111 protein-coding genes and 1 pseudogene (1 of these 112 only partly in view) are annotated in these 113,109 nt (G+C 70.4%); 43 read left to right on the plus strand and 69 right to left on the minus strand.

What is annotated here, in order from left to right:
* Window positions 1–93: 93 nt before the first annotated feature.
* A pseudogene (locus ABZ477_RS16450) lies at window positions 94–324 on the plus strand (IS110 family transposase); the annotation flags it as partial.
* Here ABZ477_RS16450 and ABZ477_RS16455 read toward each other — a convergent pair.
* Both ABZ477_RS16455 and ABZ477_RS16460 read right to left on the minus strand, forming a co-directional pair.
* On the minus strand, window positions 285–1,130 hold the full coding sequence (locus ABZ477_RS16455; RefSeq protein WP_360135390.1) for an IS30 family transposase: 846 nt from the start codon (window positions 1,128–1,130) through the stop codon (window positions 285–287). The pseudogene ABZ477_RS16450 and the gene ABZ477_RS16455 sit on opposite strands and share 40 nt — an antisense overlap.
* Before the next feature lie 169 nt (window positions 1,131–1,299).
* Window positions 1,300–2,898 (minus strand): ABC-F family ATP-binding cassette domain-containing protein, encoded by a 1,599-nt coding sequence (locus ABZ477_RS16460; RefSeq protein ID WP_360135392.1) that lies wholly within the window; start codon window positions 2,896–2,898, stop codon window positions 1,300–1,302.
* A 125-nt stretch (window positions 2,899–3,023) separates the two neighbouring features.
* Between ABZ477_RS16460 and ABZ477_RS16465 the strand changes: the two genes are divergently transcribed.
* Complete coding sequence (locus ABZ477_RS16465) at window positions 3,024–3,662, plus strand: biotin transporter BioY (protein WP_360135394.1); 639 nt, start codon at window positions 3,024–3,026, stop codon at window positions 3,660–3,662.
* Between the two features lie 104 nt (window positions 3,663–3,766).
* Here ABZ477_RS16465 and ABZ477_RS16470 read toward each other — a convergent pair whose 3' ends face one another.
* Window positions 3,767–4,783: a hypothetical protein gene (locus ABZ477_RS16470; protein ID WP_360135396.1), complete on the minus strand. Its 1,017-nt coding sequence runs from the start codon at window positions 4,781–4,783 to the stop codon at window positions 3,767–3,769.
* A gap of 252 nt (window positions 4,784–5,035) precedes the next feature.
* Here ABZ477_RS16470 and ABZ477_RS16475 point away from each other — a divergent pair, with 252 nt between their 5' ends.
* From ABZ477_RS16475 to ABZ477_RS16495, 5 genes are read left to right on the plus strand one after another with little or no spacing between them, the layout of a single operon-like run.
* Complete coding sequence (locus tag ABZ477_RS16475) at window positions 5,036–6,073, plus strand: iron-siderophore ABC transporter substrate-binding protein (RefSeq protein ID WP_360135398.1); 1,038 nt, start codon at window positions 5,036–5,038, stop codon at window positions 6,071–6,073.
* Window positions 6,070–7,116 carry an iron ABC transporter permease gene (locus ABZ477_RS16480; protein WP_360135400.1) on the plus strand — a complete coding sequence of 349 codons (1,047 nt, stop codon included), beginning with the start codon at window positions 6,070–6,072 and terminating at the stop codon, window positions 7,114–7,116. Before ABZ477_RS16475 ends, ABZ477_RS16480 begins: the two co-directional genes overlap by 4 nt.
* Before the next feature lie 2 nt (window positions 7,117–7,118).
* Window positions 7,119–8,138, plus strand: coding sequence for an iron chelate uptake ABC transporter family permease subunit (locus tag ABZ477_RS16485; RefSeq protein ID WP_360135697.1), 1,020 nt, complete (start codon window positions 7,119–7,121; stop codon window positions 8,136–8,138).
* Window positions 8,135–8,968 carry an ABC transporter ATP-binding protein gene (locus ABZ477_RS16490; RefSeq protein ID WP_360135402.1) on the plus strand — a complete coding sequence of 278 codons (834 nt, stop codon included), beginning with the start codon at window positions 8,135–8,137 and terminating at the stop codon, window positions 8,966–8,968. Before ABZ477_RS16485 ends, ABZ477_RS16490 begins: the two co-directional genes overlap by 4 nt.
* Window positions 8,965–9,879, plus strand: coding sequence for a siderophore-interacting protein (locus ABZ477_RS16495; protein WP_360135404.1), 915 nt, complete (start codon window positions 8,965–8,967; stop codon window positions 9,877–9,879). The genes ABZ477_RS16490 and ABZ477_RS16495 overlap by 4 nt, the downstream gene beginning before the upstream one ends.
* 17 nt (window positions 9,880–9,896) lie before the next feature.
* On the opposite strand, the gene ABZ477_RS16500 is transcribed toward ABZ477_RS16495, so the two are convergent.
* The 8 genes from ABZ477_RS16500 to sufB form a co-directional block, all read right to left on the minus strand.
* Window positions 9,897–11,261 (minus strand): MFS transporter, encoded by a 1,365-nt coding sequence (locus tag ABZ477_RS16500; RefSeq protein WP_360135406.1) that lies wholly within the window; start codon window positions 11,259–11,261, stop codon window positions 9,897–9,899.
* Window positions 11,258–12,418 carry an aminotransferase class I/II-fold pyridoxal phosphate-dependent enzyme gene (locus ABZ477_RS16505; protein WP_360135408.1) on the minus strand — a complete coding sequence of 387 codons (1,161 nt, stop codon included), beginning with the start codon at window positions 12,416–12,418 and terminating at the stop codon, window positions 11,258–11,260. Before ABZ477_RS16505 ends, ABZ477_RS16500 begins: the two co-directional genes overlap by 4 nt.
* 106 nt (window positions 12,419–12,524) lie before the next feature.
* A complete protein-coding gene (locus ABZ477_RS16510) occupies window positions 12,525–14,117 on the minus strand; it encodes a serine hydrolase (RefSeq protein WP_360135410.1) in 1,593 nt (530 codons plus the stop codon).
* A 39-nt stretch (window positions 14,118–14,156) separates the two neighbouring features.
* Window positions 14,157–14,486: a metal-sulfur cluster assembly factor gene (locus tag ABZ477_RS16515; RefSeq protein ID WP_243075132.1), complete on the minus strand. Its 330-nt coding sequence runs from the start codon at window positions 14,484–14,486 to the stop codon at window positions 14,157–14,159.
* Window positions 14,487–14,496: 10 nt separating this feature from the next.
* Entirely contained in the window at window positions 14,497–15,279 is a 783-nt protein-coding gene (sufC, locus tag ABZ477_RS16520; protein WP_360135413.1) for a Fe-S cluster assembly ATPase SufC, read from the minus strand.
* 19 nt (window positions 15,280–15,298) lie between these two features.
* Window positions 15,299–15,619, minus strand: coding sequence for a non-heme iron oxygenase ferredoxin subunit (locus tag ABZ477_RS16525; RefSeq protein ID WP_360135415.1), 321 nt, complete (start codon window positions 15,617–15,619; stop codon window positions 15,299–15,301).
* On the minus strand, window positions 15,616–16,806 hold the full coding sequence (sufD, locus tag ABZ477_RS16530; RefSeq protein ID WP_360135418.1) for a Fe-S cluster assembly protein SufD: 1,191 nt from the start codon (window positions 16,804–16,806) through the stop codon (window positions 15,616–15,618). The genes ABZ477_RS16525 and sufD overlap by 4 nt, the downstream gene beginning before the upstream one ends.
* A complete protein-coding gene (gene sufB, locus ABZ477_RS16535) occupies window positions 16,807–18,225 on the minus strand; it encodes a Fe-S cluster assembly protein SufB (protein WP_360135420.1) in 1,419 nt (472 codons plus the stop codon). It abuts the gene before it with no gap.
* A gap of 253 nt (window positions 18,226–18,478) precedes the next feature.
* Here sufB and ABZ477_RS16540 point away from each other — a divergent pair, with 253 nt between their 5' ends.
* Entirely contained in the window at window positions 18,479–19,477 is a 999-nt protein-coding gene (locus tag ABZ477_RS16540; protein WP_360135422.1) for a COX15/CtaA family protein, read from the plus strand.
* Here ABZ477_RS16540 and ABZ477_RS16545 read toward each other — a convergent pair.
* Both ABZ477_RS16545 and ABZ477_RS16550 read right to left on the minus strand, forming a co-directional pair.
* The gene (locus ABZ477_RS16545) at window positions 19,449–20,876 is read right to left on the minus strand and encodes a glycoside hydrolase family 18 protein (RefSeq protein ID WP_360135424.1); all 1,428 of its coding nucleotides are present in this window, start codon (window positions 20,874–20,876) and stop codon (window positions 19,449–19,451) included. The genes ABZ477_RS16540 and ABZ477_RS16545 overlap by 29 nt on opposite strands.
* Before the next feature lie 116 nt (window positions 20,877–20,992).
* Window positions 20,993–23,869, minus strand: coding sequence for an AAA family ATPase (locus ABZ477_RS16550; protein WP_360135426.1), 2,877 nt, complete (start codon window positions 23,867–23,869; stop codon window positions 20,993–20,995).
* 147 nt (window positions 23,870–24,016) lie between these two features.
* Here ABZ477_RS16550 and ABZ477_RS16555 point away from each other — a divergent pair, with 147 nt between their 5' ends.
* Both ABZ477_RS16555 and ABZ477_RS16560 read left to right on the plus strand, forming a co-directional pair.
* On the plus strand, window positions 24,017–24,259 hold the full coding sequence (locus ABZ477_RS16555; RefSeq protein ID WP_360135428.1) for a hypothetical protein: 243 nt from the start codon (window positions 24,017–24,019) through the stop codon (window positions 24,257–24,259).
* A 292-nt stretch (window positions 24,260–24,551) separates the two neighbouring features.
* A complete protein-coding gene (locus tag ABZ477_RS16560) occupies window positions 24,552–24,968 on the plus strand; it encodes a hypothetical protein (RefSeq protein WP_360135430.1) in 417 nt (138 codons plus the stop codon).
* Between the two features lie 319 nt (window positions 24,969–25,287).
* Here ABZ477_RS16560 and ABZ477_RS16565 read toward each other — a convergent pair whose 3' ends face one another.
* Both ABZ477_RS16565 and ABZ477_RS16570 read right to left on the minus strand, forming a co-directional pair.
* Window positions 25,288–26,151 carry a DUF559 domain-containing protein gene (locus ABZ477_RS16565; RefSeq protein ID WP_360135432.1) on the minus strand — a complete coding sequence of 288 codons (864 nt, stop codon included), beginning with the start codon at window positions 26,149–26,151 and terminating at the stop codon, window positions 25,288–25,290.
* A 361-nt stretch (window positions 26,152–26,512) separates the two neighbouring features.
* A complete protein-coding gene (locus tag ABZ477_RS16570) occupies window positions 26,513–27,439 on the minus strand; it encodes a heme o synthase (RefSeq protein ID WP_360135434.1) in 927 nt (308 codons plus the stop codon).
* 392 nt (window positions 27,440–27,831) lie between these two features.
* Here ABZ477_RS16570 and tkt point away from each other — a divergent pair, with 392 nt between their 5' ends.
* Genes tkt through pgl form a run of 6 tightly spaced genes read left to right on the plus strand, consistent with a single transcriptional unit; the run spans window position 27,832 to window position 36,036 of the window.
* Entirely contained in the window at window positions 27,832–29,949 is a 2,118-nt protein-coding gene (gene tkt, locus ABZ477_RS16575) for a transketolase (RefSeq protein WP_360135436.1), read from the plus strand.
* 13 nt (window positions 29,950–29,962) lie between these two features.
* Complete coding sequence (gene tal / locus ABZ477_RS16580; RefSeq protein WP_360135438.1) at window positions 29,963–31,084, plus strand: transaldolase; 1,122 nt, start codon at window positions 29,963–29,965, stop codon at window positions 31,082–31,084.
* Window positions 31,081–32,703 carry a glucose-6-phosphate isomerase gene (locus tag ABZ477_RS16585; RefSeq protein WP_360135440.1) on the plus strand — a complete coding sequence of 541 codons (1,623 nt, stop codon included), beginning with the start codon at window positions 31,081–31,083 and terminating at the stop codon, window positions 32,701–32,703. Before tal ends, ABZ477_RS16585 begins: the two co-directional genes overlap by 4 nt.
* A 15-nt stretch (window positions 32,704–32,718) precedes the next feature.
* Complete coding sequence (zwf, locus tag ABZ477_RS16590; RefSeq protein ID WP_360135442.1) at window positions 32,719–34,314, plus strand: glucose-6-phosphate dehydrogenase; 1,596 nt, start codon at window positions 32,719–32,721, stop codon at window positions 34,312–34,314.
* The gene (locus ABZ477_RS16595) at window positions 34,311–35,261 is read left to right on the plus strand and encodes a glucose-6-phosphate dehydrogenase assembly protein OpcA (RefSeq protein WP_360135444.1); all 951 of its coding nucleotides are present in this window, start codon (window positions 34,311–34,313) and stop codon (window positions 35,259–35,261) included. Before zwf ends, ABZ477_RS16595 begins: the two co-directional genes overlap by 4 nt.
* Window positions 35,254–36,036 carry a 6-phosphogluconolactonase gene (gene pgl, locus ABZ477_RS16600; protein WP_360135446.1) on the plus strand — a complete coding sequence of 261 codons (783 nt, stop codon included), beginning with the start codon at window positions 35,254–35,256 and terminating at the stop codon, window positions 36,034–36,036. The genes ABZ477_RS16595 and pgl overlap by 8 nt, the downstream gene beginning before the upstream one ends.
* A 63-nt stretch (window positions 36,037–36,099) precedes the next feature.
* On the opposite strand, the gene ABZ477_RS16605 is transcribed toward pgl, so the two are convergent.
* From ABZ477_RS16605 to ABZ477_RS16660, 12 genes are all read right to left on the minus strand, one after another.
* The gene (locus ABZ477_RS16605) at window positions 36,100–36,456 is read right to left on the minus strand and encodes an RNA polymerase-binding protein RbpA (RefSeq protein ID WP_360135448.1); all 357 of its coding nucleotides are present in this window, start codon (window positions 36,454–36,456) and stop codon (window positions 36,100–36,102) included.
* Window positions 36,456–36,704 carry a preprotein translocase subunit SecG gene (gene secG / locus ABZ477_RS16610; protein ID WP_360135450.1) on the minus strand — a complete coding sequence of 83 codons (249 nt, stop codon included), beginning with the start codon at window positions 36,702–36,704 and terminating at the stop codon, window positions 36,456–36,458. Before secG ends, ABZ477_RS16605 begins: the two co-directional genes overlap by 1 nt.
* Before the next feature lie 92 nt (window positions 36,705–36,796).
* Window positions 36,797–37,585 carry a triose-phosphate isomerase gene (gene tpiA / locus ABZ477_RS16615; RefSeq protein ID WP_360135452.1) on the minus strand — a complete coding sequence of 263 codons (789 nt, stop codon included), beginning with the start codon at window positions 37,583–37,585 and terminating at the stop codon, window positions 36,797–36,799.
* Window positions 37,576–38,790, minus strand: a complete 1,215-nt coding sequence (locus tag ABZ477_RS16620; RefSeq protein WP_360135454.1) for a phosphoglycerate kinase — start codon at window positions 38,788–38,790, stop codon at window positions 37,576–37,578. The genes tpiA and ABZ477_RS16620 overlap by 10 nt, the downstream gene beginning before the upstream one ends.
* A 7-nt stretch (window positions 38,791–38,797) precedes the next feature.
* A complete protein-coding gene (gap, locus tag ABZ477_RS16625; protein ID WP_360135456.1) occupies window positions 38,798–39,802 on the minus strand; it encodes a type I glyceraldehyde-3-phosphate dehydrogenase in 1,005 nt (334 codons plus the stop codon).
* A 102-nt stretch (window positions 39,803–39,904) separates the two neighbouring features.
* Window positions 39,905–40,531, minus strand: coding sequence for a superoxide dismutase (locus ABZ477_RS16630; RefSeq protein WP_360135458.1), 627 nt, complete (start codon window positions 40,529–40,531; stop codon window positions 39,905–39,907).
* Window positions 40,532–40,747: 216 nt separating this feature from the next.
* Window positions 40,748–41,725, minus strand: coding sequence for a DNA-binding protein WhiA (gene whiA / locus ABZ477_RS16635; RefSeq protein WP_360135460.1), 978 nt, complete (start codon window positions 41,723–41,725; stop codon window positions 40,748–40,750).
* A 39-nt stretch (window positions 41,726–41,764) separates the two neighbouring features.
* Window positions 41,765–42,649 (minus strand): RNase adapter RapZ, encoded by an 885-nt coding sequence (gene rapZ / locus ABZ477_RS16640; RefSeq protein ID WP_360135462.1) that lies wholly within the window; start codon window positions 42,647–42,649, stop codon window positions 41,765–41,767.
* A 96-nt stretch (window positions 42,650–42,745) separates the two neighbouring features.
* On the minus strand, window positions 42,746–44,683 hold the full coding sequence (uvrC, locus tag ABZ477_RS16645; protein ID WP_360135464.1) for an excinuclease ABC subunit UvrC: 1,938 nt from the start codon (window positions 44,681–44,683) through the stop codon (window positions 42,746–42,748).
* 5 nt (window positions 44,684–44,688) lie between these two features.
* Complete coding sequence (gene uvrA, locus ABZ477_RS16650; protein WP_360135699.1) at window positions 44,689–47,580, minus strand: excinuclease ABC subunit UvrA; 2,892 nt, start codon at window positions 47,578–47,580, stop codon at window positions 44,689–44,691.
* Window positions 47,581–47,773: 193 nt separating this feature from the next.
* On the minus strand, window positions 47,774–50,125 hold the full coding sequence (locus tag ABZ477_RS16655) for a 5'-nucleotidase C-terminal domain-containing protein (RefSeq protein WP_360135466.1): 2,352 nt from the start codon (window positions 50,123–50,125) through the stop codon (window positions 47,774–47,776).
* Window positions 50,126–50,338: 213 nt separating this feature from the next.
* Window positions 50,339–50,800, minus strand: coding sequence for a MarR family transcriptional regulator (locus tag ABZ477_RS16660; protein WP_360135468.1), 462 nt, complete (start codon window positions 50,798–50,800; stop codon window positions 50,339–50,341).
* 52 nt (window positions 50,801–50,852) lie between these two features.
* Between ABZ477_RS16660 and ABZ477_RS16665 the strand changes: the two genes are divergently transcribed.
* Window positions 50,853–51,098 (plus strand): hypothetical protein, encoded by a 246-nt coding sequence (locus ABZ477_RS16665; protein WP_360135701.1) that lies wholly within the window; start codon window positions 50,853–50,855, stop codon window positions 51,096–51,098.
* A gap of 32 nt (window positions 51,099–51,130) precedes the next feature.
* Here ABZ477_RS16665 and uvrB read toward each other — a convergent pair whose 3' ends face one another.
* From uvrB to ABZ477_RS16685, 4 genes are all read right to left on the minus strand, one after another.
* Entirely contained in the window at window positions 51,131–53,212 is a 2,082-nt protein-coding gene (gene uvrB, locus ABZ477_RS16670) for an excinuclease ABC subunit UvrB (RefSeq protein ID WP_360135470.1), read from the minus strand.
* Between the two features lie 65 nt (window positions 53,213–53,277).
* Entirely contained in the window at window positions 53,278–53,799 is a 522-nt protein-coding gene (locus tag ABZ477_RS16675; protein ID WP_360135472.1) for a hypothetical protein, read from the minus strand.
* 58 nt (window positions 53,800–53,857) lie between these two features.
* On the minus strand, window positions 53,858–54,436 hold the full coding sequence (locus ABZ477_RS16680) for a hypothetical protein (protein ID WP_360135474.1): 579 nt from the start codon (window positions 54,434–54,436) through the stop codon (window positions 53,858–53,860).
* 39 nt (window positions 54,437–54,475) lie between these two features.
* Complete coding sequence (locus ABZ477_RS16685) at window positions 54,476–55,102, minus strand: hypothetical protein (RefSeq protein WP_360135476.1); 627 nt, start codon at window positions 55,100–55,102, stop codon at window positions 54,476–54,478.
* A gap of 332 nt (window positions 55,103–55,434) precedes the next feature.
* Between ABZ477_RS16685 and ABZ477_RS16690 the strand changes: the two genes are divergently transcribed.
* From ABZ477_RS16690 to ABZ477_RS16705, 4 genes are all read left to right on the plus strand, one after another.
* Window positions 55,435–55,992, plus strand: coding sequence for a hypothetical protein (locus tag ABZ477_RS16690; protein ID WP_360135478.1), 558 nt, complete (start codon window positions 55,435–55,437; stop codon window positions 55,990–55,992).
* 49 nt (window positions 55,993–56,041) lie between these two features.
* Entirely contained in the window at window positions 56,042–56,581 is a 540-nt protein-coding gene (locus tag ABZ477_RS16695; protein ID WP_360135480.1) for a signal peptidase I, read from the plus strand.
* Between the two features lie 104 nt (window positions 56,582–56,685).
* Window positions 56,686–57,180 carry a SipW-dependent-type signal peptide-containing protein gene (locus tag ABZ477_RS16700; RefSeq protein ID WP_360135482.1) on the plus strand — a complete coding sequence of 165 codons (495 nt, stop codon included), beginning with the start codon at window positions 56,686–56,688 and terminating at the stop codon, window positions 57,178–57,180.
* A 127-nt stretch (window positions 57,181–57,307) separates the two neighbouring features.
* Window positions 57,308–58,072 (plus strand): response regulator transcription factor, encoded by a 765-nt coding sequence (locus tag ABZ477_RS16705; RefSeq protein ID WP_360135484.1) that lies wholly within the window; start codon window positions 57,308–57,310, stop codon window positions 58,070–58,072.
* Window position 58,073: 1 nt separating this feature from the next.
* On the opposite strand, the gene ABZ477_RS16710 is transcribed toward ABZ477_RS16705, so the two are convergent.
* The 5 genes from ABZ477_RS16710 to ABZ477_RS16730 all read right to left on the minus strand — a co-directional run bounded on the left by ABZ477_RS16710 (window position 58,074) and on the right by ABZ477_RS16730 (window position 63,120).
* Complete coding sequence (locus ABZ477_RS16710; protein ID WP_360135486.1) at window positions 58,074–59,243, minus strand: hypothetical protein; 1,170 nt, start codon at window positions 59,241–59,243, stop codon at window positions 58,074–58,076.
* Window positions 59,240–60,874, minus strand: a complete 1,635-nt coding sequence (locus tag ABZ477_RS16715; RefSeq protein WP_360135488.1) for a HAMP domain-containing sensor histidine kinase — start codon at window positions 60,872–60,874, stop codon at window positions 59,240–59,242. Before ABZ477_RS16715 ends, ABZ477_RS16710 begins: the two co-directional genes overlap by 4 nt.
* 163 nt (window positions 60,875–61,037) lie before the next feature.
* The gene (locus ABZ477_RS16720) at window positions 61,038–61,676 is read right to left on the minus strand and encodes a hypothetical protein (protein ID WP_360135490.1); all 639 of its coding nucleotides are present in this window, start codon (window positions 61,674–61,676) and stop codon (window positions 61,038–61,040) included.
* 77 nt (window positions 61,677–61,753) lie between these two features.
* The gene (coaE, locus tag ABZ477_RS16725; RefSeq protein ID WP_360135492.1) at window positions 61,754–62,374 is read right to left on the minus strand and encodes a dephospho-CoA kinase; all 621 of its coding nucleotides are present in this window, start codon (window positions 62,372–62,374) and stop codon (window positions 61,754–61,756) included.
* A gap of 38 nt (window positions 62,375–62,412) precedes the next feature.
* Entirely contained in the window at window positions 62,413–63,120 is a 708-nt protein-coding gene (locus tag ABZ477_RS16730) for a hypothetical protein (RefSeq protein ID WP_360135494.1), read from the minus strand.
* A 210-nt stretch (window positions 63,121–63,330) separates the two neighbouring features.
* Between ABZ477_RS16730 and ABZ477_RS16735 the strand changes: the two genes are divergently transcribed.
* Together ABZ477_RS16735 and ABZ477_RS16740 are read left to right on the plus strand one after the other, a co-directional pair.
* Window positions 63,331–64,299, plus strand: a complete 969-nt coding sequence (locus ABZ477_RS16735) for a hypothetical protein (RefSeq protein WP_360135496.1) — start codon at window positions 63,331–63,333, stop codon at window positions 64,297–64,299.
* Window positions 64,296–65,744 (plus strand): hypothetical protein, encoded by a 1,449-nt coding sequence (locus ABZ477_RS16740; RefSeq protein ID WP_360135498.1) that lies wholly within the window; start codon window positions 64,296–64,298, stop codon window positions 65,742–65,744. The genes ABZ477_RS16735 and ABZ477_RS16740 overlap by 4 nt, the downstream gene beginning before the upstream one ends.
* 4 nt (window positions 65,745–65,748) lie before the next feature.
* On the opposite strand, the gene ABZ477_RS16745 is transcribed toward ABZ477_RS16740, so the two are convergent.
* Window positions 65,749–66,255 (minus strand): GIY-YIG nuclease family protein, encoded by a 507-nt coding sequence (locus ABZ477_RS16745; protein WP_360135500.1) that lies wholly within the window; start codon window positions 66,253–66,255, stop codon window positions 65,749–65,751.
* 171 nt (window positions 66,256–66,426) lie between these two features.
* Window positions 66,427–67,875: a 30S ribosomal protein S1 gene (gene rpsA, locus ABZ477_RS16750; RefSeq protein WP_360135502.1), complete on the minus strand. Its 1,449-nt coding sequence runs from the start codon at window positions 67,873–67,875 to the stop codon at window positions 66,427–66,429.
* 228 nt (window positions 67,876–68,103) lie between these two features.
* Between rpsA and ABZ477_RS16755 the strand changes: the two genes are divergently transcribed.
* Entirely contained in the window at window positions 68,104–68,586 is a 483-nt protein-coding gene (locus ABZ477_RS16755) for a hypothetical protein (RefSeq protein WP_360135504.1), read from the plus strand.
* Window position 68,587: 1 nt separating this feature from the next.
* Here ABZ477_RS16755 and ABZ477_RS16760 read toward each other — a convergent pair whose 3' ends face one another.
* The gene (locus ABZ477_RS16760; protein WP_360135506.1) at window positions 68,588–69,367 is read right to left on the minus strand and encodes a PH domain-containing protein; all 780 of its coding nucleotides are present in this window, start codon (window positions 69,365–69,367) and stop codon (window positions 68,588–68,590) included.
* Between the two features lie 2 nt (window positions 69,368–69,369).
* Complete coding sequence (locus ABZ477_RS16765; RefSeq protein ID WP_360135508.1) at window positions 69,370–69,537, minus strand: hypothetical protein; 168 nt, start codon at window positions 69,535–69,537, stop codon at window positions 69,370–69,372.
* Between the two features lie 212 nt (window positions 69,538–69,749).
* On the opposite strand from ABZ477_RS16765, the gene ABZ477_RS16770 reads away from it, so the two are divergent.
* The 4 genes from ABZ477_RS16770 to ABZ477_RS16785 are packed head-to-tail and all read left to right on the plus strand — an operon-like array spanning window position 69,750 to window position 72,990.
* Complete coding sequence (locus ABZ477_RS16770) at window positions 69,750–71,321, plus strand: radical SAM protein (RefSeq protein WP_360135703.1); 1,572 nt, start codon at window positions 69,750–69,752, stop codon at window positions 71,319–71,321.
* Entirely contained in the window at window positions 71,318–71,635 is a 318-nt protein-coding gene (locus ABZ477_RS16775) for a hypothetical protein (protein WP_360135510.1), read from the plus strand. Before ABZ477_RS16770 ends, ABZ477_RS16775 begins: the two co-directional genes overlap by 4 nt.
* Before the next feature lies 1 nt (window position 71,636).
* Window positions 71,637–72,446 (plus strand): prolipoprotein diacylglyceryl transferase family protein, encoded by an 810-nt coding sequence (locus ABZ477_RS16780; RefSeq protein ID WP_360135512.1) that lies wholly within the window; start codon window positions 71,637–71,639, stop codon window positions 72,444–72,446.
* Window positions 72,421–72,990, plus strand: coding sequence for a hypothetical protein (locus tag ABZ477_RS16785; RefSeq protein ID WP_360135514.1), 570 nt, complete (start codon window positions 72,421–72,423; stop codon window positions 72,988–72,990). Before ABZ477_RS16780 ends, ABZ477_RS16785 begins: the two co-directional genes overlap by 26 nt.
* A gap of 25 nt (window positions 72,991–73,015) precedes the next feature.
* On the opposite strand, the gene ABZ477_RS16790 is transcribed toward ABZ477_RS16785, so the two are convergent.
* The 3 genes from ABZ477_RS16790 to ABZ477_RS16800 all read right to left on the minus strand — a co-directional run bounded on the left by ABZ477_RS16790 (window position 73,016) and on the right by ABZ477_RS16800 (window position 75,429).
* Window positions 73,016–74,065, minus strand: a complete 1,050-nt coding sequence (locus ABZ477_RS16790; RefSeq protein ID WP_360135516.1) for a zinc-dependent alcohol dehydrogenase family protein — start codon at window positions 74,063–74,065, stop codon at window positions 73,016–73,018.
* Between the two features lie 47 nt (window positions 74,066–74,112).
* Window positions 74,113–74,769, minus strand: coding sequence for an SDR family oxidoreductase (locus ABZ477_RS16795; RefSeq protein ID WP_360135518.1), 657 nt, complete (start codon window positions 74,767–74,769; stop codon window positions 74,113–74,115).
* A 174-nt stretch (window positions 74,770–74,943) separates the two neighbouring features.
* Complete coding sequence (locus ABZ477_RS16800; protein ID WP_360135520.1) at window positions 74,944–75,429, minus strand: hypothetical protein; 486 nt, start codon at window positions 75,427–75,429, stop codon at window positions 74,944–74,946.
* A gap of 27 nt (window positions 75,430–75,456) precedes the next feature.
* Between ABZ477_RS16800 and ABZ477_RS16805 the strand changes: the two genes are divergently transcribed.
* Window positions 75,457–75,750 (plus strand): DUF503 domain-containing protein, encoded by a 294-nt coding sequence (locus ABZ477_RS16805; RefSeq protein ID WP_360135522.1) that lies wholly within the window; start codon window positions 75,457–75,459, stop codon window positions 75,748–75,750.
* 65 nt (window positions 75,751–75,815) lie between these two features.
* The gene (locus tag ABZ477_RS16810) at window positions 75,816–76,532 is read left to right on the plus strand and encodes an ion channel (protein WP_360135524.1); all 717 of its coding nucleotides are present in this window, start codon (window positions 75,816–75,818) and stop codon (window positions 76,530–76,532) included.
* 6 nt (window positions 76,533–76,538) lie between these two features.
* Here ABZ477_RS16810 and ABZ477_RS16815 read toward each other — a convergent pair whose 3' ends face one another.
* On the minus strand, window positions 76,539–77,066 hold the full coding sequence (locus ABZ477_RS16815; protein ID WP_360135526.1) for a WHG domain-containing protein: 528 nt from the start codon (window positions 77,064–77,066) through the stop codon (window positions 76,539–76,541).
* A gap of 77 nt (window positions 77,067–77,143) precedes the next feature.
* On the opposite strand from ABZ477_RS16815, the gene ABZ477_RS16820 reads away from it, so the two are divergent.
* Entirely contained in the window at window positions 77,144–77,854 is a 711-nt protein-coding gene (locus ABZ477_RS16820; protein WP_360135528.1) for an MBL fold metallo-hydrolase, read from the plus strand.
* Between the two features lie 62 nt (window positions 77,855–77,916).
* Here the strand turns inward: ABZ477_RS16820 and ABZ477_RS16825 are convergent, their stop codons facing one another.
* From ABZ477_RS16825 to ABZ477_RS16865, 9 genes are all read right to left on the minus strand, one after another.
* A complete protein-coding gene (locus ABZ477_RS16825) occupies window positions 77,917–79,041 on the minus strand; it encodes an NAD(P)-binding domain-containing protein (protein WP_360135530.1) in 1,125 nt (374 codons plus the stop codon).
* A 61-nt stretch (window positions 79,042–79,102) separates the two neighbouring features.
* Window positions 79,103–80,533 carry an amino acid permease gene (locus tag ABZ477_RS16830; RefSeq protein ID WP_360135532.1) on the minus strand — a complete coding sequence of 477 codons (1,431 nt, stop codon included), beginning with the start codon at window positions 80,531–80,533 and terminating at the stop codon, window positions 79,103–79,105.
* Between the two features lie 65 nt (window positions 80,534–80,598).
* Window positions 80,599–81,498 carry a homocysteine S-methyltransferase gene (mmuM, locus tag ABZ477_RS16835; protein ID WP_360135534.1) on the minus strand — a complete coding sequence of 300 codons (900 nt, stop codon included), beginning with the start codon at window positions 81,496–81,498 and terminating at the stop codon, window positions 80,599–80,601.
* A complete protein-coding gene (locus tag ABZ477_RS16840; RefSeq protein WP_360135536.1) occupies window positions 81,495–81,914 on the minus strand; it encodes a YchJ family metal-binding protein in 420 nt (139 codons plus the stop codon). Before ABZ477_RS16840 ends, mmuM begins: the two co-directional genes overlap by 4 nt.
* Window positions 81,914–82,261 (minus strand): TraR/DksA family transcriptional regulator, encoded by a 348-nt coding sequence (locus ABZ477_RS16845; RefSeq protein ID WP_360135538.1) that lies wholly within the window; start codon window positions 82,259–82,261, stop codon window positions 81,914–81,916. Before ABZ477_RS16845 ends, ABZ477_RS16840 begins: the two co-directional genes overlap by 1 nt.
* 63 nt (window positions 82,262–82,324) lie before the next feature.
* Complete coding sequence (locus ABZ477_RS16850) at window positions 82,325–83,632, minus strand: DUF6716 putative glycosyltransferase (protein WP_360135540.1); 1,308 nt, start codon at window positions 83,630–83,632, stop codon at window positions 82,325–82,327.
* Window positions 83,629–84,501, minus strand: a complete 873-nt coding sequence (locus ABZ477_RS16855; RefSeq protein ID WP_360135542.1) for an N-acetylneuraminate synthase family protein — start codon at window positions 84,499–84,501, stop codon at window positions 83,629–83,631. Before ABZ477_RS16855 ends, ABZ477_RS16850 begins: the two co-directional genes overlap by 4 nt.
* Window positions 84,498–85,691 (minus strand): acylneuraminate cytidylyltransferase, encoded by a 1,194-nt coding sequence (locus ABZ477_RS16860; protein ID WP_360135544.1) that lies wholly within the window; start codon window positions 85,689–85,691, stop codon window positions 84,498–84,500. Before ABZ477_RS16860 ends, ABZ477_RS16855 begins: the two co-directional genes overlap by 4 nt.
* Window positions 85,688–86,596: a hypothetical protein gene (locus ABZ477_RS16865; protein ID WP_360135546.1), complete on the minus strand. Its 909-nt coding sequence runs from the start codon at window positions 86,594–86,596 to the stop codon at window positions 85,688–85,690. Before ABZ477_RS16865 ends, ABZ477_RS16860 begins: the two co-directional genes overlap by 4 nt.
* Window positions 86,597–86,761: 165 nt before the next feature.
* On the opposite strand from ABZ477_RS16865, the gene ABZ477_RS16870 reads away from it, so the two are divergent.
* The 6 genes from ABZ477_RS16870 (at window position 86,762) to ABZ477_RS16895 (ending at window position 91,509) form a co-directional block, all read left to right on the plus strand.
* A complete protein-coding gene (locus ABZ477_RS16870; RefSeq protein ID WP_360135548.1) occupies window positions 86,762–87,289 on the plus strand; it encodes a hypothetical protein in 528 nt (175 codons plus the stop codon).
* Between the two features lie 50 nt (window positions 87,290–87,339).
* Window positions 87,340–88,074, plus strand: a complete 735-nt coding sequence (locus ABZ477_RS16875) for a hypothetical protein (RefSeq protein ID WP_360135550.1) — start codon at window positions 87,340–87,342, stop codon at window positions 88,072–88,074.
* Between the two features lie 35 nt (window positions 88,075–88,109).
* Window positions 88,110–89,042, plus strand: a complete 933-nt coding sequence (locus tag ABZ477_RS16880; RefSeq protein ID WP_360135552.1) for a 5'-3' exonuclease — start codon at window positions 88,110–88,112, stop codon at window positions 89,040–89,042.
* A gap of 78 nt (window positions 89,043–89,120) precedes the next feature.
* Entirely contained in the window at window positions 89,121–90,290 is a 1,170-nt protein-coding gene (locus ABZ477_RS16885; RefSeq protein ID WP_360135554.1) for a sensor histidine kinase, read from the plus strand.
* Complete coding sequence (locus ABZ477_RS16890) at window positions 90,287–90,952, plus strand: response regulator transcription factor (RefSeq protein WP_360135556.1); 666 nt, start codon at window positions 90,287–90,289, stop codon at window positions 90,950–90,952. The genes ABZ477_RS16885 and ABZ477_RS16890 overlap by 4 nt, the downstream gene beginning before the upstream one ends.
* Before the next feature lie 254 nt (window positions 90,953–91,206).
* On the plus strand, window positions 91,207–91,509 hold the full coding sequence (locus tag ABZ477_RS16895; RefSeq protein WP_360135558.1) for a hypothetical protein: 303 nt from the start codon (window positions 91,207–91,209) through the stop codon (window positions 91,507–91,509).
* 54 nt (window positions 91,510–91,563) lie between these two features.
* Here ABZ477_RS16895 and ABZ477_RS16900 read toward each other — a convergent pair whose 3' ends face one another.
* The 5 genes from ABZ477_RS16900 to trpD all read right to left on the minus strand — a co-directional run bounded on the left by ABZ477_RS16900 (window position 91,564) and on the right by trpD (window position 96,193).
* Complete coding sequence (locus ABZ477_RS16900; RefSeq protein WP_360135560.1) at window positions 91,564–92,844, minus strand: MFS transporter; 1,281 nt, start codon at window positions 92,842–92,844, stop codon at window positions 91,564–91,566.
* Between the two features lie 9 nt (window positions 92,845–92,853).
* Complete coding sequence (locus tag ABZ477_RS16905) at window positions 92,854–93,366, minus strand: ClbS/DfsB family four-helix bundle protein (RefSeq protein WP_360135562.1); 513 nt, start codon at window positions 93,364–93,366, stop codon at window positions 92,854–92,856.
* Window positions 93,367–93,470: 104 nt separating this feature from the next.
* Window positions 93,471–94,466: a PHP domain-containing protein gene (locus tag ABZ477_RS16910; RefSeq protein ID WP_360135705.1), complete on the minus strand. Its 996-nt coding sequence runs from the start codon at window positions 94,464–94,466 to the stop codon at window positions 93,471–93,473.
* A 76-nt stretch (window positions 94,467–94,542) separates the two neighbouring features.
* Window positions 94,543–95,031, minus strand: a complete 489-nt coding sequence (locus ABZ477_RS16915) for an aromatic ring-opening dioxygenase LigA (RefSeq protein WP_360135564.1) — start codon at window positions 95,029–95,031, stop codon at window positions 94,543–94,545.
* 100 nt (window positions 95,032–95,131) lie between these two features.
* On the minus strand, window positions 95,132–96,193 hold the full coding sequence (gene trpD, locus ABZ477_RS16920) for an anthranilate phosphoribosyltransferase (RefSeq protein ID WP_360135566.1): 1,062 nt from the start codon (window positions 96,191–96,193) through the stop codon (window positions 95,132–95,134).
* 168 nt (window positions 96,194–96,361) lie between these two features.
* On the opposite strand from trpD, the gene ABZ477_RS16925 reads away from it, so the two are divergent.
* The 5 genes from ABZ477_RS16925 (at window position 96,362) to ABZ477_RS16945 (ending at window position 101,347) form a co-directional block, all read left to right on the plus strand.
* Window positions 96,362–97,006, plus strand: a complete 645-nt coding sequence (locus ABZ477_RS16925) for a heme-copper oxidase subunit III (RefSeq protein WP_360135568.1) — start codon at window positions 96,362–96,364, stop codon at window positions 97,004–97,006.
* Between the two features lie 19 nt (window positions 97,007–97,025).
* The gene (locus ABZ477_RS16930) at window positions 97,026–97,826 is read left to right on the plus strand and encodes a cytochrome c (RefSeq protein ID WP_360135569.1); all 801 of its coding nucleotides are present in this window, start codon (window positions 97,026–97,028) and stop codon (window positions 97,824–97,826) included.
* A gap of 33 nt (window positions 97,827–97,859) precedes the next feature.
* On the plus strand, window positions 97,860–98,918 hold the full coding sequence (locus tag ABZ477_RS16935) for a Rieske 2Fe-2S domain-containing protein (RefSeq protein WP_360135570.1): 1,059 nt from the start codon (window positions 97,860–97,862) through the stop codon (window positions 98,916–98,918).
* Between the two features lie 113 nt (window positions 98,919–99,031).
* Window positions 99,032–100,768, plus strand: coding sequence for a ubiquinol-cytochrome c reductase cytochrome b subunit (locus ABZ477_RS16940; RefSeq protein ID WP_360135707.1), 1,737 nt, complete (start codon window positions 99,032–99,034; stop codon window positions 100,766–100,768).
* A 159-nt stretch (window positions 100,769–100,927) separates the two neighbouring features.
* A complete protein-coding gene (locus ABZ477_RS16945) occupies window positions 100,928–101,347 on the plus strand; it encodes a rhodanese-like domain-containing protein (RefSeq protein ID WP_360135572.1) in 420 nt (139 codons plus the stop codon).
* A 32-nt stretch (window positions 101,348–101,379) separates the two neighbouring features.
* On the opposite strand, the gene ABZ477_RS16950 is transcribed toward ABZ477_RS16945, so the two are convergent.
* The 6 genes from ABZ477_RS16950 to ABZ477_RS16975 all read right to left on the minus strand — a co-directional run bounded on the left by ABZ477_RS16950 (window position 101,380) and on the right by ABZ477_RS16975 (window position 107,334).
* Complete coding sequence (locus ABZ477_RS16950; protein WP_360135574.1) at window positions 101,380–102,141, minus strand: protein phosphatase 2C domain-containing protein; 762 nt, start codon at window positions 102,139–102,141, stop codon at window positions 101,380–101,382.
* A 49-nt stretch (window positions 102,142–102,190) separates the two neighbouring features.
* Window positions 102,191–102,625 (minus strand): cytochrome c oxidase subunit 4, encoded by a 435-nt coding sequence (locus ABZ477_RS16955; RefSeq protein ID WP_360135578.1) that lies wholly within the window; start codon window positions 102,623–102,625, stop codon window positions 102,191–102,193.
* A gap of 1 nt (window position 102,626) precedes the next feature.
* Window positions 102,627–104,387: a cytochrome c oxidase subunit I gene (gene ctaD / locus ABZ477_RS16960; protein WP_360135580.1), complete on the minus strand. Its 1,761-nt coding sequence runs from the start codon at window positions 104,385–104,387 to the stop codon at window positions 102,627–102,629.
* Window positions 104,388–104,389: 2 nt separating this feature from the next.
* Window positions 104,390–105,292, minus strand: a complete 903-nt coding sequence (coxB, locus tag ABZ477_RS16965; protein WP_360135582.1) for a cytochrome c oxidase subunit II — start codon at window positions 105,290–105,292, stop codon at window positions 104,390–104,392.
* A 188-nt stretch (window positions 105,293–105,480) separates the two neighbouring features.
* Window positions 105,481–105,846, minus strand: coding sequence for an iron-sulfur cluster insertion protein ErpA (gene erpA, locus ABZ477_RS16970; RefSeq protein ID WP_360135584.1), 366 nt, complete (start codon window positions 105,844–105,846; stop codon window positions 105,481–105,483).
* Window positions 105,847–105,939: 93 nt separating this feature from the next.
* Window positions 105,940–107,334: a dipeptidase gene (locus ABZ477_RS16975; protein WP_360135586.1), complete on the minus strand. Its 1,395-nt coding sequence runs from the start codon at window positions 107,332–107,334 to the stop codon at window positions 105,940–105,942.
* A gap of 59 nt (window positions 107,335–107,393) precedes the next feature.
* Between ABZ477_RS16975 and ABZ477_RS16980 the strand changes: the two genes are divergently transcribed.
* Window positions 107,394–107,972, plus strand: a complete 579-nt coding sequence (locus ABZ477_RS16980; protein ID WP_360135588.1) for a DUF3043 domain-containing protein — start codon at window positions 107,394–107,396, stop codon at window positions 107,970–107,972.
* Window positions 107,973–107,996: 24 nt separating this feature from the next.
* On the opposite strand, the gene ABZ477_RS16985 is transcribed toward ABZ477_RS16980, so the two are convergent.
* The 5 genes from ABZ477_RS16985 to dnaE form a co-directional block, all read right to left on the minus strand.
* The gene (locus ABZ477_RS16985) at window positions 107,997–109,016 is read right to left on the minus strand and encodes a quinone-dependent dihydroorotate dehydrogenase (RefSeq protein WP_360135590.1); all 1,020 of its coding nucleotides are present in this window, start codon (window positions 109,014–109,016) and stop codon (window positions 107,997–107,999) included.
* 70 nt (window positions 109,017–109,086) lie between these two features.
* Window positions 109,087–109,560 (minus strand): transcriptional regulator NrdR, encoded by a 474-nt coding sequence (gene nrdR, locus ABZ477_RS16990; RefSeq protein WP_360135592.1) that lies wholly within the window; start codon window positions 109,558–109,560, stop codon window positions 109,087–109,089.
* Between the two features lie 11 nt (window positions 109,561–109,571).
* The gene (hisD, locus tag ABZ477_RS16995) at window positions 109,572–110,873 is read right to left on the minus strand and encodes a histidinol dehydrogenase (RefSeq protein ID WP_360135594.1); all 1,302 of its coding nucleotides are present in this window, start codon (window positions 110,871–110,873) and stop codon (window positions 109,572–109,574) included.
* A 63-nt stretch (window positions 110,874–110,936) separates the two neighbouring features.
* Window positions 110,937–111,956, minus strand: a complete 1,020-nt coding sequence (locus tag ABZ477_RS17000; protein WP_360135596.1) for a hypothetical protein — start codon at window positions 111,954–111,956, stop codon at window positions 110,937–110,939.
* Between the two features lie 66 nt (window positions 111,957–112,022).
* Window positions 112,023–113,109, minus strand: the end of a protein-coding gene (gene dnaE / locus ABZ477_RS17005; protein WP_360135598.1) for a DNA polymerase III subunit alpha. 2,432 nt of this gene lie beyond the right edge of the window; 1,087 of the gene's 3,519 nt are visible here — the last part of the coding sequence; its start codon lies off the right edge, out of view; it ends in the stop codon at window positions 112,023–112,025.

A 113,109-nucleotide genomic window follows, 5' to 3' on the forward strand; every position in this document is an offset into this window, starting at 1 on the left:
CTCAGCCCCGCCGAGTTCGAAGACCTTCACACCGCCGCCGAAGTCGCGGCATGATCAACACACAAGAACCGTCCGGGAAACCGGGTCAGGCTCCCCCGACGCTTCAACCGGCGACTGCTGCGAACCTGCTACCTCGCCGCGCTATCGAGCCTGAAGAACAGTCCTTCGTCTCGCGCGTTCTACGATCGCAAACGCGCCGAAGGCAAGTCGCACAAGCAAGCGCTCATAGCCCTCGCGCGCCGCCGCATCAACGTGATCTGGGCGATGCTCCGCGACAGTACGGCCTACGCCGAACCCGCCGGCAGTCTCCCGATCGCGGCTTGACATCTCCATTGAGATTCCCAGTGTCCCGGGACGGCCCGGTCCTCGGCTTCCGCGGGCCGGTCTGTCAGCCGTGCGCCGTCCAGCCACGGCCGGGTGTCCCGGGGCGGCAGATTCGACCTCGGGATCCGCTGCGTGCGCCCCGAACGCAGCGCCTTCGTCACGACCAGCTCGGCACGCAGCGATCCCTTGCCCTGCACGTAGAGGGCTTGGTAGATCGTCTCGTGCGACACGTGCATCTCCGGCCGGTCGGGGAAGGTCAGCTGCAACCGGCCGGCGACCTCCCGCGGAGACCACCGGCCGTTCAACCCTGACACGACCTGCTCCCGCAGTATCGGGTCATCCAGCTTCCGTCGCCGCGTGCGCCGCCGCATCGCGACAGTCTGGTGATGCGCCACCCCGGCGTGATAACGACGCTCCCGCCCCGAGCGGTGTCGACCCAAACCGTCCTCGACGTGATGCCGACGAATCTCCCGGGACACCGTCGAAGGCGCCACACCCAGATGCGCCGCGATCCGCCGGACCGACCACCGCTCCGGCATCGCCATCGCCGTCTCGATCACCGCCCGATCCGCGAGCGTCAACCGTCGATACCGGCGGCCCGGCGTCGGCGGCGGATCCGCCATCGGCAACCGCTCGATACCACCACCCCGACGCGGAGCACGAAACGTCATGCCCACCAGACTCGCCCAGTCCAGCACCGTGCCGTCCGACACGCCCAGCGCATCAGCGACCTCGACCGCCGCATCCCCACGAAGCAACGCCGAGTAGCCCGCCGCACGAACCTCCCACGGAATCCTCTTCCCCACCTGCAACCTCCTCAAACCGAGGTGTTGCACTGGGAGTTAGAAACCGCCGATGCCGAGACCGGCGTTCGACGGAGATGAAGCGGGGGCGGTGGACCGCTGTCGGGCGAGCGTGACCGGTTTCGATACGCCGCGGCTGAAGCCGCGGCTACTCAACCACCGGACTTCTTGGTCACGCGAGCGTGACCAAGTCCGCGTAGTCGCGGCCCCAGATGTCCTCGACGCCGTCCGGGAGGATGAGGACCCGCTCGGGATTGAGCGCCTCGACGGCGCCCTCGTCGTGCGAGACGAGGACGACGGCGCCCTCGTAGTGCGCGAGGGCGCCGAGGATCTCCTCGCGTGAGGCGGGATCGAGGTTGTTCGTCGGCTCGTCGAGCAGCAGCATGTTGGCACTCGAGACGACGAGCGTCGCGAGCGAGAGCCGGGTCTTCTCGCCGCCCGAGAGCACCCCCGCGGGCTTGAGGACGTCATCGCCGGTGAACAGGAACGACCCGAGCACCTTGCGGGCCTCGGTCGCGTTGATGTCGGGGGCGGCCGACATCATGTTCTCGAGCACCGAGCGGTTGACGTCGAGGTTCTCGTGCTCCTGCGCGTAATAGCCGATCTTGAGGCCGTGGCCGGGCTCGAGCTGCCCCGTGTCGGGCTGGTCGACGCCCGCCAGGATGCGCAGCAGCGTCGTCTTGCCCGCGCCGTTCAGGCCCAGGATGACGACCTTCGACCCGCGGTCGATCGCGAGGTCGACATCCGTGAAGATCTCCAGCGAGCCGTACGACTTCGACAGGCCGGACGCCATGAGGGGCGTCTTGCCGCAGGGCGCGGGCTTGGGGAAGCGCAGCTTCGCGACGCGCTCCTCCTGGCGGACCTCATCCAGACCCGCGAGCATCTTCTCGGCGCGCGCGACCATCTGATGCGCGGCCGCCGCCTTCGACGCCTTGGCGCCGAACCGGGCGGCCTGCTGCTGCAGCACGGTCGCCTTCTTCTCGACGTTGGCGCGCTCCTTCTTGCGGCGCTCCTCATCGGCCACCCGCTGACGCAGGTAGTTCTTCCAGTTCATGTTGTAGACGTCGATGACCTGGCGATTGGCGTCGAGGTAGAAGACGCGGTTGACGGTCTCGCCGACGAGCTCGACGTCGTGCGAGATCACGATGAGCCCGCCCTTGTAGCCCTTGAGGAACTCGCGCAGCCACACGACGCTGTCGGCGTCGAGGTGGTTGGTCGGCTCGTCGAGGATCATCGTCTGTGCGTCCGAGAAGAGGATGCGGGCGAGCTCGATGCGGCGGCGCTGACCGCCCGACAGCGTCTTGAGGGGCTGGTCGAGGATGCGATCCGGGAGGGACAGGTTGTGGGCGATCGACGCCGCCTCGGCCTCGGCCGCATATCCGCCCAGCGCTTCGAAGCGCTCGGTGAGGTTGGCGTACTTGCGCATCGCGCGTGTCGCGACGGCTTCGTCATCGGACCCCATGGCGAGGGATGCCTCGTGCATCCCGATCGCGAGCGTGCCGAGGCCGCGGGCGTCCAGAATGCGCGTGCGCGCCATCATCTCGGGGTCGCCGGAGCGCGGATCCTGCGGCAGATACCCGAGCTCACCGGAGCGCTCGACCCTGCCGTCAGCGGGGATGACATCACCCGCGAGCACTTTCGTGAGGGTCGTCTTGCCGGCGCCGTTGCGGCCCACGAGTCCGATCTTGTCGCCGTCCGAGACGCGGAACGAGACGTCGGACATGAGCACGCGGGCGCCCACGCGGATCTCGAGATCGTGCACGGCGAGCACAGCGGACGTCCGTTTCCTTAGGTGGATGGGTGCAAAAGCGGCCGATGGCCAGCCCCCTAGTATAAGTCGCGACACCGCCCTTCCCCTTCCCGCGAGCCTCGCGAGAACCGAAGCCAAGGAGCTCCATGTCCGCCATCGCCGCCGCCCCGGGCCGCCGCCCCGTGCTCGCCGACCTCATCAGCCGCCCCTCCCGCCGCGCGTACGCGTTCGCCCTGGACGCGGGTCTCGTCGTCGCGGGCGCAGCGATCGTCGCGCTGCTCGCCCAGGTCGAGATCCCCCTGTGGCCCGTCCCGATCACGGGCCAGACGCTCGGCGTCATCGTCGTCGGAGCCGCGCTCGGCGCGTGGCGCGGCGCCATCGCGCTCACGACCTACATGCTCGTGGGCCTCGCGGGCCTCCCGGTCTTCGCGGGCTTCACCGGCACGGTCGCCGCGATCGGCAAGCCCAGCTTCGGCTTCATCATCGGCTTCATCGCGTCGGCCTTCGTCGCGGGCTGGTTCGCCGAGCGCGCCTGGGACCGCAAGCCCCTCCTCGCGTTCGCGGGCTTCGCCCTCGCGAGCGTCATGCCCTTCGTCTTCGGCGTGCCGTACCTCGCCTTCATCCTCAACTCGGTGATGGGCCTCGGCCTCACCTTCGGCGAGATCCTCGACGCGGGTCTGTGGCCCTTCATCGTGGGGGGCCTCATCAAGGCGGCCCTCGCGGCCCTCATCATCCCGGGCGCGTGGGCGCTCGTGCGGAAGGCGGACGCGAGCAAGAAGTCCTGATCGCGCTGCGCCGGCTCGACGAGCCGGCGCGCGGATGACACGACGAAGCCCCCGGTTCCCTCCCGGACCGGGGGCTTCGCGCGTGCCAGCGCAGCGAGCGAGGCTCAGAGAGCCGGGAGCTGCTTGCCGTTGACGAACAGCGCGACGGCGCCGAACGTCGGAGCACCGACGTTCTCCACCGGGTCGATGTACGTGATGTCACCCTCGGCAATGTCACCCTCGGTGACGTCGCCCTCGGTGACGTCACCGGCCGTGACCGCGCCGGGCGTGATCGCACCGTCGACGGCCACGCCATAAGTGAAGGTCTCGACGATGTCGGTGGCCTTCTCGTTGCCTCGGTCGCAGTCGCCAGGAGCCTCACCGGGCTCGTTCTGCCAGCCACCCCACGTCACGTCGCCGAAGGCGTAGTCGCCGAACTCGTACTCGCCGAAGACCCAGTCGCCGTCGTCCGACCAGGCGCCGTCCTCCGACCAACCGCCGAACTCCCAGTTGCCGAACTGCGTCGGCTCGTCCCAGCTAGGCGTGCTGGCCATGGTGGTCACGGAGTTCGTGACGCCCTTGATGTTCCAGCCGGTCCACTGACCGGTCTTGCGGGCCTTCGCGTCGATGTCAGCGTTGACGACACCTGCGACGACGCCGGAGCGGGTGCCCGTACGAACGCCGTCACGCGAGGCGTCGCGAACCGCGTCGCGCTTGGCGGTGCGGGAGCCGACGGCGGTGCCGGCGCGCACGCCGTCACGCGTGCCCTCGCGGTGGAACTGCTTGTTCTTGTTGTCAATCGTGCACGACAGGTCCCACGACACGGTCTGCGTGCCGGACTGCGTGGCCGACTGCGTGCCGCCCTGCACGCCCTTCTGCGTGCCGGCCTCCGTACCCGCCTGGGTGGCGGCCTGCGAGACGGCCTGCGAGACACCCTGCTTGCTGGTGAATGCCAGCGTGCCGTTGTCGACGGCCTTCTGCAGCGCTGCGTTGTTCAGGCCGAGCACGGTCTGGACCTCACCCTTCCCGATGAACCCTGTACCGGCCGGGGTCAGGGTGTAGGCGTTTGCGGCCGTCGTCGTGCACATCAGTGCGGCTGCGGCGAGCGCGGTTGCGGCCACCAGCTTGGTGGTGCGGTTCATGTGATCTCCTTCGATCGTAATAGGCGCGTCTTGATCGGGTAATCAAGGCTTGAGTGTGCAATAAGACGTCTCTATGCCGGAACTATCAAAAGAATAACCCCTGTCTAATCTTCCTCTCATGTTTCCCAGCAACCCCACAGGAACCGAAACATGACGACTCGGGTTGGCGCGCGAAGGATGTCCTAACTAAAGTAAGGCTGTCCTTACCGCGAGCCTCGAGCCCGCACACAGCATCGAAACCCGGAGAGTCCCGTGCCCCACACCCGTTCCGCCGCCGCCCTCGCCCTGACCGGGATCGCCGCCCTCGCTCTCGCCGGCTGCGCGGGCGCCGAGGCATCCGACGACACGACGAACGATGCGGCGGGTGCGGGCGTCTTCCCCGTGACGATCGAGCACGCCTACGGCGAGACGACGATCACCGAGAAGCCCGAGCGCATCGCCACCGTCGCGTGGGCCAACCACGAGGTGCCGCTCGCGCTCGGAGTCGTGCCGGTGGGAATGAGCAAGGCGACGTGGGGCGACGACGACAACGACGGCGTCCTCCCCTGGGTCGAGGACAAGCTCGAGGAGCTCGGCGCCGAGACGCCCGTGCTCTTCGACGAGACGGACGGCATCGACTTCGAGGCGGTCGCCGACACGGCGCCCGACGTCATCCTCGCCGCCTACTCGGGCCTTACGCAGGAGGAATACGACACGCTGTCGAAGATCGCGCCCGTCGTCGCCTACCCAGACGTCGCGTGGGGCACGTCCTACGAGGACATGATCCGTCTCGACTCCGAGGCCATCGGTCTGGCCGACGAGGGCGACCAGCTCATCGACGATCTCCACGCCGAGGTCGAAGCCGCGCTCGCCGACTACCCCGAGCTCGCCGGGTCTTCGCTGCTCTTCTCCTACATCGACCCGGCGGACTTCAGCCAGGTCGGCTTCTACACGAGCCACGACACCCGTCCGGGCTTCCTCGCGAGCCTCGGCCTCCCCCAGCCCGCCGTCGTCGAGGAGGAGTCGGCGAAGACCGACCTCTTCTACGTCACGGTGAGCGCCGAGGAGGCGGACCGGTTCGACGACGTCGACGTCTTCGTGACCTACGGCGAGGCCGACGGTGCGATCATCGACCAGCTGCAGGCCGACCCGCTCCTGTCCCAGATCCCCGCCATCGCGAGCGGCCAGATCGCGATCCTCGAGAACTCGACGCCGCTGGCCGCCTCGGCCAACCCGTCGCCCCTCTCGATCAGCTGGGGCATCGACGACTACTTCGCGCTCCTCGCGAGCGCTCTCGAGCCGGCCGCTTGAGCACGACGCTGACTCGCACGCCGCCGCCGAGCACCGCGACACTGCGGCGCTCGGCGGCGGTGCGACTCGCGTGGTTCGTCGCGTCGGCGATCCTGCTCGCGCTGCTGTGCGTCGCCTCCGTCGCTCTCGGCGTCCGCGCCGTGGGCGTGGGGGACATCCTCGCGGGTCTGTCCGGACACGTGACGACGGTCGAGGAGGCCGCCGTCGTTGCACGGATTCCCCGCACCGTCCTTGCGATCCTGGTCGGCGCCGCGCTCGCCCTCGCCGGCAGCGCGATGCAGGCCGTGACCCGCAATCCCCTCGCCGATCCCGGCATCCTCGGCGTCTCGGGCGGCGCGGCGCTCGCGGTCGTCATCGGCATCACGCTGTTCGGCGTCTCGGCGCCGTACCCGATGATGGGCTTCGCGATCGCGGGGGCCGCGGGCGCCGCCGTCTTCGTCTACGCCGTCGGCTCGATCGGCCGCGGCGGCGCGACGCCCCTCAAACTCGCGCTCGCGGGGGCCGCGGCATCCGCTGCCTTCATGTCGCTCGTGAGCGCGATCATGCTCCCCCGCGTCGATGTCATGGAGACCTTCCGCTTCTGGCAGATCGGCGGCGTCGGCGGCGCGACGTGGGACCGGATCGCCGCCGTGCTGCCCGTCCTCGCCGTCGGGGCCGTCATCTGCTTCGCGACCGCCCGCGGCATGAACTCGCTCGCACTCGGCGACGACGTCGCGGCGGGGCTCGGGGAGCACGTCGCCCGCACGCGCCTCATCTCGTCTGCGGGTGCCGTCATCCTCTGCGGCGCGGCCGTCGCCGTCGCGGGGCCCATCGCGTTCGTGGGCCTCGTCATCCCGCACCTCTGCCGCCTCCTCGTCGGCACCGACCACCGCTGGCTCCTGCCCTTCGCGGCGATCGCGGGGGCCGCGCTGCTGGTCGCCTCGGACGTCGTCGGCCGCGTCGTCGCGCGCCCCGAAGAGATCGAGGTCGGCATCGTGACGGCCTTCATCGGCGCCCCCTTCTTCATCTGGATCGTCCGCCGTCAGAAGGTGCGTGAACTGTGAGCGTGCAGACCGTCGTCACGGGCCGCCGCCGCCGCGTGCGCAGCCGCCGGAGCACGATCGCTGTGCTCGCGGTGCTCACGATCGCCGTCTTCGCGCTCTCGCTGATGATCGGGCAGACCTTCTACTCCCCTGCCGAGGTGCTGCAGGTGATCCTGGGCCAGACCGTGCCGGGCGCCTCGTTCACCGTCGGGGAACTGCGCCTGCCCCGCGCCACCCTGGGCCTCCTCGCCGGCTTCGCGTTCGGCATCGCGGGCGTCACCTTCCAGACGATGCTGCGCAATCCGCTCGCCTCGCCCGACATCATCGGGATCAACGCGGGCGCGAGCGCGGCGGCCGTCTTCGGCATCGTGCTGCTCGGCCTGGACGAGACCGCCGTGTCGTTCCTCGCGCTGGGCGGCGCGCTCCTGACGGCCGCGGCCATCTACCTCCTGTCGCACCGGGGCGGCTTCGCCGGCGCGCGGCTCATCCTCATCGGCATCGGCGTCGCCGCGATGCTCGACAGCGTCATCACGTACGTCCTCTCCAAGGCCGCCGCGTGGGACCTCCAGACGGCCATGCAGTGGCTCACCGGCAGCCTCAACGGCGCGACCTGGGGGGCCGTGATCCCCCTCGCGATCGCGTGCGCCGTCCTCGTCCCGACGATGCTCACGCAGAGCTCCGGTCTCGACATGCTCCGCCTCGGCGACGACACGGCAGCCAGCCTCGGCGTCAACGTCCCACGGACGCGCATCCTGCTCCTCGTCGCCGCCGTCGGCCTCCTCGCGTTCGCGACGGCGGCCACCGGGCCCATCGCGTTCCTGGCGTTCATGGCCGGGCCGATCGCCGCGCGTCTCGTGGGGCCCGGTGGATCACTCCTCGTGCCCGCGGGGCTGGTCGGGGCGCTGCTCGTCCTCGTCGCCGATCTCATCGGCCAGTTCGCCTTCGCGAACCGCTACCCCGTCGGCGTCGTCACGGGCGTCCTCGGCGCGCCGTACCTCGTCTACCTCCTCATCAGGACGAACCGCTCCGGAGGCTCGCTGTGACCGAACCCCATCTCCTGTCCGCGCAGTCGCTCACCCTCGCCTACGGCGAGCGCCCTGTCATCGAGGGCCTCGACCTGCAGCTCCCTCCCGGGCGCATCACCGCCATCGTGGGGGCGAACGGATGCGGCAAGTCGACGCTGCTGCGTGCGCTCGCCCGCCTCATCACCCCGCGGGCGGGGCAGGTCGTGCTGGACGGCAAGGACCTGCACAGCCGTCCGACGAAGGAGGTCGCGCGCACGCTCGGCCTCCTGCCGCAGAGCCCCATCGCACCTGAGGGCATCGCGGTCGCCGACCTCGTCGGCCGCGGACGCCACCCGCACCAGAAGCTGCTCGCCCGATGGAGCGCGAACGACTACGAGGTGGTCGCGCAGTCGCTCGAGGCGACTGGCACCGCCGACCTCGCCGACCGCTCCGTCGACGAACTGTCGGGCGGGCAGCGCCAGCGCGTGTGGATCGCGATGGCCCTCGCGCAGCAGACCGACATCCTGCTGCTCGACGAGCCCACGACGTTCCTCGACGTCGCGCACCAGATCGAGGTGCTCGACCTGCTCACCGACCTCAACCGCGAGCGCGGCACGACGATCGCCATGGTGCTGCACGACATCAACCTCGCCGCGCGCTACGCCGACCACGTGTTCGCGCTGCGCGGCGGCCGCCTCGTCGCCAGCGGCGCCCCCCGCGACGTCGTGACCGCAGACCTCATCCGCGAGGTCTTCGACCTCGACAGCCTCGTCGTCCCCGACCCCGTGTCGGGCTGCCCGATCGTCCTCCCCCGCGGTCGGCACCATGTCGCACCCGCCGAGCCCACCCCCGCAGGAGACCGCCGATGACCGCCACCGCCACCGCCTCTGCTCTCCGGTTCTTCCGCGCCCGCGTCGTCCGGATCACCGACCTCACGCCGAGCTTCCGGCGCTTCACGTTCGGCGGCGACGACCTCGCCGATTACGGCGACCCCGGATTCGACCAGCGCATCAAGGTCGTCTTCCCGACGGAGACGCTGGGGCTGGACGCCATGCCGCAGGGCGACGACTGGTACACCGACTGGCGCGAGCTGCCCGAGGACGAGCGCCCGCCGTTCCGCACCTACACGACGCGTCAGGTGCGCAACGACGTGGGCGAGGTCGACATCGACATGGTCGCGCACGACGTGCAGGGGCCCGCCTCGGCCTGGATCGCGGGCGCCTCCGTCGGCGACGAGGTCCTGATCCTCGCGCCGACGACGGCCCACCGCGGCATCAGCTACGGCATCGACTTCGTGCCGCCTGCCCACTCCGAGCAGATCCTCCTCGCCGGCGACGAGACCGCGGCCCCCGCGATCGCCGTGATCCTCGAGCAGCTGCCCCGCGATGCCCGCGGCACCGTCGTGCTCGAGGTGCCGCATCCCGACGACGTCGCCTACCTGCCGCAGCATCCCGGCTTCGACATCCGGGTGGGCGCGCGCGAGGACCGGCCCCGCCACAGCCATCTCGTGCCCGCCGTCCAGGAGGCGGCGGCAGTCCTCGCGCCCGCAGGGCGGGGCGCCGAGGTGTCCGAGATCGACATCGACCACGACATCCTGTGGGAGGTCCCGCGCACCGCGAAGGGCGGCGCGGCGCTCAAGAGCGCGCCGCTCTATTCGTGGCTCGCTGGCGAGGCGAGCGCCATCAAGTCGCTGCGCCGCCACCTCGTGACGGAGCAAGGCGTCGACCGCCGCGCCATCGCGTTCATGGGGTACTGGAGGCTCGGCAAGGCCGAGGTCTAGGACGCCACGGCGGGCGGCTACGGCCGCGCCTCGTGCGCGTGCCCGAGCCGCAGGCCCGGGACGAGCGCGAGGAGCGCGAGCGCGGCGGCGATGACGAAGACGGCGGGGAAACCGGCATCCGTCCCCGCGAGGGCCGTGAACGCGAGGCCCATGACGGCTATCGAGGTCGCCGACCCCACGGAATCCGAGATCGACAGCGCCGACGAGTTGAAGCCCTGGTTCTGCGGCGTGGAGTAGGCGAGCGTCAGCACCGTGAGCCGCGGGTACATGAGCCCCATGCCGGCACCGGCGAGCGCCCACCCGCCGATGACGACCGCGGGCGGCAGCAGCCACGCCGCCGTCGCTGCGGCGCTGAGGGTCGCGGCGCAGAGCAGGACGGTCCCGATCACCGCGATTCGCGTGTTGCCGATCCGGTCGCCGAACCGCCCCTGCAGGTCGGCGGCGACGGCCCACGCGAGCGCCGCGGCCGTGAGTCCGAGTCCCGCCCACGTCGGCGAGAAGCCGTACTCGTCGATGAGCAGGTACGGCACGTAGATCTCGGCGCCGAAGAGCGAGCCGGCGATGAGACCGCGCATGAGCACGACGCTCGGCAGGCCGCGTCCGGCCGTCAGGGTGCGCCGCGGCAGCAGCGGCCGTGCGGCGAAAGTTATGACGAGGACGGATGCCGCGACCACGAGTCCCGCGAACTGCCCGAGCTCTCCCGCCAGGCTCAGAGCCAGGGCTCCGACGGCGACGGCGACTGCGCACGCGAGGCGCGGGCCGATGGGGTCGGAGGACGGATGCTGCGTCTCCAGCGGCATCCCCCACAGGCGCGTCGCGACCATCGCGAACGCGACGACCGTGAGCGCCGCGACGCCGAGGAACACCCACCGCCAGTGGAGGTACTCCGCGACGGCTCCGGCCAGGAAGGGCCCGATGAGCGACGGCACGACCCACGCGGCCGAGAAGGCGGCGAACACGCGGCCGTGCAGCGCGGGCGGGAACACCCGGGCAACGACGACGTACAGCGCGACGGTCTGCCCGCCCGTCCCGAGCCCCTGCACGAGCCGCCCGACGACGAGGACGTCCATCGTCGGCGCCAGGCCCGCGACGACGAGGCCCGCGACGAAGAGTCCCACCGAGACAGTGAGCGGCCACACGGGTCCCGAGCGGTCGCTCCAGGCGCCGACGGCGACCATGCCGATGACGCTCGTGGCGAGCGTTCCCGAGAAGGCGATGGCGTACAGCGCCGCCCCGTCGAGGTCGTCGCTCACGACCGGCATCACCGTCGTGACCGCGAGCGACTGCATCGCGGCGAGGAAGATCAGGGCGACGGCGCCGATCGTCACCCAGATGTGCGCGGGATCCCAGATCGAGGACGCGCGCGTGGCCTCGGAGCTCACCTGCCGACGAGAGCGCCCACGCGCTCGATCGCCTCGCGGAGCATCTCGGGGGAACAGGCGAAGTTGATGCGGATGTGGCCCTTGCCCTCGTCTCCGAAGAGGGGCCCGTGGTGGAACGCGACGCGCGCCTTGCGGCGCAGCTCGGTCGCAGGGTTGTCGCCCCACCCGTACGCCGAGACGTCGACCCACGCGAGGAATCCGGCATCCGGAACCCTGTAGACCGCCTCGGGCAGGTGCTCCGCGAGGAGGTCCGCGAGGAGGCGGCGGTTGGCGTCGAGGGCGGCGAGGAGGCTGTCGAGCCACTCGTCGCTCTCGGGCGCGAAGGCGGCGTTGTTGGCGAGCGCGCCGAACAGTCCCGTGCGCCACTCGACCTCCCACGGAAGCGCCCGCAGGACCTTCGCCTGCTCAGCGGTCCCGCCGACCATGACGGCGCACTTGAGCCCCGCGAGGTTGTAGGTCTTGCTCGCGCTGGTGACGGCGTAGCCGACGCGGCGCGCCGTGTCCGAGACCGCGAGGAACGGCGTGAACGGCACCTCGCCGTGGGCGAGCGGGCCGTGGATCTCGTCCGAGATCACGGTCGCCCCGAAGCCCGCCGCGATGTCGGCGAGCGCCGCGAGGCTCTCCTTCGTGTGCACCGTCCCCGTGGGGTTGTGCGGGTTGCACAGCAGGACCGCCCGGGCGCCGCCGGCGAGGGCCGCCTCGATGCCGAGCAGGTCGAGCTCCCACCCCGCCTCGGACCGTGCGAGCGGCACGCGCTCGACGACGGCGCCGGCCTCCTCGACGGTGTCGAAGAACGGCGGGTAGACGGGCGTCGTCACGACGACGCGGTCACCGGGCGATGTCACGGCGCGCAGGATCTCGACGACGCCCATCATGACGTCGGCAGTCCAGAACACCGTCTCGGGGTCGACCGTCCAGCCGAACCGGCGCTCGGCGAACCCCACGAACGATTCGCGGATGCCGGGATCCGGCGGCGTGTACCCCGTGTCGCCCAGCTCGACGGCCCGCGCGAGGACGCGCGTGATCGCCGGTGCGAGCGCGTAGTCCATCTCGGCGACGAAGAATGGCAGGATGTCCTGCGGATACTTGCGCCACTTCGTGCTGGACCGCTGTCGCAGCTCATCGATCGGCAGGGCCTGGAGGGGGGTGACGCTCACCAGAAGAGCCTAACGAGGGTGCCGGATGCTGCCCTCCGGCGTGTTTCGCCGCGTTTCATCCCGACTGGACGCGCCGCACCGCGGCGCAGCCCGACGTCGCGCGGTGTCAGCGCTCGAACGTCCCGAGATGCTCCTTGTCGAAGTACTCGAGCACGAGCGCGTCGCCGTCAAACGTCGCCTGCGAGATGCTCCCCGGCAGCGCGTTCTCGCTCTCCGGCCGGAACACGAAGACATCGCCGTCCCAGTGCTCGAGCGGCCATCGGCCCGCGGGCCCCAGCCGGAGCTCGAGCGCGTCACCTGTCACCGACACCGTGGCGGGGCCGAAGTAGTCGTTCGCGTACTCGCCCTCGTACTCGGCGAGCGGCCGGGCAGGGTCTGGATCCGCCGGCGGCGCCTGGCCCACGAGCTCGCCCGAGGGCACGTTCATCCGCGCGAACACGCCGGTGAAGAGGTCGAGCCAGTTCCGGCGCTCCTGGCCGAACTGGGCGATGTCCATGAACCGGCTCGCGATGCCCTCGACGACCCCATTGGCGGAGGCGTTTGCGAGGACGATGACCCCGAGGCCCGCCGCGGGCAGCATCTTGACGATCGTGCCGGTGCCGAGGGCGAACGCGCCGGAGTGATTGACGTCGACCATCCCGCCGGCCGTCGTGCTGACGTTGAGGCCGTAGCCGTAGAAGCCCGACCGCGAGCCGAGGACCGGCGCGGGCGCCGACACCGATTGCGGCGACATGGCGGGCAGGAGCGTCGCCGAGTCGATGAACGTCTCGCCGTCTACCTCACCCTGGTTCAGCAGCATCCGCGTCCAGATCGCGAGGTCGGCGACGCTCGAGCTCACTCCGCCGGCCGGCGACTGCTCGTCGGGCTGCCGCTGATCCCGATTCACGATCCACTCGCCGTCGACCTCGACATGTCCGAGCGCGCGGTCCTCGCGCTGCTCGAGATCGGAGAAGCGCGAGCTCGTGGAGTCCATGCCGAGCGGCTCGTAGAGGAGCCGCTCAGACAGGTCGGCCCAGTCCTCGCCGGCCGCCTGCGCGACCGACTCCGCCGCCGTCGTGATGTCGAAGTTGCCGTAGTGGTACGTCGTGCGGAACGGCTCGAGCGGGATGTGCCGCAGCCGCTCGATGATCGTGTCGCGGTCGTACCCGATCTCCTCGAGCTCGTCGCCGGCGTGCTCGTAGAGTCCCGACCGGTGCGCGTACATGTCGCCGATCGTGACGTGCGACTCGACGTACGGGTCGGACAGCGCGAAGCCGTCGAGGTTGTCGGCGACGGGCGTGTCCCACGCGACGACGCCCTCGTCGATCAGTCGCGCGACGACCGTCATGCCGACCGACTTCGACACGGACGCGATCGCGAACACCGTGTCGGGATCGACGGGATCGCCCGTGTCGACGTCGCGGACGCCATAGCCCTGCGCGAAGCGGAGCTCGTCGCCGTACACGACGCCCACGGCGATGCCCGGCGTCCCCGTCGCGTCCATCGCGGCCTCCACGGATGCCGGGAGGTCCTCGATCGCCGCGTCGACGCGCGCCTGCGTCACGTGCGAGAGCGCATCGACGCCGGGGTTCTCATCGACGGGAGCGGATGCCGCGCTCGACGACGCGGCGGGCGCCGCCGGCATCGTGCACGCCGTGAGGCCGGCGACGGAGGCAGCCACGACAAGCAGGCCGGCACGCCGGCGGAACACCCCACCCATGTGCCGAGTGTGGCACATGGTCAGTGTTCGACGGCGGACCTAGATGGCGAAGCCGAGCGCGCGCATCATGTCGCGCCCGTCGTCGGTGATCCGCTCCGGTCCCCACGGCGGCATCCACACCCAGTTGATGCGGAACCGCTCCACGATGTCGTCGAGGGCCTGCGCCGTCTGCTCCTCGAGCACGTCGGTCAGCGGGCAGCCCGCCGACGTGAGCGTCATGTGGATGACGAGGGCATCGTTCTCGTCATCCCATGCGAGGTCGTATATGAGGCCGAGATCGACGACGTTGATCCCGAGCTCGGGATCCATGACGTCCTTCAGCGCTTCGGTGACCTCGTCGAACTTCTCGGGTGTGAGCGTCGCGGTCATATTCGCGATCCTACGCCTCGGCGTCGGCGGCGGCTCCGGCCAGCGGCTCGAGGAACCGGTCGTAGCCCTCGTTCTCGAGACGCTCGGCGAGCTCGGGGCCGCCCTCTTCGACGATGCGGCCCGCGACCATGACGTGGACGTAGTCGGGGTGGATGTAGCGGAGGATGCGCGTGTAGTGCGTGATGAGCAGCACGCCGAGGTTCGTCTCGCCCTTGGCGCGGTTGACGCCCTCCGACACGATCTTGAGTGCGTCGACGTCCAGGCCCGAGTCGGTCTCGTCGAGGACGGCGATCTTTGGCTTGAGGAGTTCGAGCTGGAGGATCTCGTGACGCTTCTTCTCGCCGCCGGAGAAGCCCTCGTTGACGTTGCGCTGCGCGAACTTGGAGTCCATGCGCAGGTGCTTCATGGCCTCCTTGACGTCCTTCGTCCACGTGCGGATCGAGGGCGCCTCGCCGTCGACCGCGGTTTTGGCCGTGCGCAGGAAGTTCGTGACGGTGACGCCCGGGATCTCCACGGGGTACTGCATCGCGAGGAAGAGGCCCGCGCGGGCGCGCTCGTCGACGGTCATCTCGAGGACGTCCTCGCCGTCGAGCGTGATGGAGCCGCTCGTCACGGTGTACTTCGGGTGGCCCGCGATCGTGTACGCGAGGGTCGACTTGCCCGAGCCGTTGGGGCCCATGATGGCGTGGGTCTGACCCGTCTGCACCGTCAGGGTCACGCCGTTGAGGATCGGCGTCGTGCCCTCGTCGGTCTCGACGGTGACATGGAGGTCTCGGATCTCGAGAACAGACATGGTTTCCTTCTCAGTTCGCTTACTTGGTCACGGCAGGGTCGATGAGCACGTCATCGCCCTCGATCGTGACGGCGTAGACCGGGACCGGCTCGTACGCGGGGAGGTTGAGGGGCTTGCCGGTGCGCAGCGAGAACGCCGAGCCGTGGGCCCAGCATTCGAGCGTGTCGCCGTCGACGAAGCCTTCGGAGAGCGAGATGTCGCCGTGCGTGCAGGTGTCGCCGATCGCGTGCACCTCGCCGTTCGAGTCCAGCACGACGGCCATCGGGACGCCGTCGACTTCGACGCGTCGCGCCGAGTCCTGCTCGAGCTCGCTGAGTGCACACACACGCGTGGCGGTCATGCCGCTGCTCCTTCCGCGAGCTCGCGCTCGATGGCCTCGGCGAGCTCCTGCTCGATCTGCGGCACGCCGATCTTCTGCACGATCTCGCTGAGGAATCCGATGACGACGAGGCGGCGGGCTTCGTCCTCCGTGATCCCGCGCGCCTGCAGGTAGAACAGCTGCTCGTCGTCGAACCGGCCCGTCGCGCTCGCGTGGCCGGCGCCGAGGATGTCGCCCGTCTCGATCTCGAGGTTCGGCACCGAGTCGGCGCGGGCGCCGTCCGTGAGGACGAGGTTGCGGTTTGCCTCGTACGAGTCGGTGCCGACAGCATCCGGTCCGATGAGGACGTCGCCGATCCAGACGCTGCGGGCGCCCGAACCCTGCAGGGCGCCCTTGTACAGGACGTCGCCCTTCGTGTGCTCGCCCTTGTGGTGGAGGTAGACCTGGCTCTCCAGGTGCTGCCCGGCGTCGGAGTACGACAGGCCGTACAGCTCGGCCTCGGAGCCGGGGCCGGCGAGCTCGATCGAGGGGTTGACACGGACCACGCCGCCGCCGAAGCTCACGACGATGTGCCGCAGGTACGCGTCCTTCTCGACGCGGGCCTGGTGCGACGAGAGGTGGATGGCGTCATCCGCCCATTCCTGCACCGAGATGACGGTCAGGCGAGCCCCGTCGCGGACGAGGATCTCGACGTTCTGCGCGTGCTGCGCCGTCCCGGTGTGACGGAAGACGACCGTCGCACGGGAGTTCGGGCCCGCCTCGACGACGACGTGCGCGTGCGCGAGACCGCCCGTGCCGGTGAGGTTGACCATGACGGGCTCATCGAGCTCGGCATCGGCGGCGATGCGCACGAGCGGAGCCTCGGGCTCCTGCGACCACGCGATCGCGCTCGGGAGGTCCTCGGGACGGAAGACCTCGCCGCGCGGTGCCGCGCCGTGCGGGAGGCGGGACTGCTCGACGCCCTCGGGCGCCTGGACGTCGACCTCGATCACGCCGTGCGGGCCGGCCACATCCTGGAACAGGGGGGCGAGCCGGTCGACGGGCGTGTAGCGCCAGTTGACCTCGCGCCCGGTCGGCACGCCGAAGTCGGCGGGGTGGTACGAGTGGGGGCGCTCGGAGCGGGTCTGGACGGGCACGAAGGCGCCGGCCCCGTCTGAGTGCGCTCGGGAACCCGGCACCACCTGAGGTGCCTCAGCAGTGGTCGTCATCTAGCCGACGGATCCTTCCATGCCCATCTCGATGAGCTTGTTCAGCTCGAGGGCGTACTCCATGGGCAATTCGCGCGCGATCGGCTCGATGAACCCGCGGACGATCATGGCCATCGCCTCGTCCTCGGGGAGCCCGCGCGACTGCAGGTAGAACAGCTGCTCTTCGCTGACCTTCGAGACGGTCGCCTCGTGGCCGAGCTGGACGTCGTCGACGCGGATGTCGATCGCCGGGTAGGTGTCCGAGCGCGAGATCGTGTCGACCAGCAGGGCGTCGCAGCGCACGGTGTTGGCCGAGTGGTGCGCGTTGGCGTCGACGCGGACCTCGCCGCGGTAGCCGGCGCGTCCGCCGCCGCGGGCGATCGACTTCGAGACGATCGACGACTGCGTGTACGGCGCCATGTGGATCATCTTGGCGCCGGCATCCTGGTGCTGACCCGGGCCCGCGAACGCGACCGAGAGGGTCTCGCCCTTCGCGTGCTCGCCCATCAGGAAGATCGACGGGTACTTCATCGTGACCTTGGACCCGATGTTGCCGTCGATCCACTCCATCGTCGCGCCCTCGTGGGCGACGGCGCGCTTCGTGACGAGGTTGTAGACGTTGTTCGACCAGTTCTGGATCGTCGTGTAGCGCACGCGCGCGTTCTTCTTCACGATGATCTCGACCACGGCCGAGTGCAGCGAGTCGCTCTTGTAGATCGGCGCCGTGCAGCCCTCGATGTAGTGGACGTACGAGTCCTCGTCGGCGATGATGAGCGTCCGCTCGAACTGGCCCATGTTCTCGGTGTTGATCCGGAAGTACGCCTGCAGCGGGATCTCGACGTGCACGCCCTTCGGGACGTAGACGAACGAGCCGCCCGACCACACCGCCGTGTTCAGCGCCGCGAACTTGTTGTCGCCGGCGGGGATGACGGTGCCGAAGTACTCCTCGAAGAACTCCGGGTGCTCCTTGAGAGCCGTGTCGGTGTCGAGGAAGATGACGCCCTGCGCCTCGAGGTCCTCGCGGATCTGGTGGTAGACGACCTCGGACTCGTACTGCGCGGCGACGCCGGCGACGAGCCGCTGGCGCTCGGCCTCGGGGATGCCGAGCCGCTCGTACGTGTTGCGGATGTCCTCGGGGAGGTCCTCCCACGACTGCGCCTGCTTCTCGGTCGAGCGCACGAAGTACTTGATGTTGTCGAAGTCGATCTCGCTGAGGTCGGCGCCCCACGTCGGCATCGGCTTGCGGCCGAACAGCTGCAGCCCCTTGAGCCGGTTCTTGAGCATCCACTCGGGTTCGCTCTTGAGGCCCGAGATGTCACGGACGACTGCTTCGGAGAGTCCGCGCCGCGCGCTGGCTCCGGCGGCGTCGGCGTCGTGCCATCCGAACTCGTACACCCCCAGCCCGTCGAGCTCGGGGCGATCGATCAGCACATCGGACATCGTCACACTCTCCTCATAGGCCGAAACGGTGTCATCCGCCCCGGCATTCCTGATCTTCCCTGGAGTTGGGGAAGGGGGATGCCGCTGCTGGGCCTTCATAATCGGCGCCGTCATGCGCGCCTAGACTGTCTGTGATGCGCGGCGCTCGCAGCGCGCGCGTTCAACCCCTCGATTCTACAGGTTCGCGTCGTCGCCCGGCGCGCGCGGGCCCCTGCCCGCGCTTCGTCGCGGGCTCGTCAGGAGGCGACATCCCATGTCCGCTCAGGAGAGCGCCCCCACCCGCCCGAGTCTTCCGCAGCGCCTGTGGAGCCGTCTGCCCGCGACGATCGGCCGCGGGACGCGTGTCCTCGCGTGGCTCGTGCTCATCAGCAACGTCGTGATCGTGGGAACCGGCGGACTCGTCCGGCTGACCGGCTCCGGCATGGGATGCCCGAACTGGCCGTACTGCACCGAGGGCTCGCTCGTGCCCACCGCCGAGCTGAGCTGGCACAGCCTCATCGAGTTCGGCAACCGCACGCTCACCGGCGTCCTCATCGTGATCGCGGCGCTGGCCTTCCTCTCGGTCGTCCGGCTGCGCGCCGAGCGGCCCGAGCTCTTCGCCCTCACGCTCGCGAACGGCCTCGGCATCATCCTGCAGGCCATCGTGGGCGGCGTCATCGTGTGGCTGCACCTGCCGCCGAGCCTCGTCGGCATCCACTTCGTCATCTCGGCGGCGCTCGTCGCGAACGCCGCCGCCTACATCTGCCGCGTGTACGGGGGCGCGGGTCCGCGCCGGCGCGCCGTGTCGCGCGGGTTCGCGATCCTCACGCATGTGACGAGCGCCGCCGTCGCCGTCACGGTGCTCATCGGCATCCTGCTCACTGGCGCCGGTCCCCACGCGGGCGACGACGCGGCGGCGCGCAACGGCCTGGACCCCGTCCTCTGGCAGCACCTCCACGCGTGGCCCGCGTACGTCCTGTTCGCCCTGACGCTCGTCCTCTTCGCCGCCTCGTGGCGCACTCCCCCGGCTCTGCGCCTGCGGCTGTGGACGGGCCTCCTCCTCGCCGTCGAGCTCGTCCAGATCGGCGTGGGTCTCTGGCAGGCCCGCACGGGGCTTCCCATCGTGCTCGTCAACATCCACATGGTGCTCGCCGTGAGCCTCGTCGCTGCGATGACGGCCGTCGTCATGCACCTGAAGACAGCGGATGCCTCGACCGAGGCGGCCGAGGCATCCGACGCTGCCGTCACTCCAGGATCGGTGCCAGCGCGCTGATCAGCGCTCCCGAGTCGGAGTCCTGGCTCAGCTCCCACGCCATCGCGCCGCGGAGTCCGAGCTTCTCGATGAGCGCCGTGCGCTCGCCGATCGAGGCGGGGCTCGAGTAGGCGATGAACGTCCGGACGGTCTCGGGACCTGTCGTCAGGTTCGGGTGCGACGCGGCGGCGCTGTACAGGTACGGCTCACCTGCGAGCTTGTTCCACCCCACCTGGTAGCCGTTGCCGCCCGTCCTGCCGTCCTCGCTCACGTAGCCTGCTTCCACGAGCGCGTGGAACGACGGCTGCACCGCGACATCCGCGACGAGCTGGTTCGGGTCCAGGCCGGTGTTGTCGAACGGCGTGTACAGGCCGTTGTTCTTGCTGCCGGTCCGCAGGTACTGCTGGCCGTAGAACGGCACGCCCACCACGATCTTGTTCGCCGGCACCCCGTTGGCCAGGTAGTACGCGACCGTGCCCACGGTGTTCCACGTGTGGTTCTTGGCGTTCGGGTCCTTCGGGTCCCGCGTGAACAAGGTGTTGTGCGCGACGACCGGGCTCGAAGCGACGTTGAAGTCGTACGTCATGATGTTCGCCCAGTCCAGGTGCTTCACGAACGCCTTGAGCTCGTAGTACCTGGTCGAGCTCGTCGCGGCGGGCAGCGCGGCCGTGAGGAGATAGTGCTTGCCCGTCGTCGCGCCGTAGGCGTCCAGCTGCTTGCGGAACTCGGCGGCCAGGAGCGTCGCGTTGCGCCGATCGGCGGGGCTCACGTTGTAGTTGCCGTCGGCGACGGCCGTCGGGTACTCCCAGTCGAGGTCGATGCCGTCGAAGATGCCCGCTGCAACCCCGAGCCCGCCCGCATCCTCGGGCCAGCCTCCCGTCGGCAGGTTGCCCTTGATGAACGTGTCGATGCACGCCGCCGCGAACTTCTGCCGCAGTTCGGCGGTCGAGGCGAGCGTCGAGAACCACTTCGACTTGGTCCAGCCGCCGAGCGAGATCTCCACCTTCAGGTGCGGATGCGCGGCCTTGAGCTTCTTGAGCTGGTTGAAGTTGCCGTACAGGTTCCCGTTGGCGCCGAAGTCGTCGGGCTGGCCGTCGACCGAGTTCTCGCCGCCCCAGTAGACCTGCTGGTAGTCGGCCCACGGGTCCAGGACGTTGCAGCCCACGTTCCCGGTCGCCGGGTCGTAGACGGCGTCGCCGAACGCGTACTGGATGACATTGAGCTTGTCTGCCGGGATGTCCTTGACGAAGTAGCCGCGGCCGTAGACGCTCCAGTCCGTGAAATACGCGCTCACGACCTTGTCGGGCGCATCGGGCTTCGGCGGCTTGGGCGGCGATGCCTGGGCCGGCGCCGCGACGGCGATGCCCGCCGTGACGAGCACGGCCGCGAGCACGGCTGCGGTTCTGCGAATCGAGGGCATGGGGGGATCCTCTCCACTGCTCTGTGGTACCGAACGTCCTCACAGTGGCGTGGATCCCGCTGTTTTGTCAACAGCATTTACTAATTGACCCTTACAAACCTCCTTCCGCGTCGCCATCAGGCATCCTGCGTCGTCATCGCGCGCTCGATGAAACCGGCGAGCTCGAGCCGATTGGCCGTCCCGGTCTTGTCGAGGAGGTGCGAGATGTGCGTGCTGACGGTCTTCTCACTGATGAAGAGCTCGCGGGCGATCTCTCCGTAGGTTCGTCCCGCGATGACGAGGGACAGGATGTCGCGCTCACGCGGCGTCACCGACACGACGGCCGCGAGCCGGTCGCCGTCGACCTGGGTGGGCTTGGCGAGCGCGATCCGCGCGCGACGAGCGAGCGCGCGGAGATCGGCGGCGATGGGAGCCGCGCCGAGGCGATCGGCGAGCTCGAGGCCGCGGCGCAGCTGGTCAGCTCCCCGCACCCGGTCCGCGTCGTGGACGAGCAGCGCTTCGGCCGCGTGCCGTCGGGCGTACGACTCCTCCCATGGCAGCTGGCCATCGACGAGTGCGTCGGCGGCCGCGATCCAGAGCTCGCCCTCGTCGGGAGCGGCGGTGCCGCGCGCGACCTCGGCCACGTAGAGCGCGGCCATCGCCGTCATCTGCAGCTCCAAGATCGGTTCGGACTGGCCGAAGTCGCGGATGATATCGGGATGCTCGGCCACGAGCACCGCGAGCTCCTCGAGCAGGGGCGAGTCGTCCTGACCGGCATCCCTCGTGAGGACGATCCGATCGGCGATCGCCCGCGCGGCCAGCGGGAGGAGCCACTCGCACATCGTCGGGGCGAGGCCCTCCGTGTCGATCCCGCGGCGAGCGGCCTCCAGGGCGCCGAGCGCGTCGCCCGCACCGAGCCGGACCTCCGCGCGGACCGCGTCGAGCTCGAACGCGGCGAATTCCCCACTCGTCCCGAGCAGCTCGTCGGCGCGAGCCAGGTGGGCCTCCGCCTCGGCCTGCCTCCCCTGCCACGTGGCGAAGCGTGCGGCGGTGAGCCGGGCGTGGACGTCGCCGAACGGGCCGGGGTCGGCTGCGAACGCCTCGCGAAGCCGGGCTGCGGTGATCTCCGGCCGACCAACGCAGAACCACGACATCGCCTCGTCTGCGGCGATCGTCGCGATGTAGACATGCGGAGCGCCGTCCTCCTGCATCTGGAGCCTGCGCATCGCGAGGCTCAGAGCGAACGTCTCCGACGACCACGTCTCCTGCGCGTTGCCCTCCCACAGGGTCGCGTGGAAGAAGGCCCACCAGTCCCTCGCCCGGCGCGCGGCATCCGCGGCCTCGGAGGCGAGGGCGAGAGCGGGCACACCCCCCTTCGCGACGATCCACTGCATCGCACTCGCTGTGAGGGCGTATGACAGCGTCCTGTCGTCATCCAGCCGGCGCGCGAGCCGCAGAGCCTCGTGCGCGTGCCGCACCGCCTCAGGGTCCTCGTGCCACGTCCCGGTCTGTGCCGCCTCCGCGAGTGCGAAAGCGTGGGCGCTCGAGCCCGGGGCCTTCTCAGCCACGGCGAGCGCCTGCTGCGCGTCTTCGAGGAGGAAGAACGACTTCCCGTTCGAGGCCCGCAGGTGGATCCGCCGCACCATGAGCCGGCCGAGCTCGGCGGGATCCGCGGTCGATCCCGGCTCCTCCAGAATCGCGATGAGCCGCTCGACGACGTCCAGCTCCTCCGCGAGCAGACCTGCTTCGGCGGCGGCGCGGATGCGGCGCCGCAGCATCATGAGGCGTTGCGCGTCGTCGGGCGCGACGACCTCGTCTGCGAGAGCGAGCATCTGCGCAGCATCCCGCCACGCACCCGACCGTTCCGCCGCGTCGGCGGCGCGCAGTGCGGAGGCCAGCGCCGCGGAGGGAGAGTCGCCGCGGCTCCTGTGCCTCGCGACGGCCGTCATCGTGGGCAGTTCGCTCCCTGGTCCCCGCGCCTCCAGGAACGTCGCGAAGGCCGCATGCAGGACCCGGCTCCGCTCCGCCGGCAGCGCCTCCTCCAGCACTTCGGGAGTCAGGGGATGCCGGAACCACACGGCACCCCCAGGTCTCCGCTCGACGATCCCCGCGTCGGCGGCCTCCGTCATCGCGCTCTCGGCTCCCTCGATCGACGCGGCGCGACCGAGGTCGGCGGGCGAGAGGGGCGCTCCCGCGACGGCCAGCGCCGAGGTCGCCTCGCGGGCTGTCGTCGACAGCTGCCGCCAGGCGCTGAGCACTGCCGCGCGGAGGTCTCGCGGCAGCTCGAGGTCGATCCGCCGCGCCGTGGGCGACAGCCCCTGCACGATCAGCCGGTTGAGGTACGGATTCCCGCCGCTGTGGCCGTGGACGTCGTCGACGAGCGTCGTGTGAGGCTCCGCTCCGAGCAGCGCGGCGATCTGCCGACCCGTCGCCTCATGGTCGAGTGGACCGAGCTCGACCTCGGTGACCCGCGGCAGTCGGCGGATGTCGGCGAGCCATCGCTGGAGCCGGTGTGCCTCGGCCACCTCCTCCGTGCGGATCGTCGCGACGATCGCGAGCCGGCGCCCGACAGGCCCGGCGATGAGGAAGGTCAGGATGTCGAGGGTGCCCTGATCCGCCCATTGCAGGTCGTCGAGCACCAGCGCGACGCTCCCCTCGGCGCACAGCCGCGTCAGCCAATCGTCGATCCGCACGAGCACGTCCCCGGTCGGCGCGTCCTCGGGGACTTCCGGCGCATCGAGCTCCGGCGGCGCGGACCTCAGGACGCTCCGCACGCCGAGCAGAGGCACGGCGATCGAGACGAGCGGCAGGCACGCGCCGAAGAGCAGGGTCGCGTCCGTCCGCTGCTGCGCGGCACGGCGAGCGAGGGAGGTCTTCCCCACGCCGACGAGCCCGGAGACGAGGATCGCCTGCGCCTCCCCCGCGGAGGCGCGGGCGAGCAGGTCGTCGAGGAGCTCCAGCTCGGGACCCCTCCCGAACAGGACGCCATCCGCGAGGGCCCCGCCGGCCGCCATGGCGTCATTCTGGCATCGCCTCGTCGGCGGAGTAAGGGCGTGCGCAGGCGGATCTCAGGGGTCGCTCCCGATGTGGCACCCCTGCCGCCGGCGGGACCGTGGACTCACCGGCCCCCGCCCCGGGGGGCCGAATCCTCGGGAGTCATCATGAACGCCAACAACCGCATCCGATTCGCCGCCCTCGCTGCCGGCGCCGCGCTGCTCGTCTCGCTGTCGGCGGCCCCAGCTGCCTTCGCCCGGCCCGAGCCGCAGCCTCCCAGCATCCCGGTGTCGGTCTACGGACCCTACCCTGCGCTCGAGCGCATCGGCACCCAGTTCGTCCGTGGCGACAACCTCACCGGAGCAGGTGTGTCCGCACCTGAGTGGATCCCCGAACAGGGCGCGCACTGAGATCCGGGGAGAGGTCCGCAGGCAGCGTTCACCGCTCCTGCGGACCTTCCTCTGCGTCCGAGTGCGCAGAGATCGACGGGTAGGGTGGGTGGTCGCTGTCCGCGTCCGATCCACCCGCCTGGCGGGCATTCCGAGCGGTCGAGCGGTGGCGCCGAGCGCCGCCGGGCTCCACCGCATCCCGCCGACTCATAGCGGATCCATGGGATCCGCAGAGCAGTCGCACGGATGCCGCAGCGAGACTGAACCGATCCCTGCGGCCGTTCGCGCCGCCATCTTGAAGGAGAAACCCCGCATGACTGCACGTCCCCGCCTGGTTCGCAGCATCCCGTTCTGGATCCTGCTCGCCGGCTCGCTCGCGAGCATCGCCGTCGGAGCGTGGCTCGTCGTCGACAAGCTGACGATCATGAACACGACGCTGCTGGACGGCACCGCGACGGGCGTCGAGGTCTACGGCGGCCAGTCGCTCATCACAGTGGGCGCCGCGCTCATCGGCGCGGGCCTCGTCGGCCTCGTCGCGACGCTGTTCCTCGGCGTCCTGAAGTCCTTCGTCCCGGCCGCTCCCGTCGAGGTCGTCGAGCCCATCGACTGGACCGCCGAGGAGCCCGCCGCTGTCGAGCCCGCCGAGCCCGTCGTCGCCGAGCCCGTCGCCGCCGAGCCCGTCGTCGAGGCGGAGCCGGTCGTGGACGAAGCAGCCCCCGCGACGCGCTGAGCTCAGCCAATTCCAGATTTTCGGGCCCCGGCGCACAGCCGGGGCCCGTTGTGTCTCACCACAACGTCGCCGATCGCCACAACGCCGGACTCCAGGATCCCGATCCTCGTGACGAAGCGGTTATCGGCGACATTGCGGTTCGGGCCCGCGCGCGCCACGTCGCCACCGGCACGCCGCCAGCCGCCTCGCACCGCCACGACGTCGCGGATCGCCACGACTCCGGACTCCCGTATCCCGATCGTGGTGACAGAGCGGTTATCGGCGACATCGAGGTGAGGGCCGGGATGCTGGCCCGGGCGTCGAGGCCGGGTCCCTGGCGCTAATGCGGGCGGTGGAGGCCCTGTGCGATCGCCTGCATGACGGCCCACTGCACCGACGGCCAATCGTCGAGGATCTCGCGGTAGCCGAACCGGAACACGGTGAACCCGAGTAGCCGGAGTGCGGCGTCGTGCTTGTTGTCCGCGATCCGCTGAGCATCGACGTGGTGGCCGCCGTCGATCTGAACAACGAGCAGCTCGCCGATCAGGTGGTCGACGTGGTGGCCCGCGATCCAGATCTGCGAGCGGACGGCGACGGCGAGCCGTTTCATCCGTGCGACGAAGATGGTCTCGAGCCCCGAGTCGGCGAACGGGTGAGCCTCTTCCAGCAGTGCTCGGGCGGCGCCGGAAAGGTCGAGGCGAGCCAGGCTGCGGCGATCGACCATGCCCTGTCGGAGCGCGGAGTCCCAGATCGCGAGAGCGGCGTCGTGCGGCTGGCAGGACGCAACGAGCACGAGCGCGTTCTCGACCGGATCCACAAGGGCCTCGGGATCCCGAGGGACGACCGGGGACGCCCAGTGCACCCGTGTGCCGGGCTCGACGGTGACTCGATCTCCTCGCGCGGCCGCCACGTGTTGTTCACCAGGATCCAGCACCCACAGGCCGAGTCGCTGCGCGCTGCTCACGCACGTCGTCACGACACCTCGGCGGGCGCACGAGACGAGATCCGGATCTGCGGCCGGGGTCGCGACCCAATCCCGGCGAACGCGCACCAGTGCTCCGGTCGAAATCGCGAGGCGGATGTAGTGCCGGGAGTAGCCGTCTCGCTGGAGCGATGAGACTCTGGCGACACCCTCGCGGCGTGCGACGGCATTGAGGAGGCTGCCGAGGGTGCGCCGGCGTCGCGCGTCGATGGCTGGCTGCATCCCACCACCCTGACCGCTCGCCGTCGGCGTGACGCGATGAGCCCCGACCCACGGGTAACCCGCGGATCCACACTCCCTTGGGAGGAGGGGATGCTCCGCTCCTCGACCGCCACAACGTCGCAGATCACCACAACGCCGGACGACAGCATCCCGAATCGTGTGACGTACCGGTTATCTGCGACATTGCGGTGCGGGCGACGCGCCGGCGCCGCGAACTCCACCCCGCCACAACGTCGCAGATCACCACAACGCCGGACGACAGCATCCCGAATCGTGTGACGAACCGGTTATCTGCGACATTGCGGTGCGGGCCCATCCAGCCTCTGCGGCGCCGGCTCACCCGGCACCACCCGGCAACAGGTCAGAAGGGCAGCAGCGGGTCGATCGCGATCGCGACGAAGAGGAGCGTCAGGTAGGTGATCGAGGCGTGGAACACGCGCATGGGCCGCGGCTCGGTGCCGCGCACGGCGCGGTTGTAGAGGCGGTGCGACTCGTAGATGAACCAGCCGCCGAAGACCAGCGCCGAGACCGTGTACACGAGGCCCATGTCGGCGACGGGGACGAGCAGAAGCGAGCACGCGACCGTCGCCCAGGCGTAGAGGATCACCTGGAGCCCGACCTGCGAGCCGCTGCGCGTCGCACCGAGCATGGGGACGTCGACGTCCTCGTACTGGTGCTTGTACTTCATCGACAGCGGCCAGTAGTGCGGCGGCGTCCAGAGGAAGACGAGCGCGAACAGGATGACGGGCGGCCACGCGAGCGAACCCGTGACGGCCGTCCAGCCGATGAGGACCGGGAAGCATCCCGCGATCCCGCCCCACACGATGTTCTGCTCCGTGCGGCGCTTGAGGATCATCGTGTAGATCACGACGTAGAAGAAGATGGCGCCCGCCGAGAGCACAGCGGCGAGCCAGTTCGTCGTGAGCCACAGCCACACCGTCGACAGCACCGCGAGCGCCCACGCGAACGTGAGGGCGCCCCGGGGCGAGACCTCGCCCGTCACGAGCGGACGGTTCACGGTCCGCTGCATGTGCGCGTCGATGTCGCGGTCGAGGTACATGTTGAACGCCGCAGCCGAGCCGGCGCTCATCGAACCGCCGATGACGGTCGCGAGGACGAGCCAGAGGTTCGGCAGGCCGCCCTCGGCCAGGATCATGACCGGCACCGTCGTGACGAGCAGCAGCTCGAGCACGCGCGGCTTGGTGAGGGCGATGTAGGCGCGGACGGTGCGGCCGATCGTGCGCGGAGCCTTGTGCGTCGTCACTCGCGCAGTGGTCGAGATGTCCATCGCCCCCCGTATCGTGCGCCGTTTTCGAACCTCACCGATTCTATGTCATGGGATGCTGTCGCCCCGGGCGGGCGCGAGCCGCACGCGGATCGGAGAGGAGTGGGGGCCAGGGACGGCGGCCCTCACATTCCACGGCACCTTCCGGTGAACCTCTCGTCACGCCCCGGACACATCGATGCAACGCCCGGGATCGCCGCGCATGTCACTCTGTGTTGGCCGGTTGTTTGTGGCAGTCACACAACGGCACACATGGCCGGAGGGGCATGGCCCTTCGATATGCTGAAAAGACAGGCGCGACCCTGCGCGAACCCCCACACCCCGCCACGCCTTCCCGAAGGCTGTGCGGCGTCGGTCGCCGGGGCGCCGAACCCTCCAGGATGAAAGGCGGTCCCGTGTCGGATCTGCGTTGGGATGAGATCGACGAGCGCGCTGTGGACACGGCCCGCGTTTTGGCGGCGGATGCTGTCGAGAAGGTGGGCAACGGCCACCCCGGCACCGCGATGAGCCTCGCGCCGGCCGCGTACCTGCTGTATCAGCGCGTGCTCAACCACGACCCGGCCGACACGCACTGGGTGGGCCGCGACCGGTTCATCCTGTCGGCGGGCCACTCCTCGCTGACCCAGTACGTGCAGCTGTACCTCGGCGGGTTCGGACTCGAGCTGGACGACCTGAAGTCGCTGCGCACGTGGGGTTCGCTCACGCCGGGTCACCCGGAGTACGGCCACACCAAGGGTGTCGAGATCACGACCGGCCCGCTCGGCCAGGGCCTGGCCTCGTCGGTCGGCTTCGCGTACGCGGCTCGCTACGAGCGCGGCCTGTTCGACCCGGAGGCTCCCGCGGGGCAGTCCCCGTTCGACCACTTCGTGTACGTCATCGCCGGTGACGGCGACCTGCAGGAGGGCATCACGTCGGAGGCGTCGAGCCTCGCGGGCCACCAGCGGCTGGGCAACCTGATCGCGATCTACGACTCGAACCAGATCTCCATCGAGGACGACACGAACGTCGCCTACTCGGAGGATGTCGCCAAGCGCTACGAGGCGTATGGCTGGCACGTCCAGGTCGTGGACTGGAAGAAGACCGGCCAGTACGTCGAGGACGTCGCCGAGCTGCACTCCGCGATCGAGGCCGCCAAGGGCGAGACCGACAAGCCGTCGCTGATCATCCTGCGCACGATCATCGGCTGGCCCTCGCCCGGCAAGCAGAACACCGGCAAGATCCACGGCTCCGCGCTCGGCGCTGACGAGCTCGCCGCGACGAAGAAGGTCCTCGGCTTCGACCCGGAGCAGACCTTCGCGGTCGCCGACGACGTCATCGCGCACACCCGCGCACTGAAGGACCGTGCCGCCGAGGTCCGCGCCGAGTGGCAGGAGAAGTTCGACGCGTGGGCCGAGGCCAACCCGGAGCGCAAGGCGCTGTTCGACCGGCTCGAGGCGGGCACGCTGCCCGACGGCATCGCCGGCCCCTCGTTCGAGGCCGGCAAGGACGTCTCCACGCGCGCCGCGTCGGGTGTCGTGATCAACGCCCTGGCTGCGGAGCTCCCGGAACTGTGGGGCGGTTCGGCGGACCTGGCCGAGTCGAACCTCACCACGATCAAGGACGCGAAGTCGTTCATCCCGTCGGAGTGGTCCACGCACGAATGGAGCGGGGACCCGTACGGCCGGGTGCTGCACTTCGGCATCCGCGAGCACGCGATGGGCGCGATCGTCAACGGCATCAAGCTGCACGGCAACACCCGCCCGTTCGGCGGCACGTTCCTGATCTTCAGCGACTACATGCGCCCCTCGGTGCGTCTGGCCGCGCTGATGGACATCCCGTCGATCTTCGTGTGGACGCACGACTCCGTCGCGCTCGGCGAGGACGGCCCCACGCACCAGCCGATCGAGCAGCTCGCTACCCTCCGCGCGATCCCGAACTTCACCGTCGTGCGCCCCGCGGACGCGAACGAGACGTCAGCCGCGTGGCTGGAGATCCTGCGCCGCCAGGGCGGGCCGTCGGGCATCGCGCTGACCCGCCAGAACATCCCGGTGTTCCCCCGCGGTGAAGGGGGCTTCGCCACGACCGACGGCGTCGCGAAGGGCGCGTACGTGCTCATCGACGCCGAAAACGGCGAGCCGGACGTCATCCTGATCGCGACCGGCTCCGAGGTGCAGCTGGCCGTCGCGGCCCGCGAGACCCTCGCCGCGGACGGCATCCAGGCCCGCGTCGTGTCGGCGCCGTCGCTGGAGTGGTTCGCCGAGCAGGACGAGGACTACCGCGAGAGCGTCCTGCCCGCGGCGGTCACCGCGCGCGTCTCGGTCGAAGCCGGTGTCGCCCTCACGTGGCGCGGCATCGTCGGCGACAACGGCCGCTCGGTCTCGATCGAGCACTTCGGCGCCTCCGCCGACTACAAGACCCTCTTCCAGAAGTTCGGCGTCACCGCCGAAGCCGTCGTCGAGGCCGCGCGCGAGTCCATCGCCGCAGTCGAGGCGGCACGCGACATCCTCGCCGCCGCGAATGCGGCCGGGAACTAAGGAGAAACGCAGAATGAGCACCCCCACCGAGCAGCTCGCAGCCGCCGGCGTCAGCATCTGGCTGGACGACCTGTCGCGTGAGCGGATCACGTCGGGCAGCCTCGCGGCCCTCATCGAGTCGCGCACCGTCAGCGGTGTCACGACCAACCCCACGATCTTCCAGTCGGCGATCGGCGGCGGCGGACACGCGTACGCCGGGCAGCTCGCCGAGCTGGCCGCCAAGGACGCCACGGCGGACCAGGCGATCTTCGCCGCGACCACCGACGACGTCCGCGACGCGGCGGACATCTTCCGTGCCGTGTACGACCGGACCGAGGGCGTCGACGGCCGCGTGTCGATCGAGGTCTCCCCCGACCTCGCGCACGACACCGACGCGACGATCGCGCAGGCCAAGGAGCTGTGGGCGGCGGTGGACCGTCCCAACGTGCACATCAAGATCCCCGCGACCAAGGCCGGCCTGCCCGCCATCACGGCCGTGCTCGCCGAGGGCATCTCGGTCAACGTGACGCTGATCTTCAGCCTGGAGCGCTACGCCGCCGTCATCGACGCGTACCTGTCGGGCATCGAGCAGGCCAAGGCCAACGGCCACGACATCTCCACGATCCACTCCGTCGCGTCGTTCTTCGTCTCGCGCGTGGATACCGAGGTCGACAAGCGCCTCGCCGCGATCGGCACGCCCGAGGCGGAGGCGCTCAAGTCGAAGGCGGGCGTCGCGAACGCGCGCCTGGCGTACGAGCTGTTCGAGAAGGAGTTCTCCACCGACCGCGCGAAGGCGCTGACGGATGCCGGCGCCAACGTGCAGCGTCCGCTGTGGGCCTCCACCGGCGTCAAGGACCCGTCGCTGCCCGACACGCTCTACGTGACCGAGCTCGTCGCCCAGGGCACCGTCAACACGATGCCGGAGAAGACGCTCGAGGCCACGTTCGACCACGGCGTCATCACCGGCGACACCGTGACCGGCAGCTACGCCGACGCGCACGGCGTCTTCGAACAGCTCGCCGCCGTCGGCGTCGACTTCGCCGACGTCACCCAGGTCCTCGAGGACGAAGGCGTCGACAAGTTCATCGCCTCCTGGCACGACCTCCAGAACACCGTCACCGAAGCCCTCCAGGCCGCACCCCAGGCCGCACGGTGAGCTTCGAGATCCACCTCTCGGGCCACGTCAAGTCGGTCGTCGACCAGACGCTGCCCGAGCTCGTCGCCGACCTCGTGGCGTCGGGCGTCACCGCGGGTGACCCGACGCTGTGGGGCGAGGCAGCCGAGGCCGAGGCGTCACAGCGCCTCGGCTGGGTGGATGCCGTGAGCGTCTCCCGCCCGGTGGTCGTCGAGATCGTCGCCCTTCGCGCGGAGCTCCGCGCGAAGGGCGTCACGCGCGTCGTGCTCGCCGGTATGGGCGGTTCGTCGCTCGCTCCCGAGGTCATCGCACAGACGGCCGGTGTGCCGCTCACGATCCTCGACTCGACGGCGCCGGGCCAGGTGCTCGCCGCGATCGACGGCGACTCCGAGTCGGGCGGCCTTGCCCAGACCGTGCTCGTCGTCGCGTCGAAGTCGGGCTCCACGGTCGAGACGGACTCCGCCAAGCGCGCCTTCGAGGCCGCATGGCGGGACCTGGGCATCGATCCCGTCGAGCGCATCGTCGTCGTGACGGATCCCGGCTCTCCTCTCGACGAGGCCGCGCGCAGCGCGGGCTACCGCGTCTTCAACGCCGACCCGACCGTCGGCGGCCGGTACTCCGCGCTCACGGCGTTCGGGCTCGTGCCCGCCGGGCTCGCGGGAGCCGACATCGCCGAGCTCCTCGATGAGGCCGAGGCCTCGCTGCTCGAGGTCGCGATCGACAGCCCCGACAACCCCGCGCTCGTCCTCGCCGCCGCGATCGCCGGCGGGACGCCCCGCCGCGACAAGCTCGGACTCGTCACGGACGGCACGCACATCGTGGGCCTGCCCGACTGGATCGAGCAGCTCGTCGCCGAGTCGACGGGCAAGGACGGCACGGGCATCCTCCCCGTCGTCCTGCTGCCCGTCTCGCCCGAGGTCGACGGCAAGCCCGCCGACCTCCAGGTGGTCCGGCTCGTCGACGAAGCCAACGAGTTCCACTTCCGGGAGCGCCACGAGGGCGAGATCCTCGTGAGCGGCTCGCTCGGCGCGCAGTTCATCGTGTGGCAGTACGCGACGGCCATCGCCGGTCGCATGCTCGGCATCAACCCCTTCGACCAGCCGGATGTCGAGTCCGCCAAGGTCGCCGCACGCGGCCTCCTGGACGCGCGACCGACCCCGACGGCGCCCGCCTTCACGGCCGATGGCGTCGAGGTGCGCGTGTCGGATGCCGCACTCGCGGCATCCGGAACCGTCGCCGGCGTGCTGGACGCGCTGTGGGCCCGCCTCCCCGAGGACGGCTATGTCTCCATCCAGGCGTACGTGGACCGACTTGCGCTCCCCCAGCTGGAGGGCCTGCGCGAGCTCGTCGCCGCGGACTCGGGACGCCCGACGACGTTCGGCTGGGGACCGCGGTTCCTGCACTCGACGGGTCAGTACCACAAGGGCGGACCCGCCAACGGCGTCTTCCTCCAGATCCTGGAGGGCACCGAGGTCGACCTCGAGATCCCCGGGCGCCCCTTCACGTTCGGCCAGCTCATCCAGGCGCAGGCCGCCGGCGACGCCTCCGTGCTCGCTGACGGCCACGGGCGCCCGGTCGTGACACTCACCCTCACCGACCCGCAGCTCGAGGTGCTCACGCTCTTCGAAGCCGCCCAATAGGAGCATCACTTTCCGATGACCGTTCAGGAGATTCCTGGATCGAGTCGCGCCCTCGAAGGGCGCGGCGTAGAGATCTCACGCGGACGCAATCCGCTGCGCGACCCGGACGACCGACGCCTCAACCGCATCGCGGGACCGAGCGCGCTCGTCATCTTCGGCGTGACGGGCGACCTGTCGCGCAAGAAGCTCATGCCCGCCGTGTACGACCTCGCCAACCGCGGTCTGCTCCCGCCGGGCTTCGCGCTCGTCGGGTTCGCTCGCCGCGACTGGGAGGACCAGGACTTCGCCGAGGTCGTGCACGAGGCCGTCAAGCAGTATGCCCGCACGGAGTACCGCGAAGAGACGTGGAACCAGCTGCTGCAGGGCATCCGCTTCGTCTCCGGCCAGTTCGACGACGCCGACGCGTTCCGGCGCCTCCGCGAGACGGTCGAGAAGCTCGACGTCGAACGCGGCACGATGGGCAACCACGCCTACTACCTGTCGATCCCGCCGAAGGACTTCGCCGTCGTCGCGGAGCAGCTCAAGTCGTCGGGCCTCGTGGACGACACGGCGGACGGCGACGACCGCTGGCGCCGCGTCGTCATCGAGAAGCCGTTCGGTCACGACCTCGAGTCGGCGCGTGCGCTCAACGACGTGCTGCGCTCGACGTTCCCGACGGACTCGATCTTCCGCATCGACCACTACCTCGGCAAGGAGACGGTCCAGAACATCCTGGCGCTGCGCTTCGCGAACGAGCTGTACGAGCCGATCTGGAACCGCAACTACGTCGACCACGTGCAGATCACGATGGCCGAGGACATCGGCGTAGGCGGGCGCGCGGGCTACTACGACGGCGTCGGCGCAGCGCGCGACGTCATCCAGAACCACCTGCTGCAGCTCATGGCGCTGACGGCGATGGAAGAGCCCATCACCTTCAACGCGGCGGACCTCCGCGCCGAGAAGGAGAAGGTGCTCGCCGCCGTCACGGTGCCCGAGGACCTCTCCCTCGCCGCAGCGCGCGGGCAGTACGCGGGCGGATGGCAGGGCGGCGAGCAGGTCCGCGGCTTCCTCGAGGAGGACGGCATGGCCGCCGACTCGACGACCGAGACCTACGCGGCCCTCAAGCTCGAGGTCAACACGCGCCGCTGGGCCGGCGTGCCGTTCTACCTCCGCACGGGCAAGCGCCTGGGCCGCCGCGTCACCGAGATCGCGGTCGTCTTCAAGCGCGCGCCGCAGCACCTCTTCTCGCGCAGCCAGACGTCCGAGCTCGGCCAGAACGCGCTCGTCATCCGCGTGCAGCCGGACGAGGGCGTCACGCTCCGCTTCGGCTCGAAGGTCCCCGGTGCGGGCACGCAGGTGCGCGACGTCACGATGGACTTCGGCTACGGCCACGCCTTCACCGAGGCGAGCCCCGAGGCCTACGAGCGACTCATCCTCGACGTGCTGCTCGGCGACCCGCCGCTGTTCCCGCGGCACGAAGAGGTCGAGCTGTCGTGGAAGATCCTCGACCCGTTCGAGAAGCACTGGGCCGAGCAGGACGGCGCACTCGACCAGTACTCCCCCGGCTCGTGGGGGCCCGCATCGGCCGACGAGCTCCTTGCCCGCGACGGACGGACCTGGAGGCGGCCGTGATCATCGAACTTCCCGACACGACCGTCAGCAAGATCTCGCGCGCGCTCATCGACGTGCGCGAGGAAGGCGGCGCCGTCGCGCTCGGACGCGTGCTCACGCTCGTCATCGCGACGCATCACGGCGCCGAGGAGGAGCCCATCGAGGCCGCCAACGACGCGTCGCGCGAGCATCCCATGAGGGTCATCGTGCTGATGTTCGGCGACCGGGACGCCGAGCCCCGACTGGACGCGCAGATCCGCGTCGGCGGCGACGCGGGCGCGAGCGAGGTCGTCGTGCTGCGCGCCTACGGCGCCGCCGCGTCGAACACCGAGAGCCTCGTGACGGGTCTGCTCCTGCCCGACGCTCCCGTCGTCGTCTGGTGGCCCGACACCCCGCCCACCGTCCCGTCGGCGTCGCCGCTCGGCCGGATCGCCCAGCGCCGGATCACGGATGCCTCGACCCGCCCGTTCGAGCCGCACCGCCTCGCGCGGCTCGGCGAGAACCACGCGCCGGGCGACACGGATCTGGCGTGGACCCGCCTCACGCACTGGCGCGAGCAGCTCGCCGCCGTCCTGGACCAGCCGCCGTACGAGCCGATCACGGCCGTCGAGGTGCGCGGCGCGAGCAGCTCGCCGTCGACGGCGCTCCTGGCGGCCTGGCTGCGCCTCATGCTCGACGTGCCGGTCGACTGGCGGTACCTCGAGGCGGACGAATGGCACGACGGCATCAAGTCCGTGCGGCTCGTGCGCACCAGCGGCGACATCGTCCTCGAGCGCTCGTCGCCTGCGATCGCCTGCCTCAGCCAGCCCGGACAGCCCGACCACGACCTCGTCCTCCCTCGCCGAACCCTCCGCGAGTGCATCGCGGAGGAGCTCCGTCGCCTCGACCCCGACGTCCTGTATGGTCGAGTGATCACGGAAGGGTGGCAGCTTCTCGGGCCGCCCACGGCACGGGAGACGCATGGCTGAGTTCTGGAGCGAGAAGCGCGTCGTGATCAGGCCCGACCCGGCCGATCTCGCCGAATCGGTGGCGGCGCGGTTCGTCAGCCGGCTCGGCAAGCAGATCGCTCAAGGCCTCGACGTGCACGTCTCGCTCACGGGCGGATCCATGGGATCCGCCGTCCTCGCCGCCGCGGCGCGCAGCCCGAAGCTCGCGAACATCGACTGGACGCGCGTGCACTTCTGGTGGAGCGACGAGCGCTTCGTCCCCCGCGACGACCCCGACCGCAACGAGAAGCAGGCCCGCGACGCGCTCCTGGACCAGCTCGACATCCCCGCAGGGAACATCCACGCGATCGCCGCGAGCGATGAGGGCGTGGAGCTGGATGCCGCGGCCGACGCGTATGCCGCCGAGCTCGCGCGCTACGGCTCGGCCGACGGCGACGCCTGGCCGTCGTTCGACATCTGCTTTCTCGGGGTCGGTCCGGACGCGCACATCGCCTCGCTCTTTCCGGACCGCGGCGAGATCCGCGTGACGGACAAGGCCACCCTTCCGGTGCGCGACTCCCCCAAGCCGCCGCCGCTGCGGGTCACGATGACGCGTCCCGTCATCAACTCGTCGCAGCGTGTGTGGCTCGTGATGTCGGGCGCCGACAAGGCGTCGGCGCTCGGGTTGGCCCTCGCCGGCGCGAGCTACCACAGCGTCCCCGCCGCCGGCGCGAAGGGCCGCCGCCGCACGATCTTCTTCGTCGACGACGCCGCGGCCGCGCAGGTGCCGCAGGAGCTCATCACCGGCGACTATTGACTCCGGGAACGCAGAAAGGGCCGCGCGATCGCGCGGCCCTTTCTGGTTCTGGGATGCTGTGGCTCAGCCCTCGCCGCGACGCTCGCGAAGCTGCTTGAGTGCGTCGTCGAGAAGCGTCTCGGCCTCTTCCTCCGTACGACGCTCCTTCACGTAGGCGAGGTGCGTCTTGTACGGCTCGGTCTTGGCGAGCGCGGGAGGGTTCTCCTTGTCGCGCCCGGCCGGAAGGCCCGAGTGCGGCGAGTCGATGATGTCGGGGATCTCCTCCTCGGGGATGCCCGCCGCGAAGTACCGGACCGTCTCGTTGCCGAGGGCGTCCCAGTAGGAGATCGCGATGCGCTCCGCGTGGAAGCCGTGGTCCTGCTCGCCCATGGGACCCGCGCCGACGCGCGTGCCGCGGATCGCGTTGCCTCCGGTAGCCATCAGAGCCCCTGGAACTTCGTGATGAGCCCGAGGGCCACGATGGATACGAACCACGCGAGCGCGAGGATCACGGTGAAGCGATTGAGGTTGCGCTCGGCGAGCCCGGACGAGCCGAGCGCCGAGGTCATGCCCCCGCCGAACATGTCGGAGAGGCCACCGCCGCGTCCCTTGTGGAGCAGGATGAGCAGTGTCAGCAGGAGGCTCGTGATACCGAGGATCACCTGCAGGACGAACTCGAGGATCTGCACAGTCGTTGTTGCCTTTCGCTGCGATCCCTCGGACCGCAGGAGCCTGAACGTGCGACCTGGCGGGCGCACAAGGGTCGAGTATACCGGCGGGATCACACCCCGACGTGCTTCTGGTAGCGGATGATCGCCGCGAACTCGTCCACGACGAGGCTCGCACCGCCGACCAGGGCGCCGTCGACGTCGGGCTCGCGCATGAAGCTGGCGATGTTCGCCGCCTTCACCGAGCCGCCGTAGAGCACGCGTGTGCGCTCCGCGGCATCCTGTCCCAGCTTCTCGGCGATGACGTCACGCAGTGCGACGCACACCTCCTGTGCCTGCTCGGGCGAAGCGACCTGCCCCGTGCCGATGGCCCAGACGGGCTCGTAGGCGACGACGAAGTCCGCGTCAGCCGGCACGCCGTCCAGCGCCGCATTCAGCTGTGAGATCGAGACCGCGGTCGGCCCCGACTCCTCGCGCTGATCGAGCGTCTCGCCGACGCAGATGACGGGGACGAGCCCGTGGCGCAGCGCAGCCTGGACCTTCGCCGCGACGACCTCGTCGGTCTCGCCGTGGTACTCACGGCGCTCCGAGTGCCCGATGATGACGTACGTGGCGTCGAGCTTCGCGAGGAAGGCACCGGAGACCTCGCCCGTGTAGGCGCCGGAGTCCTTCGTCGAGAGGTCCTGCGCCCCGAGGGCGAACGGGATCTTGTCGGCGTCGAGGAGCGTCTGCACAGTGCGCAGGTCGGTGAAGGGCGGGAAGACCGCGACCTCGACCGAGCCGTCCTCGTGCTTGGCGTCCTTGAGCGTCCAGTGGAGCTTCTGCACGAACGCGACCGCCTGCAGGTGGTCGAGGTTCATCTTCCAGTTGCCCGCGAGGAGCGGGGTGCGGTTCACTGCCATCCGAGGACCTCCAGTCCGGGGAGCTTCTTGCCCTCGAGGAATTCCAGGCTCGCCCCGCCGCCCGTCGAGATGTGACCGAACTGGTCGTCGGCGAAGCCCAGCTGTCGCACGGCCGCCGCGGAATCGCCGCCGCCGACGACCGACAGGCCGTCGACCTCGGTGAGCGCCTGCGCGACCGCCTTCGTGCCGGCCGCGAACGGCGCCAGCTCGAAGACGCCCATGGGGCCGTTCCAGAAGACCGTCGTGGACGAGCGGATCGCGTCGGCGAAGGCCTCCGCGGTCTTCGGGCCGATGTCCAGGCCCAGCGCGTCCGGACCGATCGGGGTGTCCTCGATCTTGTCGGCGTCGGTCTCGGCGGTCTCGGCGTCCGCCGAGAAGGCCGAGGCGACGACCGTGTCGACGGGGAGGATGAGTTCGACGCCCTTCTCCTGCGCCGTGGCGATGTAGCCCTTGACGGTGTCGATCTGGTCCTGCTCGAGGAGGCTCTTGCCGACCTTGTGGCCCTGCGCCGCGAGGAAGGTGAACATCATGCCGCCGCCGACGAGGATCTTGTCGGCACGCGGCAGGAGGTGCGCGATGACGCCCAGCTTGTCGCTGACCTTCGATCCGCCGAGGACGACCGTGTACGGACGCTCGGGGTTCTCGGTCAGGCGGTCGAGGACGTCGACCTCCTTCTCGATGAGCAAGCCCGCAGCCGACGGGAGGGCCTCGGCGAGCTCGTAGACCGACGCCTGCTTTCGGTGGACGACGCCGAAGCCGTCGGAGACGAGCACGTCGCCGAGCTCCGCGAGCTGCGCGGCGAACGCGCGGCGCTCGGCCTCGTCCTTCGCCGTCTCGCCCGGGTTGAACCGCAGGTTCTCGATGACCGCGACATCGCCGTCCTCGAGCGCCGCGGCGGCCTCGCGGGCGGACTCGCCCACGGTGTCGCGCGCGAACGCGACGGGCTTGCCGAGCAGCTCGGAGAGTCGCTGCGCGACCGGCTCGAGGCTGTACTTCGGGTTCGGCGCGCCGTCGGGGCGCCCGAGGTGGGAGCAGACGACGACACGGGCGCCCTGGTTGATGAGGGCGTTCAGCGTGGGGAGCGTGGCCCGCACACGCCCATCGTCCGTGATGACCCCGTCCTGAAGAGGAACGTTGAGGTCAGCACGGACGATGACGCGCTTGCCGGCCAGCGAACCCAGGGAATCGAGGGTGCGCAGAGCCATGATCGGATCAGAGCTTCGAAGCGACGATCTCGGTGAGGTCGACGAGGCGGTTCGAGTAGCCCCACTCGTTGTCGTACCAGCCGACGACCTTCACCTGGTTGCCGATGACTCGCGTGAGCCCGGCGTCGAAGATGCAGGAGTGCTCGTCGGTGACGATGTCGCTCGAGACGATCTCGTCCTCGGTGTACTTCAGAATGCCCTTGAGCGCACCCTCCGACGCGGCCTTGTACGCGGCCTTGATCTCGTCGACCGTGACCTCGCGCTCGAGCTCGACCGTGAGGTCGGTCGCCGAGCCGGTGGGCACCGGCACGCGGAGCGCGAAGCCGTCGAGCTTGCCCTTGAGCTCGGGCAGCACGAGGCCGATCGCCTTGGCCGCACCCGTCGAGGTGGGGACGATGTTCAGAGCCGCGGCACGGGCGCGACGCAGGTCACTGTGCGGGCCGTCCTGGAGGTTCTGGTCGGCCGTGTAGGCGTGGACCGTCGTCATGAGGCCCTTGACGATGCCGAACTCGTCGTTGAGGACCTTGGCGAGCGGCGCGAGGCAGTTCGTCGTGCAGGACGCGTTCGAGATGATGTGGTGGTTGGCCGGGTCGTACTGCTCCTCGTTCGCACCGATGACGAACGTGCCGTCCTCGCCGCTCGCGGGAGCCGAGATCAGGACCTTCTTCGCGCCGCCGTCGATGTGCTTCTTGGCGTCGACAGCCTTCGTGAAGCGACCGGTCGACTCGATGACGATGTCGACGCCGAGCTCGCCCCAGGGCAGGTTGGCGGGGTCGCGCTCTTCGAAGACCTTGATGGTCTTGTCGCCGACTGTGATGGAGTCCTCGGTGTACGACACGTCTGCGTCGAGGCGACCCAGGATCGAGTCGTACTTCAGCAGGTGGGCGAGGGTCTTGTTGTCGGTGAGGTCGTTGACCGCGACGATGTCGAGGTCCGCGCCCTGCGCGAGAGCCGCGCGAAGGTAGTTGCGTCCGATGCGGCCGAAGCCGTTGATTCCGATCTTGACAGTCACGGAATATCTCCTGGAGGTGTCATGCGCGAGTGCGCGGTTGTTGCATTCAGACGATGGACAACGGCGTCCCGGCGGCTTGTCCCGCCGGGACAGCCGCCTTGATCATGACAGTACCAGCAGGCCCGCCGTCTTCTCGCGGGCCGTCGTAAACCGGGTCTGAACGTTCTCCCAGTTCACGATGTTCCATGCAGCCTTGACGTAGTCGGCCTTGACGTTGAGGTAGTCGAGGTAGAACGCGTGCTCCCACATGTCGAGCTGGAACACCGGGATCGTGCCCTGAGCCGTGTTGCTCTGCTGGTCGAACAGCTGCTGGATGATCAGCTGCTCGCCGATCGGGTCCCAGCTGAGGACGGCCCACCCCGAGCCCTGGATGCCGGTCGCCGCCGCGGTGAAATGCGCCTGGAACTTGTCGAACCCGCCGAAGAACTCGTCGATGGCCGCTGCGAGCTCGCCGTCGGGCCGGCCGCCGCCGTTGGGAGAGAGGTTGGTCCAGAAGATCGAGTGGTTGACGTGACCGCCGAGGTTGAACGCGAGGTCCTTCTCGAGCTTGGGCACGTTCGCCAGATTGCCGCTCTCGCGCGCCTCAGCCAGCTGCTCGAGTGCGGTGTTCGCACCGGTCACGTACGCCTGGTGGTGCTTGCTGTGGTGCAGCTCCATGATCTTGCCGCTGATGTGCGGCTCCAGAGCGGCGTAGTCGTAAGGCAGTTCGGGCAGCGTGTACTTCGCCATGTTCTCTTCTTCCTGTCGGCGCTGCGCCAGGCGCTCCCCGGCGTCAGCGAGGGTGACCAGATCATCCTAGTGACGGCCAACGCACCGCCGCGGGGGTTGCTTCCCTGCATGACGACGTGGAAGACACGGTCCCCACGGCCCCTCCAGCCGCCGCTCCGCGACGGCCGGAGCCTCCGGCCGCGTGGGCCCGGCTGTGGGGACAGCATCCGGAGCCGCTCAGTCGGTCGCACCCGCCGGGACGGCCGCCTCGGTGCCCGGGATGCCGTCGACTTCGGCCTTCTTGTCGGCCATCGCCAGGAGGCGCCGGATGCGTCCCGCGACCGCGTCCTTCGTGAGCGGCGGATCGGCGTGGTGGCCGAGCTCGTCGAGGCTCGCGTCGCGGTGCGCGAGGCGCAGATCGCCCGCTTCGCGCAGGTGCGCCGGCACTTCGTCGCCGAGGATCTCGAGTGCGCGCTCGACGCGTGCGCACGCCGCGACGGCCGCCTGCGCCGAGCGCCGGAGGTTCGCGTCGTCGAAGTTCACGAGGCGGTTGACGCCGGCGCGCACTTCGCGGCGCTGGCGCAGCTGGTCCCACTCGGCCGCGGCACGGGCGGCGCCCATCGCCGCGAGGGCCTGCCGGATCGCCTCGGCCTCGCGCACGACGACGCGCGGGACGCCGCGCACTTCGCGCGCCTTGGCCGCGATGCCCAGGCGGTGCGCCGCGCCGACGAGCGCCATCGCGGCCTCGCCCGAAGGGCACGCGATCTCGAGCGCCGCGGAGCGGCCGGGCTCGCTGAGGCTGCCCGACGCGAGGAACGCGCCACGCCACACGGCGGCGAGATCCGGGCGCGAGCCCGTCGTGAGCTTGTTGGGAAGGCCGCGCACCGGGCGACGGCGCTGGTCGAGCAGTCCCGTCTGGCGGGCGAGGGTCTCGCCGCCGTCGATGACGCGGACGGCGTAGTGGCTGCCGGTCCTCGCCCCCGAGCCCTGCACGTGCACGAGCTCGGGCCGCACGCCGTAGATCTCGACGAGGTCGCGCGCTACGCGGCGCGCGAGGACGTCGGAGTCCAGCTCGGCCTCGACGGCGACGCGATTCGCGATCGAGTGCAGGCCGCCCGAGAACCGCAGGAGCGACGTCAGCTCGGCCACGCGGGCGGTCGGCCGCGGGTCGCGGACGGCGGTCAGCTCGGCTTTGACGTCGGCGGTCAGCGACACGGGACTCCTCGTGCTCGGTTTCAGGGACGAAGATCCAGCCTACTCGCGACCGAGGTCGCGGTGCTTGACCCGGACCGCCACCCCCGGCACCTGGCCGAGCCGCGCCGCGAGCTCGTTCGCCATGACGACCGAGCGGTGCTTGCCTCCCGTGCACCCGATCGCGAGGACCGAGTGCCGCTTGTTCTCGCGCTGATACCCCTCGAGCACCGGGACGAGCGCCTGCGCGTACGACTCCAGGAACTCCGCGGCGCCTGTCTGCTCGAGCACGTATGCCCGGACGGTGTCGTCCTCACCCGTGTACGGGCGCAGCGACTCCTCCCAGAAGGGATTGGGCAGGAACCTCATGTCGGCGACGATGTCGGCGTCCGGCGGCAGCCCGTACTTGAAGCCGAAGCTCTGGATCGTCAGCGTGTGCCTGGCCGCACCCTCTTCCGAGAAAAGGTCCACGATGCGGGTCGCGAGCTGATGGATGTTGAAGCTGGAGGTGTCGACGATGACGTCGGCGCTCTCGCGGACGAGTGCAAGGCGCTGCCGCTCGCGGCGGATGCCGTCGAGGATCGTCCCGTCGCCCTGGAGCGGGTGAGGACGGCGCACGGCCTCGAAGCGGCGCACGAGCACGTCGTCGGACGCGTCGAGGAAGAGCAGCCGGACCTGGCGGCGCGCGTCGCGCAGTGCGCGCGCAGCATCCGGAAGCCCCCTGAAGAGGTCACGGCCGCGCACGTCGACGACGACGGCGACACGGGGCAGCGCTCCGCCGGCGAGGCCCGTGAGGTCGAGGAGCGGCTTGAGCATCTGCGGCGGCAGATTGTCCACGACGTACCAGTCGAGGTCCTCGAGCGCGTCGGCGGCCGTCGAGCGCCCCGCCCCCGACATGCCCGTGACGATCAGAACCTCGCCCGGATCCTCCGGCGCCTCGTCCGTCATGACCACCCCCGTCGTCGCGTTCAGCCTAGCGAGATACGACCGCCGCGCGTTTCGCCCGCGTCTTCTGCGACGTCGCCGGACGGTGGGACGGGCCGGTCACGAATCGGTGAGATGAGCGTGGATGGATGCTGCGAGCTTCGGGCCGACGCCGGGCAGCTCCGTGATCTGCTCGGGGGTCGCGCGCTTGAGCGCCGCCACGGAGCCGAAATGCCGCAGGAGCGCCTTGATCCGCGCCTCACCGAGCCCCGGCACCTCGGCCAGGACGCTCTGGATGTCGCGGCGGCGCCGCCTGCGCTGGTGGGTGATGGCGAAGCGGTGCGCCTCGTCGCGGAGGCGCTGCAGCAGGTACAGCGCCTCGCTCGTGCGGGGCAGGATGACGGGGTAGTCCTCACCCGGCAGCCACACCTCCTCGAGCCGCTTGGCGATGCCGCACAGCGCGATCTCCTCGTGCCCCGCGTCGCGGAGGGCGCGAGCGGCGGCCTCCACCTGCGGCTTGCCGCCGTCGACGACCAGCAGCTGCGGGCGGTACGCGAAGCGGGGGCGCCGACGCTCGGTCACGACACCCTCTTCCGTGCTGAGGGCCGCGGTCGCGGCATCCTCGGTCGCGTCGCCGGGATCGGCGGCCTCGTCGCCGCGGTCGACGTAGGCGAGGCGGCGCGTGAGCACCTGGTAGAGCGAATCGGTGTCATCTGTCGTCTCGTCGACCTTGAACGAGCGGTACTGGTCCTTGCGCGGCAGGCCGTCCTCGAAGACCACCATGGATGCGACGACGTTTGTGCCGCCCAGGTGCGACACGTCGAAGCACTCGATGCGCAGGGGGGCCTCGGGGAGCTCGAGCGCCTCCTGGAGGTCCGTGAGGGCCTGGGAGCGCGCGACGTAGTCGCTCGTGCGGCGCGTCTTGTGCAGCAGCAGCGCCTGCTGGGCGTTGAGCGTCGCGGTCTTCATGAGCTCGGCCTTGCGACCCCGCTGCGCGACCTGGATCGTGACGTTGCGTCCGCGGCGCTCGCGCAGCCACTCCTCCAGCTCGGCGGTGTCGTCGGGCAGCGCGGGCACAAGCACCTGGCGCGGGATGTCGACGGCCGTCGCGCCACCGTACGTGCGCTGCAGCACCTGATCGACGAGCTCGGCGCCGGTGATGTCGAGCTCCTTGTCGATCGTCGTGGCGCGCACCCCGCGCACACGCCCGCCGCGGATGACGAAATGCTGGACGGTCGCGGCCAGCTCGTCCTCCGCGATGCCGAAGAGATCGGCATCCGTGTCCGCCGCGAGGACGAGCGCGCTCTTGTTGAGCACGGCGTCGATCGACATGAGCCGGTCGCGGTACACCGCCGCGGACTCGTAGTCCATGGCGGCGGATGCCTCGCGCATGCGGGCCGTGAGGTCCTTCGTGAAGCGCTGGTCGCCGCCGGACATGAACGCGACGAAGTCCTCGACGATCGCGCGGTGCTCCTCGACCGTCACTGTCATGGAGCAGGGCCCGCCGCAGCGCCCGATCTGCCCCGGGAAGCACGGACGGCCCGTCGCCATCGCCTTCTTGTACGACGAGTCGCTGCATGTGCGGATCGGGAAGACCTTGATCATCTCGTCGATGACGTCGTGCACCGCCCACACCTTCGGGTAGGGCCCGAAGTACTTCGCGCCCTTGATGCGGCGGTTGCGCGTCACGATGACGCGCGGCGCCTCGTCGGCCAGCGTGATGGCCATGAACGGGTACGACTTGTCGTCGCGGTAGCGGACGTTGAACGGCGGGTCGAACTCCTTGATCCACTGGTATTCGAGCTGCAGCGAGTCGACGTCCGTCGCGACGACGGTCCATTCCACCGATGCCGCCGTAGTGACCATGCGGCGCGTCCGCTCGTGGAGCGTGTGCAGCGGCGCGAAATAGTTGGAGAGCCGCGCACGGAGGTTCTTCGCCTTGCCGACGTAGAGGACCCTGCCGTCCGCGTCGCGGAACCGGTACACGCCCGGATTCGTCGGGATCTCACCCGGCTTCGGCTTGTACGCGACGGTCGGGATGCGGGTGGGGGCGCCCATCCGCCTCAGCCGGCCTTGCGCACTTCTGCCGCGTCGCCCCGCCGCATGCCGAGCACCTCGGCGAGGAAGGCGCCCGTGTGGCTGCGCTCGTTGCGCGCGACCTGCTCGGGGGTCCCCGTCGCGATGACCTCGCCGCCGCCCGAGCCGCCCTCGGGGCCCAGGTCGATGATCCAGTCCGCCGACTTGATGACGTCGAGGTTGTGCTCGATGACGATGACGGTGTTGCCCTTGTCGACGAGGCCGCCCAGGACCTCGAGGAGGCGCCGGACGTCCTCGAAGTGCAGACCCGTCGTCGGCTCGTCGAGGACGTAGATCGAGCGGCCGTTGGAGCGGCGCTGGAGCTCCGTCGCGAGCTTGACGCGCTGCGCCTCGCCGCCCGACAGGGTCGTGGCCGACTGGCCGAGCCGCACGTACCCGAGACCGACGTCGACGAGCGTGCGCAGATAGCGGTGGATCGCCTGGATCGGCTCGAAGAACTCGGCGGCCTCCGAGATGGGCATCTCGAGGACCTCGGCGATGTTCTTGCCCTTGTAGTGCACGGCGAGCGTGTCGCGGTTGTAGCGCTTCCCGTGGCAGACCTCGCAGTCGACGTACACGTCGGGCAGGAAGTTCATCTCGATCTTGATCGTGCCGTCGCCCGAGCACGCCTCGCAGCGCCCGCCCTTGACGTTGAAGCTGAAGCGGCCGGGCTGATAGCCGCGGACCTTCGCCTCGGGCGTCTCGCTGAACAGGGTACGGATGCGGTCGAAGACGCCCGTGTAGGTGGCGGGGTTCGAGCGCGGCGTGCGGCCGATCGGGGCCTGGTCGACGTGCACGACCTTGTCGAGGTTGTCCAGGCCCGTGACGCGCGTGTGCTTGCCTGCGACACGGCGCGCGCCGTTGAGGCGGGTCGCGAGCACCTCGTACAGGATGTCGTTGACGAGCGAAGACTTGCCCGAGCCGCTCACGCCCGTCACCGCCGTCAGGACACCCAGCGGGAAGTCGACGGTGACGTTCTTGAGGTTGTTCTCGCGCGCGCCTACCACCGTGATCTGCCGGCCCTTGTCGATGCGACGGCGCTTCTTCGGCGTCGGGATCTCGCGGCGGCCGGCGAGGTAGTCGCCCGTGATCGAGGCGCGGTCCTCCAGGAGCGACGCGAGCGGGCCGGAGTGGACGACCTCTCCCCCGTCGACGCCGGCGCGCGGGCCGATGTCGACGATCCAGTCGGCCGCGTGGATCGTCTCCTCGTCGTGCTCCACGACGATGAGCGTGTTGCCGAGGTCGCGGAGCTTGACGAGCGTCTCGATGAGGCGGCGGTTGTCGCGCTGGTGCAGCCCGATCGACGGCTCGTCCAGGACGTAGAGGACGCCCGTGAGCCCCGACCCGATCTGCGTCGCGAGGCGGATGCGCTGCGCCTCGCCGCCCGAGAGCGAGCCGGCCGACCGGCTGAGGTTGAGGTAGTTGAGCCCGACCTGGATGAGGAACTCGAGCCGCAGCCGGATCTCGCGCAGCACCTGGGCAGCGATGACGGCCTCGCGCGGCGTCAGCTCGAGCTTGGCGAAGTACTCCTGCGCATCGGCGAGGCTGAGGCGCGAGGCGTCAGCGATCGAGTGCCCGTGCACGAGCACCGCGAGGACCTCGGGCTTGAGGCGCGCGCCGTCGCACACGGGGCACGGCACTTCGCGGAGGTAGTCGGCCCAGCGCTGGCGCTGCGCGTCGGACTCGGCCTGCATGTACTGGCGCTCGATGTACGGCACGACGCCCTCGAACCCCGACGAGTAGCGCATCTCGCGCCCGTACCGGTTCTTCCAGCGCACCGTGACCTTGTAATTCTCGCCGCGCAGGACCGCCTCCTTGACAGCGGCCGGCAGCATCCGCCACGGCGTGTCGAGCGAGAAGCCCAGGTCGTGCGAGAGGCCTTCGAGGAGGCGCTCGTAGTACTGGAAGAGCCCCTTGCCCTGCGTCGTCCACGGGATGAGGACACCCTCGCGGATGGACTGGTCCTCGTCTCCGAGCATGAGCTCGACATCCACCGACATGCGCGTGCCCAGGCCCGAGCAGGCGGGGCACGCGCCGAACGGCGCGTTGAACGAGAACGTCCGCGGCTCGATCTCGGTGAGCTGCAGGGGGTGTCCGTTGGGGCACGCGAGCTTCTCGGAGAAGCTCTGCCATGCGGCATCCCCCTCCTCGTCGACGAAGTTGACCTGCACGATGCCGCCCGCGAGGCTCAGCGCCGTCTCGACCGAGTCGGTGACGCGGCTCAGGATGTCGGGGCTCGCGACGAGACGGTCGACGACGACCGCGATGTCGTGCTTGTAGCTCTTCTTGAGGGTCGGCGGCTCGGCCAGCTGGATGAGCTCGCCGTCGACGATCGCGCGGGCGTAGCCCTTCGCGCCGAGCTCGCGGAAGAGGTCGACGAACTCGCCCTTCTTCTGCGTCACGACGGGGGCGACGATCTGGTACCGCGTCCGATCGGGGAGGTCCATGAGCTGGTCGGCGATCTGCTGCACCGTCTGGCGCTGGATGACCTCGCCGCACTCGGGACAGTGCGGCACGCCGATGCGGGCCCAGAGGAGCCGCATGTAGTCGTGGATCTCGGTGATCGTGCCGACCGTCGAGCGGGGGTTGCGGTTGGTCGACTTCTGGTCGATCGAGACGGCGGGGCTCAGGCCCTCGATGAAGTCGACGTCCGGACGGTCGACCTGCCCGAGGAACTGGCGAGCGTAGGCGCTGAGCGACTCGACGTAGCGGCGCTGGCCCTCGGCGAAGATCGTGTCGAAGGCGAGGCTCGATTTGCCGGAGCCGGACAGCCCCGTGAAGACCACGAGCGAGTCGCGGGGGATGTCGAGATCGACGTCCTTGAGGTTGTGCACGCGGGCGCCGCGCACGCTGAGGTGCCCGGCTGCGCCGCGGTTCACGACGGCATTCGAGCTGGGGATTCCGGGCGCGGCGACAGGGACGATGGGCACCCGACAAGTCTAGGCGGGGCCTCCGACATGGGCTCTGGGAGCCGTTCGCCGGTGGCGAAGGCGGGCTGGGAAAGGGCCGGGAGGACGACGGATGCCGCGGGGCACGTGGCCCCGCGGCATCCGATCGTGTGCGGCGTCGCGGCTACTTGACCTGGACCGTCACCGTCGCGCTCGTCGACGGCTGCACCGTCGCGCTGCCCTCGTAGACGAGCTTCAGCGGGTGCGAGCCGGCGGCGAGCTTCGGCAGCTTGAGCTTGACCGCGCCCTGGTCGGCTGCCTCGAGGGTGATGGTCGCGATGACCTGGTCGCCGTCGTAGATCTTCGCGATGCCCGTGACAGGCACTCCCGACTCCGCCGTGATGGTGCCCATGTACTGGATCACGCCGTTGCCCTTCGAGTTCGCGACCGTCTTGTTCGGGGCGCCCGTCGTGGTGGACGAGGCGCGGTCGAAGACCGAGATCGGCACGTCGAAGGTCGTCCCCGTCGAGGTTGTGACCTGGATCGGCACGACGACCGCGGCGCCGAACGGCGCCCCGCCGGTCGCACCCTCCGGAATCACGACGGTGAGCGACGCCTTGCCGAATTCGTCCGTGAGCGGGATGAGCGTGCGGTCGATGGATGCCGTGCCCACATCGGTGCCCGCGATGGAGACCGTCACCGACGTCGCCGGCGTGGGCGTCTGCGTGAAGTCGAGGGACGACAGGTCGACCTTCACCTGGGTGCCCACCTCGTATCCGTTGGCCGAGGCCGCGGGCGAGAGAGCGACGCCGATGGAGCGCTGAGCGAGGTCGGGAGTGGCTTCGCCGTTGAGCGTGAACCACGCCACCATCGCCTCGAGGTCGACGAGGCCGGAATCCGCCTTGTTCGTCCCCTGGCCGAGGGTGAAGAAGTTGTCACCGCCGGAGGCGAGGAACGAGTTCACCACGACGCGGTACGTCGCGGCCGGATCGACCGGCGCACCTTCGAACTCGAGGTTCGTGATGTGCGAGCCCGCAGGAGCCGCATAGTCCGTGATGTACGTCAGGCCCTTCGACACACCCAGTTTCAGGAACGGACGGGATGCCGCGGCGGGCTGCCACTGCTCCTCCAGCACGGACTTGAGCTGGGCGCCGGTGAGCGTCATGGTCACGAGCGTGTTGGCGAACGGCTGGACGCCGGCCGCCTCCGCGTACGTGACGTTCCCATCCGGATCGCCGGCGCCGCCGCTCGGGTACCGGAGGTCGGCGCGCAGGCCGCCCGGGTTCATGAACGCGATCTGGGTGTCGGGGAAGCGCACCTGCGCCTGGTCGAGCTGGACGTCCGCGACGAAGTTGCCGAGGGTCGACTCGGCGCCACGCGACTCCTGCGTCGTGGACGGATCGGTCGGCGTCGGCGTACGAGGCTGGATGCCGCGCTGGAAGCTCGCCGTGATGTCGCCGACCTTCTTCGCACCCTCGATCTTCGCGAAGGCGGTCGCCTGGGCGACGAGATCGACGATCGGCTGCTCCGCCGGACCCGGCGTGTACTCGGTCTTGAACACGTACGGATCGCCGGTGGCGCCGCTGCCCGTCGTCATCGAGTAGACGGTGTTGACCATCGACAGGACCTCTTTGGTGTCGGGGTCGACCGAGATCTTCATGTCGCTGAACTTCTCGCCGTACTGACCCGAGGAGATGACCGGGCGGCCGTCGATCACGAAGTTGTAGGCCTGGTGGGTGTGGCCCGAGACGATCGCCTGCACGTCGTCGCTCACACCGGCGACGATCTTGCCGAACGGCGTGCTCAGATCCGTGGCCGATTCGATCGTCGGCTGGGAGGCGCCCTCGTGCACGAGGAGCACCAGCACGTCCGCCTCGCCATTGGCTTCGATGCCGTCGGTGAGGTCGTCGGCCACGGCATTGACGCTCTCGACGATCGGGTTCACATCGAGCGTCGCGATGCCTGCGGGGCTGACGAGCGCGGGGAGCTCCTCGGTGACGGCGCCGATGAAGCCCATCCGGATTCCGCCGACGTCCTCCGTCCAGTACGGCGCGAGCGCGTAGTCGTTCGTCTCGGTGTCCCAGACGTTCGCCGCGATGTACTCCCAGGCCGCGCGGTCCTGAACGCGGTCGCGAAGATCGACCCATCCCCGGTCGAACTCGTGGTTGCCGGCGGCGCTCACGTCGAGTCCGGCAAGGTTGAGCGCATCGATCGTCGGCTCGTCGTCCTGGATGAAGGACGTGAAGGTCGAGGCGCCGATCATGTCGCCGGCCGCAGCGAACACCGTGTTGGGGTTGGTCGCCCGGATGTCGTTGACGGCGTTCGCGAGGGCCGCGATGCCCCCGGCCGGCAACGCCTGCTCGATGCGCCCGTGGAAGTCGTTGACCGTGACGAGGTCGATCATGACGGGATCTGCCGCCTGAGCGGGGGGTGCCGCGAGCAGGCCGGCGCCGAGCGCGACGGCGGCGACCGCTGCGCCCGTCGCGAGCCTGCGACGTGTCGGTGTGCTGTGGTCGGGGTATGACCGCATTCGCATGTGCGTTCCTCTTCTGTCGGATGGACATGCCCTCGGCGCGCGGCGATGGCCGTGAGTTCGGGGCCTCGACAGTGAGCCTAGGAAATCGCTCGGAGGATGCCTAGGGGAAGATGCGAAGTTCATCGAACCGACGCAGAGCCGATACGCGCAGCATCCGGTGTGACACGCCGTCGCGCGGCGCCCGGGATCGCGTCCCGCCCCTGTCGAGGGCGATCACGATGCCGGAGCGACCGGCTCACGCCGCGCGCGGCCGCCCGCGAAGGGGATGAGCCCGTCGCGCAGCGCCCCGAGCTGCTCGGCATCCATCCCCGTCTGCTGCATGATCTGCTGCGGGACCTCGAGCGCTTGTCGGCGCAGCGCGCGCCCCGCGTCGGTCAGGGCGATCTCGAGGATGCGCTCGTCCCCCGGCCGCCGTGACCGCGTGAGCCGGCCCTGCGTCTCGAGGCGCTTGACGAGGGGCGAGAGGGTCGCAGACTCCATGGCCAGCTCGTCCGCGAGGTCGCCGAGCGACCGGGGCGACTGCTCCCAGAGGGCGAGCATCACGAGATACTGCGGATGCGTCAGACCGAGCGGCTCGAGCACGGGCCGGTACAGCGCCACGACGTTGCGCGCCGCCGTCACGAGAGCGAAGCAGAGCTGGTTCTCGAGCTTGAGCAGGTCGTCGCGGGGGTCCACGGCATCGATCCTACATCGCCTAATGTTTAGTACACTAAGCATCGTGGAACGAATGGATGCCTCTCCCGACGAACCGACCTCGCTGCGCGCCCGCGTGCGAGAGGCGGGCGGGTGGTACGCCTGGTTCAACTCGCGGCTCATCAAGCTCGCCGGTCCCGCTGCGGTCGGGCCCTACGAGACGACTCCCCCGCCGTCGGTGCAGGAGCGCGCCGAACGCGCCTGCCCTCTGTGCGGTCGCGCGATGAGCGAGCACACCTTCGACCGGTCCGGGCCGAAGCCGCTCATGCACTGCCCGTAGCCCTGGCCGGTTCCTGAGCGACGCGGCGCGGGTCAGGCGTGGCCCGCGCGCTCCATCGCCCGCAGCTCCTTCTTGAGGTCCTGGACCTCGTCGCGCAGCCGTGCCGCGAGCTCGAACTTGAGCTCGCCGGCGGCGGCGAGCATCTGCTGACTGAGATCGGCGATCGTCGCCTCGAGCTGCTCGGCTCCCTCTGCCGCGATCCCCGCGCGCCGCAGCTGCGGAGTGGGGCTCTTGCCCATGCCCGACTTGGTCTTCGCCGCGGCCTTGCCCCGCAGCATCCGGTCCGTGTCGGACGCCTCGCGCGCAAGCACCTCCGTGATGTCGGCGATGCGCTTGCGCAGGGGCTGCGGGTTGATCCCGTTCGCCCGGTTGTACTCGATCTGCTTGTCGCGACGGCGGTCGGTCTCTTCGATCGCGTTGCGCATCGAGTCGGTCACGGTGTCGGCGTACATGTGCACCTGGCCCGAGACGTTGCGGGCGGCGCGGCCGATCGTCTGGATGAGGGACGTGCCGCTGCGCAGGAATCCCTCCTTGTCGGCGTCGAGGATCGACACGAGCGACACCTCGGGGAGGTCGAGTCCCTCGCGGAGGAGGTTGATGCCGACGAGCACGTCGTAGACGCCGGCGCGCAGCTCGCTGAGCAGCTCGACGCGGCGGAGCGTGTCGACGTCGGAGTGGAGGTAGCGCACGCGCACGCCGTGCTCGCCGAGGAAGTCGGTGAGCTCCTCGGCCATCTTCTTCGTCAGCGTCGTCACGAGGACGCGCTCGTCGCGCTCCGCACGGATGCGGATCTCTTCGAGGAGGTCGTCGATCTGCCCCTTGGACGGCTTGACGACGATCTCGGGGTCGACGAGGCCCGTCGGGCGGATGATCTGCTCGACGACGCCGTCGGCGATGCCCATCTCGTAGCGCCCCGGCGTCGCCGAGAGGTAGACGGTCTGCCCGACGCGGTTCTTGAACTCGTCCCACCGCAGCGGCCGGTTGTCCAGGGCGCTGGGCAGCCGGAAGCCGTGCTCGACGAGCGTGCGCTTGCGCGAGGCATCCCCCTCGTACATGGCCCCGATCTGCGGCACCGTGACGTGCGACTCGTCGATCACCATGAGGAAGTCGTCGGGGAAGAAGTCCAGGAGCGTGTGCGGCGGCTCGCCCGGCATCCGCCCGTCGAGGTGCCGGGAGTAGTTCTCGATGCCCGAGCAGAACCCGAGCTGCTGCAGCATCTCGAGGTCGAACGTCGTCCGCATGCGCAGACGCTGCGCCTCGAGGAGCTTGTTCTGGCTCTCGAGCTCTTTCAGCCGCTCTTCGAGCTCGTGCTCGATCGTGCCGATCGCACGCTGCACCGTCTCGGTGCCGGCCGCGTAGTGCGTCGCGGGGAAGATCGGCACCGAGTCCATGCGCTGGATGACGTCGCCCGTGAGCGGATGCAGCATGTACAGCGCCTCGATCTCGTCGCCGAACATCTCGACGCGGATCGCGAACTCCTCGTACACGGGGATGATCTCGATCGTGTCGCCCCGCACGCGGAAGTTGCCTCGCGAGAAGTCGACGTCGTTGCGGTTGTACTGCATCGCGATGAACTTGCGGATGAGCGCGTCGCGGTCGTACTGCTCGCCCACCTGGAGCGCGACCATGGCGCGCAGGTACTCCTCGGGCGAGCCGAGGCCGTAGATGCACGAGACGGTCGAGACGACGACGACGTCGCGGCGGCTCAGGAGCGAGTTCGTCGTCGAGTGGCGCAGCCGCTCGACCTCCGCGTTGATCGACGAGTCCTTCTCGATGAAGGTATCGGTCTGCGGGACGTAGGCCTCGGGCTGGTAGTAGTCGTAGTAGCTGACGAAGTACTCGACGGCGTTGTGCGGCATGAGCTCGCGGAACTCGTTCGCGAGCTGGGCCGCAAGGGTCTTGTTGTGCGCGAGCACGAGGGTCGGTCGCTGCACGGCCTCGACGAGCCACGCCGTCGTCGCCGATTTGCCCGTGCCGGTCGCGCCGAGCAGCACGACGTCGGTCTCGCCGGCATTGATGCGCGCCGCGAGCTCGGCGATCGCCTGCGGCTGATCGCCGTTGGGCGCGAATTCGCTGATGACCTCGAAGGGCCGCACGGAACGTGTGGTCTGCACCCATCCAGGGTAGGCAGTGGTTCCGACACCGGGGCCGGCGTTCGCGAGGGGCGGATGCTGTGCGCTCAGCCGTCGTAACGGTCGTCGCTGAATTCGCCCGTGTCATACGGGCGGAAGCCGTGCGGATTGGGCCCGATGACGTCGAACGTCCCGTCCGGGCGCCAGGCCCCCGGCGGCGGGAGGTGGTCGGGGAGCGTGCGGATCCAGGGCTCCGCGAAGCGCGGCGGGTCGGGCAGTCCCGGCTGCCTCAGGGTCCGCGCGAGGAACGACTGCACGAAGAAGTCCGCGAAGACCTCGTCGGCAACGAGGGCGAGCCAGCCGATGAACGGCACGGGCTCGCCGCGGTCCAGTCGCATGCGGAGGGTCCCGGAGAGGAGCCCCGGACTGACGGCATCCGCTCCGAGCACCGTCCGATCGAGGGCGAGCCCGTCCGCGGCGATGCCGCGCCACGAATCCGACAGGACGGCGAACGCGCGTGTATGGGCAGCATCGAGCAGGGGCGGCGGGAGGATCGCGAAGAGCTGGAGGTAGATCTCCTCCTTCTGCTCGAGCGTCCAGTCCGCGATGCGCCTCGGGCCCTGAGCCATGCCGAACCTCCGTCGGGCGCAGTTCCTCGGATGCGCCGCGATCGAAAGGCTACCCGCCTCAGCCGGCGCCGCCTGTGACGGCGCTGCCGCGGTAAGCGTCGTTCCCACCCGCGAAGCCGGAAAGGCTGTCCATCACCTGTCCCCCTGCCTCTCCGCCCGCCAGGTTGACCATCTCCACGACCCAGGCTGGCTGCTGATCGAGTGTCTGCGAGCCCGCTCCATACAGGAAGTAGGTCGAGACGGCGTAATCCGTGATCAATCGCGAGGCCACGAGGTCTGCAGCCCCCACGTCGCGGAGTACCTCCAACGGGTCTGCGTCGGCGATCGCCTCGCTTTCGGAAGCGATCTCTTTCTGAGGCTGCGCGCGGCGCTCGACCGCGCGCGCGAAGAGCGCCGCGAGAACCCTGGGATCATCGGATGCCGCGTCCCGTTCGGTGTCGGACGAGGGAGGCTGCAGGCGATGGGCGATCTCCCTTCGCTGCTCGACGGGGACCGCCTTGAAGACGCTCGCGTGGGCCTTCTCGATCACTGTGGGCGGCAGTGTGCCGAGCAGATGCAGATAGCGCAGCATCCGCTCTTCGCCGGTGATCTCTTCGAGTGGCTCCTTGTCGTGCCGAGATCTGGAGAAGATTCCCATGTCGCAGGCCTCCTTCGTGTTCGTGCGCCGAGCGAACGCCTACCCGCCTGTGGCCTCGCCGCCGACCGCACCAGCCCCACCGCCGCCGACGATGGGTGGGGAATCGAACCGGTAGCCGGCGTCGAACCGGCCCGCCACACCCGCGTCGAATCCGGCCGCATGCGGGTCCGCAAGCGCCCACACCCACTGCGGCTCGTAAGCCAGTCCGAGCGCGCCCGGCCCGCGCAGGAAGTACGAGCTCACGGCGCCCGTGAGCATGAAGTCCACTGCGAGCGCTGGGAGCAGACCCGCGGCACGCAGCACGGCGATGAGGTCGTCGGCACCGCGTGCGGCCGCCGGCGCGTTGGACTCGATGTCCGTCTCGACAGCATCCGTCGACCGGTCCGCCCGCTCGAGCCGGCGAGCGTTCGCGCGACCCATGAGTGTCGCGAGCGACTTCGGATCGTCGGACGTGGCACCGCGCTCCTCGCGTGGCAGAGACGACCGGAGCATCTCCAGCAGCGCCGCGCGCTTTTCGTCCGGCACTGCCTTGAGCACGCTCGCGTGGCCCTTCTCGATCACGTCGCCGGGCAGGCGATCGAGCAGATAGAAATACCTCGCGATCCACTCGTCGTCGGTGATGGGCTCGTGCCGATCCTTGTGGCGGAACCTCGAGAAGACGCTCATGGCGCACCCCCTTGTGCGTGCGCCCAGGGTACTCCCGGCGTCGGCGCGCCCGTAAGGCGCGAGCGTCCACGCGTGGCGGGGTCTTGTGCTCGCGTACTCCTCAACGCCGTCGCCGGTATCGGCACCGCTGGGACGAGCGCCGCCTGGATCGATGACGTCCTCTTCGGCGCATCCGCCACGACCCTTCCGAGAAGCAAAGGAGGACTTGAGCCTGGCTTGAGGGAGGCCTGAGGGTCGCTTCATACCGTTGATGTTGTCGAGAGATCGGCACCACGACTTCGGGGGAGGCAAGCCCCCGTTCACCAGCTTCACACCATTCGAAAGGGCACATCATGAGTGAGATCTCCACCGTCGAGACCGGCGGGCAGCCGGAGGAGCAGCGCCGCCGCAAGGGCCGTCCGGTCATCGCAGTCGGCCTCGCCCTCCTTGCAGTGGGCGGAATCGGCGCCGCGGCGACCAGTGCCGCGTGGACGGACAACGTCTTCTTCTCGGCGCAGGCGCAGGCTGCGACCTTCGACCTCCAGGGCTCGCTCGACGGGACCACCTGGAAGCAGTCCGACAACAAGGGCGCGATCGAACTCGTCGTTCCGGCGGCGCAGCTCGCGAACATGCTTCCCGGCGAGACGCGCACGATCAACCTCTACGTCAAGAACCTCGGCTCGGTCTCGGCCGCGCTGACGTCGAGCGTGGAGTGGGCTGCCGGCTCGACCTTCACGACCAACCCGACCGCCTCCGTCACGGGGCTCGCGGCGACGCTCTCGCCGTCGACGGGTTCGGCGCCCACCGATCAGTTCCAGCTCACCGTCACGGCTCCCGCCGACTGGGCGGCGACCAACCAGGGCAAGACGGGCACGATCATCGTGACCGTCGCAGGCACGGCCACGGCCTGACCTGCAACCGAGAATTCCGACTTCCACCGCTGACAGAGGGGACGACACGATGGAGATCCTGCGCAAGCTCGCGCTCGCCGTGCTCTGGGGTCTGGCAGCGGTGGGAGTCGGATGCGCCCTGGTCTGGGGCGCGACGGCAGCGGGCATCATCAAGCCGCTGATCGTCATCTCGGGCTCCATGGAGCCCGGCATCATGACGGGTGACCTGCTCGTCGACACCCCGATTCCGACCTCTGAGGTCGAAGTGGGGGACGTCGTCAGCCTGCCGTCCGACCTGACGCACAACCTCGTCACCCACCGCGTCGAGGCGATCCAATCCCTCGGCGACGGCGAGTACCGGATCTCGATGAAGGGTGACAACAACGAGGCCTCCGACGCGCTCGACTACTTCGTGGGCGAGACGGTGTGGCAGCCGGCAGTGCAGCTCGGCGGTTGGGGAACCGCCGTGCAGCGCCTGACGACGCCGCCCGTCGCGATCCCGCTGGTCCTCGGGATCGTCGGACTCCTCGGAATCACACTCCTCGTTCCGGCACCGGTCCGTGCCCCGCGCGCCCGACGCGGCACGGCGACGGCGACGGTCACCCCATGATCGGGGCAGCGAGGACGACGGCCGGCGGCGCCCTGGGGGGGAGCGCCGCCGGCCCGGCTCGCCGGAGAAGCGCGAGGCGCGCCCGATGGTCGCCGCTGCGGAGTGTGACCGCGGTCCTGGGCATCGTCATGCTCATGGCGGGGATGTGGGCCGCCTCCACCGTCGTCCAGCCCACGAGCGCGGCCTGGACCGACAAGACCCACACGTCTGCGACCGTCACCGCCGGCACGTGGTCGTCCGCGAAGAACACGTGCACCGCGGTCGACGCCGCCGGCAAGCCGATGCCCTGTGCGGTGACGGGTCTCCGGTACGACGAGTGGGGAACCCCCGGCAACCGGGTCCGGAACTACTACATCACGACCAGCGCGGTCGGAGCCCGGCATCTCGACTTCTCGGTGGATCTGTCCACCGCGTCGGGTGCGGGCGGCTCGTTCGCCTGGACGAACGCCGGCGTCGCCACCGGGGCGCAGTTCACGCCGACGAACGGCTGGACCTGCGCGAAGCTCCCGCTGGTCACGGGCAAGACGCCCGAGTGGTTCACGAACCCGTTCTTCACCGTCTACGAGAACAAGACCGGTCAATCCGTGATGTGCGGGTGACTCCGCACGAAGCGCTGCGCTGACAGGGAAGGGTGAGGGAATGCCCGGGGACGCATTCAATCGACTGTTCCGCGATATCATCACGGATGCCCCTGACCAGGTCGGTGCTGACGCGTGGAGGGACACGGTGACTGGTTCGAACATCGCGGTCGTGATCGAGGACGATCCCGATATCCGCGGGCTCATCGGCGAAGTGCTCGAGCAAGCCGGCTTCACGATCCACGCCGCCGGGACCGGGGCCGACGGGCTGGAGCTGGTCCGACAGCATGACCCGATCGTCACGACCCTCGACGTCAGCATGCCCGGCATGGACGGATTCGAGACCGCGAAGCGGATCCGCGCCGTGAGCCAGACGTACATCGTCATGCTCACGGCTCGGGCGGACGAGATCGACACTCTGCAGGGCCTCCAGGCCGGTGCGGACGACTACATGACCAAGCCGTTCCGTCCGAGGGAGCTCCGCGCGCGCGTCGAGGCGATGCTGCGCCGACCGCGCGTGACCGCGTCACATCCGGAGAAGTCCGTCGCCGCGGCATCCGAACCCGTGGAAGAGCGCGCCGATGCCGGCTGGCTCGTCCACCGGGGTCTTCGCGTGCACCCGGAGATGCGCCTGGCGTCGGCGGATGGCACGGAACTGGACCTGACCCGCAGCGAATTCGACATCCTGGCCGATCTGATGGAGTCGGGCCGGCGAGTGGTGAGCAAGACGGACCTCGCGATCATGCTCCGCGGCGAGCGACACACCGGCGCGAGCGGGTTCGTCAGCGAGCACGACACCCGGGCCATCGAGGTCCACGTCGCGAACCTGCGACGCAAGCTCGGAGAGTCCGCCGTCCAGCCGCGGTGGATCGAGACGATCCGCGGTGTCGGCTACCGTCTGACCGCGAGCTGAGCTACGACAGCCCGGCGACGACGACGGAGGCGTCGGGACTCGCGGCGGAGACGAACGCGGCATCCTCGGCAGCGCGACGCAGCGCAGCCCCGTCGTAGCCGAACGTCTCGCTCACGGCGACGCCGACACCCATGACTGGAGTGGGCGTCTCGGGGCTGCCGGTGTAGACGTCGATCACTCGACGGTGGATGCGACTCGCGATCCGCCTCGCCTCACCGGCAGTCGAAGGCTGGAGGGCGACGAGCATCGTCGTCGGGCCGCCCTCACCCACGATGGACATCGACGGGGCATATCGACGTACTCCGTCCCGCCACTGCGCCGCCACCTCGGCCTGTGCGGCCGTCCCGAATGCCATGCCGATCTGCGGCAGGTCGTCCATGCGCAGCACGATGAGCGCGAACAGCTCGGCATTGGCTTCCGCCCTCGAGATCACGGCCGTCGTCGCGCGGTCGAAGGCCCGCGCGGCGAGGACGTCTGCGCCACCGGCCGAGACGGCCTCGGATTCCTCCGAACGTCGCCGGGCGGAGTCACGGCCACGCAGGATCGAACCGGTCATCATGGCGACGATCGTGAGCACGACGGTCAGCACAGCGGTCGTGAAGCCGCCGAAGTAGGTCTGGAACAGCGTGCTGTCCGGACCGACGACGACGAACACCACGGTCCTGCCGAGGTAGTAGCCCGCGGTGATGCCGAGGACCGCGGTCAGCGCGAGGGAGAGGATCGTCTCGCCCATCCGCCCGCGCCTCGTCTCGATGGCCCCGCCCAGCGCGACGACGGCGACGGAGAGGAACATCGCGACGCCTCCCGCCCAATCGCCGCCGTCCGGTCCTTCGGCGAGCGCCGCGGCCATGGTGACGAGGCAGAGCACGAGCACAGCTCCGACGGTCCACCGGAGCCGGTGCCCGTTGAGTGCGCTCGCCCCGAGCCACAGGCATCCGACCGTCGCCACGAGCGCCGCGTTGCCGAACGAGATCGCGATCCACGCGCGTCCATCGGGTGCGATCGCCCAGAGCAGGTAGCAGACGACAGTGAGGATGCCGGCGAGGAATGCCATCGACCAGATGCGGCCCGCGAGCGTATCGCGTCGCGCGAGGGTCTCGAGCAGGAACAGCACGCCGCACGTCACGACGACTGTCGCGGTGAGGAGCGTCGTCGCCAGGACCGGCGTCATACGGATGCTCCTTCTGCTCTGGGGAGGGGAAGCCGGACGATGAAGGTGCTCCCCTCATCCAGCGCGCTCTGCACCGTGATCTCGCCGCCGTGGGCGCGGACGATGTCGCGGCTGATGGCCAGGCCCAGGCCGCTTCCGTGGGTGGTCGTCTTGCGCACCGCGTCCGAACGGAAGAAGCGCTCGAACAATCGCGGAAGCTCCTCCTGCGAGATGCCGCGCCCGTCGTCCCGCACGACGATCCAGGCATGATCCCGGTCGTGCGTCGTCCCGATCTCCACGCGACCGCCGTCTCGCCCGTACTTGATCGCGTTCGAGATCAGGTTGTCGACGACCTGCCTGATACGGCCGGCGTCGGCATGGACGATCGTCTCCTCGATGCCGGAACCGTCGATGGAGATCTCGCGCTCGGCGGCTCGTGGGGTCGCGGCTTCGATCGCCGCCTGCACGACCGGTGCGAGATCTGTCCTCTCCCTGTGGATCGTGAGCTCCACGCCGCGACGGGATGCCGTGGAGGTCGCGAGGATGTCCGACACGAGCTCCAGGAGCCGCTCGACGTTGCGCTGCACGATCTCGAGGCTGCGGCGAGCGGACTGCGGCAGGTCGGAGTGGTCGAGCGCCAGGTCGAGATAGCCGGTGATCGAGGTGAGCGGAGTGCGCAGCTCATGCGACACGGACGCGACCAGGTCTTCGCGGGCGCGGAGGGCGAGCTCTTCAGCCGTGACGTCGCGCGAGACCACGATGGCGCCGTCGTGCTGCAGGTCGGTGTCGAACACCGGCCGAGCCGTCGTGCGCACGGCGCGGCGCCTGTCGTCGCCCGGACGGCCGTACCAGACGAGCTCGTCCTCGAAGAACTCCCCCTGTCGGGCCCGTGCGAGCGGAAGGTCCCGCGGCTCGAGCGCCGTGAGGCCGTCGGCCGCGAAAGCACGGACGACGTCGCTCGATCGCTGCGGCATCCTCGCGTTCGCCTCGTTCGTCACGACGAGTGACCCGTCGACGCGCAGGCGCGCCACCCCGAAGTCGACCGCATCCAGCACGTCCGTGATGAGGTCCTCTTGGTGACGGGCGCGCTCCACGGACTGACGGAGCTGCTTGGAATGCCGCTCCAGCAGCAGTCGATGCGCGCCGTCGCGCCGAGCCGACAGGTGGGATGCCGTCGCCACGGCAGCGACCGTGATGGGCACGATGACCACCGACGCGGTGAACGGTCGGGAGGGGTCGAGCCCGATGACCGTCCAGTATCCGACGGTCGCGAGAAGGGTCGCGACACCGACCCCGATCAGGCCGAGCGCTGCGCCGAGCCACATCGCCGGGAACACCCAGAGGATCTCGAGTCCCGTATCGGGGCTCGCGGCGATGAGCAGGGTGATGACGACGGCGTCCGTGACCGGAAGGAGCATGCCGACGAGGAACGGAAGCCTGTCCCAGGGCGCGATGATCGCCGCACCGGTCGCGACGAAGATGAGCAGGGTCGCCGCGGCGAACGCCGTCACGTTCTGGATGACGTCCGTCCCGATGATCAGGATGATCGCGAGCAGCACGACGCCCCCGAACATGAGCTGGTTCAGGAGCAGGGCGCGCTCACGTGTTCGCTGGACACCGCCTGCACGCGCGGACGCGGTCGACGAGGACATGGCCAGACGCTACCGCGAGCTCCCCTGCGCCGCAGGGATCGCGGGCGCGTGGCGGGTGGCTCGCCGTCTGCAGACGCGGGACGAGCCGGGTCATCGTGTGCGGGCGCGCGAAGCCGGCTCCCGCGGGAGTGTCAGCGGAACGGGATGCTGTGCGCTTCCGGCGTCAGCCGCCGCCACCGCCGTCGCCGCCGAAGCCGCCTGCGTCGAATCCGCCGAAGCCGCCGCCGTCGAATCCGCCGAAGCCGCCGCCGTCGTAACCGCCCCCGCCGCCGTCGAATCCGCCGACGTTCGCTCCGTCGACGTTGACCATGTCGCCGATCCACCCCGGCTGCTGGTCGAGCGTGAGCGACCCGGCGCCGAACAGGAAGTAGGTCGACACCGTGGCGCCGGTGACGAACTGCGACGTCACCACCGCGGTCGCGCCGGTGTTGCGCAGGATGTCGAACGGATCGACGTCGTCGCGGGCGTCGCGCTGACGGGTGTCGGTCGTCATGGCCGAAGCATCCGTCCCGCCGTTCTCGTGGGCCGCGCGGCGCTCGAGCGCCCGCCCGTACAGCTTCGCCAGGAATGCGGGATCGTCGGCCGCCGCCTCCTTCTCGGACTCCGCCATGAAAGGCCGCAGCTGCTCGAACATCTCGCGCCGCTGCTCGAGCGGAACGTCCTTGAACGCGGAGGCGTGCGCCTTCTCGATGACGCTCGTCGGGAGCGTGTTGAGCAGGTAGACGTATCGCGCCATCCGCTCCTCCTCGGTGACCGCCTCGTACGGGGTCTTGTGGCGCCGGAACCTCGAGAAAACGCTCATGTCGCACCTCCTTGTGCGCGCTCAGAGTACTCCCGGGATGATCGCGCCCGGAAGGTCAGCGGGCCGCGCCGGCGCGCTCAGCGGGCCGCGCGCGCCGCGATGTGCTCGGGCAGTGCGGCCCACAGCTCGTCGGTCTGCCGCAGCGTCTCCTCGACCGTGCCCGCGGTGTCGATGACTACGTCCGCGACGGCGAGCCGCGCATCGTCCGACACCTGCGACGCGATGCGGGCCTCGGCATCCGTCTCGCTCATCTCGCGCAGCTCGACGAGGCGGCGGGCACGGACGTCGGCGGGTGCGTGCGCGACGACGATGAGCTGCCACGGGTCGTCGACGCGCGCCTCGACGAGAAGGGGCACGTCGTACACGACGACGGCGTCGGGGTCCGCGGCGAAGGCCTCGGCGAAGCGGCGCGCGGACTCGAGCCGGACGGCCGGGTGGACGATCGCGTTGAGGCGCGTGACGGCGTCGTCGTTCCCGAACACCTTGGCGCCCAGCGCTGCGCGGTCGAGCGTGCCGTCGGTCCGGATCATCGACGCGCCGAACTCCGCCGCGATGTCGGCGAGGACGGGCGACCCGGGCTGCTGCACGTCCCTCACGATGGCGTCGGCGTCCACGACGACGGCGCCGTGCTCAGCGAGGCGGGCGGCGATCGTGGACTTGCCGGAGGCGATTCCGCCGGTGAGCGCGACAAGGGGCATGGGACGAGGATGCCACGTCCCCTGCCCGCGGTGCGGGGTCAGAACCCGAAGTCGCCGCCGAAGTCTCCCCCGCCGAAGTCGCCGAAGCCGCCACTGTCGCCGCCCCAGCCGGATCCGGGGTCGCCGAAGCCCGAGGCATCCGCCGCTCCCGCATCCGAGCCCTGGTCGGACCCGGTGTCGCCGCCGGCGTCCGCCGACCCGTCCTGGTAGCCCGCGTCGTAGGCGAGGCCGGGTGCCATGAACGAGCTCACGAGCGCCGAGCCGATGACGAAGCCCGCGACGGTGCCCAGCAGCGATCCGCCGACCGTCGAGCCGAACGAGGGTCCGCCTCGGCCCCGATTGCCCAGCGTGCGCTCCATGAACCCGGGGTTCATGTACTCGGCGCGGGTCGCGGCGCGCGCGAGCGTGCGCGGATCGTCGGCGCGCGGCTGCTCGTAGGGCGGGAGCCCGGCCTTGAGGTCGGCGAGGACCTGCTGCCGCTGCGCGGGCGAGAGCTTCGAGAAGGCCTCGGCGTGCACCTGCTCGATCGTCTCGGGCGGAGCGGTGCGCAGGAGGTAGCGGTAGCGCTCGATCGCGATCTCGTCGGCGCTCTTGGGCGGCTGCGCGCCGGGTGCACCCTGCTGCGCGTAGGGCTGCTGGGGGTAGGCCGGCTGTCCGTACGGCTGCGTGCCGTAGGGGTTCTGCGGAACAGGCGGCACCTGCCGGTTGGCGTTGTCGGTGCCGAACAGGCGGTCCAGGAATCCCATCGTGTCCTCCGTCGTCTGTGGGGATCCTCACGCTATATCGCGATGCTCTGATTGCGCTGTGGATGCTGTGCCCCCAGCATCCCGCGTGTCCGGGGCCGTGCAGAAGATGGTCGGCGCCGGTGGGCGGGGTGTATGGTGCGCATGAACCAGCAGGTGTTCGCTCCTCCGGGGGATCGCTGACGCAGCAGCGACGGAGAAAGGACACAGGGGGTGGTTGCGGTTTCGGGATCCGACGACGACGGTGCGCCGTTCGACCAGGAGGACGCCGAGAGCGGGGGCAGTCAGGCGCTCCGCGGCGGGATGGTCAAGGCGCTGCTCGCCGTGCTCGTCAACGTCGGTGTCCTGACGGCCCTCCTCGTCTACTTCGGGTGGGTCCGCAGCGACCGCATGGCGACGCTCCTCGGGATCGACGAGGCGATCCTCGGTATGACGGTCGACGACTACGTGCGCCGCAGCGTCCGCTCCGTCTTCATCCTGCCGATCGTCGCGGCGATCGCGGGGCTCGTGTGGGTCGGGTTCGACCAGTGGTGGCAGCGGCGGCGCGTGCGTCGCGGTCAGGACGATCCCGTCGTGCAGCTCGTGGCACGCTGGCTCTGGGTCGTCGCGGTCGGGATCTTCCTCTTCGGCATCGCGCTGTGGCTCATCGGCTACGCCGTCACGTACGTCGCGGCGCCCCTCGTGTGCGCGGGCGGCCTGCTGCTCTTCCTGTACAGCCTGTCGCTGCGCTCGCACCTCCCCGACTCCGTCGGCTTCGCACCGCTCACCGACGGCGTGCTGCGAGGGTCCGTCGCGGTCCTGGTCGCGGTCGGTCTCTTCTGGTCGGCGACGAACTTCGCGACTGTCGAGGGCACGGAGCTCGCGCGGGACTTTCCCGACCACGTCTCGACCCTGCCGAGCGTCGAGGTCGACAGCGCCGAGCCGCTCGACATCGTCGCACCGGGCGTCGAGACGTCGTGTCTCGGCGAAGGCGGCGACCTGAGGTATCACTACCGCGGCCTGCGCCTCCTCGAATCAACGGGAGGCAACTACTTCCTCATCTCGGACGGATGGACGCCGCAGTACGGCGTCGTCGTCGTCCTGCCGATCGGTGCCGAGACGCTGCGCTACAGCTTCGTCCGGGACATCGACGGCACGAATCGGGATGCCGCCTACCCGCCCTGCGAGGAGGACTCGACATGACCAGCCCACCGCTCACGACGCTCCGCGCGCTCGCGCTCTGCGCCGTCCTCGCGCTCCTCCCGGCCGGGCTCGCGGCGTGCGGCGAGTACTCGCCGGTCACCGAGGAGTCGGCGGGCGAGGACGACTCGGGCACCGACACCGGGTCGGACGACCAGGACGCGGGGATCGACGTCGAGATCTCCGATGACGAGGAGACGGATGCCGGTCCCCCCGCCGACGAGGAGATCGCTCCGCCGGGGGACGGTGGATCGGACGCGCCGCCGCCGTCGGGCGGCGATGGCGACGCGGGCGACTCGCGCGGGAGCGGGGGCTCGGGCGGGTCCGGTGGCTCCGGTGGTGCGGGCGGCAGCGGGGGCTCGGGTGGTTCGGGTGGTTCGGGTGGTTCGGGCGGCAACGGGGGCTCGGGGGGATCCGGCGGCGGCTCAGGCGGCGATCCCGACCCCGAGCCGGTCGTCTACACGTGGGGGCTCCCGCCGACGGATGTCAGCGTGACGGGCAATGACGGCCCCGCGTATGGAGCGCTGCGCACGGCGTGCAGCAGCGCGATCGACTTCCTCGCGGCGACCGTCGACGACTTCATGTGGCAGTTCAACACGCCACGCTACACGGTGATGTACGTCGCGGGACTCGCGCACTGCCTCGGCCGGACAGACCTCGGGAACGCGTTCTTCACGGGCGCGCTCAACGAGTACGGCGCACAGGCGCTGGATCGGGTCGATCTCGACCCCGACACGTTCGAGCCCCTCGACCCGCAGCCCGAGCCGCGGGGCTGGGGCGAGCCCGCGTGCGACCTGTTCCGAACGCTCATGAGCGTGCGGAACCAGGTGGCGATCACGACCATCTCGTGCTCGCACACGGGATCCACCCCGGGCCTGAAGTTCACGGTTCAGGGCTTCGACAACGTGTTCGACGATCCGTGCACGTTCGACGTCGACGAGAGCGCACTGCCGTGGGCGGGGCCCGATCCGGCTCCGACGAGCATCTGCGGCCCCGTCACGGCGCAGAGCCTCGCCGACGCCTCCGTCGATCCGGCGCTGCTCTTCGCCGGGTGGACCGTGGGAGCAGGCGGTGAGATCATCCCTCCGCCGACCTCGTTCGCCATGGCGGCCGCTCCCCTGACGGCACCGGAGGATGCCGCGCCCACGTCCGTCGAGGAGGTCGCCGTGCCGACGACAGAGGAGCTCGCGCCGGCCGACCCGCCGCCTGCGGAAGATGCGGCCGTGTCCCCGCCGCCGGGGGACGCGCCCGCGGAGGCCGCCGTCGAGCCGGCGGAGGAGGCCGAGGCAGCCGAGGCGCCGGTGACAGCCGAGACGCCGGCGACGGCTGAAGCCCCGGCTGAGGCTCCTCCTGCCCCGGCAGTGGCCCCGGCGCCGGAGGCCCCGGCGGCCGAGGCCCCGGCATCCGTCCCGCACCCGGCCGAAGAGCTCGCCGCCGTCGAGGGCTGAGCGCTCATCCCCGGAGCGCGGTCGCCTCGCTGACCCAGCGCGCATACGCGTCCCACGGCTCGATGCCGCCCCGGACGCCGTCGAGGTGCGCCATGAGCGCGTCCGAGATCGCGAACCACTCCGTCGTGCCGAAGCGCTCGGTCGCGAACTGCACGTGCCGGGCGTGCTCGAGGCGCCGGTCTCCGCGCTCGAGCGCAAGCAGGTCGTCGTGCCAGATCGCGGCGAAGCGCCGGCGCGGATTCGACGTCGTGCCGATCTTCACGCGGTCCGCGTACCGCAGGTAGTAGACGACGTCGAGGCGCGGCGGAGGAAGCTCGCCGTCCACGAGCTCGCCGTGGCGCCACTCGCACGTCGCGCAGATCCAGCCGGAGGGCAGACGGATGCCGAGCCGCGAGCCGCAGAGCCGGCACGGCGACGGCAGCGCGTCAGTGACGCCGTACGCCGACGCCGCCCAGTCCGCCGCGACCGCGAGATGCAGTTCGCAGAGCGGGAACGGAGCGTCCGCCGGCACCGGGCCGCGGCATCCGTCATCGACAAGACAGCGGGAGGGCACCAGGCGAGAGTAGCCCTGGGGTCCGACATCCCCCGCTGACGAGAAAGGGCCGCCACCCGAAGGTGACGGCCCGATCCCGATTCGCGCTTCGCGCTACTCGATCACCGAAGCGATCGGATCAGCGAAGGATCAGCGACCCGAGAGCTTCTCGCGCAGAGCGGCGAGCGCCTCGTCGTCCGCGAGCGTGCCCGAGGGGCCGCTGTCGGACGAGAACGACGACGGGGTGTCGGCGATGGGGTTGGCAGCCTCGGCCTCGGCGGCCTTGGCGACGGCAGCCTTGTGCGCCTCCCAGCGCGACTGCGCGGCGGCGTACTCCTGCTCCCACGCCTCGCGGGCCTCGTCGAAGCCCTCCTTCCACTGGTTGGTCTCCGAGTCGAAGCCCTCGGGGTACTTGTACTCCCCGTTCTCGTCGTACTCGGTGACCATGCCGTAGAGGGCCGGGTCGAACTCGGTGCCGAAGGGGTCGACCGACTCGTTCGCCTGCTTGAGCGAGAGCGAGATGCGGCGACGCTCGAGGTCGATGTCGATGATCTTGACGAAGACCTCTTCGCCGACCGAGACGACCTGCTCGGCGAGCTCGACGTGCTTGCCGGAGAGCTCCGAGATGTGCACGAGGCCCTCGATGCCGTCGGCGACACGGACGAACGCACCGAACGGGACGAGCTTGGTGACCTTGCCCGGAGCGATCTGGCCGATCGCGTGCGTGCGGGCGAAGACCTGCCATGGGTCCTCCTGCGTCGCCTTGAGCGACAGCGAGACGCGCTCGCGGTCCAGGTCGACCTCGAGGATCTCGACGGTGACCTCCTGGCCCACCTCGACGACCTCGGACGCGTGCTCGATGTGCTTCCACGACAGCTCGGAGACGTGCACGAGACCGTCGACACCGCCGAGGTCGACGAACGCACCGAAGTTGACGATCGACGAGACGGTGCCCTTGCGGACCTGGCCCTTGTGCAGGTTGTTGAGGAACGTGGTGCGCGACTCGGACTGCGTCTGCTCGAGCAGAGCGCGGCGCGAGAGCACGACGTTGTTGCGGTTCTTGTCGAGCTCGAGGATCTTCGCCTCGATCTCCTGGCCGAGGTACGGCGTGAGGTCGCGGACGCGGCGCAGCTCGATGAGCGAAGCCGGGAGGAAGCCGCGGAGGCCGATGTCGACGATGAGGCCGCCCTTGACGACCTCGATGACCGAACCGGTCACGACGCCGTCGTTCTCCTTGATCTTCTCCACGTCGCCCCACGCGCGCTCGTACTGCGCACGCTTCTTCGACAGGATGAGGCGGCCTTCCTTGTCCTCCTTCTGGAGAACGAGCGCCTCGACGGCGTCGCCGACCTTGACGACCTCGTTGGGGTCGACGTCGTGCTTGATGGAGAGCTCGCGCGAGGGGATGACGCCCTCGGTCTTGAAGCCGACGTCGAGGAGGACCTCGTCGCGGTCGACCTTCACGACGGTGCCTTCGATGAGGTCGCCGTCGTTGAAAGACTTGATGGTCAGTTCGACCGCAGCCAGGAAGTCCTCAGCGGATCCGATGTCGTTGATCGCGATCTGCTTGGTGGCCGGGGCGGCCGTTACGGTAGTCATGTAGTGGGTTGTCCTTGTTGGTTTGGGATGTCGGGCCCGGCTCGAGCACCGATCGCGCGAGGGCGAGCGGATGCCTCTGCCGAAGCGAAGCGGATTGTGGTCGTGCGAGTCACTTGGGCCGGACGAACCGTGCCCGGGCGTGGCAAGACAGCCACACGAGTGACACTCCAGGGTATCAGAACGCGCGGGGCGACCACGATGTTCCCGAGCGGCTTAGGCTCGGGGATCGTGAGCACCCCCGCACCGCCCCTCCGGATCGTGACGCCGCGCGGACGCCTCATCGGTCTGGCCGTCTTCTGCGCGGTCATCACGGCGATGGGAGTCGTCGTATGGCTCGTCGCTCCGACCGAGACGCTCAACATCATCGTCGGGGCAGCAGCCGTGGGGCTCTTCGGCGTCGGCGGCGGGTTCTCGCTCGTCGGCCAGTTCCGCCGCAGCACGCTCGTCCAGGCCGACGACGACGGGATCCGGCTGGAAGGCCGCGCGCGGGTGCCGTGGCGCGACGTCGACCGGATCGGCGCGACGCCCACGGCCCTCGGCATCCGCCTGCGCTCGTACGACGCGCTGACGCAGGCAGCGCCGGGGATGCACTCCGCCGAGAGCCTGCGCGCGACGCGGTCCGCGAGCGGGTGGGACCTCCTCTACGAGGAGCGGCTCCTGGACCGGCCGCCGCGCGAGGCCGCGGCTGCCCTGCGCGCTCGGCAGCCCTGACTCAGCGGGGCAGCGGGATCGGCGAGGTCGGCGTGCCATCCGGGTCGAAGGGCGCGGGTCCTTCCCCCGGATCCTCGCCGCGGAGCCGCGCCAGGTGCGCGTGCTCGCGCTGCTGCGCGTCGGCGAGCCAGTCCCAGCCCGTCTTCGGCCCGGGCTCGCGCTGAGGCGGCGCGAGGCGCACGTGAGGCTGCGTCGCCCACGCCTCGGCGGCCTCGCTCGCGGGCACGGCCGGGAGGTCGGGCGGAGGCGGGGCGGGCTGAGCGGCGACAGGGAACGGCTGGCCCGGCACCGACCCCCGCAGCCCCGCCTGCTGGATGACCCGCTGGATCGTGAGGCCCCGGCGATCGGGGTCGCCGACGAACCGGATCTCGCGGAGCCCCTGCTCCTGCGCCGCGGACTCGAAGACGAAGTGGCCGTAGCCGAAGATGCGGCCGATGAACGGCTTGTGCACCGAGATGTCCAGGATGCGGGCGAGCGGCATCGTCGCGATCCGCTGGGACAGGATGCCGTGCACGCGGAACACGCGCATGTTCGTGATGACGAATCGGTCCATCCTCCGCTCGAGGATGCGCCAGCCCGCGTGCGCCGCGATGGCCGCGCCCGCGGTGAAGGGCAGCCACCACGCCTGCGCGGGGACAAGGACCGAGAGTGCGAGGACGACGAGTCCGCCGCAGAGCTCGAGCACGGCGCCGACGTGCGCGGCCCAGTGCTTGTGCACCTCGTCGATCACCAGCTCGCCCTGATCGGCGATGAGGTGCTTGTCGATCCGCGGATCGAACAAGGTCAGCCGCTTACGAGCGCCGCGAAGAAGTCGACGACCGCCGCGCCCGCGCCCCAGATGGCGCCGATGACGCCCTGCACGGCGTTGGCGGCATCCTGAGGGCGCGTCACGAGGTAGAAGACGGCGAACGCGATGACGAGCCCGATGACGATGCGCTTGACGACCTTCACGGCGAGGGGATCCTTTCGGGTATGCGGCTGCGCGCGATCCCCCCAGAACGCGCTCCTGCAGTTGTACCGCACAGTCCGCGGCGCGAGCCTCATTGACACGGGGCGGGAACGACTCCACGGTGGACCCAGACGAACGCGACCCAGGAGCCGCCCATGACCCTCCCCCTCGCCCGCGCGGCGGAGCGCGCGTGACCGTCACGGCAGGCGCCGGCATGCCGCTGCGCGACTACCGCATCCACCGCTACGTCAACGCCTTCTGCCCGCGCTGCCACGAGGAGGACCCCGACCGCCCGCTCTCGGACGTGCGCCGGCTCTCGGGCTGGCTCGCGGTCCGCGATGAACGCGTGTGGCTGGAAAGGGGATGCCCCGACCACGGCCTGATCCGGACGCTGTACGACGAGTCTCCCGAGATCCTGTCGTACCTCGAGCAGTGGACGGCGCCGACCAAGGTGCACGGACCCGACATCGTCGGCAACTTCAAGCCGGTGCCCTCGGCGTATGAGGACGGCCTCCCGCAGATGCAGACGCAGCACACGTGCATCCTCCTCGAGGACCTCACCGACCACTGCAATCTCCGCTGCCCCACGTGCTTCGCCGAGTCCGGCCCCGCCGCGACGGCCGTCGCCCCGCTGGCCGAAGTGCTCGCGTCGGTCGACGCGCGCCTCGCGAAGGAGAACGGGCGCATCGACGTGCTCATGCTCTCGGGCGGCGAGCCGACGCTGTACCCGTGGCTCGAGCAGCTCCTCGACCACCTCGTGACGCGCCCCATCGTGCGGATCCTGATCAACTCCAACGGGCTGCGCATCGCGCAGGACGACGCGTTCGTCGAGACGCTGCGGCGCCATCGCGAGCGGGTCGAGATCTACCTGCAGTACGACGGCGAGAGCGCCGAGGCATCCCGGTTCCATCGCGGAGCCGACATCCGCCGGTTCAAGCAGCGCGCCGTCGAGCGACTGTCCGAGGCGGGCGTCTTCATGACCCTCACGATGACGGCGGCGCTCGGCGTCAACGACGGTGAGATCGGCGCCGTGATCCGCCGCGCGATGCGGACGCCGTACGTCGGCGGGGTCACGATCCAGCCCGTCTTCGGCTCGGGGCGGTCGGCCGGCATCGATCCGGACGATCGGCTGACGCACACGGGTGTGCTGACGCGGCTCGGTCCGCAGACGGACGGCGAGGTGACGTGGAAGGACCTCACGGCGCTGCCGTGCAGCCACCCGCACTGCTGCTCGGTCGGCTACCTGCTGCGCGACGACGCCGGCGAGTGGAAGTCGCTCACGTCGCTCATCGGCCACGACCGGCTCAAGGAGTTCCTCGACCTCGAGCCGGACCTCCTCGCGAACCGCATCGCCGACACGTCGATCAACAAGGCCCTGCGCGACGCCGTCAAGGGGTCGCTCCTGGACCTCCTGAGCGAGCAGTCGTCGCTGTCGCATCCGTCGATGTCGTCGATCTGGCGCGACATCTGCCAGAACTGCGATCTGGGCATCGGGACGCTGACGGCCCTCGCGACCTCGACCCTGCCCGGCCAGCACCAGCGTCTGCGGAAGATGATGGGCGAGCGCGTGCTGCGGATCACGGTCAAGCCCTTCATGGACATCAACACGATGATCGAGGAGCGCCTCACGCAGTGCTGCGTGCACGTCGCGACCGTCAACGAGACGACCGACGCGCATCAGTGCGCGCCGTTCTGCGCCGTGCAGGCGTGGGCTCCGCTCGCCCGGCGGCGGATCTCGACGGCGACGGGCCGGCGCGAGCTCCCGCTCACGGTGGTGGCGACATGAGCACGTCCGACTTCGGCCACCTCAACCAGCACGACCCGTCGGTCGCCGATCCCCCTCCGCCGTTCGATCCCCTGCGGCTGTGCATCTACACGACCGTCGCACTGCTCGCGGTGGTGCTCGGCCCCGTCGCGCTGCTGGGCTTCGCGTCGCTGGCGATCGCCGGGTATGCGAAGGCCCGACGCGAGGGACTGCTCCGATCGCGGTGCAAGCTCGGCGACACGCGGCTCGTCCTGGCCTACCTCATCGTCATCGCCGTCGGGGCCGCCGTCGCGATACCGTTCTGGGCGGCGCTGTGGATCCAGTGGTGGGCATGACGTGTTCCCCACGCTCGCCGAGCTCGGCATCCCGATCCCCTTCGACACGCATTCGGCGTTCGTGGGGCTCGGGATGGCGGTCGCGGGCCTGATCTTCCTCGTCGAGTCCCGCCGGCGCGGCCAGACCGACGAGCGCATGGTCTACATCGTGCTCGGCGCGGTCGCCGGTGCCGCGATCTTCATGCGCCTGGGAACGTGGGCCCAGCACATCGATCCGAGCCGCAACCTCAACGTCTTCGAGCAGCTCGCCTACGGCCACGCGTCGATGCTGAGCGCCCTCGTCGGCGCGTGGCTCGGCGTGCATGTCGCCAAGCGCATCGTGCGCTACCGCCCCCGCACGGGTGACCTCTTCGCGCCCGCCGTCGCGGCGGGTCTCGCGATCGGCAGGATCGGGTGCCTCCTCACCGAGAAGCCCGGAACCCCGACGGGCGCCGGCTGGGGCATCGTGCTGGATCAGGATGCCGCCGCCCGCGTCGGCTCGCCGGCCGGCGTGCCGCTGCACCCGAGCTTCGTCTACGAGATCGCGTTCCACGCGGTCGCGTTCGCCCTGCTGTGGCTATGGCTGCGCCACCGGCCGATCGCGTCGGGCGAGACCCTGACCCTCTACATCGCCGCGTACGCGATCTTCCGCTTCCTCGTCGAATTCGTGCGCGGGAACGAGGTCGTGTGGGCGGGGCTCACGCGTCCTCAGCTCTTCCTGCTCGTGACGATTCCGCTGCTCCTCGCCCGCATCGCCGTCCAGGCCTCGCGCGGCGCATACACCCACCCAGAGAGGATGGCCGCCCGTGAACGAGTCGCCCGACCGGCCTGACGACGAGCCGGAGCCCGCTGCCCCGGAGGATTCCGGCGCCGCAGGCGCCGCGACTCCGCCGGGCGCACCCGAGTCCTGGCCGCCGCCGAGGGGCGGGACCCCGCCGCCGGGAGGCGCGACCCCGCCGCCGCCCTACGCCGGCCCGCCGCCTCAGGCCTACGCCGGCCCGCCCCCACCCGGGTACGGCGGCCCGACGTCTCCCCCGGACTGGGGCGCGGCGCCTCCACCCGGGACCCCCTCCATGCAGTCCCGCTTCCCCGTCTGGGCGGGACTCCTCGTGGGCGTCGGCGCCTTCGTGCTGAGCATGATCGCCGCGATCGCCGTGCTGCTCGCCGCCTACAACACCGGCAGTTCGACGGGGCCGCTCATCGGCTTCGCCGTCACGATGCTCCTCGTGCCCATCGCCGCCGTCGTGATGCTCTTCTTCAAGAGGGCACGCCCGGGCGCCGCCGGCATCCTGATCATCTTCGCCGCGGGCTGGATCCTGCTCGTGGGCCCGTGCATCGCCCCGCTCTTCACCAGCTATCAGGCGATCGGCGGCTGAGGCGTCATCGCGAGAGGGCATCAGGTCAGGGACGGAGGAGCACCTTGACCGCGCGGCGCTCGTCCATCGCGGCGTAGGCCTCAGCTGCCTCGCGCAGCGGCAGCTCGAGGTCGAAGACCCGGCCGGGCCGGATCGCGCCCGAGCGGACATCGGGCAGAAGCTCCTCGATGTACCCGCGGACGGGGGCGACGCCGCCGTTGACGCCGACGTTCCGGTTGAACATGGGGCGGACGGGCAGCTCAGGCCCGCCGTTGGGCGCGCCGACGTAGCCGACCATCCCGCCGGGGCGCGTGGAGCGCAGCGCCTGGTCCATCGACTCCTTCGTGCCGACGCACTCGAGGACCCGGTCTGCGCCGATGCCGCCAGTGAGCTCCTGCACACGCGCGATGCCGGCATCCCCCCGTTCCTCCACGACGTGGGTCGCGCCGAACCCGCGCGCGAGCGCCTGGCGCTGCGGGTGGCGCGACATCGCGATGATCGTCGTCGCACCCAGGCGCTTGGCCGCGATGACGGCGCACAGGCCGACGGCGCCGTCGCCCACGACTGCGACCGAGTCGCCGGGGCCGACGCCTGCCGAGACCGCGGCGTGGTGTCCCGTGCCCATGACGTCGCTCAGCGTGAGCAGCCCCGGGACCTCGTCGTCGGCGACGGGACCCGGCACGACCGCGAGCGTCCCGTCGGCGAGCGGCACGCGCACGCGCTCGCCCTGGCCGCCGTCGGCGAAGCCGCCGAACCGGTCGTCGCTCCCCCACCAGCCGCCCGCGAGGCACGACGTGCTGACGCCGTTCCGGCAGTTCGCGCACGTGCCGTCGCACACGTAGAACGGAGCGATGACGAAGTCGCCGGGTGCGACCTCCCGCACTTCGGGGCCGACCTCCTCGACGACACCGACGAACTCATGGCCGATGCGATGCGGCTCGCGCGTCGGCGTGACGCCCCGGTAGGGCCAGAGGTCCGAGCCGCACACGCAGGCCGCGACGACGCGCACGACGGCGTCGGCCCCGGTCGAGAGGACGGGATCGGGGACTTCCTCGACACGGATGTCCCGGGCGGCGTGGATGACGGTTGCGAGCATTCCTCGAGCCTATGGGCGGTCGGGGATGCCGCGGCTCGTCGACGCGATCAGCCCGCGAGGCCGCGGAGGGCGTCGGCGATCGGCTCGTCGCCCCTGCCGAAGCGGATCGTGCGGCCGATCGTGGCGGCGGGGTCGTCGAGCGCGGCGGCGATGACGGCCGCGACGTCCGCGCGCGGGACCTCGCCGGAACCGGCGGGGTCGAGTGCGATGCGACCCGTCGCGGGCTCGAGCGTGAGGGTGCCGGGTCCGAGGATCGTCCAGTCCAGTCCGCTCGCGCGCAGGTGGTCGTCCGCCGCGAGCTTCGCATCCGCGTACGGGTGGAAGGAGCTGTCCTCCGGGACGCCGTGGTCGGGCTTCGACCCCACCCACGACACCATGACGTAGCGGCGGACGTCCGCGGCGGCTGCGGCATCCATCGACCGGATCGCAGCGTCGCGGTCGACGGCGTACGTGCGCGACGGGTTGCCGCCGCCCGCGCCCGCCGACCATACGACGGCGTCGTTTCCCGACACGAGGTTCGTGAGCTGGTCGAGGTCGAACGTCTCGACGTCGGCGACGAGCGGCGTCGCCCCCGTGTCGGCGACCTCGCGCTCGTGCTCGGGATTGCGGATGACGGCGGTCACGGTGTCGCCGCGTGCGACGAGCAGCGGCTCGAGCAGGAGGGCGACCTTGCCGTGTCCGCCGAAGATCAGGATGCGCGCCATGTGAGGTCCCTTCCGTCGCGTTCCCTCAGGCTAGGCCGCGACCGCGCGTCGGGCGGAAGGGGTTGCGCGGAGACCGCCGGACAGGTCCCGCATCCGGTCGAGATTGCGCAGACGACCGGTCCGACTCGATGGCGGCGGTCGTTCGCGCAATCTCGGCGCTCCCCCGCCGGCGCGTCACGGCGCCGGCGGGAGTCCGATCGTCCACTCGGCGCCCTCGTGGGCCCGCCTCGCCTCCGGCGTCGGGAGGAGCTGGACGAGCCCGCGTGCGGGCCAGTCCTGCTCGGGCGTGTACGCGTCCTCGTACATCGAGAGGTGGCCTCCGCCCGTCCGCTCGCGCACCTCACGCAGCCATGCGACGTAGGCGGGGTCGGCGCGCCGGGCGTGCGCGTATGGGAGGGCGAGCCCTTCGAGGGCGTCGGCGAGGGACGCGGCATCCCATTCGGTCCGCCCGTCGCCGAAGACGTCGAAGCCGCGGCCGTTCGTGTAGGCGAGGAGCCTGTCGCGTTCGATGTCGCGATCGTCGCCCGGCGCTGCGACGAAGACGCGGCAGCGCCAGTGACCCGTCGCATAGAAGTTCGCGCGGATGCGCACACCCTGAAGTCCCCGCTCGTGCAGCAGCGCGACGGCGTGCACGATCATCGGCTCGGGGCGGGGCTCCATGGGCACACAGTAGGCGACGATGGATGCATGTGGGTGGGCTGGATCGAGTTCGACATCCTGCTGGGCGACGTGCACTCTCTCAAGGAGAAGCGGCACATCGTGCGCCCGCTCGTCGCGGAGCTGCGGCGGCACACGGAGGGCTCCGTCGCCGAGACGGGACTGCAGGACCTGCACCGGCGCACGGCGATCGCGGTCGCGGTCGTGTCGGGCGATCCGGCGCATGTCCGCCACGTGCTCGACCGCGCCGAGGGGATCGTGCTCGAGCATCCCGAGATCACGCTCCTGTCCGCTCGCCGCCGGCTGCACTCGAGCGACGACTGAGCTGCCCGGCGCCGGCCCGGCTGGGGCGTGGCTGTGGAGGCGGCGCGAGCCCTAGTGTCATGCGCATGACTCAGGAACGCTGGCGGCAGCTCACCGAGTGGCCGCTCATCATCGCGTCGATCCTCTTCCTCGCCGCCTACGCGTGGCAGGTCATCGCCGACCTGTCGGGGCCCGCCGACCAGTTCGCCGAGCTCATCCTGTGGGTCACGTGGGGCGCGTTCGTCGTCGACTACGTCGCGAACCTGCTGCTCGTCGAGCGCGAGCGCCGGTGGCGGTGGTTCTACACGCACCTCTTCGACCTCGCGATCGTCATCCTCCCGATGCTGCGGCCGCTGCGCATCCTGCGGCTCGTGACCCTCCTCGCCGTGCTGCAGCGCACGGCGGGGTATGCGATCCGCGGCCGGATCTCGGTATACGCCGCGGGAGCTGCGAGCCTGCTCGTCTTCGTCGCGGCGCTCGCGGTCCTCGACGCCGAGCGGGACGCGCCCGGCTCGACGATCACGACGTTCGGCGACGCGCTCTGGTGGGCGTTCGTCACGATCACGACGGTGGGCTACGGCGACGTCTCGCCCGTCACGGCCGCGGGACGCGCGATCGCCGTGGGCCTCATGATCGGCGGCATCGCGCTCCTCGGCGTCGTGACGGCGACCCTCGCGTCGTGGATCGTCGAGCGGGTCGAACAGCACGACGAGGAGCGGGATGCCGCGCAGGTGCGCCACATCCGCACGCTCGAGGCGAAGCTCGACCGCATGCAGGAGACGCTCGACAAGCTCGCCGCCTGACGCGCGTCAGTGCCGCTCGAGCCCCCGCCGCAGCGTCGCGAGCCCGAAGGCGAACGCGTCGTCGAGGTCGCCGCCGAGGCGGAACGCCCCCGCGAGCTCCATCTGCAGGAATCCCGTCGCCCACGCCGTCACGAGGCGCGCCGCCTCGAGAGCGTGCTCCTCGTCGACGAACGGCCGGACGCTGCGCAGGATCGCGGCCGACGATCTGTCCAGCGCCTCGCGCGGCGGCGCCGAGGTGAAGACGAGACGAAAGCCCTCGGGTCGGTCGTGCGCGAACGCCCGGTATGCGCGGGCGAGCCCTTCGAGCGAGCCGTCGGATGCCTCGAGCCGGGCCGTGAGGTCGTCCAGGGTCGCGGCGGCCACGGCGGAGACGAGCGCCTCGCGGTCCCGCACACGCTTGTAGAGCGACGGCGCCCGCACGCCGACGCGCTCTGCGACGCTCTGCATCGTGAGGCCGGAAGGCCCGCCATCCTCGAGGAGCTCCTGCCCGGCGAGGACGATCTCGGCGAGCGACGTGCGTTCCGGCGTGGGCATCGGACCTCCATGGCTATTGACATTAGCCATGATAGCTACGTATCGTAGCCATGACAAGCATTCCGAAGGAGCCTGACATGCAGCTCGGACCGCACCTCCGCCGCCTCGGCAACGACATCGTCGCGTCCTACCTCGTGGACACGGACGAGGGCATCACGCTCATCGACGCCGGCCTGCCGGGGCACTGGCACGACCTCATGCGCGAGCTCGAGACCCTCGGCAAGTCACCCGCCGACATCCGCGGACTCGTCCTGACGCACGGCGACAGCGACCACATCGGCTTCGCCGAGAGGCTCCGGCGTGAGCACGGCGTGCCCGTCTACGTCCACGCGGCAGACGCCCACCGTGCTCTCACGGGCGAGAAGCCCAAGACGCCGATGGGGCCCATGAAGCTCGGTCCCACGCTCGGCTTCTTCTCCTACGCCCTGCGCAAGAACGGCGTGCGGGCGATCTACCCGTCCGAGGTCGTGGAGGTCCACAACGGCGACGTGCTCGACCTGCCCGGCTCGCCCGTCGTGATCGGGATGCCGGGCCACTCGCCCGGGAGCATCGCGGTGCACATCCCGAGCGCCGACGCCGTGTTCGTGGGCGACGCCCTGACCACGCGGCACGTCCTGACGGGCCGCGAGGGGCTCCAGCCCGCACCGTTCACGGACGACCCCGCCGCGGCATCCCGCTCCCTCGACCGGATCGCGGGGCTCCGGGCCTCCTGGGTGCTGCCGGGGCACGGCGCACCCTGGCACGGGTCGCCGGCCGACGTCGCCGCGGCCGTGCGGGCCGCGGGCTGAGCCGAGGGGCGCAGGTGCGGCCCGGGCCCAGGTGCGGCCCGGGCTCAGGCTGCGGCCCGGGCTCAGGCTGCGGACCGCTCCGCGGTGCCACCTCGTTCGGCCCGATCGGCCCACTCGGCGACGATCGCCCGCACGGCATCGCGCCCCGCGCGGTTGGCGCCGACCGTCGACTGGGACGGCCCGTAGCCGATGAGGAAGAGTCGCGGCTCGTCGATCGAGCGGCCGTTCGCGACCCGGATGCCGCCCTCCGGCGTCCGCAGGCGCAGCGGCGAGAGGTGGTCGAGCGCGGGCCTGAAGCCCGTGGCCCACAGGATGACGTCGGCGGGCTCGAACGTGCCGTCCGGCATCCGGACTCCGTCCGCCTCGATGGAGGCGAACATGGGATGCCGCACGAGCACGCCGCGCGCCTGTGCTGCGCGCGCCCACGGCGTCCAGTGCATGCCCGTGACGGAGATGACGCTCCCCGGCGGCAGCCCTTCGCGTACCCGCGCCTCGACGCCCGCGATCGCCGCGACGCGGGCCGGCACGTCGAAGTCGTCCTCGATCCATTCCGGGTCGCGTCGCGTGACCCAGAAGGTGTCGGCGACGTGCGAGATCTCGTCGCGGAGCTGGACCGCCGACACGCCGGCTCCGACGACGACGACGCGCTCGCCCGCGAACTCGTCGGCCGAGACGTAGTCGCCGACGTGCAGCTGCCGACCGCGGAACCGCTCCTGGCCCGGGTACCGCGGCCAGAACGGGCGCGTCCACGTGCCGGTCGCGTTCACGACGTACCGGGCGGCCCACGTCCCCGCGTCGGTCTCGACGAGCAGCCGGCCGTCCGGATCCTCGTCTGCGCGGCGGACGGCTCGCACGGTCACGGGGCGCTGCACGTCGAGCGCCAGCCGCGCCTCGTACTCGGCGAAGTACGCCGGGAGGATGTCGCGGCTCGCCGCCCGCGGATCGGCGGGCGGCACCGCGAATCCGGGCAGCTCGTGGATGCCGTTGACCGTGCCCATCCGCAGCGACTGCCAGCGGTGCTGCCACGCTCCCCCGGGCCGGTGGTTCGCGTCGAGCACGACGTAGGTGTCGTCGCCGGGGGTGGCGCGGCCCGCCGGAGCGAACCCGCGCCGCTGCAGGTGGTACGCGGCGGACAGCCCCGCCTGCCCGGCGCCGATCACGACGACGTCGACGGGTGCGGGGCTCATGTCTGCTGGAACACGCGCAGGCCCGCGCGGATTCCCTCGGGCGCGAACGAGCGACCTGTCGCTACTCCCCCGCCTCCTCGCGCGCCTCGGCGACCGGATCGCCGAGCGTCGAGTGATGTCGGCCCCACAGCAGGTAGAAGGCGAGGACGACCGCGAGCCACACGAGGAACCAGACGTAGGCGGTCCACGGCAGGCCCGTCATGATGTAGACGCACGCCGCGACCGAGAGGATCGGCACGACCGGATAGCCCGGGACGCGGAACGAGCGCGGCAGGTCGGGGCGCGTGCGCCGCAGCACCATGACGGCGATCGAGACGACGATGAAGGCGACGAGCGTCCCGATCGAGACGAGGTCCCACAGGTCGTCGAGCGGGACGAAGCCCGCGAGCAGCCCGACCGCGGTCGCGACGACGATGGTCGTGAACTCGGGCGTGTGGGTGCGGGGGTTGACGCGCGCGAAGACCTTCGGCAGCAGTCCGTCCCGTCCGATCGTGAAGAAGATGCGGGTCTGCCCGAACAGCGTCACGAGGGTCACGGAGAAGATCGAGATGACGGCCCCCGCCGCGAGGACCGTCGCTCCCCACGGCGCGCCGATGACGTCCTGCAGGATGACGGCGAGCCCCGCCTCCTGCTGCGCGGGGTCCGAGAAGTCCTGCCACGGCTGGGTTCCGAGCGCCGCGACCGCCACGAAGAGGTAGATCGCCACGACGATGATGAGCGCGATGACGATCGCGCGCGGAAGCGAGCGCTGGGGGTCGCTCACCTCGTCGCCGGCCGTCGCGACGGTGTCCAGGCCGATGAACGTGAAGAAGATCGTTCCGGCGGCAGCCGTGATGCCCGCAGCGCCCATCGGCGCGAAGTCAGCGAAGTAGTCGGCGTTGAAAGCCGTGAACGCGATCGCCCCGAACATGACGAGCACGCCGAGCTTGACGAGCACCATGACGGCGTTGACGATCGCCGACTCCCGCGTCCCGCGGATGAGCAGCACGGCGCAGGCGGCCACGAGGATCATCGCGGGCAGATTCACGATCCCGCCCTGCGCGGGCGCCATGCTGAGCTCCGGCGGGATCCGCCACCCGAAGAGGTCGTCGAGCAGCTGATTGAGGTAGCCGCTCCACCCCGCCGACACGGCCGCCGTCGACACCCCGTACTCGAGGGTGATGCACGCCGCGACCCCCATCGCGACTGCCTCGCCCATCGTCGCGTAGGCGTAGGAGTAGCTCGAGCCCGACACCGGCACCGCCGAGGCCATCTCGGCGTAGCAGAGCGCCGACAGCCCTGCGGCGACGCCCGCGAGGAGGAACGAGATGATGACGGCCGGCCCGGCGAGCGGCACCGCCTCGTGCATGACGAAGAAGATGCCGGTGCCCACCGTCGCGCCGACGCCGAGCATCGCGAGGTGGAACGTGCCGATGCGCCGTGTGAGGCCGCCCGGCGTAGGGGTCGGCGGGACGATCGGCTTCCGGCGCAGGAGCTGCTCGCGAAGACCCACGGATGCCCCTTCCGACGGCGTGTTCGTCAGCGTAGCGCGTCAGGAATCCGCCGCCAGGGGGTCCGTCACGCGTCGCCGACCGCCGCCGCGACGGCCCGGATCTCCGCGGGGCTGACGCGACAGCATCCGCCGACGAGCCGCGCGCCCGCCGCGACCCAGGAGCGGACGTGGTCCTCGAGGGGCTCGCTTCGGCCCGTCCAGGCGCGACGCCGCGCGTCCCACGCCTCGCCGCTGTTCGGGTACGCGACGAGGGGCTTGTCGGTGACGGATGCCGCGACCTCGAGCGCCGCGCCCACTTCGCTCGCATCGCAGCAGTTCACGCCGACCGCGACGACGTACGGGGATGCCGCGGCGACCGCGAACGCGTCGGTGAGGGCATCACCGGAGCGCAGGGCGCCGCCGGCCGCGGTGACGCTGACCCACGCGGGCGTTCCGAGTCCCTCGAGCTCGGCGGTGAGCGCCTCGACCTCGGCGAGCGACGGAATCGTCTCGATCGCGAGGATGTCGGGACCCGCCGCCGCGAGCGCCTGGAGGCGCCGACGGTGCCACGAGCGCAGCTCGGCGACCGTCAGGCCGTAGTCGCCCGTGTACTCGCTGCCGTCGGCGAGGGTGGCGCCGTACGGTCCGACGGATGCCGCGATCCACGCCCGACCGGCGAGCCCGGCGTCATCACGCGCGTGCCGGGCGAGCAGCACGCTGCGTGTGAGGAGCAGGTCGACGGCCTCGGCATCGAGCCCCTCGGCCTCGAGCGCTTCATAGCCGACCTGGTACGACGACGTGATCGCGACGCGAGCGCCCGCCTCGAAGAACTCCGCGTGGGCCGCGCGGATCTCGCGCGGCCGGTCCAGGAGCAGCTGGGCGGACCACAGCGATGAGCTCAGATCGTTCCCGCGCGACTCCAGGAGGGTGCCGAGGCCCCCGTCGAGCACGACGGGACCCGAATCGATGGCGTCGAGGAGGCTCATCCGACGTCTCCGTCGAGGTACCACCACCGGCCAGCGTGACGGACGAACCGGCTGCGTTCGTGCAGCGTGCCCTGGTCGCGGCCTTCGCGCCAGTGCGCGCGGAACTCGACGGTCCCACGATCCCTGGCCTCCTCCGCCGCGACGATCTCGAGCCGCGTCCAGCGCAGGCGCGGGTCCAGGTCGACCGACTCGGGCCGCGTGCGCGGGTGCCACGAGGCGGCGAGATGTCGCGCGTCGCCCACGACGAAGGCCGTGTAGCGCGAGCGCATGAGGCGCTCGGCCGTCGGCGCCGGGTCGCCGTGCAGGATCGGGCGACAGCATCCGTCGAATCGGTCCCCACTGCCGCAGGGGCACGGGTCCGCCGCCGCGACGAGCGGAAAGCCGTCGCGCCGCGAGGCCGCCTGCCCGAACGACATCAGCGGGCCGCCTTCGCGGCGCAGTCGACGCAGCGCGTCGCGGTCGGGCGCGCCTCGAGGCGGGCAGGCGGGATGCTGCGCCCGCAGTCGACGCACACGCCGTACGTGCCGCGCTCGACGCGCGCCTGCGCCGCGTCGATGTCGACGAGCTCGGACGCGGCCCCGGCGCGGAGCCCCTCGAGGCGGGACCACTCGCCCGACAGCGTGACGCCCTCGGGGTCGTGCTCGTCGTCCGCGGACTCCGCGGCGCGACCGCGGCGCAGCTCGGCGATCTCGGCGTCGAGCACGGCGAGGCGGTGCTCGGTCGCGAGTCGGTTCTCGCGGAGGAGATCGGCGGGCGCGGTCATGATCATCGAGCCTACGGTCGGCCACGCAGACCACGGCGATGCGACGGCAGCGCGTCCGAAGGCTCAGGTCGCCGTCTGCTGAGCCGGCGTCGGCCCGATCACCCACCGCCGCACGCGCTGTCCCATGCGCACGACGCCGCGGAGCGGCATCCCGATCGCCATCGCTGCGAAGCCGCTCGGCGTGTGGTCGTGCGGCCCGAGCACGAGTTTGCGCTCCCACGCGTCGCGGAACCGTCCGCCGGCACGCGCGAGCGGCGGCTTGGGTGCGAGCCGGCCCTCGCGGCGGCGCGCCACGAGATCGGCCAGCAGGAGCGGCAGGTCGTCGTCCGCCGGCTCATGGAAGTAGTTGTCGCGCAGCCACGACGCGGACGGATGCCGGAACCGCCGTGCGACGACGTCCTCCTCGCTGCCGAACAGGCCGCTGTCCTCGAAGACGAGGTTGATGAGCCGGGGCGTCACACCGAACGTGTCGAGCGCGATGACCGGGATGCCCCGCGCGATCGCCTCGACGGCGGCCGTCGAGCTGACCGTGACGAGCCCGTGCGCGGAGTCGAGGGCCTTCGACATGGGCGCCGTCGACGTGACGAGGTTCGGTGGCAGCGGCCCGAGCGACGCGATGAGGTCGGGCAGCGCGTCGTGCTCGACGTGCGTCTGATGCTCGCCGGTCCGTCCGCGCACCTTCAGCACGACGCGGCCGGATGGATCGGCCTCCGCCGCGCGCACGAGCAGCCGCGCGACCCGCAGCCGGTCCTCACGCTCACGCGGGACGATGGCCTGGGCCGCGAAGACGAGGTCGGTGCCCGTCGGCTCGATCGCGTCACCGCGGCTCTCCACGTCAGCCGAGGTCGGACGGGTCAGCCGATCTTCCGGACTCTCCTGGGCGAACGGGAGCCGCGTCAGCGCGAAGCGCTGCGGCATGCCCCGCTCGCGCGCGAGGGCGGCGAACTCGCGCACCTCGCGCCGCGAATGCAGGACGAAGAGGTCGCACTGCGTGCGGTAGACGAGCGCCTTGCGCGTCGCGGGGATCGAGATGCCCGGGAGGCCCGACACGATGACGGGCCGCGGCACGAGCCCCGCGACGAGCCGTGCGAGGACGCGCACGAGCGGCCCGCGCGCGGCGATCAGCACGACGTCGGGGCGCAGCGCCGCGAGCCGGCTCGCGAGTTCGTCGTACTCGACACGCGCCACGCGCTCCAGGCCGCTCCCCGCGACGGCCGAGCGCAGCTGCGCGGGGCTCACGACGACGGGCGTCTCGAGCACGAGGAGCTCGGCATCCGTCTCTCCCGAGAGCCCGCCGAGCAGCGCCGCGGCCCACTTGACGTACGAGTCGGTGTCGGCGATGCCGACGATGCGGCGCGGGGCCGGCGTCACGCGGGGACGCGCCGCAGCTTCGCCATGGGAGCGAACTCCCCGGGGAACACGCGCTTGACGCCGTCGCCGAGAGCGGCCTCGATGACGCGGATGTCGCGCACGAGGTGCTGCAGGCCCGCGGGCTCCAGCGAGGCGGCGTGGTCCGAGCCCCACATCGTGCGGTCGAGCGTGATGTGCCGCTCGACGGCGACGGCGCCGAGCGCGACCGCCGCGAGCGAGATCTGCAGGCCCCGCTCGTGGCCTGAGTACCCGACCGGTACGCCGGGGTAGCGGTCGCGGAGGGCCGGGATGACGCGGAGATTCGCCTCGTCCGGCTCCATCGGGTACGTCGAGGTCGCATGCATGAGGACGAGCCGGTCCGTGCCGAGCACGTCGATCGCGCGGTCGATCTGGTCGATCGTCGACATGCCGGTCGAGAGGATGACGGGCTTGCCCGTGTCGCGGAGCGCCTCGAGCAGCTCGACGTCGGTGAGCGACGCCGAGGCGACCTTGTGCGCGACGACCCCGAGGTCCTCGAGGAACGCGACCGACGGCACGTCCCACGGCGACGCGAACCACTCGAGCCCGCGCAGGAGCGCGTGGTCCGAGATCTCGATGTACTCGTCGCGGCCGAACTCGACGCGGCGGCGATAGTCGAGGTACGTCATGGTGCCCCACGGCGTCTCGCGCAGCATGTCGCGCATGTGCTCGGGCGTCGCGATCTCGGGCGTGCGCTTCTGGAACTTCACCGCGTCGGCACCGGCGTCCGCCGCGACGTCGATGAGCTGCTTGGCGAGCTCGACGTCGCCGTTGTGGTTGAGGCCGATCTCGGCGATGACGTAGGCGGGGCGTCCGCCTCCGATGACGCGGGTTCCGATCGTGACGGTCACCGTGCACTCCTCTGGTCAGGGGTGGAAAGGGTCTCGGGGGTGCGCGCGGCCAGGACGCGCTCGGCGAGCGCGCGGACGGCCCCCGCACCGCCGGGCCGATCGACGACGACGCGCGCGGCGGCGAGGACGAGCGGATGCGCGTCGGGCACCGCGGCGGGCCACCCGACGACCTCGAGGCAGCCCAGGTCGTTGACGTCGTTGCCGAGGTACGCGATACGCGAGAGGGGGATGCCGGTGCGCTCGGCCCACGCGGCGAGCGCCGCGGCCTTGTCGTCCACGCCCTGGAGCACCTCGACGCCGAGCTTGCGGCCCCGCGCGCTGACAACCGGGTTCGTCTCGGTCGACAGGATGAGGATCGGGATGCCGGCCTTCCGCAGCAGCGCGACGCCCATGCCGTCGGACCGGCTGACGCGCACCGACTCATAGCCCGTCTCGTCGACGTGGACCGTGTCATCGGTGTGGACGCCGTCGAAGTCGGTCACGACAGCATCCGCGTCGACCGACTCGGGAGCGTCGATGAGCCGCACGAGCACGCGCGCCCGCTCGAGCTCCGCGGTCGTGTCGATCTCGATCGCGGTGTGGTCGGGCACCTCGATGACGCCGACCCGGCCGAAGAAGCGGTGCCGTGCGAGCTTGAACTCGGCGGCGTCCAAGACGTAGAAGGCCCCCGTCTCGAGGTAGTGCGGCTCGCGGTCCTGGCGCCGCGGGCGATGTGCGGCGTCGTGGTTGATCGCGATGGCGTGGGACGCGGCGTCCCTGGCCCACACGAACCCATAGGACTCGATCGCCGAGAAGGCACTGTCGAAGACCCGCTCGCGCACGGCCCGGACGCCCTCCGCGAGCGCCGCCGCATCGATGAACGGCGAGGTCGCCTGCAGGAACGCGATCGTCTCGACCTCGACGCCGCGCGCGGCGAGCGCGTCGACGGCGTGCAGCAGCGCGCTCTCGGAGCTCGCCGTGTCGCCAGCGATCGCCGCCGGTCGCTCGACGACCTCGGCGTCCCACTCGCGCGCGACCGCTGCGATCTCGGCGTCGTCCGTCGAGACGACGATGCGGTCGATCGCGCCGCTCGCCCGGGCTGCCGCGATGGCGCGCGCGACGAGCGGCACGCCGCCGACGCGACGGAGGTTCTTGCGCGGGACGCCCTTCGAGCCGCCCCGCGCCGGGATGATCGCGACGACCTCGCTCATGACGCGACTCCCTTGGTGCGTGCCCGGCCGGGCTTCGTCCGGATGACCGATCCCGTGCCCTCGAGGACGAGAGGCAGCGTCGTCGCGGTGCTCGACGGCAGCGTGTAGATCTCGAGCGGCTCGCGCGCGCCGGCGAGCACGAGCTCGGCGGGCAGGCGTGCGGGCGAGATCGCGACGTTCCGGATGCCGCGCACGGCGTCGAGCTGGGCCGGAGTCTCGCGGCGATGAGGCAGGTAGGTGACGGGGCCCGTCGCCGCGACGGCCTCGACCCACGCGATGAAGTCGGCGAGCGCCATGCGGCCGTCGACGGGTCGCGCGCTGCCCATGACGACGCGCGGTCCGATGTCGGCCGCCTCGGGGGCCGTCGCCCGCGTCCACTCGAAGCGGTGGGGCTGCACGGCGACGCCGTGCTCGGTGAGCCGATCCCGCTCGGGGATCTCGAAGGCCGTGAACAGGCAGGCGCGCCCGCGGGAGCCCCGCCGCAGCGTGCGCTCGAGTGCGACGGGCGCGAGCGCCGTCGTGAGTCGGCCCTCCTCCACTCCAGGCCGCGCATAGGGCACCGTGCCGACGAGGGCCTTCGCGAAGGCGAGCGTGTTGGCGCCGTCGTCGAGGAACGTGAGGGTCTTGGGCCGCAGGAGCGTCACGGCGAGCCGGAACTGGCCCGAGAAGCCGTCGCCGATGAGCCAGTGGTCGTGCTGCGACAGCAGCGTGAACGGGATGCCGAGATACGGCTGGGTCTCGCCGAACCGGGCTCCGCGGGCGATGAGCTCGTCGGCCGTCTCGCCCATGTGCGCCGTGAGTCGTCCCGCGACCGGAACCGTCCGCTCGTGCGCGTGGGCCCACTCCGCTGCGCCCACGAGCTGGAGCGGCGACTCCACCCAGGCCACCACCGCGTCGCGACTCATTCCACCTCCGGCGGCGCACTTCGCCGCAGGATCCCACCGTGATCGCGGGCGGTGGACGGCGAGCGCACGCGGGGCGTCGCCCCGTCGACCTGGAGGTGAACATCGCGTTGCTGCTCCTGTGGACAGCGGGGGCTGCGCTCAGCCGGCGGCGGTTACGGTGGGGGCGTGATCTCTCGCGTGGCTCCGGCGGCGCTCGTGCTCGCGCTCACCGCCGCGATGACGAGCGGATGCTTCGCGCAGCCCGAACCCGAAGAGAAACCGCTGTTCGAGACCGAGGCGGAGGCGTTCGCCGCCGCTGAGGAGACGTACCGGGCGTATGTGGATGCGCTCAATCAGGTGGACCTGAGCGACCCGGAGACCTTCGAGGACGTCTATACCTGGACGACCGGCGAGGCGAATGCAGGGGAACGAAAGTCGCTCTCATCGATGCACGCCGACGGTTGGACCGTGGACGGTGCAACCGAAGTCATTTCCATCTACCCGCTTGTGTACTCGCCCAGGAGCGAACCAACCGTCGAGTTGGGCACCTGCACTGATGTGAGCGCGATCGATGTGAGGGATCCAGACGGCAGTTCTGTCGTGAGTCAGGATCGACCAGATACCCAATCTTCCACGGTGCAACTCGTGAGCAGTGCGACTTCCCCCACCGGCCTGCTGATCTCGGTGATCGAAGGCTCCGACGTCTCTTGCTAGCTGCATTCGTCGCATTGTCGCTGGCCATCTCCGGCGCCTCAGCCATCCCCATGTCGACCGACTGCTACAGCAATAGCCAGTGGACTGGAGTCTGCGCATCGAATGACGGCACGAAGGTCGACGTCGGCGCGTCCGTCACGATCCCCGGGGCTGACGGCTTCCCGACCACCCCCGGCACGGACGACTCGACCAACCCCGCCAACCCCGCCAACCCCACGCGCCCCGGCACGATCCCCGCTCCCGCCGAACCCGATTGCACCGATCCGTTCTGTGATCGGGGCGGCTTCGTCGTCGTCGCACCTCCGGACGTGACCCTCGCCGACCTCGCATCCTTCCAGCCGGCCCGCCCGACCCTGACCGGCCAGCCCGAGGGGTTCGGCGTCGTCGGGATGCCGGCGAACCTCGTGGCGACAGCATCCGAGCAGTCCCTCTCGGGTCAGATCCTCGGCTGGGACGTCGAGGTCCGCTTCGTCCCGACCGCCTTCGTCTTCGAGTACGGCGACGGAACCTCCGCCCGGACGGGATCCGGCGGCGCATCCTGGGAGGCGCTCGGGCAGGCGCAGTTCACGCCGACGGCGACGAGTCACGTGTACCGCGCCCGCGGCACGTATCCCGTCGCGGTGACGGTCGAGTACGCGGCATCCGTGAGCTTCGGCGCCCGCTGGCGCGCCGTCCCCGGGGTCGTTTCGGCGTCGACGGGCGGCTACGTCGTCAGGGTCGTCGAGGTGCGCACGGCGCTCGTCGACCGCACGTGCGATGAGGACCCCTCGGGCCCCGCCTGCTGACGCACCTCGTCGGTGCCCCGTGACAGGATGAGCGCATGCCCGACCGCTTGATGCTCCTGGACTCCGCGTCGCTGTACTTCCGCGCGTTCTACGGCGTGCCCGACACCGTCCGCGCGCCCGACGGCACGCCGGTCAACGCCGTGCGGGGCTTCCTCGACATCATCACCAAGCTCGTGACGCTGTATCAGCCGACGCATCTCATCGCCTGCTGGGACGACGACTGGCGGCCGCAGTGGCGCGTCGACCTCATCCCGTCGTACAAGACGCATCGCGTCGCGGAGGTCGTCGTCGGCGCTCCGGACGTCGAGGTCGTCCCCGACCCGCTCGAGATCCAGGTGCCGGTCATCCGCGAGTCGCTCGCGAAGGTCGGCATCCAGGTCGTCGGTGCGCCTGAGCACGAGGCCGACGACGTCATCGGGACGCTCGCGACGACCGCGACGCTCCCTGTCGAAATCGTGACGGGCGACCGCGATCTCTTCCAGCTCGTCGACGACGCCCGCGACGTGCGCGTCGTCTACACGGCGCGCGGCATGAGCAACCTCGAGGTCGTGACCGACGACGTCGTCCTGACGAAGTACGGCGTCAGGCCCCGGCAGTACGCCGACTTCGCGACCCTGCGGGGCGACTCGTCCGACGGCCTGCCGGGTGTCGCAGGCATCGGCGAGAAGTCCGCCGCGACGCTGCTCGCGGCGCACGGCGACCTCGACGGGATCCTCCGGGCCGCCGAGGCGCGTGAGGGCATGACGGCGGGCGTCGCCGCGAAGATCGGCGCGGCTCTGCCCTACCTCGCCGTCGCGCCGCGCGTCGTCGCGGTCGTCCGCGATCTCGACCTGCCCGCCGTCGACGCGCGCCTCCGTCCCCTCGACGACGGCGCCAAGCAGGATGCCGCCGCCTTCGCGGAGCGCTGGGCGCTCGGCGCCGCCATGACGCGCATCGTCGACGCCCTCGACGCGGTTCCCACGGCCTGAATCCGTACTCCCCCGGGAGTACGCGCACGCCTCCGTGGAGCGGATGCCGCGCTCGAAGCGCGGGCGTAGCATCGAGGGATGCCGCAGGCCGGGTGGGATGACGACGCGCTGCGGTTCCGCCCACCGCCGGCCGTCACGCTGTGGGTCCCGGTCGTCGTCGCCTTCGTCGTGCAGGTGTCGGCCGCCATCGGGATCTCGGTCTGGCAGGACGTCCCGCCGCCGCTCGCGGCACTCAGCGTCGCGCTGGGAGCGGCATCCGCCCTCGCGCTCGTCGGCGCTCGGCGGTGGCCCGGACCGACCGTCGCCGTCGTGGCCGCCCTCTCGACGCTCGACCTCTTCGTGCCGCCCGACGCGGGTCCGGTGTTCCTCGCCCTCGCCTTCGCGATCATCGGCGCCGTCGTGCGCGGCGCCCGCCTCTGGGCGCTCATCTCCGTGGGGCTCGCGTGGCTCGTCGCCGTCACGGCGAGCGGGCTCATCGGCACACCCTGGCATCCCTTCCGCATCGCGCTCGCGACGCTCGGGCTCGCGTTCCTCTTCGCGATCGGCGAGGGCATCCGCAGCCGCCGGCAGCGCGGCGCGGAACACCGTGCGCAGCTCGTGGAACGTCGCCGCACGCTCGAGCAGGAGGAGCGCACGCGGATCGCGCGCGAGCTGCACGACGTCCTGGCCCACTCGCTGAGCCAGATCTCGGTGCAGTCGGGCGTCGGTTTGCACCTGTTCGACCGCGAGCCCGAGCGGGCGCGCGAAGCGCTCGCGAACATCCGGAGCCTGAGCGCGACGGGGCTCGACGAGGTCCGCGGCGTGCTGTCGTTCCTGCGCGGTGACGATCTGAGCGCGCCTCGCACGGCTCCCCTGACCCCGCAGCCGCAGCTCGCGGAGCTCCCCCGCCTCGCCGCACAGCGCACGGGGCTCGGGCTCACGGTCCGGATCGACGACCGTCTGGGCGGCTCAGCCCCCGCCGGCGAGGTGCAGACGGCGGCCTACCGCATCGTCCAGGAGGCGCTCACGAACATCGTGCGGCACTCGGCTGCTGCGACGGCGACGGTCACGCTCGAGCGTCACGGAGGCGACTTCGTCGTGAGGATCGCCGATGACGGCACGGGACTCCCGGAGGAAGCGGTCGAGGGCGGCGGCATCCGCGGCATGCGCGAGCGCGCCCTGCTCGTGGGCGGCACGGTCGATGTCGAGCCGGGCCCGCGTGCGGGCACCGTCGTGACTGCGCGCCTGCCCTGGCAGGAGCTGCCGTGATCCGCGTCGCGATCGCCGACGACCACCTGCTCGTCCGCGCCGGCTTCCGGGCCCTCCTGGACTCGGAGCCCGACATCGAGGTCGTCGCCGAGGCGTCGGGCGGCCGGGAGCTGCTCGCGAAGCTCCGCGCCGAGCCCGTCGACGTCGCTCTGCTCGACATCCGGATGCCCGACGGCGACGGCCTGTGGACGACGGAGCAGATCGCCCTCGACCCCGCCCTCGCGGACGTCCGCGTCGTCATCGTGACGACGTTCGAGCTCGACGAGTACGTCGTCCGCGCGATCCGCGCGGGCGCGAGCGGGTTCCTCGTGAAGGACACCGAGCCCGTCGACCTCATCCGCGCCGTGCGGGTCGTCGCCGCAGGCGATGCCCTCCTCTCCCCCGGTGTCACGCGCCGCCTCCTCGAGCGCGCCGCCGGCGGGCTGCGGGATGCTGTCGACCCCGGCATCCTGTCCCCGCTGACCGACCGCGAGCGCGAAGTGGTCGCCCTCGTCGGCGAGGGCCTCACGAACGAGGAGATCGCGGCGCGGCTGTTCATCTCGCCGCTCACCGCCAAGACGCACGTGTCGCGCGTCCTGCAGAAGCTCGACGCCCGCGATCGCGCTCAGCTCGTCGTCATCGCGTACGAGAGCGGGCTCGTCCGCCCCGGCTGGAGCGCCTGAGCGCGCACTCCCGATCGTCCGGCCCACGAGCGGAGGAGATCCGACGAGCGGATGACGGATGCCGCGTCCCGCCCCTGCGCTCGTCTGTTGTCCTCCGGCCCTCGGCCGCGCACGCCCTGTCCATGCAACCCGCACCCGCCGGGTACTCCGCGCGGAGCATCCCGATTCACTCCCCGTGGCGGATTCGCGCGGAGCGCCGCGCGGCTTGACTCGGAGCGTCCGGCATCGCGCCGGCGAACGACCGAGAGGCTGTCATGTCCGCAACACTCGCCGCCGCCACGGTGGCCACCCACTTCGTCGGCCCGTGGGGCTTCGGCTGGTGGTTCCTGCTCATCCCGCTGTTCTGGATCCTCTTCTTCGTCCTCATCTGGGCGATCTTCGGCCGGCGCTGGCGTCGCGCCGCCGCCGAGAACGGCTACGGCCCGTACGGCCGGCTCAACCCGTCGCGGCAGGCCGAGGCGACGCTCGCAGAGCGCTTCGCGAAGGGCGACATCGACGAGGTCGAGTATCGCGCCCGGCTCGAGGTGATCCGTGCCAACGCGGCGCCGCGAGACTGACGCGCGCACGCGCGACGGCCACGACCCGCAGCGCGCGGCGGCCCGACGCTCTTGTCAGGCCGTCGCGCGGCGGGATGCCGCGATCGCGGCGAGCAGCACGGCGCAGTAGACGACCGAGAGCACGAGCAGGACCACGAGCCCGAGCGTCCAGCCGCCCGTCACCTCGTGGAGCGCACCGAGGAAGGGCGGGCCGAGCGCGCCGACGGCATACCCGCAGCCTTGCATGAGTGCCGACATCCCGGCGGCCTCGGCGTCGCTGCGGGCGACGGCCACGAGCGCCGTGAAGATCACGACGAACCCGCCCGCATGCCCGATCGCCCCGATCGAGACCCACAGCCACAGCAGCTCGGGAGCCACGAGCAGCCCGATCGTGAGGACGAGCCACGAGCTGCAAATGACGATCGCCGGCACGATGCGCGGCGTGAAGCGCGTGAGGATCGGGATGAGGAAGGCGCCGAAGATGCCGACGCCCTGGTACAGCGACGCGAGGGCGCCCGAGGCGGATGCGTTCGTCCCGAGCTCGTCGGCGGCGATCGTGGGAAGCCACGTCGACAGCGCGTAGTAGATCGTGGTCTGCCCCGCGAAGGATCCGACGAGCAGCCATGTGACGGGCCGCCGGAAGATGGACCGGCTCGAGCGCCCTCCGACGACGGGCAGCGGCCCGGTGACAGTCGCAGGGTCGATGTCGACGGCCTCGCCCGACCCGTGGGCGGGTTCGCCCGAATAGCGTTCGCCCCATTCCGCGCCGCGACTGCGGCTGCGCCGCAGGTGCACGCCCCACAGCGCGATCCCGGCGATCGTGATGCCCGACCACACGAGCAGTGCGAGGTTCCACCCGATGAGCTCGGCGAGCGGCGCCGTCAGCAGCGAGGTCAGCAGCGACCCCGCGTTGAGCATCGCGGCGTAGGCCGCCGTCACGATCCCGACCCGGCTCGGGGGTACGTCCCGCCGGATGATGACGGGGACGACGACGTTGCCGATCGTGACGGACGCGCCGATCACGAACATGCCCGCGAGCATCCAGCCGAATCCCGGCAGAGCCCGCACGAACGTGCCGAGGAGGACGCCGCTGAGCGACAGCATGAGCGCGAGCTCGGCGCCCGCGCGCCGGATCACCAAGGCCGCGAGCGGGGTCAGCAGAGCGAACATGAGGACGGGCGCCGTCGTGAGCAGGCCCGCGGCCGCGGAGCCGATGTCGAGGTCCTGCTCGATGTCGCGAAGGACGGGCGTCGGCGAGACGATCGGTCCGCGCAGGCTCAGCGCCGCGACGAGGACCCCCGAGACGACGAGCCACGGGATGCCGCGCGCCGACGTGTTCCCGGGGCGCGCAGTCACCCCCCGAGTCTAGAGAGCGGCCGGCTCAGGCAATCCGTCGGCGATGACCCCGCGCGCCCACACGTAGTGGTTGCCGCCGCACTCGAGGCAGAACTCGCCGAGCTTCGACCCTCGCGTCCACGTGTAGGTCGCGGCGTCGAAGAGCTCCTCGTCGCTGAGGGCCGCGATGAGGCGCTGCAGTCCGGCGTGCGAGGCATCCAGTCGGCGCTCGACATCCTGGATCGAGGCATGCTGCCAGTCGTCGCGCAGCACGACGTTGAGCGCATCGAGTTGACGCCACGTGTAGCCGTCTGCGGGGATCGCGGGCGAGCCGCCGATCATCCCCTCTTCGTACCAGCCCTCGAGCAGCAGGTGCCAGGCGAGCAGGTGGGCGAGCACGTCGCGCACGCACCGGTCGCGCGCGTCGCCCGCGAAGGCCTCCTCGATGCGGCCGGCCTCGCGGAGCCTCTCGACGACCGCCTTGAGCTGGGCGTACTCGTCGGCGTTCCGCTGGATGAGCGCGTCGCGCTGCTGCGTCGCCATGTCACGTCCTTCCCGCCCTCCCGGGCGCGCCGCCCGGGACCCCGAAGTCACGATACGCCCGCCCCCCCGACAGACGGGATGCTGTTCACCCCGCGGGATGCTGTTCACCCCGCGCGTCGCGTCCACTCGCGCAGCCGCTCCAGGGGCCACGTCGTCACGATCCGCTCCGCCGGCACGCCGAGCCGCTCGGCGCGCTCGGCCCCGTAGTCGATGAGCGAGAGCTGGCCCGGGGCATGGGCGTCGGAGTCGATGGAGAAGAGGCACCCGATCCCTAGCGCCAGGTCGATGAGCTCGTCCGGCGGGTCCTGGCGCTCCGGCCGGGAGTTGATCTCGACCGCGACGCCGTGTGCCGCGCACGCCTCGAAGACCGCGCGCGGGTCGAAGGTCGACTGGGGGCGCGTTCCCCGAGATCCCTCGACGAGGCGCCCCGTGACGTGGCCCAGGACATCGACGCGCGGGTTCGAGGCCGCCTCCACGAGCCGCCGCGTCATGGGGGCGCGCTCCATGCGCAGCTTGGAATGCGCCGACGCGACGACGACGTCGAGCTCGTCGAGGAGGTCAGGCTCCTGGTCGAGCGCGCCGTCGTCGAGGATGTCGACCTCGATGCCCCACAGGAGCGTGAAGCCGTCGCGGCATTCGGCGGCGACGTGCTCGCGCTGCGCCCGCAGCCGCTCCGGCGACAGCCCGTTGGCGACTCGCAGGCGCGGGGAGTGGTCGGTCAGCGCGACGTACTCGTGGCCGAGCGCGCGCCCCGCCGCCGCCATGAGCTCGATGGACGTGAGTCCGTCGGACCAGTCGCTGTGGCTGTGCAGGTCGCCGCGCAGAAGCGCGCGGAGCGCCGAGACGCGCTCCCCGCCGGCGCGCTCCCGCAGATCTTCGAGGTATGACGGCACGCGACCGGCGAGCGCCTCCTGGATCACCCCGAACGTCGAGTCGCCGATCCCCTTCCGGCGGCGGAGGGATGCGGCATCCCGCAGCTCCTCGTCGGTCAGCCCCGCGATGGCGTCCGCGGCCGCGCGGAACGCCTTCGACTTGTAGCGCGAGGCGCGCTCGCGCTCGAGCAGCGTCGCGATCTCGGCGAGCGCGTCGTGCGGGTGCACGGCGAACGGCGCGGATTCCGAGGTGTCGCCCTCGGAATCCGCGCCGTCAGTGGATGCCACTCGATTCAGCTCGCCGTCACTCGACGGCAGCGACGTTCGATCGCTTCACCACGACCGGCGTGCTCGCCAGGCGCAGGAACGCCCAGCCGAAGAGGATCGCGAGGACACCCATGCCCGCTGCGAACAGCGCGACGCCGTACGCGACGACCGACGTGAACAGCGACGCCCGTAGGAAGGATGCCTGCATGACGGTCGCGCGCACAGGATCGTCCTGGTCGAGCTCGGCGTATGTCTTGCCGCCCGATGCCGCGAGGGCGTGCGTGTTGATGATGTCGGCCTGGACGTAGGCCGTCAGCGGCCCCGTGACCTGCTGGCCCTGGAAGGCGGCCGCGTCGTCCGGGATCGTGATGTTCTCGGCCGTCAGCTGGCTGGTCACGCCGATCCAGGCGATGATGCCCACGAGGATCAGCAGCACGCCTCCGACGATGCCGAGGACTCCCACGGCCTTGACGAGTCCGAGCTTCTTGGTGGGTGCTTCGATCGTGTCGGCGGTTGCGTCACTCATTCCTGTCTCCTCTGCATGGCGAGTGCACTCCTTTTGTGCACACGCTAGCGATGGGGAGTCACCCGGGGAAGAGACCACGCCGAGCGCTGACCGCCGTGGGTCAGGCGGCGAGCGACCTCGTCACAGCGACCCAGTCGTCGAGCTTCGCGAGGGCCCGACCGTCGTCGATCGCCGCCGCCGCGTCGTCACGCGCCTCCGCGAGACGGTCGAGGATCGGCCGCTGGACCTGCGCCGCGTCGCGGAACAGCCGGTAGGCGACGATCCCCGCCGCGGCGTTGAGCAGCACGATGTCGCGCACCGCTCCTTGCTCGCCGCCCAGCACCCGCCGCACGATCGCCGCGTTGTGCGCCGGGTCGCCGCCCAGCAGGTCGTCGATGTCGGCGAGCGGGATGCCGAGATCGCGCGGGTCGAGGTCGTGCTCGTGGATGTCGCCGCGGCTCACCTCCCACAGCCGGCTGTGGCCCGTCGTCGTGAGCTCGTCCAGTCCGTCGTCGCCGCGGAAGACGAGGGCGGTCGCTCCGCGCGTGCGGAACACGCCCGTGATGAGCGGCACGCGGTCCAGGTGCGCGACCCCCACGGCGTTGGCCTCGGCACGCGCCGGGTTGCACAGCGGCCCGAGGAAGTTGAAGACCGTCGGCACGCCCAGCTCGGCGCGCGTGGGACCGGCGTGGCGGAACCCCGGGTGGAACGCCGTCGCGAACGCGAATGTGATGCCGGCCCGGCTCAGCGCCTCGGCGACGGCCTCGGGCGACAGCGTGAGGTCGATGCCGAGCGCACCGAGGACGTCGCTCGACCCCGACTTCGAGCTCGCCGCCTTGTTGCCGTGCTTGACCACGGGAACTCCGGATGCCGCGGCCACGACCGCCGCCATCGTCGACACGTTGACGGTGCCGAAGCGGTCTCCGCCCGTGCCGACGATGTCCAGGACCGCCGCGTCGACGGGCAGCGGCAGAGCGGCTTCGAGGATCGCGTCCCGGAAGCCCACGATCTCGTCGACCGTCTCGCCCTTGGCCCTCAGCGCCACGAGGAAGCCGGCCAGCTGCGACGGAGTCGCCTCGCCCGACATGACCTGGCGCATCGCCCAGGTCGACTCCGAGACGCTCAGATCGCGCTTCTCGAGAAGCGCCGTCAGGATGCCCGGCCACGTGTAGAGGTCTGCCATAAGGCAGAAGCCTAGCCCCGCGGAGGATCTGTTCCCGGGTCCCCGACAGCCGCTCGGCGGCGCCCATTCTCACGCCGGACTCCCAGCGTTCTCTTAGGTGAGCCTAAGTTCCATCGAGGCCAAATCGATGCCGCCCGGTGCGAAAATCACAGCCGGAGTTCAGCCATAATGGTCAGCGTGACGACCACGCCAGCGACCTACTCTCAGGCCATGCGGTCCGTCAAGCGGCCGGATCCGGTCGCCGTCGGAACCATCGTGTGGCTCGGCAGCGAGGTGATGTTCTTCGCGGGCCTGTTCGCGATCTACTTCACCCTCCGGAGCACCTCCCCCGAGCTGTGGGAAGCGCGCACCGAACTGCTGAACATCCCCTACGCGACGGTGAACACGATCATCCTCGTGCTCTCGTCCGTGACGTGCCAGATGGGCGTGTTCGCGGCGGAGCGCTTCCAGCCGTACCGCACGGGCGGCTTCTGGAACATCCGCAGCTGGGGCATGGTCGAGTGGTTCTACCTCACCTTCATCATGGGCGCGATCTTCGTGTCCGGTCAGGTGTGGGAGTACGCCCAGCTCGTCACCGAGGGCATGGCCATCGACGCCGATGCGTACGCGTCGGCCTTCTACCTCACGACGGGCTTCCACGCCCTGCACGTGACGGGCGGCCTCATCGCGTTCCTCCTCGTCATCGGACGCGCCTACGCGGTCAAGAACTTCGGACGCAAGGAGATGACGACCTCGATCGTCGTCTCGTACTACTGGCACTTCGTGGATGTCGTCTGGATCGCTCTGTTCCTCGTCATCTACTTCCTGAAATAGAGCGGAGCTGTATCCCGACATGGCACGAGAGACCAAGCGCCGCGCCCACGGACGCCGCAGCCCCTGGGCTGCCGCAGCCCTCATCGGCATCGGCCTGCTTCTCACCGGAGGCGCCTACGCAGGCGCCTCTGCCGCGATGGCGGCAACGAGCGAGACGCAGGTGAAGACCGCACTGACGGCCGAGGACGGCAAGAAGCTCTTCCAGGCGAACTGCGCCACCTGTCACGGCCTCGACCTGCAGGGCACCGAGTCCGGCCCGTCGCTGTACGGCGTCGGCGAGCTCGCCGTCGAGTTCCAGGTGGCGACCGGCCGCATGCCGCTTCAGGCGCAGGCGCCGCAGGCGCCGCAGAAGCCGGTGCAGTTCACCGAGGACCAGATCCTCGCGATCGCGGCATACGTCCAGGAGACCTCGCCCGGCCCGACCTTCCCCGACGAAGAGGTGCTGGACGGCGAAGGCGACGTCGCGCGCGGCGCCGAGCTGTTCCGCATCAACTGCGCCATGTGCCACAACGTCGCCGGCGCCGGTGGCGCCCTGACGGAGGGCAAGTACGCCCCCGCGCTCGACAAGACGAGCGCGCTGCACATGTACGCCGCGATGGTGACGGGCCCGCAGAACATGCCTGTCTTCAGCGACATGAACCTCACGACCGAAGACAAGCGCGACATCATCTCGTCGCTGCTCTTCCAGCAGGAGGCGGTCGCCCCGGGTGGATTCACCCTCGGATCGCTGGGCCCCGTCTCGGAGGGCCTCTTCATCTGGATCTTCGGCATCGGCACGCTGATCGCGGTCACCGTGTGGATCACCGCGAAGTCCAACTGATTCGACACTGACGAGCACGCAAAGAGGAGCAGCATGGCACACGAGGAAGACCCGCTCGAGCACGAGAGGGCTTCGTGGAAGCCCTCCCCGGGGCTCGCAGTCGCGGTCACCGACCCGGTGCACACCCCGGAGGTCCCGCCGCATCGCCTGCGGATGACCGACAAGGACCCGGCGGCGATGAAGCGCGCCGTCCGCACGGTCTACACGCTCTTCTACCTCTCGGTGGCGGCGAGCGTCTGGGCGATCGCCGCGTACTTCCTGTTCCCGATCGAGGACGGCTCGCTGGTCTCGGTCCGCGACAACAACCTCTTCATCGGGCTCGGCATCGCGCTCGCCCTCACCGCCATCGGCGTCGCCACGATCCACTGGTCGAAGGCGATCATGTCCGACAAGGAGTTCATCGAGCCGCGGCACGCGACGCGCGGACGCGACTCGACGCGCGCAGCCGCGTACCACGCCTTCGACGACGCCAACGAGGAGTCGGGCTTCGGCCGTCGGGCGATGATCCGCAACTCGCTCATCGCGGCGCTCGTCGCATCGGTCCTCCCCGGGATCACGCTCTTCCGCGGCCTGGCGCCGCAGAACGTCGACCCCGTCGAAGAGCTCAGCCACACCATGTGGAAAGAGGGCATGCGTCTCGCCCGCGACCCCGAGGGCACGCCGATCCGCGCCTCCGAGGTCACGCTCGGCTCGGCCTTCCACGTCATCCCGGAAGAACTCGCCTCGCTCGGACACGAAGAGGGCTACCTCGACGCGAAGGCCAAGGCCATCGTCCTGCTCATGCGCCTGCTGCCCGAGCAGCTCGTACCCGGCGAGAACAAGATGGAGTGGACGTACGACGGCATCGTCGCGTACTCCAAGGTCTGCACGCACGTCGGCTGCCCCGTCGCTCTGTACGAGCAGCAGACGCACCACCTGCTCTGCCCGTGCCACCAGTCGCAGTTCGACGTGTCGCGCGGTGCGGCGGTCATCTTCGGGCCCGCGGCGCGTCCGCTCCCGCAGCTGCCCATCGCCGTCGACTCCGAGGGCTACCTCGTCGCGCAGAGCGACTTCACCGAACCCGTCGGTCCGAGCTTCTGGGAGCGCCATTGAGTACCGCGACTCACGACTCTGAGCACGAGACGCTCGGGACGGCCGTCCACGGCGATCCGGTCCAGCGCGACAAGCCCCTCGGCGGACGGTTCGTCAGCGGCGCCGCGAGCTACATCGACGAGCGCACGAGCCTCTCCGGCTTCGTGAAGGAGCTCGGCCGCAAGGTCTTCCCCGACCACTGGTCCTTCATGCTCGGCGAGATCGCCCTGTGGAGCTTCGTCGTCGTCCTGCTGTCGGGCACGTTCCTGACGTTCTTCTTCCAGGCCTCGATGGTTCCGACGCACTACACCGGCGCCTATCTGCCGATGCGCGGCGTCGAGATGTCGGCGGCGCTCGACTCGACGCTGCGGATCTCGTTCGACATCCGCGGTGGTCTGCTCGTGCGTCAGATCCACCACTGGGCCGCCCTCGTGTTCGTCGCCGGCATCGGCGTGCACATGCTGCGCGTCTTCTTCACGGGCGCGTTCCGCAAGCCGCGCGAGCTGAACTGGGTGATCGGCTTCATCCTCTTCATCCTCGCGATGGGCGAGGGCTTCACGGGCTACTCGCTGCCCGACGACCTTCTCTCGGGCAACGGCCTGCGCATCATCGACGGCATGGTGAAGGGCATCCCGCTCATCGGCACGTGGACCTCGTTCCTGCTGTTCGGCGGCGAGTTCCCCGGCGACCAGATCGTCGGACGCCTCTACACGCTGCACATCCTCCTGCTGCCGGCGATCCTCGTCGGACTGCTCGTGGTCCACCTGATGCTCATGGTCATCAACAAGCACACGCAGTTCGCGGGCCCCGCGCGCACGAACAGCAACGTCGTGGGCTACCCGATGATGCCGATCTACATGTCCAAGATGGGCGGGTTCTTCTTCCTGACCTTCGGCGTCATCGTCCTGATCGCGTCGCTGTTCCAGATCAACCCGATCTGGAACTACGGACCGTACGACCCCTCCCCGGTCTCGGCCGGCACGCAGCCGGACTGGTACATCGGCTTCGCCGACGGCGCTCTGCGCCTCGTGCCCCCGGGCTGGGAGTTCGTGTTCCTCAACCGGACGTGGTCGTTCAACATCATCGTCCCGCTCGTCGTCCTCGGCCTGTTCATCGTGCTGGTCCTCATCTACCCCTTCATCGAGGCCTGGGTCACGGGCGACCAGCGTGAGCGCCACATCGCCGAGCGTCCTCGCAACGCGGCCACGCGCACCGCGATCGGCGCAGCCGGCGTCACGTTCTACGCCGTGCTCTGGGCTGCGGCCTCGTCGGACATCATCGCCACGCACTTCAAGCTCACGATGGAGGGCGTCATCCACACCCTCCAGGCGCTGCTGATCATCGGGCCGGTGATCGCGTACTTCGTCACGAAGCGCATGTGCATCGCGCTACAGAAGAAGGATCGCGAGATCCTCCTGCACGGCTACGAATCGGGCCGCATCGTCCGCCTCCCCGGTGGCGAGTACATCGAGGTGCACCAGCCGATCGACGACTACGAGCGCTGGAAGCTCATCGACGCGGACGCCTTCGAGCCGCTCGTCGTACGCCCCAACGCCCGCGGTCGCATTCCCTGGCACCACAACCTCCGCGCGGCGGTGTCGCGCTGGTTCTTCGAGGACCGACTCATCCCGCTCACGCAGGCGGACCTCGACGAGGCGGCGGCGCACCAGCACCACACGCTCGACCACATCGCGACCGAGGAGGAAGCCGAGATCCAGGGTGCGCATGAGCGCGCCGGCGTCCCGGATGCCCCGCACACCCCGATCGACGACGGCAAGCACGGCGAGGTCCCGGTGCGGCCCTCGAACGTCATCGTCCCCGAGGTCGAGGGCAAGGCGCCCCGCAACCGCGAGAAGGACTCCAACCAGTAAGCGTCACAGCTGGATCGGATGCCCCCGCTCGGCCCTGCACAGGGCTCGAGCGGGGGCATTCCTCTGTGCACGGGCCGCTCCGATGATCGGCAGGAAAGCGCCCATCGCTGACACTCGCAGAGCGGAGCCGCCGGCCCCGAGACCCGTAGCGTTGAGGGCATGACTGAAGCGATCGACTACTTCTCCGCCAGGCTCCGCAACGAGACGGACGCCTCCGACGTATATGCCGCTCAGAACGCCGGCGAGGAGTTCGTCTTGGTGGACGTGCGCGGCGACGAGGCGTGGGCGCAGGGGCGCATCGTGGGGGCCATCCACATGCCGTACCGCGATATCGCCGAACGCGCCCCCGTCGAACTCGACCGGGCGGTCCCCGTCGTCGTCTACTGCTGGAGCCCCGGGTGCAATGCCGGCACCAAGGGCGCGCTCGAGTTCGCCAAGCTCGGGTACGCGGTGCGCGAGATGATCGGCGGATACGAGTACTGGATCCGCGAGGGGCAGCCGACCGAGAACGACGAGGGCGCCCTCCCCCGCGTCTTCGATCCGCAGGTCATGGTCGTGCGTGCGCCCGTGCAGGTCTAGGACGGCCCGGCCAGCCCGTCAGTCGGGCCCCGTCAGGCCGACTCGAGGTCCCAGAGCCCATCGAACTGCGGGTCCACCGCCGCTGAGCCGGTGAGCACGTCCTCCGGCCACGGCTCGCTGTCCGCGACGACATCGCACACGACCGCCGTGACGTCGTCACGCGAGCCCGCCTCGACCGCGACCCGCACGATCCTCTCAGCGGCCGCCTCCGCGGTTCCCTCTGCCAGCAGGGCGCCCAGCACGTCGTCAGGCACGTAGTCGGTCACGCCGTCGCTGCAGAGCAGCCAGCGGTCGCCCAGCGCCGCGTCGACCTCGGTGAAGGCCACGACGTCGTGCTCGGCACCGCGCAGCGAGGCCGTGATGACGTTGCGCTGAGGATGGGATGCCGCGTCATCCGGCAGCACGACGCCGCTTTCGACGAGCAGCTGCACGAAGGAGTCATCGCGGGTCTGGCGCGACAGCATCCCGTCTCGCAGCAGGTACGCCCGAGAATCGCCCGCGTGGGCGAGCAGCACGCCGCCCGAGACTCCCGCGAACAGTCCCGTGAAGGTCGTGGCCATCCCGTCGCAGGCGGGATCCGCGAGGATCCGGCCGCGCAGCTCCGCATTGGCGCGCGCGAGGAGCAGCGCGACCTCGTCGAGCTCGAGCGGCGTGGAGGATCCCGATGCGACGAGCCGCACGAGCACGCTGGACGCGATGTCGCCGGCGGGTCCGCCGCCGACCCCGTCCGCGACGGCAGCCCCGTACCGGGTCGCGAAGGCGCCGTCCTGATTGACGTCGTGCAGAGGGCTCACACGCGAGTCAGCCCCGGCCCGGAGGCCGAGGCTGACGCTGCGACTGCGCTCAGCGGGCGAAATAGCCGCGGTAGTACTCGTAGACCCAGCCGACGATCGCGACGACGAAGACGCCGATGCCGATCGGGAAGAGCCAGGTGCCGACCGCGAGCCCGAGGATGCCGAGCGATGCGGAGAAGGCGAGGACGATGGGCCACCACGACCACGGGCTGAACTCGCCGAGCTCAGGGTCTCCGTCGTCGATGTCGGCGGTCAGGACGTCTTCGGGAAGCTCGCCCTGCTGCGCCTTGTGCACCTTCCCCAGGTAGAACGCGATGAGCGCGGCCATGAACGCCGTGAAGAGCAGCGCGACCGTGCCGACCCACTCGACTGCGCGGACGAAGTCGAGGTCCGGGTGCGCCAGGACGCTCCAGATCGTGTAGACGACGGCGACGGCCAGGAAGAAGACCGACAGCAGCCACCAGAGCCCGGTGTTCGTGCGCACGTTACTTCACCTCTCGCGAGTCGAGGTCGACAACCGGGGCTTCGGGCGCGTCCTTCGCCGGGCCGACGCCCACGGGGATGCCCGCCTCGGGGTGGTTCAGGTCGAACGCGGGGCGCTCGCTGCGGATGCGCGGGATCGACGTGAAGTTGTGCCGCGGCGGCGGGCAGGACGTCGCCCACTCGAGCGACGAGCCGTAGCCCCACGGATCGTTCACGGTGACCCGGGGCGCCTTGCGCGCCGTGATCCACACGTTGAAGAGGAACGGGATCATCGACGCACCGAGGATGACGGCACCCACGGTCGAGACCTGGTTCTGCCACGTCCAGCCGTCGGCGGCCGAGTAGTCGGCGTAGCGGCGGACCATGCCGTCCACGCCCAGCCAGTGCTGGATGAGGAAGGTCATGTGGAAGCCGATGAACAGCATCCAGAAGTGCACGTAGCCGAGGCGCTCGTTGAGCATGCGGCCCGTCCACTTGGGCCACCAGAAGTAGAAGCCCGCGAACATCGCGAAGACGACCGTGCCGAAGACGACGTAGTGGAAGTGGGCGACGATGAAGTACGAGTCCGACAGGTGGAAGTCCAGCGGCGGCGACGCGAGGATGACGCCCGTGAGACCACCGAAGACGAACGACACGAGGAAGCCGAGGGCGAAGACCATCGGCGTCTCGAATGTCACCGATCCTCGCCACATCGTGCCGATCCAGTTGAAGATCTTCACGCCCGTCGGCACGGCGATGAGCATCGTCATGAGCGCGAAGAACGGCAGCAGGACAGCGCCCGTGACGTACATGTGGTGCGCCCACACGGCGACCGAGAGGGCCGCGATGGCGATCGTCGCGTACACGAGGGTCTTGTACCCGAAGATCGGCTTGCGACTGAAGACCGGGATGACCTCGGAGATGATGCCGAAGAACGGCAGCGCGATGATGTACACCTCGGGGTGGCCGAAGAACCAGAAGAGGTGCTGCCACAGCAGCACGCCGCCGTTTGCCGGATCGTAGATGTGGGCGCCGAGCACGCGATCGGCCGCGGCGGCGAGGATCGCGGCGGCGAGCACGGGGAACGCCATCAGGATCAGGATGCTGGTCACCAGCGTGTTCCACGAGAAGATCGGCATCCGCCACATCGTCATGCCGGGCGCACGCATCGTGATGATCGTCGTGATGAAGTTGACGGCGCCCATGATCGTGCCGAAACCGCTCATGCCGAGGCCGAGCATCCAGAGGTTTCCGCCGACGCCCGGCGAGAAGCTCGCATTCGCGAGCGGCTGGTAGGCGAACCACCCGAAGGCGGCGGCGCCCTGCGGCGTGAGGAAGCCGGCGACGGCGATCGTGGAGCCGAACAGGAAGAGCCAGAACGCGAAGGCGTTCAGACGCGGGAACGCGACGTCCGGCGCACCGATCTGCAGCGGCAGGATCGCATTCGCGAATCCCGCGAACAGCGGCGTCGCGAACATGAGGAGCATGATCGTGCCGTGCATCGTGAAGAGCTGGTTGTACTGCTCTTTCGTGGGCACGATCTGCATGCCGGGCTCGAACAGCTCGGCGCGGATGATGAGGGCCATCACGCCGCCGAGCAGGAAGAACAGCACGGACGAGATCAGGTACAGGTAGCCGATCGTCTTGTGGTCGGTGGAGGTGATCCACTTGACGATGATGTTGCCCTTCTGCTCGACGCGCGAAGCGCTGAGCAGGGCTGCCTGGCGAGGAGGCATCGTGGTGGGACGGCTCTGCGTCTCCTGAAGAGGAAGCGTCGTTGCCATGATCAGTCGTTCCGTTCCTCGTCGGTGGTGGTCTCACCGGTGCCGGGCAGGTTTGTCAGGCGGTCGTACTCGTCGGTGATGTCGCCCGTCTGGCCCTTGTCGCGCAGGGAGGCGAGGTAGTCCTCGTACTCCCCCTCGCTCACGACCTTGACGTTGAAGAGCATCGCCGAGTGGTACTCGCCGCAGAGCTCGGCGCACTTGCCGGCGTACGTGCCCTCGCGCGTCGGCGTGAACGACCAGTAGTTGTCACGCCCGATGTACATGTCCTTCTTGTAGAGGAAGTCGATGATCCAGAACGAGTGGATGACGTCGCGCGACTGCAGCTCGATCTTCACCGTCTTGTCGACCGGGAGGTAGAGCGTCGGGAGCTTCTCCTGGTCGACGTCGCCGTTGGGTGCCGGCTCGGCCTGCACGCCCATCGACCAGACGGCGTCCGAGCCGTCCTCCTCGTCGCCGTTGTACTGGAAGTCCCAGGCCCACTGCTTGCCGATCGCGACGATCGACACGTCGGGGTTCTCGGTCTGGGTCTCGAGGATCGCCTGGTCGCGCGCCGTGAAGGCGAAGAAGCCCACCACCAGGATGAACGGCACGATCGTGTAGAAGATCTCGATCGGCATGTTGTAGCGCAGCTGGACCGGCAGGCCCGACTGTCCCTTGCGGCGGCGGTAGACGATCGCCGCCCACCCCATGAGACCCCACGTGATGACGCCCACGACGAGCAGGACGATCCAGGAGTTGACCCACAGGCCGGCCACCATGTCGGTGTGGTTCGTCGCCGGCTGACCGTCCTCGGTGAAGCCGGGAAGGAACCCGTGGAGCTCGGTCGGGGTGCATCCGGCCAGGACGGCTGCCGCTGCGATCCCAAGGGGAACGAGGGCCCAGCGGAGACGACGTTTCGAGGGCACAATGCACCTTTCCGGGTCGCGAACAGGACTCTGGCCAGTCTAGGGCAACCTCCCACGGGATTCAGGCCAAACGGCCAGCCAGCGCGCCCTTCGAGGCGCGTGAACAGGCCCTTCCGGGGGTACGCCAGACGCCCCGAACCACGTCGTGGTCGGGGCGTCTGGAGGGCCTCGCGAGAGGCTCGGATCCCTTAGTGGAAGCTGTCGCCGCAGGCGCAGCTGCCGGCGGCGTTGGGGTTGTCGATCGTGAACCCCTGCTCCGAGATCGTGTCCTTGAAGTCGATGGTCGCACCATCGAGGTACGGGACGCTCATGTCGTCCACGATGACCTCGACGCCGTCGAAGTCGACCGTCTTGTCGCCGTCGAGATACCGCTCGTCGAAGTAGAGCTGGTAGATCAGGCCGCTGCAGCCGCCGGGCTGGACGGCGACGCGCAGGCGCAGGTCGTCGCGGCCCTCCTGGCCGAGCAGGCTCTTCACCTTGTCGGCTGCAGCGTCGGTGAGCAGCACGCCGTGGGCGCGCGCGGTCTGGTCGGTAGACAGTGCGGTGTCGGTCATGGCTCTCCTCGCGATTCGCGGTCGCTCCGGACGGAGCGGATGCCTCGATTCTACGATGCCGGGCAGGGAAGAGGCTCGGAGCCCCTCGCGCGCCTAGAGCGCCCGTGCGTCGAGCTTCTCGAGGAGCAGCGCCTCGGCCACGAGGGCGTTGCGGAACGTCTCGAGGTGCAGCGACTCGTTGGGGCTGTGCGCGCGGGCGTGCGGGTCCTCGACGCCGGTCACGAGGATCTGCGCCCCGGGGAACTCGCGCACGAGATCCGCGATGAACGGGATCGAGCCGCCCACGCCCAGATCGACGGGGTCGACGCCGTACGCGTCCGCCAGGGCGTCGCGCGCCTCTTCGACGGCCCATCCGCTCGTGTCGACGAGGAAGGGATTGCCGAACTCGTGGCCGGAGAACTCCAGGTGCGCGCCGAACGGCGCGTGGGCGCGCAGGTGCGTCTCGATCGCGGCGTACGCATCCTTCGCGTCCTGGCCGGGGGCGACGCGGGCGCTGATGACGACCGTGATCTCGGGCGACAGCGTGTTGGAGGCGTTCACGACGCTCGGCGCGTCGATGCCCGTCACGGTGATGGACGGCTTGTTCCAGATCCGGCTGAGGATCGTGCCGCGGCCGATCGGGCTCACGCCCGCGGGCAGCCCGGCCTCGTCGCGCAGCGTCTCCTCGGTGTACTCCGGGGTGTCGGCATCCCGCTCGGTGAGGCCATCGACCGCGACGGCGCCGTCCTCGTCCCACAGCGTGGAGAGGAGCTTGAGGGTCGCCATCATGGCGTCGGGGACGGCGCCGCCGAACATGCCGGAGTGGGACGCGTGGTCGAGGGTGCGGATCTTCAGGCGGAACTTCGCGTTGCCGCGCAGCGAGACGGTCAGCGCGGGGGTGCGGGCATCCCAGTTGCCGGAGTCGGCGACCACGATGACGTCGGCGCGCAGCGCGTCGGCGTGGTCGGACAGGAACTGTGCGAAGGACAGCGACCCGGCCTCCTCCTCGCCCTCGAAGAACAGCGCGACGCCGAGATCGAGGTCGTCGCCGACGACTTCCTTGACGGCACGGAGCGCGCCGATGTGCGCCATGATGCCCGCCTTGTCGTCGGCGGCGCCGCGGCCGTAGAGGCGCCCGCCGCGCACCGTCGGCTCGAACGGAGGCGATTCCCAGAGGCTCTCGTCGCCGACCGGCTGCACGTCGTGGTGGGCGTACAGGAGGATCGTCGGCCGGCCGTTGCGCGCCGGGCGCGACGCGAGGACGGCGGGCATGCCGCGCTCCCCCGTCTCGGGGATCGCGGCGTCGGCGATCGCGACGGTCTCGAAGAGGCCCGTGCCCTCGACGAGGGCCTTGACGGCCTCCGCGCTGCGCCTGACGGGCGCCGGGTCGAATCCGGGGAACGCGATCGACGGGATCCGCACGAGGTTGCCGAGATCGGCGAGGGCTGACGGGATGCCGGCGGTCGCGGCATCCCGCACCGCATCTGCCCGGGAGAGCTCAGAGGTCATGCGGGTAATCTTAAGTGCAGCCCCCTTCTCCGCACTCTCCGCACTCTTCGAGGTACCCCGTGGCCAAGACACCCGACGCCCCTTCGAGCGACGCACCGTCCGAGGGGACCGTGCTCAACGGCGTCCCCGCGAACAAGGGACGCGCGACTCCCACTCGTGCGGAGCAGGAGGCTGCGCGCAAGCGTCCGCTCGTGCCCGACACGAAGGAGGCCAAGGCTCGCGCCAAGGCCGACCTGGCGGCGCAGCGCGACAAGGCGCGTGCCGGCATGGCCGCGGGCGACGAGCGCTACCTGACGGCGCGCGACAAGGGTCCGCAGCGCCGGTGGGTGCGCGACTGGGTCGACTCGGGCTGGCACCTGGGCGAGGCCGTCATGCCCGCGATGGTGCTCGTCATCGTCCTGACGTTCATCCCCGTCGCAGCCATCACGTACTACTCGTTCATGGGCCTTTGGCTGTTCATCTTCCTCGTGATCGGCGACATGATCTGGACGTCCGTCCGCGTCAAGCGCCTCGCGAAGGCGAAGTGGGGCGACAAGACCGAGAAGGGCCTCGGCTGGTACGCCGCGATGCGCTCGATCCAGATGCGCTTCCTTCGCCTGCCCAAGCCGCAGGTCTCGCGCGGCAAGCGCCCCGCCTGATCCCGCCCGGGCCCGGGCCCGGGCTCAGCGCGCGAGGCCTCGGTTGATCTGCCGCGCCCACAGCGGCCCGCGGTAGAGGAATGCCGTGTAGCCCTGCACGAGGGTGGCTCCGGCATCCCTGCGCTCCTGGACGTCGGCGGCCGTCTCGACGCCTCCCGCGCTGATGACGCAGAAGTCGTCGGGCACTGCGGCGCGGACGCGTCGGAGCACGTCGAGCGCGCGCTGCTTGAGAGGCGCGCCGGACAGGCCGCCCTCCCCCGCCGCCGCGACGACCGCGGGGTCGGTTGCGAGGCCGTCCCGCGAGATCGTCGTGTTCGTCGCGATGATGCCGGCGAGGCGCGTCTCGACGGCGAGCTTCGCGATCGCGTCGATCTCGTCATCCGGCAGGTCGGGGGCGATCTTGACCAGGAGCGGAGTCAGTCCCGCCGCGGCGCGCACGGCCTCGAGCAGTGGGCGGAGCGTCTCGACGGCCTGCAGGCCCCGCAGACCGGGCGTGTTCGGCGACGACACGTTGACGACGAGGTAGTCGGCGAGGGGTGCGAGCAGGCGTGCGCTCGTGACGTAGTCGGCTGTGGCTTCGGCGACGTCGACGACGCGGCTCTTGCCGATGTTGACGCCGATGACGGCCCGGCGCCGGCGGCGCCGCACGCGGCGGAGGCGTGCCGCCGCGGCCTCGGCGCCGCGGTTGTTGAAGCCCATCCGGTTGACGACCGCGCGGTCGGGGATGAGCCGGAACAGGCGCGGGCGCGGATTGCCCTCCTGCGGGATCGCCGTCACCGTTCCGACCTCGACGTGCCCGAAGCCCAGTGCATACAGGCCCGCGACGCCCTTCACGTCCTTGTCGAAGCCCGCCGCGACCCCGAACGGCGAATCGAAGTCGCGACCGAGCGCGCGGACGCGCAGCGACGGCGCCGGCTTGGTGACGGCCCGCGCCGCCCACGAGAAGGGCGGGACGCCGAGGACACGGATGACGGCCATGGCGGCGTGGTGCGCCGTCTCGGGATCCATGCGCGACAGGAAGGTGCGGAAGAGGAAGGGATACATCCCCTCCAGGCTACCGATCCGGCGAAGCGACTCAGGAGCGCAGCGGGCCGGTTCAAACCGCTCGGGGGCGTCAGGACTCGCGCGCTGCCCGGCCCCCCGCGTGGTCGGCGCGCAGCTGGGCGATCGCGGCGTCGAAGTCGTCGAGCGAGTCGAACGCCTGGTAGACGCTCGCGAACCGCAGGTAGGCGACCTCGTCGAGCTCGCGGAGCGGCCCGAGGATCGCCAGTCCGATCTCGTTGGTGTCGACCTGCGACGAGCCCGTCTGCCGCACGGCCTCTTCGACGGTCTGCGCGAGCACGGCCAGGTCGCCCTCGGTGACGGGCCGGCCCTGGCACGCCTTGCGGACGCCCGACATGACCTTCTCGCGGCTGAACGGCTCGATCACGCCGGAGCGCTTGATGACGTTGAGACTCGCCGTCTCGATGGTCGAGAAGCGGCCGCCGCATTCGGGGCACTGGCGACGACGGCGGATGCTGAGACCGTCGTCGCTCGTGCGCGAGTCGATGACCCGCGAGTCGGGGTGGCGGCAGAACGGGCAGTGCATGGTCCGGAAGCCTACGCCTCGAATCGGGCCTCGACGGCCTCGCCGTGGGCGGGGAGGTGCTCCGCGTTCGCGAGCGCGACGATGCTCTCGCGCACGGCGCGCAGGGCCTCGAGGTTGTACTCGACGACCTGCTGCGGCCGCAGGAACGTCACCGCAGACAGCCCCGACGCATAGCGGGCCTGACCGCCCGTCGGCAGGACGTGATTGCTCCCGGCGAGGTAGTCGCCCAGGCTCACGGGCGAGTACGAGCCGACGAACACGGCTCCCGCGTGCACGAACTCCTCGGGGCGCGGGTCGGCGAGGTGCAGCTCGAGGTGCTCGGGCGCGTAGGCGTTGCTGAACGCGGTCGCCACGTCGAGATCGTCGACGAGGACGATGGCCGACTGGGGACCCCGCAGCGCGGCCGCGACGCGCTCTGCATGGAGCGTCCGCGCCGCCCGGCCGGCGGTGTGCGCCGCGACGGCGTCGGCGAGCCGCTCGGAGTCGGTCACGAGGACCGCGGCGGCCTGCTCGTCGTGCTCGGCCTGGCTGATCACGTCGGCGGCGACGAGCTCGGCGTCGGCGGTGTCGTCGGCGACGATGAGGATCTCGGTCGCGCCGGCCTCGGCATCCGTCCCCACGAGCCCCGCGACGGCGCGCTTGGCTGCCGCGACGAAGTTGTTGCCGGGTCCCGTCACGACGTCGACCGGCGCGAGGTCGAGCGACGGCACGCCGTGCGCGAAGGCGCCGATCGCGCCCGCACCGCCCATCGCGTAGACCTCGTCGACACCGAGGAGGGATGCCGCGGCCAGGATCACGGGGTGCACCCGGCCGTCGAACTCGCGCTGCGGCGGTGAGGCGAGGGCGACCTCCGCGACGCCGGCGACCTGGGCCGGCACGACGTTCATGACGACGCTCGACGGGTAGACGGCCTTGCCGCCGGGCACGTACACGCCGACGCGGCGCACGGGCTGCCAGCGCTGCGCGACGCGCGCGCCGGGTCCGAGCTCCGTGACGGTGGGTGCGGGGACCTGGGCTGCGGACGCGAGACGCACGCGCTCGATCGCCTGCTCGAGCGAGGCCCGCACGGTCGGGTCGAGCTCCGCCAGCGCCTCCTCGAGGTGCGCGGCCGGGACGCGGACGGCGTGGCCGGAGACTCCGTCGAACTTCTCGGCCTGCGCGCGGAGGGCGGACTCGCCGTCCGTCGCGACGTCGTGGACGATGGCGGCCGCCGCCGTCAGCGCCTGCTCGCGGGCGGCCGTCGCACGGGGGACGGTCGCGAGGAGTTCGGCGGGAGTGAGCGCGCGGCCGCGGAGATCGATCGTGCGGAGCATCCGTTCACGATATCGTGCCGCGGTGTGCGTCCCGTCCGCGCCGCGGGCCGGGCTCAGGCTCACTCAGCCCCGCGTGATGTCGCTGACGTCGTGCAGGTAGCCGACGCGGCCGTCCTCGTGGCGGACGACGAAAAGCTCGCCACGGTCCTCGATGACGAGCGCCCAGGCGGTCGGCCCGACGCGGAAGATCGGCACGCCCTGCTCGTCGACGACGTCGCGCTCCTCCGGCGCGAGCGCCCAGAAGGCCTGCTGGCGCACGGGCTCGGGCTGGGCCGCGGCGGGCGTCTCGTAGACGGCCGTCTGAGGCGCCCACGACTCCTCGGGCGCGGGCTCGGCGCGGTAGGGCTCCTCATACGGCGACGCGTACGGCGTGTACGTGTCGGCCGGCGCCTGCTCGGGCTGGGGCTCGGCGATCGGAACGGGCACAGGGCGCGGCTCGGGCGCAGGACGGGCGACGATGGGGCGCAGTGGCCGCGCACTGCGGTGGGCCGCGACCTCAGGCCGGTGCCGGAAGTCCTCGCAGAGCACCGGGATGAACGGCGCGAAGACCGTCAGCACGACGCCGGCGACCATCAGGACGAACTCGAGCCACATGACCCACGAGCGGACCCACGGGCCGCCGTCGGCGACGTATGCGACCGTCTCCCAGATGTACGACAGCCAGACGACGGACGAGACCGAGAACGCGACGGAGGCGAACTGGTCGATGCCGAGCGAGCCGACGCGGCGGATGCCCGTCGGCGATAGCCGGCGCAGGATCAGCAGGAACACGGCCACGGTCGGGACCGCGATCGTCAGGATCCACGCGAGGCCCGACGTCCACAGGGAGTCGAACCGCAGAAGGCTCAGCGAGAAGAACGAGGTGACGAACGCGAGGAGCCAGACTCCGAGGATCACGACCTCGCGGATCGAGAAGGGGCCGATCCCGTACTGGGGCGGCACCTCCGCGGGGTCGGCGACGGCCGGGACTTCGGCGAGCGTCGGCAGTTCGTCGGACGTCACCTCCGTCTCGACCAGGGGTGCGTTGTCGTCCAGCTGCTCGTCGGCCACGATCATCCCTCCCGGCGCCCTCGGGTGGCGCAACGTGCCGATCCTACTCGGGGCCCGTGAGACGACGATGAAGACCCGCCCACGGCGCTCGAGGTCGATTCAGCCGAGGCACTGCGGGCCGAGGAGACCCTTGAGCTCGCCGTAGAGATCCGCCGTGATCGAGACGGGGTGCGGGATCTCGAAGACCTTCGCGACCGCCCCGGAATGGAGCTTCATCGTGACCTCGGTGTCTCCGCGGTGGCGTTGCAGCGTCTGCAGGAGCTCGCCGATGACGGCCTCGTTCGCGCGCCGCTCCGGCAGGACCAGGACAAGGGCGCCGGACTCCTCCATCGGGCCGAGATCCGGCGCGAAGGCGGACTGCGCGTGCAGGTTCATGCCGTCGTCGCGGCGGGAGACGCGACCGCGGACGACGAGGATCGAGTCGGCCTGCAGCATCGAGGAGAACTCGGTGTAGGTCTTGCCCATGAACATCACGGTGATCTCGCCGTCGAAGTCCTCGACCGTGATCATGCCGTACGGATTGCCGCTCGCCTTGGCGACGCGGTGCTGCACGCTCGTGACGAGCCCTGCGATCGTGACCTGATCGCCGTCGCCCACGTCCTCAGAGGCGAGGAGGTCGTGGATGCTCGTCGAGGCGTGCTTCGCGAGCGGGATCTCGAGCCCCGCGAGCGGGTGATCCGAGACGTACAGGCCGAGCATCTCGCGCTCGAACGCGAGCTTGTCCTTCTTCGTCCACTCGGGCCGCTCCGGGACCTTCGCGGGCATGATCTCCTCAGCCTCGTCGTAGAGGCTGTCGAAGTCGAAGCCGATCGCCCCGGTCGCGGCCTTGCGCTTGGTCTCGACGGCCGCCTCGGTCGCGTCCTCGTGGATCTCCATGAGCGCTCGGCGGGTCGAGCCCAGCGAGTCGAAAGCGCCCGCCTTGATGAGGGACTCGACCGTGCGCTTGTTGGCGACGTGCAGCGGGACCTTCGTGAGGAAGTCGTGGAAGCTCGCGAAGGTGTCATCGGCGCGGGCCGCGACGATGCCATCGACGACGTTGGCGCCGACGTTGCGCACGGCTCCGAGTCCGAAGCGGATGTCCTCCCCGACGGCCGCGAAGTACCGGATCGACTGGCCGACGTCCGGCGGCAGCACCTTGATGCCCATGCGACGGCACTCGTTGAGGTACACCGCCATCTTGTCCTTG

The organism is Microbacterium sp. NPDC019599, assembly GCF_040632175.1.
Classification (GTDB): Bacteria; Actinomycetota; Actinomycetes; order Actinomycetales; family Microbacteriaceae; genus Microbacterium.

Bases quoted from the DNA above. Each gene is read 5' to 3' on its own strand.
- ABZ477_RS16465 (WP_360135394.1), top strand. From the start codon at position 3,024: ATGTCCGCCATCGCCGCCGCCCCGGGCCGCCGCCCCGTGCTCGCCGAC.
- ABZ477_RS16560 (WP_360135430.1), top strand. From the start codon at position 24,552: ATGACTGCACGTCCCCGCCTGGTTCGCAGCATCCCGTTCTGGATCCTG.
- ABZ477_RS16555 (WP_360135428.1), top strand. From the start codon at position 24,017: ATGAACGCCAACAACCGCATCCGATTCGCCGCCCTCGCTGCCGGCGCC.
- ABZ477_RS16895 (WP_360135558.1), top strand. From the start codon at position 91,207: ATGTCCGCAACACTCGCCGCCGCCACGGTGGCCACCCACTTCGTCGGC.
- coaE (WP_360135492.1), bottom strand. From the start codon at position 62,374: ATGCCCCTTGTCGCGCTCACCGGCGGAATCGCCTCCGGCAAGTCCACG.
- ABZ477_RS16545 (WP_360135424.1), bottom strand. From the start codon at position 20,876: ATGCCCTCGATTCGCAGAACCGCAGCCGTGCTCGCGGCCGTGCTCGTC.
- rapZ (WP_360135462.1), bottom strand. From the start codon at position 42,649: ATGACGGACGAGGCGCCGGAGGATCCGGGCGAGGTTCTGATCGTCACG.
- ABZ477_RS16810 (WP_360135524.1), top strand. From the start codon at position 75,816: ATGACTCAGGAACGCTGGCGGCAGCTCACCGAGTGGCCGCTCATCATC.
- tal (WP_360135438.1), top strand. From the start codon at position 29,963: ATGAGCACCCCCACCGAGCAGCTCGCAGCCGCCGGCGTCAGCATCTGG.
- ABZ477_RS16880 (WP_360135552.1), top strand. From the start codon at position 88,110: ATGCCCGACCGCTTGATGCTCCTGGACTCCGCGTCGCTGTACTTCCGC.
- ABZ477_RS16905 (WP_360135562.1), bottom strand. From the start codon at position 93,366: ATGGCGACGCAGCAGCGCGACGCGCTCATCCAGCGGAACGCCGACGAG.
- ABZ477_RS16665 (WP_360135701.1), top strand. From the start codon at position 50,853: ATGGATGCCTCTCCCGACGAACCGACCTCGCTGCGCGCCCGCGTGCGA.
- ABZ477_RS16655 (WP_360135466.1), bottom strand. From the start codon at position 50,125: ATGCGAATGCGGTCATACCCCGACCACAGCACACCGACACGTCGCAGG.
- ABZ477_RS16470 (WP_360135396.1), bottom strand. From the start codon at position 4,783: ATGAACCGCACCACCAAGCTGGTGGCCGCAACCGCGCTCGCCGCAGCC.
- ABZ477_RS16875 (WP_360135550.1), top strand. From the start codon at position 87,340: ATGTCGACCGACTGCTACAGCAATAGCCAGTGGACTGGAGTCTGCGCA.
- tpiA (WP_360135452.1), bottom strand. From the start codon at position 37,585: ATGGCAGTGAACCGCACCCCGCTCCTCGCGGGCAACTGGAAGATGAAC.
- ABZ477_RS16675 (WP_360135472.1), bottom strand. From the start codon at position 53,799: ATGGCTCAGGGCCCGAGGCGCATCGCGGACTGGACGCTCGAGCAGAAG.
- pgl (WP_360135446.1), top strand. From the start codon at position 35,254: ATGGCTGAGTTCTGGAGCGAGAAGCGCGTCGTGATCAGGCCCGACCCG.
- ABZ477_RS16925 (WP_360135568.1), top strand. From the start codon at position 96,362: ATGGTCAGCGTGACGACCACGCCAGCGACCTACTCTCAGGCCATGCGG.
- ABZ477_RS16525 (WP_360135415.1), bottom strand. From the start codon at position 15,619: ATGACCGCCACGCGTGTGTGTGCACTCAGCGAGCTCGAGCAGGACTCG.
- ABZ477_RS16740 (WP_360135498.1), top strand. From the start codon at position 64,296: ATGACCAGCCCACCGCTCACGACGCTCCGCGCGCTCGCGCTCTGCGCC.
- ABZ477_RS16985 (WP_360135590.1), bottom strand. From the start codon at position 109,016: ATGTATCCCTTCCTCTTCCGCACCTTCCTGTCGCGCATGGATCCCGAG.
- ABZ477_RS16710 (WP_360135486.1), bottom strand. From the start codon at position 59,243: ATGACGCCGGTCCTGGCGACGACGCTCCTCACCGCGACAGTCGTCGTG.
- ABZ477_RS16510 (WP_360135410.1), bottom strand. From the start codon at position 14,117: ATGGGTGGGGTGTTCCGCCGGCGTGCCGGCCTGCTTGTCGTGGCTGCC.
- ABZ477_RS16815 (WP_360135526.1), bottom strand. From the start codon at position 77,066: ATGCCCACGCCGGAACGCACGTCGCTCGCCGAGATCGTCCTCGCCGGG.
- ABZ477_RS16860 (WP_360135544.1), bottom strand. From the start codon at position 85,691: ATGAGCGAGGTCGTCGCGATCATCCCGGCGCGGGGCGGCTCGAAGGGC.
- uvrC (WP_360135464.1), bottom strand. From the start codon at position 44,683: ATGGGCGCCCCCACCCGCATCCCGACCGTCGCGTACAAGCCGAAGCCG.
- sufD (WP_360135418.1), bottom strand. From the start codon at position 16,806: ATGACGACCACTGCTGAGGCACCTCAGGTGGTGCCGGGTTCCCGAGCG.
- rpsA (WP_360135502.1), bottom strand. From the start codon at position 67,875: ATGACTACCGTAACGGCCGCCCCGGCCACCAAGCAGATCGCGATCAAC.
- ABZ477_RS16820 (WP_360135528.1), top strand. From the start codon at position 77,144: ATGCAGCTCGGACCGCACCTCCGCCGCCTCGGCAACGACATCGTCGCG.
- ctaD (WP_360135580.1), bottom strand. From the start codon at position 104,387: ATGGCAACGACGCTTCCTCTTCAGGAGACGCAGAGCCGTCCCACCACG.
- ABZ477_RS16845 (WP_360135538.1), bottom strand. From the start codon at position 82,261: ATGACCGCGCCCGCCGATCTCCTCCGCGAGAACCGACTCGCGACCGAG.
- ABZ477_RS16720 (WP_360135490.1), bottom strand. From the start codon at position 61,676: ATGAGCGTTTTCTCGAGGTTCCGGCGCCACAAGACCCCGTACGAGGCG.
- ABZ477_RS16795 (WP_360135518.1), bottom strand. From the start codon at position 74,769: ATGGCGCGCATCCTGATCTTCGGCGGACACGGCAAGGTCGCCCTCCTG.
- hisD (WP_360135594.1), bottom strand. From the start codon at position 110,873: ATGCTCCGCACGATCGATCTCCGCGGCCGCGCGCTCACTCCCGCCGAA.
- sufC (WP_360135413.1), bottom strand. From the start codon at position 15,279: ATGTCTGTTCTCGAGATCCGAGACCTCCATGTCACCGTCGAGACCGAC.
- ABZ477_RS16930 (WP_360135569.1), top strand. From the start codon at position 97,026: ATGGCACGAGAGACCAAGCGCCGCGCCCACGGACGCCGCAGCCCCTGG.
- ABZ477_RS16945 (WP_360135572.1), top strand. From the start codon at position 100,928: ATGACTGAAGCGATCGACTACTTCTCCGCCAGGCTCCGCAACGAGACG.
- ABZ477_RS16605 (WP_360135448.1), bottom strand. From the start codon at position 36,456: ATGGCTACCGGAGGCAACGCGATCCGCGGCACGCGCGTCGGCGCGGGT.
- ABZ477_RS16630 (WP_360135458.1), bottom strand. From the start codon at position 40,531: ATGGCGAAGTACACGCTGCCCGAACTGCCTTACGACTACGCCGCTCTG.
- ABZ477_RS16915 (WP_360135564.1), bottom strand. From the start codon at position 95,031: ATGAGTGACGCAACCGCCGACACGATCGAAGCACCCACCAAGAAGCTC.
- ABZ477_RS16540 (WP_360135422.1), top strand. From the start codon at position 18,479: ATGTCCGCTCAGGAGAGCGCCCCCACCCGCCCGAGTCTTCCGCAGCGC.
- ABZ477_RS16790 (WP_360135516.1), bottom strand. From the start codon at position 74,065: ATGCTCGCAACCGTCATCCACGCCGCCCGGGACATCCGTGTCGAGGAA.
- ABZ477_RS16515 (WP_243075132.1), bottom strand. From the start codon at position 14,486: ATGACCGCGACGCTCACACCCGAGAAGTTCGACGAGGTCACCGAAGCG.
- ABZ477_RS16885 (WP_360135554.1), top strand. From the start codon at position 89,121: ATGCCGCAGGCCGGGTGGGATGACGACGCGCTGCGGTTCCGCCCACCG.
- ABZ477_RS16805 (WP_360135522.1), top strand. From the start codon at position 75,457: ATGTGGGTGGGCTGGATCGAGTTCGACATCCTGCTGGGCGACGTGCAC.
- ABZ477_RS16770 (WP_360135703.1), top strand. From the start codon at position 69,750: ATGCCGCTGCGCGACTACCGCATCCACCGCTACGTCAACGCCTTCTGC.
- nrdR (WP_360135592.1), bottom strand. From the start codon at position 109,560: ATGCACTGCCCGTTCTGCCGCCACCCCGACTCGCGGGTCATCGACTCG.
- zwf (WP_360135442.1), top strand. From the start codon at position 32,719: ATGACCGTTCAGGAGATTCCTGGATCGAGTCGCGCCCTCGAAGGGCGC.
- ABZ477_RS16775 (WP_360135510.1), top strand. From the start codon at position 71,318: ATGAGCACGTCCGACTTCGGCCACCTCAACCAGCACGACCCGTCGGTC.
- mmuM (WP_360135534.1), bottom strand. From the start codon at position 81,498: ATGAGCCTCCTCGACGCCATCGATTCGGGTCCCGTCGTGCTCGACGGG.
- ABZ477_RS16495 (WP_360135404.1), top strand. From the start codon at position 8,965: ATGACCGCCACCGCCACCGCCTCTGCTCTCCGGTTCTTCCGCGCCCGC.
- ABZ477_RS16570 (WP_360135434.1), bottom strand. From the start codon at position 27,439: ATGGACATCTCGACCACTGCGCGAGTGACGACGCACAAGGCTCCGCGC.
- ABZ477_RS16840 (WP_360135536.1), bottom strand. From the start codon at position 81,914: ATGTCGTTCGGGCAGGCGGCCTCGCGGCGCGACGGCTTTCCGCTCGTC.
- ABZ477_RS16825 (WP_360135530.1), bottom strand. From the start codon at position 79,041: ATGAGCCCCGCACCCGTCGACGTCGTCGTGATCGGCGCCGGGCAGGCG.
- ABZ477_RS16975 (WP_360135586.1), bottom strand. From the start codon at position 107,334: ATGACCTCTGAGCTCTCCCGGGCAGATGCGGTGCGGGATGCCGCGACC.
- ABZ477_RS16730 (WP_360135494.1), bottom strand. From the start codon at position 63,120: ATGGGATTCCTGGACCGCCTGTTCGGCACCGACAACGCCAACCGGCAG.
- ABZ477_RS16695 (WP_360135480.1), top strand. From the start codon at position 56,042: ATGGAGATCCTGCGCAAGCTCGCGCTCGCCGTGCTCTGGGGTCTGGCA.
- sufB (WP_360135420.1), bottom strand. From the start codon at position 18,225: ATGTCCGATGTGCTGATCGATCGCCCCGAGCTCGACGGGCTGGGGGTG.
- erpA (WP_360135584.1), bottom strand. From the start codon at position 105,846: ATGACCGACACCGCACTGTCTACCGACCAGACCGCGCGCGCCCACGGC.
- ABZ477_RS16935 (WP_360135570.1), top strand. From the start codon at position 97,860: ATGGCACACGAGGAAGACCCGCTCGAGCACGAGAGGGCTTCGTGGAAG.
- ABZ477_RS16800 (WP_360135520.1), bottom strand. From the start codon at position 75,429: ATGGAGCCCCGCCCCGAGCCGATGATCGTGCACGCCGTCGCGCTGCTG.
- ABZ477_RS16685 (WP_360135476.1), bottom strand. From the start codon at position 55,102: ATGAGCGTCTTCTCGAGGTTCCGCCACAAGGATCGGCACGAGCCCATC.
- ABZ477_RS16715 (WP_360135488.1), bottom strand. From the start codon at position 60,874: ATGTCCTCGTCGACCGCGTCCGCGCGTGCAGGCGGTGTCCAGCGAACA.
- trpD (WP_360135566.1), bottom strand. From the start codon at position 96,193: ATGGCAGACCTCTACACGTGGCCGGGCATCCTGACGGCGCTTCTCGAG.
- ABZ477_RS16690 (WP_360135478.1), top strand. From the start codon at position 55,435: ATGAGTGAGATCTCCACCGTCGAGACCGGCGGGCAGCCGGAGGAGCAG.
- ABZ477_RS16550 (WP_360135426.1), bottom strand. From the start codon at position 23,869: ATGGCGGCCGGCGGGGCCCTCGCGGATGGCGTCCTGTTCGGGAGGGGT.
- ABZ477_RS16865 (WP_360135546.1), bottom strand. From the start codon at position 86,596: ATGAGTCGCGACGCGGTGGTGGCCTGGGTGGAGTCGCCGCTCCAGCTC.
- ABZ477_RS16565 (WP_360135432.1), bottom strand. From the start codon at position 26,151: ATGCAGCCAGCCATCGACGCGCGACGCCGGCGCACCCTCGGCAGCCTC.
- ABZ477_RS16680 (WP_360135474.1), bottom strand. From the start codon at position 54,436: ATGGGAATCTTCTCCAGATCTCGGCACGACAAGGAGCCACTCGAAGAG.
- ABZ477_RS16620 (WP_360135454.1), bottom strand. From the start codon at position 38,790: ATGGCTCTGCGCACCCTCGATTCCCTGGGTTCGCTGGCCGGCAAGCGC.